The organism is Acinetobacter johnsonii CIP 64.6 (assembly GCF_000368045.1).
GTDB classification, from domain to species: domain Bacteria; phylum Pseudomonadota; class Gammaproteobacteria; order Pseudomonadales; family Moraxellaceae; genus Acinetobacter; species Acinetobacter johnsonii.
Genome location: NZ_KB849235.1, coordinates 164,310 through 256,835, shown reverse-complemented (window position 1 = coordinate 256,835; position 92,526 = coordinate 164,310). Strand labels below are relative to the sequence as shown.

Sequence of the window (92,526 nt, the reverse complement as noted above, 5' to 3'; positions counted from 1 at the left end):
CTGCGTCGGAGTAGGTTTGATTTCGCCCTTGTTTGCCTTTTGATGGCGCATACCATTGCGTAGCAGGATCAAACCAAATGGCAATATTTCCGCGACTCATGAGTGCTCGGTTATATGCGGGCCAATTGGTTGTGCGGTAGATTTTGTGTGTAGGCTTCTTCATTTGAAAATTATATCGCTAAAAAAGCCTTTACAGATAGGTTTGTGCAACAAAGCCTACAGAACCCTGAAAAGCGTTCGAAACGAGATTTACACGATCAACATTATGCTGAGCAAATTAAGTTAATTTGGCAAGAGAGCCATGGGCGTTATGGCATTCGTAAAGTTTGGCAACAACTTAAACAAGAAGGATATTCTATTGCCCGCTGCACGGTAACACGCTTGATGAAACAACTTGAAATACAAGGTGTATGGCGTGGTAAGAATAAGCGTACGACACATCATGATGATCAGCAAAAAAGAGCTGATGATTTAGTTAAGCGTGATTTCACAGCTCAACATCCCAACAACCTTTGGGTCGCTGACTTTACCTATATTCAGACTCATTCTGGGGGGGTATATACGGCATTTATCATTGATGTGTTCTCACGAGCAATCGTTGGTTGGAAAGTTTCCACCCGAATGAATACCGATATGGTACTTCATGCCCTTGAGCATGCACTCAATAGTCGGGGTATGCCTAAGAATGTGATTCATCATAGTGACCGAGGGGTGCAGTATCTTTCAATCCGCTATACTCAGCGATTGGAAACTGCGAACTTAAGAGCCTCTGTAGGAACAACGGGAGACTCGTATGATAATGCACTGGCTGAAACAGTGAATGGTTTATATAAAACGGAGGTGATTGAATATTTGAAATCTGATTGGTTAGGCTTAGCTGATGTTGAATTAGCTACATTGAATTGGGTAGACTGGTTTAACAAAAAGCGGCTACATAGTTCTATTGGCTATGTTTCACCATTTGAGTTTGAAAATATGTACTATGATAAAATCAACACCTTAGATTGTGTTGCATAACTTAAATAAACTGTCTCCGATATAGTCGGTACGGTTCATAATTTTGTGATAGGTTCATCTTTTAAATCTGCTAGGGTGTAGCCCGAGAGTTCCTCTGCGGCATGATTCATAAATTTAATTTTAGCTTGATCATCCGTGATCACTATCGTATCGGGTGTTGTATTGATCGCTGCAACCAGCATCGCTTGATATTTAAGACTTTCGTTTTTTTCCGTGATATCCCGTTGAACGGATACAAAATGGGTGATTTCATCTGTTTCAGTTTTAATCGGGGAGATGTTCCATTCTACAGCGTACGGTGTTTTATCTTTACGATAATTAATCGTATTATTATGGAAAAATAGTCCATTAGATATGCAATCTTTTAATTCCTGAATCACGGTTAGATCTGTCTCAGGCCCTTGTAAGATACGGGGTGATTGTCCAATTAACTCTTCTTCGCTATAACCTGTCATTTCACAAAATGCTGGATTGCAGAAAAGGATGTGTGGGCCCTTATTATTAAAACATGCATCTGTAATGACGATCGCATTAAATGATTGCTGAATAGCCATAGCCATTAAACTATTTAATTCAGTCGCTGTTAATTTTTTGTGTTCAGAATATTGAGGCATATTGGAGTGAATCACTATGTTTCTTTATTGTTGTACCTATTCTTATTAATATCATAAATTAGGCTTTAAATTAATGAATAATGCTGATTTATAATTTATACAATATAATCAATAGTCTATAAAATTATTTGTATGGTTGCCTTTGTCATGTACTGGAAGATTCAATTATCGATGAATTTATGAACGCTCTAAAAGATATTAGGGTTGTTGCTACGGATATAATAATAAATTAAAGATAGCAGAATATTGTGATCAGAAAAGATGATGTAGCACAAATGTTCAACCAGAAATTTACAAAGGATGTAAGGAATATCTGAAGAGATGAAGGATATTGTGCTTTAAAAATACTTCAATCTACAAGATGTTGGAAATAGTGGATAGGCAGTCAATTGATTTTTAAGGTTTAATTAAATCCTAGCCTGAATAAAAAAGCTGAGCATTCTATTTTTCTTTACATTTTTCATTTAAGCTTTTTTTAACAGCTCCGTTTTATAAAAATATTTAAAACTTAGGAAAAGCGATGAAGAATAACTATCCAAAACCTATAATAATCATGCATTGGATTACCTTTGCTTTAGTTGCAATGGTGTATCTGACTGCAGGTGATCCCACAATAACAGACTGGAAAGGCCAGATTCATGTTGCAGGTGGGATTTTAATATTTATTTTATTTCTCTTGAGATTGAGTTTTGTTTTTCTGTATAGAAAAAGTATTCCTAAAACTGAAATAATTAATTCTTACCAGATAATGTTATTTAAAACGGTCAGATTTTTCCTTTACTTAAGCCTATGTATTGTTCCAATTGCGGGTTGGATGACATTATCGAGTTTTACTGATAATTTCCAAGTTTTATCGTTAAATTTACCGCTTTTGAGCACTGTTTGGGGGAGTGACTATATTGCAGATGCGCATCAATTTTTAGGGAATCTCTTTATTGCACTCGTGGGTTTACATGCCTGTGCGGCATTGATTCACCACTTCATTTTCAAAGATAATGTCTTAAAAAGTATGCTTTTTAAAAAATGATGTGATTTAGAGGCTATCTGATGGTTGCCTTTTAGATTCGTCTAGCTTTTTTATATTATGAGTATTTCATAGTCACAGAGCAGATGATAAAAGATGAGCCGAAAGAGCAGATGCAGTATACTGTGCTGGTCGAAAAAGTGATGAATTCATATGTATATTGGTCCGTATCAACTGTCAAATAATTTGATTGTTGCTCCGATGGCAGGCGTAACTGACCGCCCATTTAGGTCTCTGTGCAAATACTTTGGTGCAGGGCATGCTGTCAGTGAAATGATGGCATCAGATCAAACATTACGGATGAGTAAAAAAAGCTTATATCGTGCTAACTTTGATGGTGAATTGGCACCGATTTCAGCGCAAATTGCGGGATCAGACCCTAAAGATTTGGCTGAAGCTGCACGATATCAGGTCTCAAATGGTGCTCAAATTGTGGACATTAATATGGGGTGTCCTGCCAAGAAAGTCTGTAATAAGCTGGCGGGTTCTGCACTTTTAAAAGATGAAGACTTGGTGGCTCGAATTTTGGATGAAGTTGTGGCTGCAGTTGATGTACCTGTCACACTTAAAACTCGTTTGGGTTTTTTGAATGGTCATGAAAATATCTTACGTGTAGCGAAACGTGCGGAAGAGGCGGGTATTGCCGCGTTGGCGTTGCATGGGCGCACCCGTGAAGACATGTATTTGAATACGGCTCGTTATGATTTGATTAAAGAAGTAAAACAGCTCATTCGTATACCAGTGGTTGCCAATGGGGATATTGATAGTCCAGAAAAAGCCAAATATGTACTCGATTATACCGGTGCAGATGCAATTATGATTGGTCGCGCTGCGCAAGGGCGTCCATGGATTTTTCGTGAGATCGCACATTATTTGGAGACAGGTGAACATTTGGCTGCACCAAGTATTCAAGAAGTAAAAGAAGTTCTACTTGGACATCTTGGCGAATTGTATGCATTTTATGGGGAATACTCTGGCTGCCGAATTGCACGTAAACATATTGCTTGGTACACCAAAGGTTTACGTTCAAGTAATGAGTTTCGTCAGAACATGTACAAAGTGGAAAGTACAACTGAACAATTTAAAGTGGTCGCAGACTACTTTGACCAATTACTTATTCATGGTGAAACCATGAATGACGTACAAGTTGAACAGGTCAATTTATTGGAAACTAAATAAATAAAGCTCCATTTATGGAGCTTTAAGTGAATAATATGACTTAATAGCTGACTTGTTGCATTTCAACCAACAGTTGGTTAATTAAGTCAGGTGCTTCCATGGCACGAATTTGAGAAACATTCGTGCCTGCCCAAAATGCACCAAAACCTTGATCACCTTGTTTAGTCGCTGCGGCATGTAATTGTTTCCCTAGATCATAACAGTATGGGTATGCAGCAACTGCAGGGCGGTTCGGTAGATCAATCTGGGTATGCCAGTGACCCAGTAAACCGCGCGCAGGGCGACCTGAAATACTGGCACTTATTTGTGTGATGTGCTCATGGAAAAGTGCATGACGGTAGGCCTCATTGGCATTCGATGTTTTGCATTGTACGAAAGCTGTTCCCAACTGTACCGCACTCGCGCCGAGGCTTAACATCTGCTGAGCCTGTGTACCATTCATAATGCCACCCGCAGCAATAATCGGGCACCGACAGTGCTGCGTCAGTAATTGTACGAGGTCGACCGTACGTATTGCACTATCAAAATGTTCATTAAAAATCCCGCGGTGCCCACCTGCTTCTATGCCTTGAGCAATAATAAAATCAATCCCTGCTGCTTCAATGGCCCGTGCTTCCGCTAAGTTGGTTGCAGAAACCATGGTTAAAATGCCAGCTTCTTTTAGCGCCTGTATTTGGTGCGGATGCGGAACACCGAAGTGAAAACTGACGGCTTTAGGGCGAGTTTCAAGTACGACATTTAAAAAGTCATCATTGTCCAAAAAGCTAGGATAAATACAGTGCAGTTGCGTGGGTGGTTCTGCATCGTATTGTTCAAAATTAGGTCTTACAAAATCAATCCATGTTTGTGCGATAGCTGGATCAAGTTCGACACTTTGATGACAGAAAAAATTAACTTGAAAAGGTTGTTCGGTCAGTGCTTGGGTTTTTAAAATTTGGCTACGTGCGGTTTCTGCGGTGTTTGCACCTAATCCAAGTGAGCCTAGCCCGCCTTGATTTGAAACCTCCGCCGCAAGCTCTGGTGTAGAAACACCAGCCATCGGTGCAAGGAAGATAGGATGTTTAATTTCAAGACGTTCTAATAATAAAGACATGTACTTGCTCCTTTTACATATAGACACTTTGCCCAAGCACTGCAAAATTGGCAAATAATATTCAGTATTTTCTCGAAAAATATCTAAAGCAATCACGTTTATTTTTTGGTTTTTAGCGACAGGCCATGTCGTTGGGTATGTGTATTAGTAATGCTTTTAGTCTGAAATTTTTTATACTTTTATTTTAGATTTTACCGAGGATCGTCATGACCGATCGTATCCGTGAAAAGCTACAGATTTTAGCTGATGCAGCTAAATATGACGTGTCCTGTTCGTCCAGTGGTAGCAATCGTAAAAACAAAGGCAAAGGTTTGGGGAACACAGGAAACGGTATCTGCCATAGTTATACAGAAGATGGTCGTTGTGTTTCATTGCTTAAAATTCTATTTTCAAATGTCTGTATTTTTGATTGTTCGTACTGTGTTTCTAGACGCTCTAATGATGTCAAACGAGCCGCGTTTACCGTACAAGAAGTGGTGGATTTAACCATCAACTTTTACCGCCGCAATTATATTGAAGGTTTATTTCTCAGTTCAGGTATTTTTAAATCAGCTGATTTCACTATGGAGCGAATGCTACAAGTGGTGAAAAAGTTACGCCTTGACGAGAACTTTAATGGTTATATTCATCTAAAAACGATACCAGGTGCTTCCCAAGAGATTATTACCGAGGCGGGCTTATATGTAGACCGCATGAGTATTAACTTGGAAATGCCGACAGAAGTTGGTTTAAAACAGTTTGCACCTGAGAAATCACATGCAGAAGTACAAAAGGACTTAGGCATTGTACGCGATCGCTTAATTCAGTTGACGGATGAACGGCGTGTGATTCGGCATGTACCGAAGTTTGTACCAGCGGGACAAACCACCCAAATGGTAGTGGGCGCACATCAAGAAACAGACAAAGATATTATTTTAATGGCAGATCACCATTACAAAGTGTATCAGCTCAAACGAGTGTATTTTTCAGGCTATATTCCAATCAATGAACAGGAAAAAATGCTTCCTGTTGTGGGTTCTGCTCCGCCATTATTAAGAGAAAATCGGCTGTACCAGTCGGATTGGCTCATGCGTTTCTATGGTTTTGATGCGCAGGAAATCGTGAATGATCAGCATCCGAATTTAGATTTGGACATCGACCCGAAGCTAAGCTGGGCACTGCGTAACCCTGAGCATTTCCCTGTTGATATTCAACATGCAGACTATCGTATGATTTTACGTGTTCCGGGTATAGGTGTTCAATCGGCTAAAAAAATTGTGCAAGCTCGCCGTTTTGGGCAGATTCATATCGATCAACTAAAGCGTATGGGCGTTGCTTACAATCGGGCACAGCATTTTATTCGCTGTGCAGATACGCCAAAGTTTAAAAAAGAACAACCAGCGAACCAGATTCGGCAGCACATCTTGCAATCGGGGCAATCTAAATATCAAAAACAGCTTTCACCTCAACTGGGCTTCGGTTTTTAGTATGTCGATATATCGCTTTGAACGAACAGTGACTGGACTACTGAGTTGTGTATATAGAAGCTTTCAGTTTAAAGATTTTGACGTCAAGCTTGCATCTAATAATTCCCAAGCCAGCTTGTTTGATGAGTGTATTGAGGTTGCTTCAAATGACGAACACGCAGAGCGAGTTTGGCGAGGGTTAAAGCAAAAAATTACGGCTGAAAGTCTACGATTTTTTTATTATTGCTTTCTGTCTGAGCAGGAGGAGGCACATCAACATCTTTTTAATTTCTGTATCTATGTGTTTAAAAATACACATTCTGTAGATCGTAACTATGCGCATGCGGATATATTGGCTGTTTCGCAGTGGGCCAAGCAAGTGGGCAGAGAAAAGCACCGTATGGAAGCTTTTGTCCGCTTTAAAAAATGTCAGGATGGATTGTTTTTAAGTTTGGTACAGCCAGATTTTAATGTTTTACCGCTGATAGAACGACATTTTAGAAACCGATATCAAGATCAAAGATGGTTGATTTATGATGAAAGAAGAAATTTTGGAATTTATTATGATTTGACAGCTGTGCATCAGGTGAAGATGGATGTGAATCAAATTGATCATGCACACAAAGTCGGACACAGTCAGTCCTTTAGTGTTGAATTAGATGATGATGAGCTGCTGTATGACCAGTTATGGAAAGATTATTTTAAAAGTATCAACATCGAGGCAAGAGCAAATATCAAACTACATGTGCAATATGTTCCTAAACGCTACTGGCGTTATATGAATGAAAAAACAATCTAGCGAGATGTAAGTAAGGCGTTGACTCATCATTTTCTATGATGTTTTGGGCTGTTATGGGAAGGGGAATAGACGTTAAGCAATTCATGCTAATTAAAAAATAAGCTGTTGCACCTGTAGAATTGAACTTCAATCATCAGTAATAGTGCATCTGAGTAGTGCAGAGAAAAATGTGCAAGCTTAAAGTTGATGGTAAATGATGCTGTAAATAGTAAAAAGCCCATTCAATCCATGGACTTTTTACATTTTAAATAGGTAGTCTGCTATCGCTTTTCGTGTTGTTGACGTTAAACATGCACATTAAATAGGGAGCCAATCCAACTGGCAAACAGCATCGCAAAAATTCCCCATAGTGTCACACGAAATGCACCTGTCCACATAGAAGTCCCAGAAAAGTAGCTCGATAAAGCCCCTAAACCGAATAACGATAGTACCCCTGTGAGTGCAACTGACTGAGTCAGATAACCTTGAGGGCTTAAGAGAATGGCCAACATAGGAAACAGAGCACCTAGTGAAAAGGCTAGGGCAGAAGAACCCGCGGCTTCAAGCGGCTTGGCACTGGTATTTTCATGGATGCCTATTTCATCACGAGCATGTGCAGACAGTGCATCATGTGCGCTGAGTTGTACTGCGACTTCATGTGCCAGTTTGGGTTCTAGTCCACGTTGTATATAAATTTGGGTCAGTTCTTTAAGTTCTAAGTGCGGGTTCTTATCTAATTCTCGGGCTTCATGTTTTAAATCGGCTTCTTCAATATCCGATTGAGACTTCACCGAAATATACTCACCCGCAGCCATAGAGCTTGCACCTGAAATAAGCCCGGCAATACACGTGATGAGTAAGGTATGGCTGGTTGCACCACTGGCTGCCATCCCCATAATCAAACTGGTCACTGAAATGATGCCGTCATTGGCACCCAATACCGCTGCACGTAGCCAACCAGTACGATGAATTAAATGAGGTTCAACATGGTGAGAGTAGGACATGACGATAGATCATCCTCAAATTTTAAAGTTATGATTTATTTAATAATGCATGTTTCCTCTACTATAGCACAGCCCATAAAAAAGCCTCCGAGTGGGAGGCTTTTTTAAGCTTAGAAATATTATTGTGCTTTTTCTTTCACATTAGCAGCGCCTTGTTCTACTGCACCAGCAACATGAGCTGTTGCTTCTTTAGAGGCATTTTTAACATCTTCAGCAGCAGCTTCAGTTTTCGCAGCAGCTTCGTCAGCGGCAGCACCAATTTTTGCAGCTGCTTCATCCGCTGCTTTTTGAGTGTCAGATACTGCTTCACTAGTCGCGCTATTAATATCATGACCTGCTTGTTCAGCAGCATTTTCAAGGTGTTCACCTGTCGTTGCACCTGTTTCAGGTGCTTTTTCTTTTGAACAACCCACTAAAACAACAGCAGCAGCAAGACCTAAAGCAATAAGTAATTTATTCATTTTCATATCCTTTTCGTTTTATACCCAAAAGTAGGGGTTGGGCAAAATATAATCTACTTTGAATGTAAAGCAGACTGCATTATTGTTAAAAAAATGTAATTTTTTATAAAAAACAGCGTGATAAAAAGGCTTATAAGCTGAGTTGCCTATAAGCCTATAGCAGGGAAGCGTCTGAGAGGATTACACGCCAGAACGAATAATGTAATCAAAAGCAGACAGAGATGCTTTCGCGCCTTCACCTGTGGCAATGATGATTTGCTTGTATGGCACAGTCGTACAGTCACCTGCGGCAAATACACCTTTGACATTGGTTTCGTTGCGATCGTTAATCACAATCTCACCACGGTTTGAAAGCTCAACAGCAGTCTCTTTTAAGAAATCAGTGTTTGGTAATAAACCAATTTGCACAAAGATTCCTGCAAGCTCAACCGTATGTTCTACATCAGTTGCACGGTCTTTATATTTCAATGCTGTCACTTGCTGACCATCACCCACAACTTCAGTTGAGAGTGCATTCAGGATCACCGTAGTGTTAGGCAAGCTATGCAATTTGTCTTGCAACACTTGGTCGGCACGTAGTTTGGTATCAAACTCAACCAAAGTCACATGTTCTACAATCCCAGCAAGATCAATCGCAGCTTCGACACCTGAGTTCCCCCCGCCAATTACTGCTACACGTTTGCCTTTAAACAGTGGACCATCACAGTGTGGGCAGTAGGCAACACCGCGGGTACGGTATTCTGCTTCGCCCGGCACATTCATTTCTCTCCAACGTGCACCTGTTGAAAGGATGACCGTTTTAGATTCAAGCTTCGCACCATTTTCTAAAGTGACTTCAACCAAGCCATTTGCTGTCTCATCCGCACCTTTGATGTTAGAGACACGTTGTAAGTTCATGATGTCCACACCATACTCACGTACATGTGCTTCCATTTCAGCAGCAAACTTCGGCCCTTGGGTCTTTTGAATCGAGGTATAGTTTTCAATGTCCATGGTATCCATGACTTGACCACCCATACGTTCAGCCACGATCCCTGTTTTAATACCTTTACGTGCTGCGTAGATGGCAGAAGTATTTCCCGCAGGGCCACCACCAATCACTAAAACATCAAAAGCATCTTTGGCATTGAGTTTTTCAGCTTCTTTGACTGCTGAATTGGTATCCAGTTTGGCAATAATTTCTTCCAAGGTCATACGGCCTTGACCGATATGGTTATTGTCTTGGAAGACCATCGGTACAGCCATGATTTTGCGTTCTTCAACTTCGTCTTGGAAGAATGCCCCATCAATCATAGTTGCTGTCGTGCCTGGATTGTAAATGGCAATCAGATTTAAGGCTTGCACCACGTCTGGACAGTTATGACAGCTTAAAGAGACAAATACGTCAAAGTCAGACTGAATACCCAAAGCTTTGATTGAAGCCAAAACTTCATCCGATACTTTGGGTGCATAACCAGAGGTTTGTAACAATGCCAAGATCAAAGAGGTAAACTCATGCCCCATTGGTAAACCAGCAAAGAAGACACGCGGTTGTTCACCGGCTTTTGCCACACCAAAGCTGGGTGCACGTGAGTTTTGACCATCAAAACGTGCAGTCACCAGTGGAGACAGTGCTGCAACTTCTTCAACCAATTCTTTGATTTTGTCTGATTTCTCAGAACCGTTCAAAGTCGCAACCAATTCAATCGGACCTTCTAGACGTTCAAGAAGTGTTTTTAATTGAGCTGAAGTATTTTGATCTAACATTGTTAAGCTCTCCAAAGCAGTCTATAAAATTATTTGATAGAAGAATCATAGAGTAAATCTGAAAATAGATAAAACAGTTTGTTTTTATTTTTGTAATCGATTTTATAGATTTAAAGATATTTTCTTCAATCATTTCATAAAGCTATATGGGGGATTTAAATGATTTTTCAAGTGATTTGCAGTTTAAGCATTATAAATTAGGTATGATCAAGACAGTTAAAAAATAGGGAAGCAAGCGATGCAATTACAGCGCGGTATCTATCAGCATTATAAAGGGCAACTGTATCAAGTTTTACATGTAGCGACGCATAGTGAAACCGAAGAAAAACTGGTGGTTTATCAGTGTTTATATGGTGATTATTCGATTTGGGTACGTCCACTTGCCATGTTTACTGAAACGGTAATGCTAGAAGATGACCGTGAGGTTGAGCGCTTTAAACTGATTCAAGAAGTATAAACAACGCTAAGTAAAGTAGAGGGGGATTGGATGATGCATGCAGAATTTTTGAGTAAAGTATCGGCTTTATATCAACGCTTTCAAGAACATGACAGTACGCAAGCAGATCGTATTGCGCGCTTTCGCAATATTGAGCCTGAGTCTGCACAATTTTTGGCGCAACTGGTGCATATTCAACAGCCTGAGCAGATATTAGAAATAGGTACATCAACAGGTTACTCAACCTTATGGTTGGCTTATGCTGCGCAACAAGTGAATGCTCGATTAACCACTTTAGAAATTGATGCTGAGAGAAGTCAACAAGCCGCTAGCCATCTTGCGGATTTCAATTTATCCAATGGTGTTGAGTTTTGGGTGGGTGACGCAGCTGAATATTTGAAGCAGTCGCAAGCCATCTTTGATTTTATATTGCTAGATGCTGAGCGTGATGCTTATGTCGACTATTGGCCAGATTTGAAACGGCTGATGTGTGTTTCACGCGGAGTTTTGGTGGTTGATAATGTTCTATCGCATGCAGATCAAGTCATGGACTTCATCGCGCTTATTCAGCAGGACGAGCAGTTTAGCCTGTCTACATTAGCGATTGGTGCGGGCTTGTTGGTGGTGACGTGGAATCATGAAAAACAATCAGGATAAATCCTGATTGTTTGAGATTCAAAAATTAATGAATACTTAAGTGCGTAAAGTGCAAATCATATTCTAAATATTTATGAACAAAGGCTGTTTTATTATTACATCGAACTAAGTTGTTATAAATAAATTCAGGCACAGGGTGGTACAGCTCGCCTGAACCATCGGCATAGAAAATTTTTAAATAGCGTGTGGAAGCGTTGTATTTCCAAGATGTTACCGCAATTGTCCCCATAAGCGACTCCCCATCATTTACATGGAATCACAGCAATGTGGCTGCTTAATTTAAACTTATGCCAAACTTAAAAAGTGAAGTATTACAGTTTTGTAAATAAAAAAACCGTACATAAAGTACGGTTTTTTAAGTGATCAATTAACGCATTTTCGCAAGGAAACGGCCTACTCGGGTAATGGCTTCACGTAGTTCATTTTCAGCAGGTAAGAACACCACACGGAAGTGATCTGGTGTTGGCCAGTTAAAGCCTGTGCCTTGAACCAGAAGTACTTTTTCCGTACGAAGTAGATCAAGCATCAGTTTTTCATCATCCTGAACTGGATAGATTTCTGGGTCCAATTTCGGGAAGCAATACATTGCGCCTTCAGGCTTAACACATGATACACCTGGAATGTCATTCAACATTTGCCAAGCAATATTACGCTGCTCGTATAAACGACCACCCGGACGAATTAAATCATTGATTGACTGGTAGCCGCCTAAAGCAGTTTGAATGGCATACTGTGCTTGGTGGTTAGCACATAAACGCATAGAAGCGAGCATGTCTAAACCTTCAATATAGTCGACTGCACGCGACTTATCGCCTGTGATGGCCATCCAGCCTGAACGGTAACCCGCAATACGGTATGCTTTAGATAAACCATTGAAAGAGATACAGAGTTGGTCACCAGCTAATGCCGCTACAGAAACATGCTCAATACCGTCATAAACGATTTTGTCGTAAATTTCATCTGCAAACAAAATCAAATCATGCTTTTTAGCTAATGCAACGATTTGCTCAAGCACATGACGTGGATAAACTGCACCTGTTGGATTGTTTGGATTAATAATCACGATACCACGGGTGCGTGGTGTGATTTTACTCTCCATATCTATAATATCGGGATACCAGAAGTTTTCTTCATCACATTTATAGTGAATAGCTGTACCGCCTGATAAATTCACCGCAGCCGTCCAAAGCGGATAGTCAGGCATCGGCACGAGCATCTCGTCACCATCATCTAACAAGCCTTGCATCGCCATCACGATCAATTCAGAGACACCATTTCCGATATACACGTCATTAACATGCATATCTAAAATGCCTTTTTGTTGATAGTACTGACAGATCGCTTTACGCGCAGGGAAAATCCCTTTTGAGTCGGTATAACCTACTGCATTTGGTAGGTTTAAAGCCACATCATTAATAATTTCTTGAGGTGCTTCAAAGCCAAACGGTGCAGGGTTGCCAATATTGAGTTTGATAATTTTATGACCAGCTTCTTCCATTTCATTGGCCGCTCGTAACACTGGCCCACGAATGTCGTAGCATACATGCTCAAGCTTAGACGATTTTTTTATTTCGCGTGGGGTTTGGAGAGTGTTCGGCATTTTGATGTTCTCGGAAAGAGTGGAGGTCACTTTTGCATAACGATATAAATAACTTTTAAATGTTTCTGTTGTTACTAGGTCTAGATCATGTTCATCTCTAAGTAAAGCAACAATTTTTTCATGCGTAAATCCTACCTGTTGATATTGTTTAATCACAGGCAGTAGATGTTTAAAAATAACGCTCTTTTTTTGCGACATTTTTTAATCCTAAGCAAGAATGTCTATAAGAGTAACATTAAAATTGCTTCCAAAAAAGCATTTAAGAAATAAAATTGCTCACCATGTTTTTAAATTTGCTTGCTTTTTGCTTTTATTGGGATTATTGGTCTTTTGTAAATTGTGAATTAAACACTAGAAATTTTAAGATGAATCACGTAAATATGGGATTATCCTATTTTAAATAGCAAGATAGAAAGGGACCTAATCATGGGAAAGCTCAGTAAAACAGACCGAGAATGGCAAAGAGAGTTATCACCAGAGGAATTTCGCATTACGCGACAAAAGGGGACGGAGCCAGCTTTTACAGGTAAATATTGGAATACTAAACAAGCAGGGACTTACGTATGTCGCTGCTGTGGGACACCTTTATTTATTTCTGAAAATAAATATGACAGCGGTTGCGGATGGCCAAGTTTTTATAAGCCCGTAAATACAGCTGTTATAGAAGAGCATCAAGATACTTCACATGGCATGGTGCGTACAGAGATTGTATGTCATCACTGTGATGCTCATTTAGGCCATGTTTTTACAGATGGACCTGAGCCTACAGGTTTACGTTACTGTGTAAACTCGGCTTCATTAGAACTAGAAACACAAGAAAAAAGTGATGAGGATACTTATCCATGACAAACATTTATCAGTTTGAAGCGGAATTGTTAGATGGGAAAAATAAATCTTTTGCTGACTATGAGGGCGAAGTGTTGCTCATCGTCAATACGGCCAGTAAATGTGGTTTTACACCGCAATTTGCTGGACTAGAAAAAATTTATGAGCAATATCATGCACAAGGGTTTGAGGTGTTAGGCTTCCCTTGTAATCAGTTTGGGGGGCAAGATCCGGGTAGCAATGAGCAAATAGAAACGTATTGTCAGAAAAACTATGGGGTGACTTTTCCCATGTTTTCCAAAGTTGATGTTAAAGGCCCTGAAGCCCACGCCATATTCCGTTATTTAACCAATAACAGCAAAGGGATTCTCGGCAGCGGCATTAAGTGGAATTTTACAAAATTCTTGATTGGTAAAGATGGCAAAGTAATTAATCGATATGCGCCAACCACCAAGCCTGAAGCCATTCAGGCAGATATTGAAAAAGCATTACAACAATAATCTGTTGATGTGTCGTCAGTGATGAAAGAGCAAGGCGCTTCAGTTGAATTTTGGAGTGATCCCGCGCATGCCTTATGTGGAAACACGTCGGGCATGTGCAAGTCGTACTTGTTATAAAGCCCATAGTCATCCGACATTTTCAATTGGAGCGGTGGATCAAGGCAACAGTATTTTCACTAGCCATTTCGGTGGAACGCAACAAATAGACGCGGGTACTTTGGTATTGGTTCCTGCATATGTAGAACATGCGTGTAATCCTGTTCCAGATCTGGCTTGGAGCTACCAAATGATGCATTTAGATGCACATTAGTTGAATCAGTTATTACAAGAAACAGCACATAAAGATACTTATCAAGACATACCGCAGTTCAAACCCGTGCTGTATAAACAGCCTAAGATGTATCATGACTTTAGTTGTCTTAACAGTCAATTATTTGATACTTCACTGTCTTATTGGGAAAAAAACAAAGCTTAATCACAACACTTACTGAGCTTTTATTTCCATATATTCAGCTAGAATTGCTTGCTCCTCAACACTATGCACAGCAAGAGTTTAAGCAGCTTTTATCAATGATTCAGGATGCTGACGTGTTTTTATCATTAGAGCAAATGTCGCAAGAAGTCCAGTTGAGTCGGTATGCCATATTCGGCTATTTAAATCATCTTTAGGTATGACGCCGCACGCTTATCAATTGAATCATAAAATTAATGATGCACGCATCTTTTTAAAACAAGGCATGGATATAGCGCAACTGAGTTATATGCTGGGCTTTAGTGATCAAAGTCATTTTCACCGTGTTTTTAAAAGTTTAACGGGTACAACGCCTAAGCTCTATCAAAAGCAACATCGCGCAATTTTATCCAAGAGTTGATCTTAATCCGTCATTAGGCTTGTCTCACTTTTAAAGAGAGACAAGTGATGGAGCTTTTTATTGTTATTGCTGTGACGCATTTTGTGGCTTTGCTTTCTCCTGGCCCTGATTTTTTCTTGATTCTGATGACGGCATTAAACAGTGGTCAAAGAAGGGCACGATATACAGTTTTCGGTATTGTAGCTGGAAATACTTTTATTCTAGCGCTGATTTTTACTTTACTGGGGTGGCTTGGGCATATTCATGCTTATGTTCTGATATTGCTACGCGGATTAGGTGTTGCTTATTTATTGTATTTGTCTATGCAGTGTTTTCGCTATACACATCATGAAAATGTTGAATTTCAAGCGCATGACCCCACGCCTTATCAAACTAGAATTCTATGTTTTACTCAAGGTTTACAGTCAAGTTTGCTGAACCCTAAAAATATGATGTTCTATAGTAGTTTGGTATTACTGGTTTATTCAAAATTTGATGTTTATACCTTGCTTTTAATGAGTCTCTGGATGGTGAGTATGGTTCTGATGTGGAATCTATTGTTGCTTAAGTTATTGAGTTGGAAGCGCTGGAATCATTTTTTAACCCAGCGACTCAACTGGATTTATAAGATGTCAGGGTGCTGCTTTGCATTTTTTGCACTGGTTTTGCTATTAGATGGACTTATAATATGAAAATCTTAAAGTAAGACTCAATGGGTTGTCTGACGTCATAAGTTATAACAATGGAATAATTAATTCTCATTTGAATTTACAATTTAAATGAGAATTAAATCAGTTTGATTAAGACCAATTCTCATTTACTATCAGGCTCGAATTTTAGATTGATGAAAAAGGGTAGGAAATGGTTAAGCTGAAACCATTGGTGTTAATGATGGCATGTGTATCTGGGTACAGTATTTCACATGCTGCCGAAGCTCCAGTAGTCGTTGAATCTGACTCATCATCTCAGGCGAGTAATGTTGCCGCTTTGGAAACAATCCGTATAGTTGCAAGTGCTGATGCTTCTGCAAATGGTTTAATGGAAGCTTTCGCTGGTGGTCAGGTTGCAAGTGGCGGCCGAGTTGGGATTTTTGGGAATCAAAAAAATCTTGATACGCCATTTAATTTAACTAGCTATACCGATTAATATATTCAAGAGCGTCAAGCAAAGAGTGTTGGGGATGTGCTAAAAGCAGATCCGAGTGTACGTGTTGGGCGAGGATATGGTAATTTTCAAGAAAACTACTATATCCGTGGTTTTAACTTAGGGTCAGATGACACTGCTTATAATGGTTTATATTCAATATTACCGCGTCAATATATTCCAACAGAACTTTTTGAGCGTGTGGAAGTATTAAAGGGTGCCTCATCGTTTTTAAACGGTGCTATGCCAAGTAATGGTGGGATCGGTGGAGCAATCAATCTTCTACCAAAACGAGCAGGAAATGAGCCATTAAATCGGGTAACTGTAGGTACAGATTTTAATGGTGGCTATATCTCAAATGATATTTCACGACGTTTTGGTGAAGATCAGCAATTTGGAGTACGAGTAAACACCGCCTACCATGATGGAAATACGTCTGTTGATGATGAAAAGAAATCATTAGGGCTTGCTACTATTGGACTAGATTATAGTGGTGAGGGCCTACGCCTTTCGGGTGATATGGGCTATAGCAACAATCGCTTAAATGCAACGCGACCAAATGTAACATTGGGTGCTGGGTTAACGTTGGTACCAAAGGCTATTGATAGTTCTAGTAATTATGCTCAAAAATGGTCTTATTCAAATGAAGAGAATATTTTTGGAAGTTACCGTGCGGAATATGATTTTAATGATGCACTAACTGCATATGCAGCATATGGTTTCCGTCATGGCGAAGAACAAAACTCACTGGCAAGCTACACATTAAGAAATGCTTCAACAGGTGCTAGTACACTCTACCGTTTTGACAATGCTCGTGTAGACATGGTCAATACAGGTGAGGTTGGGGTACGTGGAAAGTTCGATACAGGTTCAATTAAACATAATTTAGTTGTTTCTGGATCAGCATTTCAACTAAATACGAGAAATGCCTATTTTATGGATTCAGGGAATCCATTGAACTCTAATATTTATCATCCTATTCAACATGACCGACCTGCTGCTTTAACACCAGCATTCTCAGGTGGAGATATGGATAGTCCGAAATTGACCACTCGGACGCGCTTAAGAAGTGTTGCTATTGGGGATAATCTGACTGCATTAGATGATAAATTAATTATCATGTTGGGTGCGCGTTATCAGCAGATTCTCCAAGATACATATAATTATTCTCAAGTGAAAACAGGGGCATATGATGAGAGTAAATGGACGCCTGCACTTGGAGTAACCTATAAAATTACTCCAGAAGTTTCAGTTTATGCCAACTACATTGAATCTTTAGCGAAAGGTCTAACAAATACAACTGGTGGTGTGACCACATCGATTAAACCGTTTGTGGCTGAACAGAAAGAAGTAGGTGCCAAATATGAAAATGACCATCTTGGGGTGACATTAAGTTTATTTGATATTAATAAACAACGTGGCATTATGCAAAATGGTGTATTTAGTGATTCTGGTGAATACGTTCATCGGGGGGTAGAACTGAGCAGTTATGGAAAGCTTACAGACTCCTTGACTGTTTTAGGTGGTGTAACGTGGATGCATGCGACGCAAGAGAATACTGGCTCAGCTACTTATGATGGAAATTATGAAGTAGGGGTTCCAAAGTTTCAGGCGAACCTAGGCACAAATTGGAAATTACCACTCCCGCAAGATATTTCTTTAAATGCCCAATTGACTTATACAGGTTCAACTTATGCAAGTTTGGACAATAATTTGAAAGTTAAGGATTGGACTACGCTTGATTTAGGTGCAAGTTATAGAACTCAGTTTGGTCAAACCCCAACAACATTTAACTTCCTTGTGAATAATGTATTTGATCAGGATTATTGGGGTTCTGTTGGTCTATATGACAATATTAACAATACAAGCAACACTAATAATGGCTATTTAGTTGCTGGTTTACCTCGTACATTCATGCTTAGTGCATCATTTGATTTTTAATCGAAGAAAAAAAAGAAAACCTCCGCTACAGGAGGTTTTCTTTTTTAGATGAACTTATTTATAAAATTGCTTTTAAGCGCGAAATGACTTGCTCACACTGTGCAAGATCGGCGACTAGAGCAAGACGCACATGGTTTTCGCCTGGGTTGCCTTGCTCAGTATTGCGTGACAAGTAACGCCCTGGAAGTACTTTGACATGTGCTTTCTCCATCAGCATTTTTGCAAAAGTTTCGTCATTATCTACTTTTAACCAATAGTAAAAACCTGCATCTGGTTTTTGTAGGGGCAGTATATGGCCCAATTCCTTTTGAAATAAATCAAATTTTGCACGATATTGCACACGATTTTCTTCAACATGCGCTTCGTCATCCCATGCTGCAATCGAAGCCAATTGGTGCTGTACAGGCATCGCCGCACCATGATAGGTACGGTATTGTAAATAAGGCTTGAGTAAAGCTGCATCACCAGCGACAAAGCCAGAACGCATACCCGGTAAGTTTGAGCGTTTAGACAGTGAGTGGAATACGACACAGTTTTTGTAGTCGTCTCGGCCTATTTCAGCACAAACTTCGAGTAGGCCCACAGGTGCAGTATCAAACCAAAGCTCTGAATAGCATTCATCCGATGCAATCACAAAACCATATTGGTCTGAAAGTTCGATTAATTTTTTGAATTGTTCTTTTGATAAAACCGCACCTGTTGGGTTACCAGGTGTGCAAACAAATAACAGGGCTGTTTTCTCCCAGACTTCAGCAGGCACAGCATCAAAGTCACCGAGATAACCATTTTCTTCGGTGCAATTTACAAAATACGGTTTTGCCCCAGCAAGTAAGGCTGCACCTTCATAAATTTGGTAGAACGGGTTAGGCATAACCACATAAGGCGCATCTTCACGATTTACCAATGCCTGCACAAAAGAGAAAATTGCTTCACGTGTGCCCGAAACAGGCAATATATTGTTTTCTGCACTAATCTGATTGAGTTGAAAACGACGGGTCAGCCAATTTGCAATACTGGTGCGTAATTCGGGTATACCTTTACTGTTTGGATAGGTCGATAAATGCTGAAAATTATCGATAATGGCTTGTTTCACAAACTCGGGTGCAGGATGCTTAGGCTCACCAATCGAGAGTGGAATGAGGGGTAAGTCTGCGGGAGTAATATCCTGAAATAGTTTATTCAACTTTTCAAAAGGATAAGGATGTAAAAGGGATAAACTCGAGTTCATGAAACAAAATACCAGTGTGTATTGTTAATGTTGACCACAGACCTGACTAGAGGCTTCATCTAAGGCTGATTTTAGTTGTGCAGCAAAAGTTTCAGCTTCGGTTTCGGTCATGGGTTGACCATCTTTTTTGGTGACAAAGAAAATATCTTCGGCACGCTCACCTAGGGTGGCAATTTTAGCAGAGTGAATATCTAGACCTTGCATCATAAACAACCCGCCTACTTTGGCAAGTAAGCCGGGATGGTCAAGTGTTGCAATTTCAACCATGTTTTGTTGCAGTGCTTCATTCAGCGTAATATCAACGGTGTTTTCAATGTCGAAATGGCGTAGCTGACGTGGGATGCGACGTTGCATGAGCCCAGGGTATTTATCTGAATTGGCTAAGGCATCTTTTAATGCTGATAGCACTTTTGCTTCACGTTCAGGGTCGGTTAGCAGCGTACCAAAACGGTCAAGAACGACATAAGTGTCTAAGCTAAATGCTTTGGTCGCGGTAATAATACGTGCATCTTGTACGTCCAAATTCATACGATCGAGAATAGCAACCGTTGTTGCAAACAGATTGGGCTGATCTTGGGTATAAATAAAGATTTGTACTGCATCTTGAGCAAATTTACGCTGTGCACGCATCAAAACAAGCGGTTCAGGGTTGTCACCGTGCTGTAAAATAGCACGTGTGTGCCAAGCAATTTCATCGGCAGATTCTTTGAGGAAATATTCATCCCCCAGTTCTTGCCAGACTTTTTCGACATCATCTAGTGCAAACTCTTCGACCAGTTGTTCGCTGGCAGAAAACTTGGTGTCCTCGATGAGCATTTGATAGTCAACAGGACGGCCTAAACCTGAACGAATCACGTCACGTGCATGGGTATAGAGCTGACGCATGAGAGAAGCACGCCACGTATTCCAAAGTGAAGGATTGGTTGCATTGATATCTGAAACAGTCAACGTATATAGATAGTCGAGATGTTCCATATCGCCCATTTTCTCAGCAAACGCTTTAACCACATCGGGGTCAGAAATATCTTTCTTTTGAGAAGTGACAGACATGAGCAAATGGTTTTGAATGAGCCATGCGACAAGGTTGCATTCACGTTCGGTAAAACCATGACTACGACAGAATTCGATCGCATCGCTTGCACCCAGCTCACTATGGTCTCCGCCACGGCCTTTAGCAATATCATGAAAAATGGCAGCCAAATAAACAATGTCACGACGTGCCAGACGTTGGAACACTGAACTGACGACAGGGAAGTCTTTGGCAAACTCAGGGTCTTTGAAACGGTTTAAGTTGCGCAGTAATAATAAAGTATGTGCATCTACGGTATAGATATGGAACAAGTCATACTGCATCAACCCCATAATCTGCCCAAATGCAGGAATATAGTTGCCTAAAACGCCATAACGTTTCATTGCCACCATGGTTTCGTATAAGCGATGCGGGGAGCGAATGATAGCCATAAACAGGGCTTGATGCGCTGGATTATCTCTGTATTTTTGGTCAATGCGTTTAGCCGCCAAAATTAACAAACGTAGCGTACGCGCGCGAATGCCTGTAATTTCAGGTCGATTGGCCAATATATAGAAAATTTCTAAAATAGCACTTGGGTTTTCAGAGAAAATCTTATGGTGTTGAACCGCTAGTTTGCCGTCGACTAGTTTAAAATTTTCATTGATTTCTTCAATGTTACGCTCATAGTTCGGTAGGCGTGGGGTAATCACAGATTCATTGAAATAAGCCAACAGCATTTCATTCAGCGTGGTGACTTGTTGAGCGCTTCGATAATAACGTTTCATGAATTGTTCAATTGGGTAATTCGGTGATTTACCTTCTTCACGCACATAGCCAAACTTTGCGGCAATGTCACGTTGATAGTCGAACAGTAAACGGTTTTCATCACGTTTAGTGAGGCGGTGTAGGTGATGACGAATTTCCCAGAGGAAGCTTTCGGCTTCTTCTAATACACCTAACTCAAACTCCGAAATGAAGCCTAAATGCACCAAGTCATAAATACGGTTGACGCGGAAATGCCGTTTAGCAATCCAACCAATTTGGTTAATGTCCCGAATGCCACCCGGCGCATTTTTAATATCGGGTTCTAGATTACTTTCCGTAAAGTTATGCTGTGCATAGCGTTTGGCCTGTTCTTCCATTTTTGCATCATAGAAGGTTTTGTCTGTCCATGTTTGTGAAACAATGCGACGTGGCCATTTGGCTAAGTGTTCATTGCCCGTAATTAAACGAGATTCGATGAGGGCGGTGGCAACAGTTAAGTCAGAGGTTGCTTGTTCAACACAGTTGGCAATGGTACGTACACTAATGCCGGGCTTGAAATTGCCGACATCCCAAAGTGAGGAAATAAAGACAGAAATGAGTTTTTCTTGTTCTTCGCTAAACTCAACCTCAGACAAGATCATGATGTCTACATCTGAGTAAGGTAGCATCTCTCGGCGACCGTAACCACCGACAGCAAATAAACTTAAGTCTGTCTGATCGAGTTTTGCATATTTCCATAGGAAAATAAGCGCTTCATCGGTCATATTTGAACGCGTTAAAATGACATCGCGGATGGATTGGCCATGATCAAAACTTTCTTGTAATTGATTTTCGACATCACTACGCCATTGATTAATCGCTTTGATGTCGTGATTGCTGCTGACATAGTTAAGCAGTGGAGAAGTATTGATCATGAACCGTATCCGTATATTTTAACAACGCTTAATTTTGATGAACGCTAACCAGTCCAGCAGCTTGTACTGCTAGTTCACGCGCTTGGTCGGTTGTTTCAGCCCGCGCTGTCGCAACGCCCATACGGCGACGTGTAAAGCCTTCTGGTTTTCCAAAAATGCGTAAATCAGTATTTGGGTTTGCCAAAGCAAGATTTAAGCCAGAAAAAGATAAGTTATTTGCATCCACACCTGCATAGATCACGGCACTCGCAGCAACGCTATGACGTGCTGTATTGACAGGCAGACCCAAAATCGCACGTGCATGTAGTTCAAATTCACTTTGGAACTGAGAGGCAAGCGTCACAAGACCTGTGTCATGTGGGCGTGGTGATACTTCACTAAACCACACTTTATCGCCTTTGACAAAGAGTTCTACACCGAAAATACCACAGCCACCCAATGCGATGGTGACTTTATTGGCAATACGCTTTGCTTCGTCAAGGGCCGCTGGTGTCATGGCTTGAGGCTGCCAGCTTTCCACATAGTCACCCGCATCTTGGCGGTGACCAATTGGGTCGCAGTACGACGTTTCAATTTCACCTGTTTCAGGGTTTTTTGAACGTACTGTTAATAGCGTAATTTCAAAATCAAAATCAATTTGAGATTCTACAATGACTGTCCCTTGATTTACACGACCACCTGTTTGAGCATATTTCCACGCAGCATCTACTTCTGAAAATTCTTTTACGCGTGATTGGCCTTTACCAGAAGAGGACATGACTGGTTTAACAAAGTTTGGATAACCAATGTCATCACATGCAGCACGGAAAGATTCTAAGGTATCTGCAAAACGGTAAGCCGATGTCGGTAAGCCCAGTTCTTCCGCAGCTAAACGACGGATGCCTTCACGGTTCATGGTTAAATTGACCGCTTTTGCAGAGGGAATGACTGTTGCAATATTATCTTGTTCGATTTCAATCAATACTTGCGTTGCAATGGCTTCAATTTCGGGAACAATTAAATTCGGCTTAACGTCCTGAATGAGTTGTTTAAGCGCAGTCGCATCTGCCATATTTAAGGTATAGGCATAGTGTGCCACTTGCATTGCAGGAGCATGATCGTAACGGTCAGCAGCATGAACTTCTACACCTAAACGTTGTAAAGAAATCACAACTTCTTTCCCAAGCTCTCCAGAACCCAATAGCAGAACTTTAAATGCTGAAGGCTGAAGTGGAGTACCAATAGTAACGCTCATGTAAATCATCCATGCTTGATTTTATGGGCTTTTAGCATAGCAGAACTCTTAAAAGTCTTCAGGGTTCATTCACATAAATTAATGATATTGTCCAACAATTTTTTTTATAAAGCTGCGCATTCCAAAGTCAAAATTTTCATGCAAAAGGATGCTCAATAAACTTTTCCAATCAAGCTTGAAATGTCTTGCACAGCTGAGCGCTTCAAATAGTAAATCAGATTTTGATGGATGCAAGATATGGGTTAAAAAGGCATAGGAATATAGGTGTAAACCAAACCATAGCTCAGTGCTGCGGTGAGTGTAGCGGGGACAATTTGCTTAAACTTGAAATAAAGTCCAGCTAATACGATAAAGCCGACTAACATGGCAAAACTTTTATTGGGTATATCTAACAGTGGTGGCAAGGTGGCAACCACGAGCATCGAACTGATCGCCGCGATACCAATCGAACCCAATGCAATCTTTAACCATAAAGCACCGCGCTTTTGTGAACCTTGTTGGAACTTTTGAATGACGAAGAATGGGCCAAAGCGTGAAGCAAAATTTGCAATACCCACTACAATGCCGACCAAGATAATTTCGATATTCATGCTTGATCTCCCATATGTTCAGGGTCTGGTTTTTTCAGTACATAGTGTTTAAACAAACCTGCAAATATACCTGAACTGATACCAATAAAAATTGCAGCAGATAAGTCAATAAAATAGCAGGCAATGGCAGATACAAGAATGGTCACAGCCACCACGAAAGTGTGTTTCTTTTCAAATGCTGCCAATAAGAAACTTAAGAACAGTGCAGGTAATAGAAAGTCTAGAGCGGCTTGTAAAAACTGGGGTAAATGACTGACTTGGTCTGCAAACATTCCACCTAGAAAAGAACCTGTAGCCCATGCGAGCCAACTAAACAGACTTAAACCGAGCATCCAAGACTCAGACCACTCTTGGCGACGTTGTGACAGTTTAATCATGCCTGAGGCAAAAACTTCGTCGGTTAGCCCCCATGACCAAATAGCGGTTTTTTTTAAGTTCAGTTTATCTTGAATTAAGTTTTGTAGCGCAGGGCCATAGAGTAAGTGACGAATATCTAGGGCAATCACAGTGAGGGCAGTCATCCAAATAGACGTGCCACTACCCAATAGTGCAACCACTAAAAACTGACTGGCCCCTGCATACATTGAGCAGGATAAAAATAAAGCTTCCCATGCACTAAAGCCAAACTGGGTTGCAGATACACCAAAGGCAAAAGAAACAGGCAGATAGGTAAAGATAATCGCTTGGCTATCCTTAGCCCCTTGCCAAAAGCCAGCAGCTTGTGCAGGAGTGGGATTAAGTTCGGACACAACACACCTTGAAGAAGACTTTATCAATAGGTCAAAATTGATTGTGTATTGTAACTGAATTCACTAGCATAGTGCCCAATTGTTTGTTGAGGCGTTTAACCATGTTGAAGCTCGAATTACGTACTTTAGGGCTGACTGCTATAATTGTAAGCAGTTTACTTTTGCAAGCTTGTGGGCAGTCAGAGCAAGCTCCTGAACAAAAAGTAGAAATTAAGGCTGCGCCAAAAATTACCAATGACGCTACGGAATATGCCCAGCGTGCTTGGGTATTTATCAATGAAGTAGATGGCTTGGTCTATAACAAGCAACTGGATCAGATTGAAGCTAAAGTCCGTCATCCTGCACGTAAACTCAGTACGGACTGGCGTATTAATGTCAAAATGACAGACTCAGTAACCGAAGGAAAATACGCCCTGTGTCGTAAAGCCTTGACCAGTTTAGAAGTGTGGGCACGTGAGACCTTAGACGGTTCATCAAGTGTTGCACAGAAACAGAGCGATTATGAACGTGATAAAGCACAATGTCGGGGCGCAATTGATAACCCAAGTTTAGGCAATACAGACCCTAAAAAAGTGGGTGTCTAAGACCGATATAGTATGACCAAAAGCGAGTTTTAAAAACTCGCTTTTTTATGGTTAGAGCTTTAATGAAAAATATAATAAAAATAGTACATTATCCCAATGCAGTAAAATATCGGAATTGAGTCGAATTTTGAGGGTTCATTTAAAAAATTAGTTGTTGCGATGTTTACATGAGCTGCCTGTCAAACACAGTGACAGCAGTCTCAAGCCGGGGAGACGAATAGCCAAGACATTAGGCCGTGTAGCCATATTTCTATACATTCCTTCTATGTGGATTGCACTCTTAAGGCGCACACTAGATTGTCTATTCTGAGCTATGTGCCATTTTATGCAGCTTTGCATGATCTAAAATTTTTATTTTTTTAAAAGCAATTGCCAGTATTCCTTGTTTTTCTAAGTTTTGAAGTTCTTGGTTAATTGTTTGGCGTGAACACATCAGCATTTGAGCCAGTTGCTCCTGTGATAAATGGATTTCATCATTTGTAATCGACAGATGGTTGCCATAACCGCTTAAAATAAACAGTAAGCGTTGAGCCAGTCGTTGACTGATATTTTGACTTTGGATTGCGATCAGTTCTAAAAAGGCGAGACGTAACTTCTGTGAAGCAAGCTGTGCAATATGAAACCAAAATTCTGGGGTGGCTTGGATAAACGCCTCAACATCGCGTTTAGGTAGATGGAGCAGGGTACTTTTTTGTATAGCAATCGCATCGTGCGAACGCGGTTGTTGATCTATTAAAGAAATTTCTCCAAACCACATAATCGGTTCAGCAATTGCTGCAACTGCTTCTTTACCTTCGATGTCGACATGACCTAAACGAATTGCGCCGTTCAAGACTGCATAGATGCCATCAAATAAATCCCCAGAGCGAAAAACAGCTTGGTCTTTTGCAACGTTAATATATTTGGCATGTTGCACAATATACTGTTGATAGGCGTGTGGTAGTTTGGCGAACCAATTGTTATTGAGTAATTGTTGTTGATGTTGAACTTCCAGCATTCCGCGTCCTTTCGTGATTGATCGAGCAACTTGTCAGGTCGACGACAACTTGATGGGCTGTTTTCCTTTAAAGTTATTCTATATCGTGATCAATATCATGCAATAAGGAAATACAGTATGAGTAAATTAGAAAAATTATTAAGTCAGTATGCAGCTTATCATCTTGATCATAAAAATATCGTGACCCACTTTGTTGGTATTCCGCTGATTGTGTTTTCAATTATGTGCTTAACCGCGAGAGCTGGCATGACTGTGGGCAGTTTTGAAATTACCTTGGCGATGGTTTTGATCTTAGCGAGTATTGTTTACTACCTGAGCTTAGATCGAATTTTTGGTGTGATCATGTTAGTGATCTATGCCATGGCTTATCCATTGGCTTATAAAATTGCACAGTTTGATTTGGGACTTTGGTTAGGTCTCAGTATTGGTATTTTTGTCGTCGGCTGGGCGTTCCAGTTTGTCGGGCATTTCTATGAGAAGAAAAAACCGGCCTTTATGGATGATGTGATTGGCCTAGCCATCGGTCCATTATTTGTTTTGGCGGAAATGGTGTTTATGCTTGGTTTTAGAAAAGACATCGAACAACGCATGTTAGATGAAGCCCGCAAACAGCGTGCTGCAATGGATAATAAACATGTCTCTGTGACATCACATTAACTGAATTTTTTTATACTGTTTTAAGATGTCTTCGCGACTTTGTGTGTATTCGGGCTTGGAGCATGAGCATCTTTATGGGACTTATTAGTCATATCATTGGCTTTCATTGAATCATGCTTGGCCATTTTATCTTGCTTCATGGCTGGATCGTGTTTGACTGTTTTGTCTTGTTTCATTGCCTGATCATGTTTCGCCACGTTCATGGTTGCGACGCACTTACCACCTTTATGATTTGCACCTGTACCACCCGACAGTGTTGTTCCTTGTGGGCATGCAAATGCTGTAGCGCTAAGCATTGTGAATAAACCTGCTGCAATAAATGTGCTGATCTTTTTCATTTTCGTTTGTTCAATGAAGGCATTAGTGCCTGTGATTAAATTAGCGATAATGTAAAAGAATAGAAGTTAGAATATTGTGTGAGATCCAAACGGATCAGGTGTTCATATGTTATTTAATGCTGTTTTTAAGCTTGGTTTAAGCTTATAAAAAACCCGATTGGTATCGGGTTTTTTATATTCGAAACGGCTTATACGTTAAAGCGGAAGTGTAGAACATCACCGTCTTGAACGATGTACGTTTTACCTTCTAAACGCCATTTACCTGCTTCTTTCGCACCTGCTTCACCGTTGTATTGAACGAAGTCGTTATAAGCAACACATTCAGCACGGATAAAGCCTTTTTCGAAGTCAGTGTGGATCACACCCGCCGCTTGTGGTGCAGTTGCACCTACTTTAACGGTCCAAGCACGAACTTCTTGTACACCCGCCGTGAAGTAAGTCTGTAAACCTAAAAGACCGTAGCCTGCGCGAATTACCACGTTTAGACCTGGTTCTTCCATGCCTAAAGCTTCAAGGAACTCAGCCCGGTCTTCATCTTCAAGCAGTGAAATTTCAGCTTCGATTTGGTTGCAAAGCGGGACTACGATTGCATTTTCTTCAGCAGCCAGTTTTTTCACAGCATCTAAATGCGGGTTGTTTTCAAAACCATCTTCTGCAACGTTTGCAATATACATGGTTGGTTTTAAAGTCATTAAACCAAAACCACGAACCAGTTTACGTTCGTCGTCATCTAGGTCAGCTGCGCGAGCAGGTTTACCTTCGTCAAGTAAAGGTAAAATTTTGTCTAAAACCGCTTTGGTTGCAAGTGCTTCTTTGTCGCCACCTTTTGCAGATTTTGCTAAACGAGTCACTGCTTTTGTCACAGTTTCTAAGTCAGCCAGTGCAAGTTCCGTGTTGATGGTTGCGATATCATCAAGCGGGTCAATTTTACCGTTAACGTGAATGACGTTTTCATCTTCAAAACAACGTACAACGTGAGCAATCGCATCCGTTTCACGAATGTTTGCGAGGAATTGGTTCCCCAAGCCTTCACCTTTAGATGCACCCGCAACTAAACCTGCAATGTCCACAAATTCCATCGTCGTTGGAATCACACGTTGAGGTTTTACAATCGCTGTTAATTTGTCTAAACGTGGATCTGGCACAGGAACGATGCCTGTGTTTGGTTCAATGGTACAGAATGGGAAGTTTTCAGCAGCAATAGCAGCTTTAGTCAATGCATTGAAAAGTGTAGATTTACCAACGTTCGGCAAGCCGACAATACCGCAATTAAAACCCATGAAATAACTCACAACGTGTTATATAAAAATTGCCAGTGATTTTACATGAAAGCCATGACAAAGTCAGGTCTCAGGGGAGAAGAATCAAAGTTGTAAATCATGTTGTGGGCAGAACTTCCTCATTTAAGCCTTATGTATGAGCCTTTTAAGCCTTTTCTTTTAATAAAGAAACCAGATTTAAGAGGTCAGTTGCATGTAGATTATTGTCTATGCAAGGACTAGAGTCTTTCAATTGAGCTGCACCATATTCAAAGGGGCGTTCAATATAAGCTGTCCGTAGTCCACAGCCACGCGCTGCGGCAAGGTCATCTTGATGGGTGGCCACCATCATCACTTGACTCGGTGCGACATTGAGAAAGTCTGAGACACCTAAATAGGTTTTGGGAGAAAGTTTGTAGGCTTTGAAATTTTCAGCAGAGAAAATAGTGTCCCAAGGCAATTTTGCGTACTTTGCCAGATCGACCAATAAGCGAATGTTGCCATTTGAAAGGGTGCAAATAATATAATCTTGTTTTAATTGATTGAGTGCTGCGACTGTATCTGGCCAAGGGTTGAGACGATGCCAAATAAAGTTTAAATCCATTTTTTGAGCTTCGGTCAGTGTGGAGATTTGATATTTCGCTAAAAGCTCATCCAAAATGAGACGGTGAATATCATCAATGGAGGTCCACGGCTGCTGACCTGACAAAACCTGATCCATTGCAGGTCGATAGCCTGCTCGCCAGTCTAATGCAAATTGGTTGGCATCAATGTTCAAGGCTAGACTTTTCACTTCTTGAACGATTGAAGAATGCCAGTCCACAACAGTTCCAAAGATGTCGAAAGCGAGTACTTTAATTTTAGGGGAATGATGCATATTGAGGTAGTTATTCTTATTTAGCTTTGAAGATACGTTATAGCTTATTCATTTCTATCTGTATATTGAGAGCTATATTTTCTATGTGAATTTCAAAGAAAAACAATGTTGATTAGACTGCTGTCATAAATCAGAAGCGATTATAAATGGGTAGTGAACTTCATATTGAAACACCCTCCTCAGAAAAAGGAGGGCTAAAAAACTTAAGTGGACAGTATAGTCTCTGCTTTATATGGGAAATGGGATTAAACCTTCCTTTTATCGAGTTGATTTGCCAGATTGTCTCCAATCGCTTGCACACACATCACCAAAATTACGAGCACGACGATCACGGCCAACATGATTTGCATATCAAAACGCTGATAACCATAACGATAGGCAATATCGCCTAAACCACCTGCACCAATGGCACCTGCAATGGCAGAGGAGTTAATCATGGTCACAATGGTCACGGTAAAACCCGCGACAATTCCTGGTAGCGCCTCAGGTAACAACACATGCCAAATGATTTGAGTACGGTTACAGCCGATGGCTTGCGCAGCCTCAATCAACCCTTGATCCACTTCGCGTAAACTGACTTCTGCAATTCGTGCAAAAAAAGGTGTTGCAGCCAAGGTTAAAGGGACAACTGCTGCCCAAACACCATAACTGGTGCCTACAATCCAACGGGTGAGTGGAATGAGGGCCACCATCAAAATCAGGAAGGGAACGGAACGAGTGATATTTACCAACCAGCCTAAACTATGGTTAATACTTTTGGAAGGATAAATGCCATGCTCAGAGGTGCTGACTAGAACCACTGCCATTGGAAGACCAATGAGCAAGGCAAAAAATGCGGATGCGCCGACCATGATTAAGGTATCGATGGTGCCTGTCAGTAATAAATCAATGAGTTGGTCGTGCATAGCCAAGGACCTCTACATGTGTCACATGCGCTTTTAGTTTTTGTAGTAGCGATTGAATTTCTAAGTCCTGTGCGGGAACAGCAATAACCAATGTTCCAATTAAATGGTTTTGGATGGTGTCGACCTGACTTTGATATAAATGCACAGTTTGTGGAAAGTGCTCCAAAATCTGTTTTAAGTCAGGGGGATGATGCGCATCTGACGTCGAGCTAATTTTGAAAATGGCATGTGTATCGAGCTGCGTAGGTTCAGCATTTAAGCGAAAAGGCAAATCGAGTTGTTCTAGATTCAGTAGTTCTTGGGTAATGCCTTGCTGGGGTTGAGAAAACACCGACCAAACTTCACCTGATTCCACAATTTTACCAGCATCGATGACCACCACCTGATCGCAGATTTCCCGAATCACTTGCATTTCATGGGTAATCAAGACAATGGTGATACCCAGCTTTTGATTAATCTCTTTGAGTAGCGACAACACTACAGAGGTGCTTTCCGGATCGAGTGCAGATGTCGCTTCATCACAGAGTAAAATTTCAGGATGGTGGACCAATGCACGAGCAATGCCCACGCGTTGCTTTTGACCACCAGACAGTTGTGATGGGTAATGTTGAGCCTTATCGCTTAACCCGACCAATTGTAAAACTTCGTTGACACGTTGTTCGATGTCTTGTTTGGGATAATTGGCCACTTTGAGAGGCAGTGCGACATTTTCGTAGACTGTTTTGGCAGACATTAAATTGAAATGCTGGAAAATCATACCAATGCGTTGGCGGAGCTGAATCAGCTCAGCATGACTCAATGCCGCCAAGTCTTGCTGATGAATATGAATATGACCTTCACTGATACGTTCTAAACCATTTAAGGTGCGGAGCAGGGAGGATTTACCTGCACCACTTTTGCCAATAATGCCAAACACTTTCCCTGTCGGGATATCGAGGTCAATATTTTTGAGTGCATGCACACTATGACCTTGTACTGCATAGTGTTTGTTTAAGTTACGAATTTTGATATGTGGAATTGAAAAATCCACATGAGAACCAAAGCTGACCATTTTTTTTCTCCTTATTTCCAGCCTTCAAACCACAGACCTTGGCCAAAATCTCGATCTAGAATTTCTTGAACGTGTTTTGAGTTTTGGAATGCTTGCACAAAAGTCGCAAGTTTTTGGTTTTGGTCTGGATAGTCTTTACGTGTCACAAATAAAATGGCGTATTTCTTGTCTATCGGGTCAAGAAAAAGGGCATGATGCGGATCTGTGACCTTGGCCATTTTTAAATAATGCGGGAAGCCAAAAATTAAATCGGCATCATTAAACGCATGGGCAGTTTGTGGGCCTTCTACTTCAATAAACTGAAGCTGTTTAGGATTGCTCACAATATCTTTTACGGTAGACAGTTCATTGTTAATGTCTTTGAGCTGAATCAAACCTGCACGATGCAGTAAAATTAGAGCACGTGCCGAGTTTACAGGGTCATTGGGGATGACCACACGTGCTTGAGTGGGTAGTGCATCTAAGGACTTATATTTTTTTGAATACAGTCCGACATGACTTCCTGTTCCTGTGGCGAATGCATGCAGATCATAATTTGTTTCGCGAATCGCATTGCGTAGAAAGACACTTTGCTGAAAAAAATTGGCATCAATATCGCCATTTTGTACGGCAACATTTGGCGCATGCCAGTCAGAGAATTCAACCAGTTTGACTTGAATGCCTTGCTTTTTTACATCGTCTGCCACGCTTTGCAGCAGTTCGGCATAAGGTGGGCTAATACCAATTGTTAAGACATCATCTTGTGTATGGCTTTTGCTATAGCGGTAACCCGCGAGAGCAAAAATTGCCACGATGATGCTTAAGCCAATCAGCCATTTTTTTCGATTTTGAGTGAAAGATTGCGTCATGGCTTATACTCACTTCCAACCAGGGAACCAAAGTTTTTCACCAATTTCACTATTCAAAGTCTGTTTAACTTTGTCAGACGTTTGATAAATCTTGATGAATTTTTCAAGTTGCGCGGCTTTCTCTGGATGTTGCTGTTGGTAGTCGTCACGCACCACAAATAAAATCGAATACAGAGTATTAGTGTTGTCATCTAAGATCAGCGCATCATTTGGGTCGATGGTTTTTGCAAGACGTAAATAATGTGGATAGCTAAATACCAAATCAGCATCATCAACGGCACGCGCAGTTTGTGGACCTTCAACTTCAATAAACTGGAGCTTTTTAGGATTGCTGACAATATCTTGCAGGTTAGATAGATGATTGTTTGGGTCTTTTAAGCTAATCAATTTAGCCTGTTGTAACAGTAAAAGCGCACGACCTTGATTCACTGGATCATTTGGAATAACTGTACGTGCATTTTCAGGAATCGCAGCAATCGAGTCATATTTTTTTGAATATAAACCGACGTGTGTGGTGACGCCTTTATCCAGTGCTTTCAGTTTAAATTGGGTTTCTTTGATGGCGTTATCTAAGAAGGGCTGATGCTGAAAATAGTTGGCATCAATATCACCATGGTTGAGCGTGATATTGGGGGTATTCCAATCCGAAAACTCGACCAGTTTGACGTTGATGCCTTGCTGTTTTGCTTCTTCCACAGCCACCTTTAACGGATTGGCAAAGGGTGGACTGATCCCAATCACCAATTCAGTGTTGCTCGATTTTTTATGATAAGACCAAGCCATCAGTGCAATGACGATGGCAGCGACAATTACCCCAATAACGGTAAATTTTGTTTTTGCAGTTTGAGCCATGATACTTCTCGTATTTTAAAATTTATGCGGTTTGTTTTTGCTGTGTTTTAGAATCAGGGTTCGAGCTTTGACATCGATACTGCTGTACAGGGTGGTTTGCGGTCAGTCGGTCACCTTGAGCGAATAATTTATGGCGTAAACTACCTGTTTCATAGGCGGTTTTATAACGGCCACGCTCTTGTAATTCTGGGATGACCCAACGAATAAAGTCTTGATGTGACTCTGGGGCAACGGTTCGTGTGAGATTAAAGCCATCTACGCCAGTTTCATCTATGAGCTGAATGAGCTTTTCTGCTACAGTTTTTCCACTCCCGACGATCAGTGGATAGCGTCCACCGAGTACATGTTGGGCTTTCAAATCCGCTCGCGTAACTTTTTGCTCTTTAAATTTGTTATTGACCGAGGCAATGCTATTGGTTTGTTTATAAGGAATCGCTTCATCATCTGCAAACTGTGCTAAATCTATTCCAACTGAACTGGAAAAATGCGCCAAACCTGCTTCTGGACTGGCATAGCGAATATATTCGGCCAGTTTTTCTTGTGCGAGTTCGTCTGTTTCTGCCGTCACTACACTAATGCCAACGAAGAGTTTAATGGCTTGCTCATCACGTCCATGGCTTAAGGCAAGTGCACGAATCTTATCGACTTGCTGTTTAATTTTTTCAGGCGTGTCAGCACCAATAAACATGGCTTCAGCATGTTGGGTTGCAAAGGCTAAGCCTTTACTCGAAGCGCCCGCTTGATAAAGTACAGGCGTCCGCTGTATAGATGGAGAAACTTGAAAAACGCCCTGACTTTGGAAAAATTTACCTTGATGCTGTATGGCATGAACTTTTGAAGGGTCGGTAAAGACACGGTTTAATTTATCTTTTTGTACGGCATCGTCTTCCCAAGAACCTTCCCAAAATTTATAGCAAAGTTCGAGAAACTCTTCAGCTTGTTCATAACGTAAGTCGTGATCTTTTAAACCTTTTTGACCAATTAGCCGTTCTGCGCTGTCTAAGTACCCCGTGACAATGTTCCAACCAATACGACCGTGGGTTAAATGGTCAAGGCTCGCAAAGCGCCGTGCAAACTGATAAGGCGACTCATAGCTTAAATTTACAGTGACGCCAAAACCTAAGTGCTGTGTAACGGCAGCCATAGCAGAAACGAGTGTACTTGGGTCATGGCTTGGAAGCTGAATTGACTCTTTTAGGGTTAAATCCAGACCGTTTTGATAAACATCGTAGACACCCGTAATGTCGGCGATAAACAACCCATCAAATAAACCTTGCTCTAAAGTTTGCGCCAAATCGGTCCAATAGCTGAGTTCATTAAAACGATGTGACTCATCGCGTGGGTGTGTCCACAAACCGTGATTGATATGACCTACGCTATTCATATCAAAGGCATTCAGGATGATTTGCTTCGACTTGTTATTTTGAGATGATAGTGTCATTACAATGTCCCTCTGCGTGGCGGAAGTACACCATTAAGAAGATAATTGGCAATGAAGTAATATTTCCAACGTGACGCATCATGTAGCGTGTGAACACGTGCATTACGCCAAAAGCGGTCTAGGCCATCTTCACGCTGACTACCACGACTGCCTGCCAGTTCAATCAATTTCGAAGCGGCTTTTAATGCGGTTTCTGTACTGTGTGCACGAACTTTCGCTACATCCAGTGATGCTTTAGCAATGTTTTCTATGGTTGGATAAGGACGTGCTGCATCGATTGAGCGAGCCGCTTGTTTGAGTAAGACTTCACTGGCACGAACATCGGCAATTACTCGTCCCAGTTCAAACTGTGTTAGAGGATCATCGGTTGCCTGTTCAACAGCAGAGTCAATCCACGGACGAGCCTGACGCACACGAACCAGTGTTTCCTCAAAAGCAGCACGCGCGATGCCTGTTTCAATGGCAGCATGCATAATTTGAGCAAAAGGCCCAACCAGAGTCGGTCTAGAAAAAGCGGTATCGAAAGGAACAATATCTTCAGCATCTACAGCGACATGATTGAATTTGACTGTACCGCTGCCTGTGGTACGTTGACCAAAACCCGACCAATCATCAATCAGTTCTAGTCCTTGGCTACTCCGTGGGATAAAGACCAGAAACTCTTTGTCATCGGCATCTTTGACTAAAGTGGGGATGCGGTCTGCAAACAGACTGCCTGTGCAATAAAACTTTTCACCATTGACCACATAGCCTTGTTCAGTTTGGTTGAGTGCAGTTTGTTTTTGTGTTGCGTTTTTAGTTTTAAACTCTGCCAAGGCATTACCAAAGCGTGCCCCTTTGAGCACTTCTGCATAGAGTTTACGCTTTTGTTGTTCAGTACCGTTGTTACGTAAAACCTCTAAGGCATAGAAATGGTTCTGGGGAATTTGTCCAATCGAACCATCCACACCACTCATCAGTGCGATAATTTGCGCGACCGTATAGCTTGAAACATCTGCCCCCCCAAATTCCTTCGGTACAGTAATGGCCCAAAGCCCAGATTGACTATAGGCTTCGATTTCCGCAAAAGGCAAAACTCGTTCAGCATCACGTTGGATAGCCTGTTGTTTAAACTGCGCAGCTAAATTTTTGGCTATTTCTAAAGCTTCAGCATCACTTTGAATAATATATGCATATGCTGCATTTTTGGATTGAAATGGAAGAATAGGTTGAAATGAAGTCATGACGTTCTCCTTAAATCCAAGCGTGGCGAGCAGGAAAAGTGTTGTTTAAATAGTAGTTACCCAGTGCATGCAGCTTCCAGCGGATCGGGTCGTGTAAGGTATGCACACGTGCATTGCGCCAATGTTGATCTAAGTTATGCTGGCTTAGGCTCGAACGACTGCCGCCAAGCTCTAGAAGTTTTTCAGAAATTTGTAGTGCAGCATCATTGGCATAGACCTTAGCTTCGGCGACTAAAATAGAGGCTTGAGCTGCTTGTTCGGCACTGACAACGCTCAGTTGGTCGAGCTCATCTAAATATTCAGCAGCTTCATCGAGCAGTAAAATAGCGGCATCCAACAGGACAGCGGATTTGCCGACTTCTTGTAAGGTGTAATGTTCAAAACTGGCTTTCTCAACTTGTGCATCGACAATTGGTCGGGCTTTTTTAACTGCTGACAAAGTGTCTTCAAATGCGGCTTCTGCAATACCGACATCAATTGCAACTTGCATTAACTGCGAGAAAGCACCGCGATAATTGACGTCTTCAGCCAGTTTCCGCTCATCAAAGATAAGTAGTGGATCGACTTCAACCCGTTGTAATTTTACTGTGCCGCTTGAAGTTGTACGCTGACCAAAACCGTTCCAGTTATCGATAACTTCCACACCTTGTGCTGTGGCATCAACAATAGTCAGTACCACATACCCTTCAGGGTGAAGGGCTTTAATGGCTAACCAATGAGCAAAGCTACTGCCTGTAGAGTAGAACTTTTCACCATCGACATAGTAACGACCATTTTCAATACTTAATGTCGTACTCAGGGTTTTAGTGTCTTTGGTATTTCGTTCGGGGCCGCCATTGGCAAGGCGTTTGCCGTTTAATATTTCATTAAAAATAAACTGTTTTTGTTGTTCGCTGCCCAAGATATCAATCATGTTGAGCAGCGCAATTTGGTTTTGTGGAATTTGACCGACACTTGAGTCGGCTTTATTAATAATGCGAAAAACCTGAGCTAAGGTTTTGTTGGAAACAAATGCGCCTCCAAAAGCTTGAGGAATACGAATACCGCCTAATCCTTTTTGGCTAAATAACTCGACTTCAGCAAAAGGAAGCTGACGGTTCTGATCACGTTGATCCCGACCTTCTAAGGCAAAGTCAGCGACATGATAGGCTGCATTAATCGCATCCTGATCATTTTGTATCACGTGAATATTTTTAGTGAGTGTTTGAGACATAAAAGCACCTTTACTTAATGCCTATACGCTACTTGGGATTGCTTGAATGATTAAATGAAGGATTTTGAATTACTTAGCAGCTAAAAAGTTAAAAATAAAATATGCTAAGTTTAATCATTTAGATGATATGTTAAGAACTTGAAAAATAAGGAATAACTAATTTAACGGTGGGGTAAATAGTATGATTAAAGTCTTACTTATCAACATTTGAGATATTGTAGAGAAAAAAACGTATAAATTTGATAAAAGCTGTTGAACATTTGCTAGGCAGTTTTGAGTAAAAAGTACATTGTAAATCCTAAATACAGTGACTAAAGTATCCAACTGAAATAGATGGCTTTTCTGAAAAGCCAAAATAGAAAAATAAATGTGGAGCATTTATGAGAACTTTATACCAGTTTCCTTTATCTCATTTTTGTGAGAAAGCTCGCTGGTTGCTCGATCATAAAGAGCTAGATTTTGTCGCACAAAATGTGGTGCCTGGGGTTCATCGGGCTTTTGCACAGTTAAAGACCGGTCAAAATAAACTGCCTATTTTGCGTGATCAGGATAAATGGGTCGCTGATACTACCGAGATTGCGCTATATCTTGATGAGCGTTATCCAGAACATCGACTGTTACGTAATGAAGCACAGCTTCGTAAAGAGGCTTTAGATGTTAATGCGTTAGCCAATGATTTGGGATTGCATGTGCGTCGTTGGGGGTTGGCCCATGCATTGTCCGATAACGATCAATCGCTACAGATTATGTTGGGTGAAAAGGGGTATTTACGTAAATTTGAAAAATACACCAAACCTTTAATGAAAACGTTGATGTCGAAAGGCTATGAGTTGAATGCAGAAAAAATAGAGCATTCCAAAGCCGAAATGCAGCGGTTAATTGAAGTATTGAATGAGAAGTTAATTGCTAATCATGGACGTTACTTTGTCGGGGATCGTTTAGGTTTGGCGGATATTGCTGTATGTTCGATGTTAGCGCCTGTGCTGGAAATTAAGGGGACACCTTGGGAAAAAGACCATGAGGAAGGTCTATCTGAAGAATTTAGTGCTTATAAAACCTATTTAACCAATTTACCCTTGGGGCAGTATGTTTTAAGAGTCTATCAAACCGAGCGCAATGCTCGAGTCGACTGGCGCGGCGTTTAAAATAAGCTTAAGCCCAACAAGGCAAAGGTGATGTGTGATACAGACAGCCTTTGCCTTTCTTGTATTTTCAATATCATGATTTATAGAAGCTGAATAGAAAGTTTCTCAGTCTATTTATAACTTTGTAAAAGATCATGGCACTCTTGGTCCAAAAAGGCTGATATATTCTTATCAATCTGAAAATATATGAAAAAAAACTGCAAATAAGCTTTATCTTTCATTTGAAATGCTTAATATGAAATAAACACCTATAAACATAAGTTGTCATGAGAGTTAAATAATGGAATTAGATCGTTTTGATAAGCAAATTTTAGAAATTTTAAGTAATGAAGATATCAATCTAAACGAATTATCAGAGCGTATTAATCTATCGGTCAGTTCAGTACATCGTCGTATTAAGCACCTCATTGATAACGACATTATGACCAAAGTTAAGCGTGATATTAACTATCAAAAGCTCGGTTTTAGTCTACATGTTTTGCTACAAGTATCTTTGAGTAAACATGATACCGACACTTTTTCCAAGTTTTTAGAAGAGCTAGAAAATATTCCTGAAGTGACCAATGCCTTTTTAGTGACAGGGCAGTCGGCAGACTTTATTGTTGAAGTTGTTGCAAGAGATATGGAAAACTATAGTGATATTTTACTCAAACGCATTGGTAAAATCGAACATGTGGTGGCACTGCACTCAAGCTTTGTGATTAAAGAATATAACGTTTTTAACTGTAGTGGTTTGTTGAGCAAAGTCTAAGTCACGCTGAACTTGTATGAGTCTAATGAGTATTAGGCTTCCTACTTTCAAAAGTTTGCATATTATCAGCGACAATAAGAGCACATAAGCTGTGTATGTTAGAGGTGCTACAGCAGAATGATGTTGCTATTTAATGGGTCGTGAAAAACGCTCGGTGGTAAAGTTTTCTGATCTTTCGTGATCGCTTGTTGGAAAATCAAAAAATAGTGATGGCGTATAACCAATTAAAACAAGACAGCCAACATTTAATGATGGATGAATATCGATTTAAAAAAGCAAAATTTATTGAAAGGGTTTTCAATCAGCCATAAAAAATGCGCTCCCAAAGCTATATTTGAGAACGCATTTTTAAAGCAGAAGATTAGGCGTCTAATTCTGCCAATACCGCGTCAGAGAATTCAACGTTGGTATATACGTTTTGTACGTCATCTAAATCTTCAAGCATATCAATCATTTTCATAATCTTTTTGGCTTGATCGATATCGGTGATTTCGGCTTTAGTTGAAGGGCTCATGACCACTTCAGCATTGTCCGATTTTAAACCTGCAGCAGTTAAAGCATCTTGTACATCACCAAAAGATTCAGGTGTAGTAATGACTAAGATTTCATCTTCATCCACTTCGATATCTTCAGCACCTGCTTCAAGTGCCACGTCCATGATTTGATCTTCTAAAGACACATCTTCAAAAGTGATCTCGCCACGTTTTGTGAACAAGAAAGCAACTGAACCGTTTGTGCCTAAGTTGCCATCTGTTTTTGAGAAACAGTGACGGACATCCGGTACAGTACGGTTTAAGTTGTCAGTCATGGTTTCCACAATAACTGCAACACCACCAACACCATAACCTTCGTAAGTAATTTCTTTTAAATCATCGTTATCTTCACCACCAGCACCACGTTGGATTGCACGGTTGATGACGTCGCGTGTCATATTTACAGAAAGTGCTTTTTCTACAACTGCACGAAGACGTGGGTTGCTAGCAGCATCACCACCGCCAAGCTTTGCAGCAGTTGTTAATTCACGAATAAATTTGGTAAAAAGTTTACCACGGCTAGCATCTTGTTTTGCTTTACGATGCTTAATATTGGCCCACTTGGAATGACCCGCCATGCGAAATATGCTCCTTGTAGATTGGCTTTGTGCCTATCAAATTGTGCAAATTCTACCATAAGCACTTTTTTATGCGAAAGTAGGTGTTTTTCTGAAATCTGCCTGAACAAACAAAAAAGAATTAAAATTGTTTGAAATAAATACAGTTATTTCAAATTTACCTTGTAAAGGAAGTTCACTTTAAAAATTAACTGTTGGGAAACACCCACAGAGACCTAAAAGAATAGCGTCTTCACATTCTTTTAGGTTAATTAAATGACCTTATTGTGCAGCAGTTTTAGGTTCTGGAATCTCAATATCTAAACCAACATGCTCTTTATAAAGTGCTTTAATAAGCGCTAAGTCATGATCTAGATCTGTTGGGTAGATTTTTCCAAAAATACCGCCTTGCTTGGTTTTTGAGTTCGCGTACATGAGTACAATAGGCACATTTGCTGCTTTAGCAATATGCCAAAACCCAGTACGAATAGGTTTACGTACTTCACCTGTTTTGGCACGTGTTGCTTCAGGTGCAATGACTAAATTGAATTTTTCATTTTGGCTAAAGTGTTCAACCATTTGAGACACAATGTCTTTATTTGACTTACGATCGACCGCGATACCACCAATGGCTTCGAGTATGGGCTTCATTGGCCCTTTGAATAATTCTTTTTTAATCAGGGTATGGATTTTCATATCGTAGATTTGAAAAATTGCCAGTGACAAGACAGCATCCAACATAGAAGTATGTTCAAATCCAATAATGACTTGCTTGTCTTCCAAAACGTTTGGTTCTACATGATATTTCCAGCCTGCGAGTTTAAACGCAGACTCACCAATGAATTTTTTTAACATGAGCATAAAAATACAAGTGTTTTTTAAAGAGGCTAATGTCTGCTTGTTTGCGGTTTGAGTCAAGTCCTACTTGGTTGTACTTGCCACTTTTATGAATCGGCTTGAATCCTAAGTAGTTGAACAAGGTGAGGGTAGAAATGGAGCATTAAGATGTTTTAAATCTAATCAAATAGAAAATAAATATGGTGAAAATGAAAATACTACTATTCATAATCGAAATGACGGATTAGACTTTGGTCTAAGATTAAAGTGTGCATTTTCACACTTTAACTTTGGTTTAACAAAGTTCAGGATTGTTAAAATGGCTTATCTTTCGACTTTTGTATGTGCAATCGTTCTCTTTTTTTTGGTTGTTCTATGGTCAGTTATTGAGTTTTTCATTGAGTCACGAAAAAAAGAAGAAGCCAGTATTTAGTTTTTATCCAATTTAATTAAATTCTATTATTCTAGTATTTATAAGTGCTTTTGAGTCTTAGCATGTAACTCAAAGATCGTGAAAGACCTGATATGTCAGTTTGATGATCTAAATTTCCTTGATTGTTTGGATAGTGTACAACCATGTATGAAAAAGCTTGTCTTTTGAAAAATCTTCGCTAGTATTTATTCCGCCTGAACTTGTTGACATATAACAAATTCAGCATATTAGGGCCTATAGCTCAGTTGGTTAGAGCAGCGGACTCATAATTCTAAATTCTCCTATAAAATTCGCAATTCCATACAATATTTCGCAATATCCTGCATCTTAAATAATCCTCAAACACCTATATTTACAGCATATTGCAATATCTGACTATCTATTACGATCTACGGAAATAGCTCTAGCGTCTACAATGAGTCTACTTGTGGTTCCAATTTGTAGACTCTAAGTAGACTTACTAAAATATAAAATCATATTCAAAAATAAAGCCCTCAACTGAGGGCTTTTTATTAGGCTGTGTGTTGGAGCCGGTTGCTGTCCATAAATTCTAAAACATCACTTTTTCGATAGAGTACTGTTTTAGCTGTCGGTTTTGAAAAGGGTATTCCACCACCTTCACATCTCTTCTTTTGCAGCCAAGCCAGTGAAATATGAAAGGTTAGTGCAATGGCTTCGGGTGGAAAATCCGCTTCAGGTGGCGCATTACGAAAATCTTTAATTACAGCTTTTTTTTCGCATGCAGACATTTTATCGATTTTAGTTAAACGAGCCATTTAAGATACCTCCTTCTTAATATCAATTAACTCAAACGGTAATTTGGTATCCAAGCCCTTGCATTCATCCTTATATCCAAAACTTACAAGGATGTGATATAGGGCAGAGGCTTGCTCCGCCGTGAATGTCTTGGTTGCACCTGATTGACCTATAACGAGTGGTGCGAATTCTTCAGCAAGTTCTTGGGCGATGTGTTGGAGGTCTTTCATGCTGCACCTCGATATTTGCTTTCATGTTTAAAATTGGCTTCGACCAATGCTCGAGATAACTGAGGGCAAACTGAATTACCAACCATTCTTGTTTGCTCAGTTTTAGTCAGTCGGATTTCGGTACCATGCTCATCCAATCCTTTTTCAAAAATATAAGAATCAGGAAAGCCTTGAGCTTTGAATAGCTCTACTGGTTGAAGCATACGGAAACCAATATCTACAATTTGATATTGCTGTTGGCCAACAGTTACCAATCCAAACCGGTCACGTGTTGGAATAGTGCGTAAAGGTTCCCCAATTGAATTACCGTCTTTCTCATTGCCATAGAAGGCAGTCAGAAAAGCGCGTACTTCAGCAAACTGATTAACAGTGGTCATGGTGTGGATCGGTTCACTCAACTCCTGACCAATGCAGTTGTTCTTCATCTTCGATAAATGACTGACAACAAGTGAATTGTGGTCCCTGGCTGTAATTGTATGGACGGGTTCTTTTGCTGAACTACCAACGACTCCAGTATAGTTTTTGGCTAAAAATGCCGACACTAAGCCGTGATGCCCACCAGTTGCAATTGTGTGTAGGGCATCTGAAACGGTCACTTCATCAAGGCTGGTTACGTCTACAGCTGTGAATTCATTACCTGGTACGCCGTAGCTGCCTTCAAATGCTTCAACTTCAAAACGTGCAGTAACGCGAAAACCATCTAAACGAATAATCGCTTCGCCGTGGTTATCACCAGTCATGCGTAATGCAAGAAGTTGATATTCGGATGGCTATGGAGTCGGCAATTGATGAGGCGTCAAAGGCGGTTGAAAAGTATAAGAAAAATACTTACAAGGAATTAAAGGCCTAGGGATTCCATTATTTCGGAATCTAAGCTATAGTTTCACTATACTGGTCGTATTACGGGTTATCCGAGACCAAGACTTAAAAGCTCATCATTTGATGGGCTTTTTTTTGACATTGTTTGTTCATGAAAATAAGCAATAATGAATTTTTGTTTTGAGCTTTAACTGAAATGGCAATTCTAACTGTCAAGAAATTAGATGATACTCTTAGTGAATTAGTAGTTAACGGCAAAAAACCTGAAAAGATTTTGTTGGGTTATAAAGCGTATGGCGAGCTAATGAATGATCGTAGCTTTTTTGAGGAAGTAGCAGGGTCGGCAATGGATCCAAACAAACGAAAATATAAAAATATTAAAATTAAGGTTACCCAAGACGAATACCAGTTTGAAGTGAAGTGTTCAAAAGAATAGGTTTAAGCATCAAGGAAAGCTCGCCAAATGGTGGGCTTTTTTTTATTCCTAAATAATTTGGAATAAAATGTGAATGAGATCTCAATATAAACCAAGTATATTAGTTGGTATTAAGTTCTCCATGATAGTTAATATCTGTTTATACCTGCACCTTCCCCAAGTTGCAGGTTTTTTTTGCTTCATTTTTTATTCGATTAATGATTTAATTATTTTGTTGTAAATAAAAACAACGATTCCTTGTATCAGCGCAAAATGAGTCAAGGGGAAAAGCCTTACAGAGATGTAGGGCTTTTTTATTGCTGTATACAAATTGCATGGGCTTTGATGGGCTTTTTAAACAACTAAGATGGTATAGTGACGCTCTCTTTTAAGTGCTCCTCTATATGCCTGAAATCTATAAATACATTTACACTCAGATTAGTGTATTCGGTTCATTACCAACACATAAAGTTCTTATAAATAGTACACATAACAAGACCAAATTAATTTTCGCTGATAATACTTTTGTTTATGGGGCTGTTTCTGATTGGGCAGTAGGTCTATCCGGGCTTGATTCGAGAAAATCAATATGGTCGGAAGAACCCAAGTTTTTTTTAGAGGGTGAAAAGAGAAGATTGAGCCTCTATCGAGCATCTCATCCAGCATTTATAACTGAAGCAATTTTAGGGTAGGCTTTAGATATTTTGAATTTCGTTAATACTATAAGTGTTTATATTTCAAATAAAGTTTGCTTTGTGGTTGCTTAGGGCGTATAAAGCTAACTCGTTGATGCGGGATGGAGCAGTCTGGTAGCTCGTCGGGCTCATAACCCGAAGGTCGTTGGTTCAAATCCAGCTCCCGCTACCAACGAAAAAAGATTCAAAGTTTATAGCCTAGTCCCCGTGGATTAGGCTTTTTTTATGGCGGCTTGACTTTATTCGTAGTGGTTTAAATTTTAATGCCGCCACCCAGATATTTAATTACATCAAAGCTCGGTCAAATGATTGGGCTTTTTAATGCCTGAGATTCTATAAACCTGACTCACTGGTGATCTTATGAAATAACGTCAGCCATTAGGTAATTCGGATTTGTGACGCTATGCATTCATTTGCTCAGCTAAAAGCGCAAACGGTGGGGTAATCCCCCCTAAAAATAATAGGATCTAAAAGTAGAATTTTCTCTTAAGATACGAGCAGGAGATTCTGCATGAAAACATCTAAATTTACTGACAGTCAGATCATGTCCATCTTGAAACAGGCAGAATCTGGCACACCTGTAGCGACCCTTTGCCGTGAACACGGCATGAGTAATGCTACCTTTTATAAATGGCGTGCCAAATATGGTGGTATGGATACATCATTAATGGCTCGACTGAAAGAGCTAGAAGCCGAAAATACCAGACTTAAAAAGATGTATGCGGAAGAGCGATTAAAGGCCGAAATCATCCAGGAAGCGATGGCAAAAAAGTGGTAAAGCCATCTTGCCGGCGTAAGATGGCACAACAGGCAGTTGCCCAGCATGCCATTAGTATTCGTTTGGCTTGTAAAGCATTTGGCATTAGTGAAACCTGCTACCGCTATCAAGCCAAACTCAGCGATGACAATGCACTCATTGCTGAACAGCTCATTGAACTCACTGAGGAAAATTCCGATTGGGGCTTTGGTTTGTGCTTCTCGTATTTACGGCATGTTGAGAGTTGCTGCTGGAATCACAAGCGGGTTTACCGCATTTACTGTGAGTTGGCACTGAATCTGCGTATTAAACCGAGAAGAAGACTAAAACGGCATGCGCCTGAACCATTGAAAGAACCAATCCGAGAAAATCAGGTTTGGTCATTAGATTTTATGCATGATCAGCTTTCCGATGGTCGCAAGTTTCGATTATTGAATGTGATTGATGATTACCGCCGCGAAGGCCTAGCCATTGACGCAGGGTTCTCATTGCCCACAATCAGGGTTATTCGTACGTTGAATCAATTGCTGGAGTGGAGAGAAAAACCGTTAGTGATCCGATGCGATAATGGTCCCGAATTTATCAGTCACGAATTTGTGCGCTGGGCTACTGAGCACGGTATTCGTATTGAATATATTCAACCGGGTAAGCCACAGCAGAATGCGTATATTGAACGCTATAATCGGACCATACGTTATAGTTGGCTGAGCAAGCATTTATTTGATACTTTGGATGAAGTACAAGATTATGCAACAAACTGGTTGTGGCATTACAACCATGAAAGACCACATCAAGCTAACAAAGGAAAGCCACCTCTAATGGCTGCTTAACCTCTACTTTTAACTTCGGTTATTTATGGGAGGATTACCGTGGGATGCTGAAACCAGCCGTATAAATTGGTTTGAATCCAATGTGATTTCGTCACATATTGAGTTAGCCTTAGAGCCATAAATTGTGGGTGACACCCCGACTAATCAAGATGAAAGACACAAAGCGGATCAATAGCTAACTTTGAGAAGTTTATTGTGTCGAGTAGCGGTAGATCAGTTGCCGAGCTGGTCAATATCGTAATCTAAGGCAAGGGTGTGGCAATTTGCCACGTCCTTTTTTTATTGCCCTGAGAAATATTAGTGTAATCACACCAAGTTAAAATGCTTGATTAGCCAGGAGGGGATCTTGTTTAGTTCGACAAAATTACTGACATTATTATGGAAATAAATATCATAAATTTATGTTTTATAAGTAAAAGTAACTGACATTTCTTGCGACATGATTGCTTGATTGTCCAGGAGTAAAATCATGCTTAGATTACTGATGTGCTTATTCGGCCTGCATGGTGCGACTGAGATCGATTAAACGATTGATGATGAAGAAATCAAGGTGTGTCGGGATTGTTTGAAAGAAGTTAAGTGATATTTAAGAAATTGAGTGATTTATTCATCATAGTGAAACAATGGGATTATATTCTGTGAAAAATAAAGATGAATTAAAGAATTAGTAATAAAGCGCAAATTTAACCCGCTTACTTTGGGAGGGCTTTGTTGCACAAAGTTTTGAAATGCAAAGCGCCCCGAATTGAGCCAAATTTAAGGCGTAACTTGGGTAAGTGGTCGACCTAATTCCGTAAATCTGTTAAGGACTGCTACACGTGCATGGATCTCATTGACTTGGCTACCAAAACTCCTTGCGCTGAGTTTATCTCCTAATAATTTAATGCAGTGCATCTTAGTTTCAACCAAACTTCGCCGATGATAGCCTGACCATTTTTTCCATAGTGTCCTGCCTAAACGTTTAATTGTTCGAAGTAATTCATTTCGCTCTAGCGAGCTACTCTTTGTATCTTTCCATGGTTTCGCATTTTTTCTAGGTGGAATCACCGCATGCGCTTGCCGATCTGCAATGACCTGACGGCATTGCTTGGTGTCATAAGCTCCATCGGTATAAACAGAGTCAATCCGCTCATCTTGTGGAATCTGATCAAGTAAATCACCAAGCACCTGTGAATCACTGACATTATTGGTTGTAAGCTGAACTGCTCGTATTTGTAGGGTTTTGGCATCTATACCAATATGAAGTTTACGCCATTGGCGACGATATTCAGATCCATGTTTCTTGCGTTTCCATTCGCCCTCACCTAGAAACTTCATGCCTGTAGAGTCCATGAGTAGATGCAGCCCATCGCTACTTTTTTGGTAGCTGATTACAATATCAATATGCTTTTGTCTTCTACAAAGCGTGGTGTAATCTGGAGCTATCCAATTTAATCCGCAAAGTTTAATCAGACTTTGCACAAAGCCAGTGACCATACGTAAAGACAGACGGAATAAGGATTTAATCATTAAGCAGCATTGGATGGCTGCGTCGGAGTAGGTTTGATTTCGCCCTTGTTTGCCTTTTGATGGCGCATACCATTGCGTAGCAGGATCAAACCAAATGGCAATATTTCCGCGACTCATGAGTGCTCGGTTATATGCGGGCCAATTGGTTGTGCGGTAGATTTTGTGTGTAGGCTTCTTCATTTGAAAATTATATCGCTAAAAAAGCCTTTACAGATAGGTTTGTGCAACAAAGCCCTTTGGGAGAGGTAAGCGGGTTTTTTATTGAGTAATTTACATTTCCTTTTTGCCGAACGGATTACGGCACATAAAACCCCGCTCATATGCATTATTGGCGGGGTTTTTTCTTATTACTAAAATATACATAACCCATAGTTTCATTATATGGGATGTAGGTCATTAGATATAAACTGAAGCTTAGAAAATATTTGTTAAAATATTATGCTTGTTTAAATATTTCAATGTGTTATCAATCTATCTTTACATTATATATTGAGATTTTTATGAAAATCGCGGTTATTGGTGGGGTAGCTGCAGGTAAGGTTAGGGAAATTTTAGCTGTAGGGGGAGTTGCTGACGAAATAGAGTGGCAATGTGAATACGAAAAACCAGTTGCACCAATAATATTTAGCGCTGGGTTTCAGAAAGTTATTGCCAAGCCTGGAGTGGCTGAAATAGAAAAATATAGACTTAAGATTTTAGAAAGAAATGAAGAGTTAAGGCTTTTTTATGTTCTCGAATCTATGGAAGAAGATTTAATTAACACTCAGTTAGATGAATATTGGTGCAAATCAGATATCTTGGGGCATAAGAGGAAATTTGAATCTTCAGATGTTCTAGCTTGACTCGTAATGAGTTGCTGGCGATTGACGGCATCATGATTAAGTTGAAAGAGTATGTTAAGCCTGACTGATATTGGACTTTTTAGAGTTGACGAAGATGAGTCTTGTTGTGTGGTTGGAAGGTGAAATGAAAACACAATAAAGAGTAATTTTGATTGAAATTTTTCTATTTTAAGTTTTTTATGAAAAAAGCATTTAAATGATTGATTTTTTGAAAATTTATATTATCTTACTGAGAAGTTAATAAGAGTTAGAATTTGTGAGAAAACCGAGTCATAAATTAATTCTCAGACAAATTCGTTTGAATATTAAGTATCGAAATAAAAAAATTAAGATAAAATTAACAGGTCTTTCTTTTGATAAGGAGGTAACTGTTAAATTTCCGAAATACATTTCGATTTCAAATCCAGCATATAGAGCGAAACTATTAAAGGCTCTTAAACATATTCATATTCGAGATACTACAAATAAACCGATATTTCTTGATTTTAAGAATGTTGAGGTACTATATCCTGATGGAGCAATCTATCTTGTTCATAAACTTGATAAATTAAGTAATAAACTCAACATAAAGGGGCGTTCATCCTCATTTACGACTGTGCGTGCCATGCTTTCTAAATTAGGTATTCATAAACTGATGAAAGTAGCGGAATACAGCCCCACCAAATTACTAAAAATTGTAGAAAGATGGAATATTATTGAAGGAATTAGCGCAGAGTTAGATGAGAAATATGATGAAATTGAAGACCACATTGATAAAATTGTGAAAGATAAAAAAAGTAAATTAATTCTTCATAATGCTATTTCAGAAGCAATAACAAATGTTATTAACCATGCTTATGACTTAAATGACTCTTATAAAAAATGGCTACTATTTTTCGCTATAGATCCAGAATGTGATAGCTGTTATATCGTTTTATCTGATCTTGGAAAAACCATACCATCTACTGTACCTGTTACTTGGATGGAGAAGATGATGAACTTAAATGACCTGTATCTATCCAAAAAAGATTCACAGTTGATTGAATTAGCGACTAAATTGCACAAATCTGCAACAGGTCTGGATTACAGAGGTAAGGGTTTTACTGATATCATGCAGGTGGAGCAAGATATGGATGGATCCAAGGTGATGGTTATTAGTCGAAATGGCGCATGGTCCTCGGAAGCAGGCCCAAAAGATTATCCAGAAGCAGTTCAAGGAACCACAGTTATTTGGTCATTACCACTAAACCTTGCCAACAAAAGTTTACAAAGAGATGCCTAAAATGGAAAATGTTATTTATGATGTAGGGAATGAATTTCATCATAGACCTATGGGGCGTAAAAAGACGGATGGAGAGTTTAGTGGGGAAGCCTTTAGAGAAAAAGTTTTATATCCTTTTTTCTCTAATCTCATTAATCAGAAATCTGATCAAATCTTAGTTCTTGATTTTAATAACGTATCAATGGCGGGCTCTTCATTTCTTGAAGAGGCTTTTGGTGGGCTTGTTCGTGCAGGCATCAAAAAAGAGCTAATTCAATCACACCTTAAAATTTTAGTAGATATTGAGCTTAAAGAGTTAATTGAAGATAGAATTTTTCAATATATTAAACGCGCATGACTAACATTTTAGCTATTCTTAATTTGTTGATTTTAATTGCTTTATCATATTGGATGGCAATTGATATCAGTAAATATATTGGAATTATCGTAACTATTTTGGGAGCTATCTCAAGTCTTTATTTCTTTATTTTTAGACAGCATAAGATGATGCTTATGAAATCAATCAAGTCCATTAATGATCTTATTATAAAAAATAATGAGAAATTTATTGATTCGATGTTGCATGACTTAGATGAACCCAAAGGCAAGGTTGAGCTCGAAAAGGATCGGAAAAAGGTTTCTTTATATTTAACTTTCATTAAGGTTGAAATAGATAATTTTCCATGTGGAGGCCCAATCACTTCGGTCTTTAAAACTTCTAGTTTCGTCAAAAATATTAAAAAAAACCTAAATAAGTATTATTCTGAATACCATGAGTCAATCACTTTCGATACAGTTATTGAAAACCCGAGTATGATTATTGACCCAAAAAGGAAAGATTTACTAATTGATGATGCAATTCATTCAAGTAAGCGAATTTCATCTGAATTAGAAAAGCAGTTAAAAATACATTTTTAACTAGTATAGAATTTGAGTCATAAACTTTAAACCACCTTCGGGTGGTTTTTTAATGGGCGCAATATATGAATGCAGACGACTACTTCTGGAAAACCAAAAAGCGCCCACCTAAAACCAAACCACGCTCTAAACCTTTACCAAAGGCAAAAGAAAAATACTTAGAAGCTGAGGAAGCGCTATTCCAAGAATTAGAAGAACATTTAATTGGCTATGAGCGTAGATTTCAATTTGAATCCACTAAAAACTGGCGATTTGATTTTTATATTGTGAAGTTGCGACTTCTCATTGAAATAGCGGGAAGTCCTTGGGCTGTCGGGCGTGGTGGAAAAAAGATAGCAAATGCATTTAATAAGTATGATCTAGCTGAAGATATGGGTTACAAGATTCAACGTTTTGAGCCACATGCAATTGAGTCGGGTAGTGTGATTCGTTGGATTAAGTCGCAGTTAGAGAGAATAGAAGATGGAACAAATCAGACCATTCCCACCGACGGATCTTATTGATCAGGCTGAGGAAGAAGAAGCAATTCGCATTGCGCCCGCCGTGGAATTAAAAGAATGGGTGATTAAAAACGGCTTTGTTGCACAAAGTTTTGAAATGCAAAGCGCCCCGAATTGAGCCAAATTTAAGGCGTAACTTGGGTAAGTGGTCGACCTAATTCCGTAAATCTGTTAAGGACTGCTACACGTGCATGGATCTCATTGACTTGGCTACCAAAACTCCTTGCGCTGAGTTTATCTCCTAATAATTTAATGCAGTGCATCTTAGTTTCAACCAAACTTCGCCGATGATAGCCTGACCATTTTTTCCATAGTGTCCTGCCTAAACGTTTAATTGTTCGAAGTAATTCATTTCGCTCTAGCGAGCTACTCTTTGTATCTTTCCATGGTTTCGCATTTTTTCTAGGTGGAATCACCGCATGCGCTTGCCGATCTGCAATGACCTGACGGCATTGCTTGGTGTCATAAGCTCCATCGGTATAAACAGAGTCAATCCGCTCATCTTGTGGAATCTGATCAAGTAAATCACCAAGCACCTGTGAATCACTGACATTATTGGTTGTAAGCTGAACTGCTCGTATTTGTAGGGTTTTAGCGTCTCGTTCAGCCATGCGATCGTCAATCAAACTGTGAAAGTGGAGCGTGTCAATCGTGAGTAATGCATTACAGCGTTTAATTGATTTGCTTCCTACGGCTGCAGAGTTTGTAGGAACTATTACCAGTGTGGACCATCCCAACTACAAAGTGTTGGTAATAGGTGGATCAGGCTTAAATCTGGTCACCAGCTCAACCCGCTATAACTTAGGAGCATCTGTATTCGTATCTGATGGTGAGATTAAACGACTCGCACCATTGGGTGAAGTGATTCAAATAGAAGTTTAAGTTTAGAAAAGTATATGGCGCTCTGAGAAACACTGTTTCGCAAGGCGCTTTTTTATTGCCAGAAATTAGGGGGCGCAATGCCAAATGACTACTCATCTGATCCACCAGTAGCGACTGCAGGGCAGCTTCTTGCCATCTCAGACAAGATTAATGACATATCCAAAAACATGGATAAGTTAGCTGAAATGCCCCAAAAGCTCGACCGTATGAATATGCAGTTGGAGCAGCTCAATAAGGAGCATCAACAGACACGAAATGACTTAACTCAGACTCGTGACAATCTGCAAGAAGATTTAGACCGAGCTAAGTCAAACTTCAAAAGTGAGATTAAGCAGCTCAGGAATGAAGTTGAGCCAAGATTTAAGGAGGTGGACTCACAGATCAGAGAGCTGCACGAAAGTAAAACCAAAATCGACAGCATTACTAATCTTGTGCGCTTTGGCGGCATTTTCTTAGCAGGTCTGTTTGTAGTCGCTTGGAATACTCAGACGAGCAAAACAGACACAGTAAATACTCAAGCCACGACCAACGCCCAGAGTATTCAGGTTCTTGAAAAACAATCTGATCAACTCTTAAGAACGGTTGAAGAAGTCCGCAATAAACTTTATGAACAAAACATGAGAGAGGAAAAATGAAATTGATTGATAACTGGAAACAGGCTTGGAAACTCAAGTCGGTACAAGTAGGCGCATTAAGCGCTTTTTTTTATGCCCTGATTTTATTCTCAGAACAGTTTTTAAGTGTCTGGGAGGTGATTCCACAAGAGTTGAAAAACAAGATTCCTGAAAACGTTGCTGAATGGGTGGGTATATTTGTCGGTGTAGCAATGGTGCTTGCTCGACTGAAAAAGCAGCCTGAATTACACACTGAGATTCAACCCTTTGTCACGGTCACAGCAGGGCACAGCAATACTGATCCTGGTGCAGTGAATGGTAAATACAAAGAAGCGGAATTGGTTCGAAATTTTCGAAATGCTGTAGCACATTATCTTTTGTCAGCGGGTGTCGCAATCAAGACAGATGGTACAGGGGCAATTAATCTACCTCTGAACAATGCAATTGCCTTGGCTAAGGGGGCATCTATTGCAGTTGAGTTTCATATGAATGCTGCAACATCTAAACAAGCCAATGGGATTGAAACGATTGCTTTGCCACAAAGCAAGATACTTGCACAAAAGCTGTCTCAGGCTGTAGCAGGAGTGTTTGGAAGTCGTTTACGTGGCGATGATGGTTGGATTGATCAAACCCAGTCAGCACGAGGAAAATTAGGTTTTGTGAATGCTGGTGGCTTGATCGTGGAGCTAGGCTTCATCTCTAATGATGAAGAGCTTGCCCAATTCAATGCGAAATATTGGACTGCTGCAAAAGCAGTGGCCAAAGTTTTAATTGATTATGAAAAGGGTATTTAATTTATTAATACTGTGCATCCTGCTTTCAGGCTGCACAGCGCATTCGATTTCGACAAAGGTGCATGTCATTGTTTGTGTGCAGTGTGTATTGAAAAAGCTCTCTATCTAAATGAGGGCTTTGGTATAAGTTTTATCGTGAGGGGATAAGCGTTCATAATTAATATATTGATACGACTAAAAGTGTTTAAGCATCTGATTGATTTTGAATTTAATTACTTATCAATAGATGCAGTAATAAAGTTTGCAGGGTGGTAGGAGCTTTGTATATGGGAAAAAATCATCATTCCCGAAACTAAAAAAACTAGAATTATTATTACAGAGTTATAAAATCGCATTCACTAGTTAATCAATATTACTGAGCTTCAGGGTAACAATATCCTAGTGTATTTACAATAAAGGACTAATTTTATTGTAAAAATTAAAAATACATAAGGTGGATAAATATATATATAAGAAAACTTGATTAAATTAATTTTTAGTGTATAGTTAAGTTAACTAGAAAAAAGTCTTGTTTCAGTAAATCTTCTTTAAGTATCGCAGTTTTAGTCATAATCCTTCGTTTTTTCAGATTTTAAGTCTCAAAATTTATTATTTTCAAAGTTATAAACAGTCAATCAAATGACTCACAATTATTAAAAAATCAGTAGGATTTATTATGTCAAACTCGAATGTTGTTAAAGGTACTGTAAAATGGTTCAACGAAACTAAAGGTTTCGGTTTTATCCAGCAAGAATCAGGTCCAGATGTTTTTGCCCATTTTAGCGAAATTGCTAATTCAGGTTTCAAAACACTGTTTGAAGGCCAAATGGTTGAGTTTAGTGTAGCTCAAGGTCAAAAAGGACCAAATGCTGTAAATATTGTTGCTATCTAAGCAATAATTGACAGTAATAAAAAGCACTAAACAGTGCTTTTTATAAATTGAAAATTAGTTTTAAAGTTTTTTCAAATCGAGAAAACCTTCAGAAATAGGATACAAGTTGTTAAAAATAAATGATTTAATTGCAAAATCAAAAAATGGTACAGAAATTATAGTGTCGCTCATCCCTTTAAATAAAATACAAAATACTCGTAATGGGTTAAAAACTATAGAAGTGGGTAAGCGAATACTTCTTCAATCAGGTAAAGAAGTTGATTTGAACCTAGATGGAAGAACTTTTTATACGTCTTTAAATCAGATGTTTAAGTTAAATTATAAAGTAATTTAATCAAGTTATAATTTCTAAATAATTTAAATTAAGGATTCATCTATGTTAAAAAAAGAAGTCACAGTAAAAGATCAATTTGGTACTGAATATAATATTCTAGCAACAGTTGATAAGTCTATTGTAGACCTACAAGATCACTCAAATTTAAAATATATTACTTTTGAAGGTGAGGATATTCGCCCTAGTTTTGAAATGTTTTTTCAGAGCCTTGAAAGTAGTAAGATTTTTAAGTTAATTTAATGGTTATGAACAAAGAAAATTTGAATTTTTTATTTGATTTGAAATATATGAAAGCTGTTTTTTACATTTTAAAATCATATATTTGGTTTTTTGTTTTATGTATATCTATTATTTTAACTAGTATCATACACAATGATGTTGTTGATACTATTTTGACTATTTTAAACTTTTTTATTGTTTTTAGAATTATTTTTGTGCTGCATGTAAAAATTATAAAGTCCATCTTCGAAATTTGTAGCCCTTAAAAAGCTCTTATTTTCAAGAATCAATAGAATAATGAAACCATGACATATCACTCCCTCTGTCATGGTTTTTTGTTGCCTCTTCATAACTCATATACATATTTGTTATTATATTTCACTTCCCAATTTTTATAAGTTTGCACACATAGACTTATTCCTTTTTATTCTTTATGATCACTGCTTAAATAACAACCAAACTAAGAATAAAAATGATTTCAAAACAATTTAGGATCGTCAATGGAATACTTGCAGTCATCGGCATAGCTGCCTTCATCTTTTTCCAGTATCAAATGAGACCTGACACGCTTGGAGGCTTCAAGGAAGGCACTGAAGAGTATTCGGGCTATCAATACGCACGTGATAACAACCTCAAGTTGGCTGATCAATGTGATGATGAGAAGAATCACCCTGAAATGAATATTAATGAAATGTTTATTAAAGGGTGTAGGGCATACTTTAAGAAATAATTTTCTACCGCACTGTAATAATTGAAGAGCCCTCCAAGTTAGGGCTTTCATATAAGCGCTACTATATTAAATATGTAATTAATTAGAGTTTACAAAATTGCTAAATTTTTTCTTAATTCTTCTCATGTCATCAAGTGTGTAACCATAATTTCCAAAACATTGTTGTAGTATTGTGGGGTCGCTCATTGGACTATCTAATACATTAAAGAACTCATTAATAGTATTTATATTTGATAAGTTAGCCTCATGCTTTTTTGTACGATAGTTGGTTTTAATTAATTGATTTTTACTAAAATCATAAGTTGTAATTAAATCTGGTAGTTTTTTTTCTTGAGGATTTCGTTTTCTGAAATCAGCATTATAAAGAGGGACACAGCTTTCTATTATTTGTGATAAAGCAGGATCATTTAAGAACTCATTCAGATTGGAAACTATATCCCCAGTAGGTTTCGAATTACTAATATTTGAAGGTTTTACTGGAAAACCATGAAACATCCACTGTATTCCCCAAATAATGGTAATCACTAAAATTACTGTAAAAATAATTTCTAACTTTTTCATTTCCCAACAACCTTAGCACCTTTCCAAAACTCCCCACGTCGTCTTACTAGAAATGAACTAGCGATACTTTCAGCATGGAATACTTTGGCATCATCTTTGTTATCGACCCAAAACCATTCGGGTTGATATACCTGCTGGATATCTGAAAAATCATCATATTCAGTTATTTCTTGTGTTGCATCTCGATATGCAAGCCACTTACCATCTTTGGTGATGTAGGCCATTAGCTTTCTATCTTTGAGAAAATAGTTGATTTATATTCACCTAAAACAATGTCCTCAATAGCATTCATTGCTTCACGTAATTTTCTTTCACTAACTTGTACATAACCTGCAGTTACATCGCGGTCATCTTCTTCCTTATGGTTGAGTAAGCGCTTAATTGTGTATCGACCATAATCCAAGTTTTCAGCAATAGAACCAAATGTTCGACGTAGATCATGGAAACTAAACTCAATTCCGCAAGATTTATTAATTTTCTGTCGTACTTTGGAAATATTAACAATATGTCCCGAAGACGATTTAGCAGAAGGGAACACCCATTCTGTAGTGGCCTGTGAGTAGCGCTTTTTCATTAATTCAAGTAGAAAATTACCCATTGGCAATGTGTGAGGTTCGCCATTCTTCGGATCTATAGATGTTATGCGCCCATACTTTAAATCAACACTTGACCAAGGGAGGGATTCACATTCTTCACGTCTAAAGCCAGTCAAAACTAAAGTCAGTAAAAAATCGCGGTTAGTTTCTAATTGTTGGCCACGATCTTTATATTGAAATACAGCTTTAATCCAATCAGGCATTTGATCCTCATTGATATAAGTCTTACGTCGTCTAATTTTGTTCCAAGCATTTTTAGCATTTAGGGTTTTAATAGGATTGTGAGCATCAAGAATCGGCTTATCATTTTCATCTAGATAATGCTCAACTGAATAATTATAAATGGCACGAAAAACGCGCATGGCCATATTAGCTTGAGCCTTACTTCGTTGTGATAGCTCTGTATGTTTAGCCTGAATCATAGTACGAGAAATATCATCCAGCTTTAAATTATTCCAATCTTTTAAATAGTCATCAATCACGATGGTGTAATCTTTAATGCTTCTTGGTTTTAAGGTTTTATGGAATAAGTAATTATCAAAAGCTGCTTTTAATGTTGGTTTGCTTCTTGATAGGTCGGTTTTAGCTTTTTCATCCGCAATAGCTTTGCGTTTCATTTCGTTTGGGTTGATGCCTTGCGTCATTTGAGCAAGCTTATCTCGGGCAATGTCTCGCGCCTGAGCAAGTGTTAGATTGCCATGTAGACCAATTGTAGACCGTACTGTCTTACCAAGAACCTTCTTTTCAACGATATAGGTTTTACAGGTTGAATTGACACGAATAGCAAAACCAATAAGCTCAATGTCACGATAAATGGCAGGAGTCATTTCGAGTTGGTCAATAAGTGTCTTTGTGAGCTTTACTCTGGATGATGACATCGCTAGAATCACTACCAATTGCAATACTTTGCAATATAGCACAATAATTTCTAGCGTCTACTATAGGACTACAAGTAAAAAATACTTGCTCAATAGGAAAATGTTAGATAGTATTGCTGCACTGCCAAGCTATTGAATATAATCGCTTTGCAATTTTATAGGGCCTATAGCTCAGTTGGTTAGAGCAGCGGACTCATAATCCGTTGGTCGACAGTTCAAGTCTGTCTGGGCCCACCAAATTCAACCTCGTAACTCTTTGAGTTATGAGGTTTTTTAATGTCTGCTATTTTCAGACCATCGGATTTTTCGGTCTATTTTGTGGTCCATCCTTTCGATAGTCCGTTGGTCTATATGTAAGTTTTCGGTTTTTTGCACTAATTTATTGTAAGTTTTCGGCCTATTTTGCACTATTTTGTTTTTTATTCTGCACTAAGTATTTTGCAGTTATTCTGCACTAAAAGAAGCCACGTTATAAACGTGGCTTTTCCTATTATGGGCGAACAAATATCTTTCTTTGACCGTCCATACTATTTTCAGGAAAGTTATCTTCCTCAATAGTCTTTGTAACTTCAGATGAGTAATAAGCGATAGTGTAGACCAATGTTTCATTATTGGGTGTTTCAATATTTCGCATAGCAAAAGGTATCTCGACTACAACATCACCGTCTTCATCTGTAGATGCTCTCAGCACTTGAACATCAACAGGTGAGTAGTCACTTGTTGGTAGCTCTACGGTTTGTAGGGCCACTTCAAGGATTACCCACAGCTCAGTATCGTGTACTCCAGCAAATTTTGTTCTATGGAAGTGAGGGGTATTAAGTACTGGACTAGCTAGTGTACTTAGATCACTGAGTTGAATGTATTCAGAACCCATATTGCTGTAGTAGAACCAAGTGTAATTCGGGTAAATATTATATCCGTCGTCAACAACATCAGAAGATGTCCCACTATCATTAGAACTATTTGCTACCGATGTATAGCCAAAGATGTCGGTGACACGGTCCTGTACCCAGTTTCAGTACGCTGTGAAGAAGTGATGTGGCGTGAGAAGAAATTATTCTGTAACGCAGACTTCTTCCATGCATCTGCTTATCACTTCATGGATATTGCGACCAAACTCTTCACACCCATCTTCGTGATGAGCCGTGTGACAGGTTGGGCAGCGCATGTGATGGAACAACGTGCGGACAACCGTATTATTCGCCCAAGTGCGGACTATACAGGGCCTGAACTGCGTAAAGTGGCGCCAATTGAAGAACGTTCAGCGGCTTAATATAAAGCTCTGATATATTATAAAAAAGCCTCTTCGGAATAGTGCCAGTCAGTAAAGGGTTTTAGAAGTAAAGCCCTTAGCTTTTTAGTTATGCACGACGGCGTCTTATATTTTTAAATCATATACTTGGAGCTCATCTATTACTTTGGATAAGCCCAAAGTAATCAAAAGCATTTGTCATCCGCAAAACTCGCCAAATCCATTTTATTGATTAATTAATCGCAGAAAACTTACTTTTTTAAAATAGTTTTGCCTCGAACAGTTGCGGATGACGTTTCCGTGTATCGAATAACATCATGAATTTTAAAATAAAATCCCAGTCAGTTTCTTCACTGACTGTCATTACCTCTTCTGAGGCTTTATTTTTTAGGCATCAATAAAACAGGATCTTCAATGTTATAACCTGTTTCAAAAGGAATCCCGAGATATTGAACAGTCACCAACGTTTTTTGTTGATTAGGAACTTTATAGCTTTGCGAAATGCGCAGCCCATTTTTATAGTCTACCGCCTTGTGTATGGGACTTTTCAAATTGTTGTATTTCACTTGATATTGATAGCTAAACTTCGGGATGGAGACTTTAGGGTCATACCAAGAGGGTTCTTTTGAAGTCTTTTTACTGATGACTTGAATTTTAACCTGCTTGGGTGGAATTGGCGTTAAAGCTTTGAGTTGTTTTTTTATTTTTGCAATGTCACGGTCAAACTTCTGGCTGTCTTGATCATAGTCAATTTTTTGAGTTTTTGGATTGATATATAAAGACTTTACTTCAATCAGCTTGGAGGGTGTTTTGCTGTTGAGTTGATAATAATACAATTGTGGCAAACGACCACGACCATCTAAATAATGTCGCATCACATAAATTTTTTGATCAGCTTGGTCAAGACCTAAAACTTCAATATTTTGTGGTCCCCCTACAGTTGCAAAACTGTGGCTTGAAAAAAGTAAGGTGCTGAAAAGTAGAGGATGGATTATTTTCATCATCATGAGGCGCTTCACATTTTTATTGATTATGGTTCAGTTTAAAGGCTCTAAATGTAGAAAAATCAAATTTAGTGTAAAGATTTAAGCATTTTGAACACGTTCAATGACCATTTGAGCGACGTTTTTCGTAAGTTGATCAAGTCGCTCAAGCGCACTGCCTAGTAGTAAATAATGGTAAGTGCTTAAACTGTTTTGATAATGAATGGCAATATAAAAGGTGCCTTCAGGTTTTTCAGGCGTCGCACTTCCACCAGGTTTGAGCAGCCCTGTACACGAGACAATAATATCGGCATAACGAAATAGTCGATGACCGTAAAGCGCCATAGCTTCAGTGACTTCAATCGACTCTGCTGTATACTGCTGAATAAGTGCAGGATCAATCTTTAAAATTTCACATTTGATACTGGGGTCATAACTCACCAGTCCACCGAGTAAAATGTCAGCTCCGCCATGTTTATAAATCGAAAATTGACTGGATAGATAACCTGAACTGGCACTTTCGATAAAGGCAATGGTCAATTTTTTCTGTTCTAGGAGGTTGCAGCATTGCTTGAGTACTTGCACGACTTTAGCCTCTCGATGTCCATTATTTTGATCTGTTTGCCAGCTTAGTCATAAACACGGTACACACCGACAAAACGACTACATGCTTTACTTTCACTTTTTACAGAAAGAATGGCTTTTTGAAAGTTGAACTGGTAGTGGCAGTTATTTTCATTGTCCGTAATGTTTTGCTTTTGGTCTGGTGTGGTATAGGCCAAAAACGAAATAGTTTGAGTTTCTATGCGGTTATTGGGACTACGATATGCAACACCTTCAATCTTAATTTTATCTTTAGACAGTTGATGCACTTGTAGGTGCACAGCTTGTTTGGCAATGGCCCCATGTTCAAACTTTAAATAGTGTTGGGTCAAACTTTGATTCAACGATGTATAGAAGTTCAGATCATCAATTCTAAAGCCCATCTGCTGCTGATAGCATGCTAAGGATTTACACTGCTGTAGGCGGCTTAGCCATAGCTGATGGGTATCGACTAATAAACGCTGCGGCGCATCACTGATTAAAAAAGCAGTCATGGATTGCGTGTCTAATTTTTGTCGAATGTCCTTGAATTGATCAGTACAGATCTTTTTAAGGCTAGATGAAGTCGGATCATCACAGTCAATGACTTGAGCATAACTAAAGCTGGTACAAAGACAACTTAGACACACTAAAATACTAAATTTTTTCATAAGTTTTATGTCGGTTTTCAACAGCATGATCGCTTATACTTTCACTATGTTGCGCTGCTTGTAACTATAGCGAAAGAGAAAGCGTGAATACAAGATTTCAATCATTTATTTCTTAAAGGAAACTGAGCATGGTTGCACATATTCGAATTGGACAGGGACTTGATGTACATGCTTTTGAAGAGGGTGAATTTGTCACACTGGCAGGTATTCAAATTCCACATACACACGGCTTAAAAGCACATTCAGATGGTGATGTGGTTTTGCATGCTTTAACAGATGCATTATTGGGTGCGTTGGCTTTAGGCGATATTGGTCAGCATTTTCCCGATACCGATCCTCGCTTTAAAGGAGCAGACAGTCGAGTATTACTCAAACATGTCTATCAGCTTATTTTAGATCGTGGTTATCAGTTGAATAATGCTGACATTACTGTGGCATGTGAACGTCCGAAGTTGGCGCTGCATAATTTAGCGATGCGCCAAAGCATTGCAGACGTTCTCGATGTTGAAATCACGCAGATTAGCATCAAAGCAACGACCACGGAAAAACTGGGCTTTACGGGTCGTCAGGAAGGTATTTTATCTACAGCGACAGTGCTGATTTCTCACGCAAAATGATCAGGATTGATCATAGCCAGCTTTAATTCTTGTGTTGCTTTACGACCTTGAAGTTGTAAGGCAACAGCATGCGTCAAACCTGTCCATGTGTCATTTGGTTCCCAAATTTGATGCATGGCCTCATGTGCGGTTGGCATATCAATATTCATATAATATTGACGATATAAATACATCAAACTACTGACGCGATAATTTTCTGAACAATGAACCCAAATAGTTTGTTCTTGTACCAAATGATCAATCATATCTAAGACCAATAAGCATTGATCATCAGAGGGTGTATCCCATGAAATCGGCACATGTATATAGTTTAAACCGAGCTCTAAACAGATTTGATCTTCATTGGCTAAATAGTTATTGCTATTACTGAGCGCAAGATTGATGACCGTGTTTACGCCATACTCTTTAATTTGCTGTAATTGCTCAGCAGTCGGTTGTCCAGAAGTAAACAAATGCTCGTGGATAAATTGAAAGTTAAGTGTTTGGCTTAAGTGTGTTTCAATAGCGTTCATAATTATTTCTTAATCTTAGAATGAAAAACGCCATCCGAAGATGGCGTTTTAAAAACTTAACGGTTCGGTAAAACGTCTTTGAGTGCTTCGTGCATCTCTAGTAATACCTTTTCTGTGGTATCCCAGTCAATACAACCATCGGTTACTGACTTGCCGTATTCAAGATCGCATAGGTTTTCAGGAATTTCCTGACGACCACCTTTAAGGTGACTTTCAACCATAATGCCGATAATAGATTTATTTCCATCAATAATTTGTTCGGTAATATTTTTCAGAACAAGCGGTTGAAGGAACGGGTCTTTGTTCGAGTTTGCATGACTAGTGTCAATCATGATTTTGGTGCTGACTTTCGCTTTAGCCAAAGCTGCTTCTGCTTCTGCAACAGAGCCTGCATCGTAGTTTGGTTTGCCATTACCACCACGAAGTACTACGTGTGCGTATGGGTTACCCGAAGTACGAATCACAGAGACTTGGCCTTGGTTGTTTAGACCCAAGAAGTGGTGACCATGTTTCACCGACTGCATTGCATTGGTTGCAACAGTTAAGCCACCGTCTGTACCATTTTTGAAACCTACGGGTGAAGAAAGACCAGAAGACATTTCACGGTGCGTTTGGCTTTCAGTGGTACGTGCACCAATCGCTGACCAAGAGATTAAGTCTTGGTAGTACTGTGGCGAGTTTGGATCGAGGGCTTCGGTCGCGCACGGTAAGCCTTTTTCATTTAACTCAACCAACAGTTTACGACCAATGCGTAAACCTTTTTCAATATTGAATGAGTCATTCATGTCTGGGTCATTGATCAGACCTTTCCAACCAACAGTCGTACGTGGCTTTTCAAAATAAACACGCATTACGACATAGATTGAGTCTTTAATTTTATCGCTTAAAACTTTTAAACGGTCTGCGTATTCGTGAGCAGCAACTGGGTCATGAATTGAACATGGGCCAATCACCACAAAAATGCGTTTGTCTTTACCATCTAAAATATTGCGAATTGTTTCACGACCGTGAAGTACAGTTTGATATGCAGACTCAGTGAGAGGCAATTCAGTTTTTAATTCCGCTGGGGTAACTAGCGGATGAATGCTTTGTAAATTCACGTCATCGATGTCGTTTTGGGTAATAGAGTTTGACTGTAGAGTATTCATTGCCGTCACTGGTTCGATCGTATTAAGTTGCTTTATAAGCTGAATATAACACGGTTTAACTGATAAAAGGTTATAAAAAAGTCGAATGAATCTTTGAAAAAAAAGTGATGAATCTTAGGTTTATTTTAAATCAGAATGCCTACACTGAGGCATTCTTAACTGTTGAAATTTGAATGACTTGAGCGGTTTCGGCTGGCTTCACTGGTTTGGCTTTGATCGGATTCAACATGAAGTTGACACCCAACGCAAACAGAGTAATACCCAACACTTTACGGATGATTTTTTCAGGAAGGCGTGAACTAATCAGTGTTCCAATAATAATTGCTGGAATAGATCCCACCAATAACCACATAAGGAGGTGGAAGTCCACGTTGCCTGAAGTCATGTGACCCATACCTGCAACGAACGTAAGTAACACTGCATGCACAACGTCAGAACCAATAATACGAATCATCGGTAGGTTTGGGAACATAATCACCAAAGCCATGATTCCGAAAGCACCTGCACCGACTGATGATAGTGTCACGAAGACCCCAAGAACCACACCCATCATCACAATGTACTTACGTTTATTGCTGGTTTGAAGCTGAACTTTTTCTAAGTCTTCAGTCATGTCTGGGAGTTCATCTTTACGTGATTTGTTGAAAAATTTTTCAATTTGATTACGGAAGACAATTGATAAACCTGTAATGGTCAACATGAAGCCTAAAACCATGGTGAGCACGGCTTTATAGTGGGTAGATTGGCTCAAATAGTTGTCGAGTACCCAGTGTGTTGCAAAGGAAGCAGGAATACTGCCAATTGCAAGCCAAAGCACAATCGGCCACACAATATTTAGCTTTTTGGCATGTACAAATGAACCACAGAATTTTGAAATTGCGGCATAGAGCAAGTCTGTACCAATGGCAATGTGAGGTTCAATTCTGAAAAGGCTAATGAGGATCGGTGTCATTAATGAACCACCACCTACACCAGTAATTCCCACACAAAAACCGACTAAAACACCTGCGAGAATAAATTCGAGTGGACCAAACATTGTTATATGCCAAAATATCAAAAAACGTGCATATCTTATGACGTTTTCATATAAGTCGTTGTCTTGATTGTTGATTTACTTATTCTAAAAAGAGATATAGGAGTTATTGTTTGAGCTGTATCCGTGCTTTTATTTTTAAGCCTACAATTGTCAGCAACCACCATAGATTGAGACCTATGAGTGTTCGTAGAACATAAAAAGGGGCTAGCTGATGCTTTTTCCATTGCTCAAAATTGGCTGCGGTCGAGCCATAGGTCATTTCTAAGTGCTGCTGACGTGGATTAGCTAATGTGATCTGTTGAATAAACACCTCCTTTTTGGTGTTTTTTAGATTCCAAAAAATGCGCTCCAAATAGTAAACCTCGACCTGCTTTGCCGTAAATTGGTGATGATGTGATGACTCGTCACATAGTGTTTGAACAGGTTCTCCCATCAATGCGCAGTTTGCGATCCATAAATGATGCTGTTGTTTAAATTTCAACGTGCTGATTCGTCCTTTACCAACTTCAACGGTGATTTCATCAAAGGTTTTGCTCTGAGTCTGAGTGGGGATCCAGCTACTGGGGAAACAAATAAATACAAGCAAATTGAAAATGAGGGAAATAAAAAGTGTCCAGCCAAAATGACGCTTCGACCAACTGCAGAGCTGTTGAAAGGGTGTAATGATTTCTTGTTGTAACCAATCTAAAGCTGAGCGCAATGTTTGTCCCGTGAAAAGAGGTTTAAAAGTGCTTATTATTGAGCGTGTTATAACTAAAAAATCACGATGCTTCAACTTAAATGATTTTGATTAGGCTCTAAAATTCTGTTGCAATGGCTCTGGTTCATATATTTACATACACCTTTATATTTGGCTCATGAACCAAATATAAAGGCATGTGAGTTGAAGTGTAAGTGATTATTTAGATTTAGTTTTTTTTGGTTTTAAGTCGTTGATGCTCAGAATCAGTATAAAAAGTATCGGAGTAGTAAATACAAATAAACAGACACTTCCCACACCGCGACCCGTGAATTGAATCAATAAAGTTAAAGCCGCGGCCAGTACACCAAAAGCCAAATATCGGCAGATTTGATAATGTTCTGCACACTTAGCCCAACGTGACTTTTGAGTTTTAGGGCGCTGCTTATCGCTCACCAGAAATAACACATAGCACCCGAAAGTGATGAGAAGTCCTGCAATCAGGTAGATCATGAATTGGACTCCTGAACCGCAGTGTTGGCATATTTTTTCTGAATTTTTTGTACAGCTTTTTGTTGAATGGGCTGGATTTTTTGATGTAAAAAAATAGCCAATATCGCAAGGATGATGATCATAAGATCAACTCGCAAGAATAACCAATATTCATGTAAGTCATGTACATATTGGTGGCTGATTAAATAGTAAAGATTGAAAATAGGCAAAGATACCGCCAGTAAAATGAAGACTTTCAGTTGAGTTTTCCAAAGGTATTGCTGTGGAGTGAGCAATGCAATGACTAAACTGAGTAACCAAGTGCCGAAAAATGCGTAGATTTCGTAGTTGGGTTGACCTGCTTCTAACTGAAGTAAACGGTTTGCACAAAGATAACTGAGCATGGCAATCGGCAAGCCAATGATGGCAGCCGTATTTAGGCGGTTAACTATATAATGTCCAAAGTGGAAACTTTGTTTCTTATTTTGTAACTGACGTTTTAAGCTCCAGAGTAAAAGTCCAGACGCAATCATGGCACAGCCTAAAAGCCCTGAGAAAAATAACGCAAAGCGTAATAGAGGCTGCGCAAAGTGTGCCATATGTAAACCATAGACTCCATTATTGAGCGTGGCAATTGCACTATTATTCCGAGTGTCACCGAGCAGGGCACCAGATTCACCGTTAAAGCTGAGTTGGGCTTGGTTTCGCGTGATGCTTCGGTCAGTTGACTCAACCAAGTTCACCTGAGCGATATTGGTATTGGGGTGTTTGACCGTAATATTGCCAATTTCTGTTTTACCCCAACGCTGCTCAGATTGTTGTATGAAGTACTCAATCGGTCGCATCGTAGCAGGTGTCGGTTTAGCCTCAGAGCTGATGCTAATATTTCTAATTTCATCAAAATATTGGAACGGTTGCTCTGGGTAAAGTTTCTTCATGCCATTGGGAAGAATGAGATAAAAGAAAATGGCTAAACCAGTGAATGTAATGGTCAGAAAAAAGGGCAAAGCAATGACAGAAGTGACATTGTGAAAGTCTAGATACGAGCGTTGCCCCTTGAAGGCTCTTAGGGTAAAGAATTCGGTGAATATCTTTTTGTGTGTGATGATGCCTGAAATGAGGATGATTAACATTAAGAAGGCCGCAATCGTGACTAAAAGCCTACCGATAAAATAGGGCACACCATACAGCTGATAGTGAAAGCCATAGAAAAACTCACCGCGTTGAGTTGCAGATAAGGTGACTTCTTTACCCGTGTTCGCATCCAAAGTCTTATTTTCGTAGCCACCATCGGCCTTTTGCCAGTAGATTTTATTAACAGGTGAACTCGGACTAGCTACGCCGATATACCAACTTTGCGCATCTGCAGCATTTTTTTGTAAGTATTGATATGCCGACTTCATCGCAGTGTCTTGTTTGACTTGCATGGTGGCAAATTGAGGTTGCATCCACAAATTTATTTCATGACGATAATAGGTCGAAGCACCTGTTAAAAAAATGGCAAATAATAACCATCCCATTGTTAGTCCAAGCCAAGAGTGTAGCCATGCCATTGATTGGCGAACAGATTTTTGCATGGTTTAACCTACGAACTTCAGCAATAGAAAAAAGCAAAGGGAAAGAGAAATAGTTGAAGCGCTTAACTTTTTCAGGGATTGAACACAAAAGCTCAAAATGACAAAAATGATAAAGAAAATAAGAGATAGAAAAGCCGCCAAATAAATGGATTCTGCTTTAGCGAAGTGAGGGTAAAAACTAAGGGTAAGCAGTTCTGATAACATGGATGTACATAAATAGCCTAAGCCAAATGCGATCAAAAACCGGAACATAACGGTTATAGGGTATTTAAGCTGACTTAGGGGCATAAAGATCACATGAATGAAGTCATAAAGGGAGGCTTAACGTTACGTTGTACTCACTAAGCATTGAACCTAAATTTAATATTTAAGCAAAACACAATCATCTCTATTGTGCGTATAAGCAATCGACGTAGCCAAAATACTGGTATTAAGCAGCGTAAGTTGAGCAACAGAGTATATATGAATTAACGATAATGATTCTCAGTAATTTTATGTTCTAATAGGCATCTTATGCAATATTTAAATGATCGAAAATTGAAATTAACCCGACTTTTTTCGTGTTCTTTAGATGTATCAAATAAGTCATTCATTTTTTATCTGCAGCATAAATAGAAAGAGCCGATCAATACCCATCCCAAAAGACGCTATGTTATGATGCATGGGTTGAAAAATAAGGAATAATGCTTTGCAAAATCGGAAACTTAAAATTGGAATCGTAGTGGGTGAAGTATCGGGTGATACTTTAGGTGCTAAACTTATTCGCAGTTTTCGTGAGCAAGGAATTGATGCAGAATTTGAGGGTATTGGTGGCCCGCAAATGATTGCAGAGGGTTTCAAGAGCTTTTATCCGATGGATATTTTGTCTGTTATGGGGGTGGTTGAGGTTCTTAAAGACATTAAAAAGCTTTTTGCTGTGCGTGATGGACTGGTAGAGAAGTGGACAGCCCATCCTGTCGATGTGTTTATTGGGATTGATGCACCAGACTTTAATCTGCGCCTTTCAAAAAGTTTAAAGCAAAAACAACTGCCAATAAAAACTGTGCAGTATGTTAGTCCTTCCGTTTGGGCATGGCGTCAGGGACGGGTTCATGGCATCAAAGCTTCTATTGATTTGGTACTGTGTTTATTTCCGTTTGAAAAAGCATTTTATAAAAAATGGGATGTTCCTGCTGCGTTTGTAGGACACCCCTTGGCCAGCCAATTGCCTTTGGAAAACCCAATTTTACAAGCCAAAGAAGAACTGTGTTTAGATCTGACTCAAAAACATATTGCCTTATTGCCGGGAAGTCGACGTGGTGAAATTGAAAAGCTCGGTCCACTGGTTTTAGATGCTGCAAAATTGCTCTACGCCAAATATCCAAACTATCGCTTTGTGATACCAGCTATCAACGATGCACGTAAGCAACAAATCGAAGCTTTGCTTGCCCACTATCCAAAAGCACTGGTCGATCAAATTGACTTGCTTGAAAACTCAGGCACCGAGTCTAAAATCGGGCGCCAAGTTATGAATGCAGCCAATATTGTGGCTTTAGCATCGGGTACAGCAACTTTAGAAGCTATGCTGTTACACCGACCAATGGTGACCTTCTATAAGTTGAACTGGCTCACCTATCATGTGGTGAAATTCTTGATCAAGATTCAATATTATTCATTGCCGAATATTATTGCAGGCAAGAAAGTGATACAAGAATTAATCCAAAAAGATGCAACGCCTGAGAAATTGGCGGCTGAAATTGAAAAATTAATGAATATTGAAATAGCACAGATTCAGGCTATGCAGCACATTACCATGCATAAACAGTTACTTGCAGGTAATAGTGAAAACCCTGTTGAGGTGATTTTAAATATTTTAGATTAATTCTCTTTAAGACATCGTAATAGTACAGTGAGAAACAACCCAAAAGTATTTGGGTTGTTTCTTTTTATTTTAAGGTTTTAGTCCAACAGCCTTGGCACGTGCAGCGTGTAACTTTTTATAACTATCGATTAAACGTAAGTGACGGTCTAAGCCTTCAAGCTTCATACTGGTTTCTGTTAAACCATAGAAACGAATGCGACCTTCAACTGTGCCTATTACCGCATCCATACGTTCATCACCGAACATACGGCGGAAGTTGGTTTCATATTCTTCCAGTTCCATGTCGTCATCCAACATCACTTCGAGCACGACATTCATGCACTGGTAGAACAGACCACGTTCAACGGTATTGGTGTTGTATTGTAAGAATGCTTCAACCAAATCTTTCGCTTCCTCGAACTGCTCTAATGCAAGATAGATGAGTAGTTTGAGTTCAAGCAGAGTCAATTGACCCCATTCGGTATTGTCATCAAACTCAATCCCGATCAAAGTCTTGATTTCAGTATAGTCGTCTAGTTCACATTCTTCTAAACGTTCAACCAGAGCTTCAAGCTGTTCGTCGCCTAAACGGTGTAAGTTGAGGATGTCTTCACGGTAAAGCAGCGCTTTGTTGGTGTTATCCCAAACCAAGTCTTCAACCAAGTAAATTTCTGAGTAACCCGGTACCAAGATACGGCACGCCGTTGCGCCTAAATGTTGGTAAATGGCCATATAGACTTCTTTGCCCATATTTTCCAAAATACCGAACAGTGCATCAGCCTCATCAGCATTTGAGTTTTGGCCTTGATTGGTAAAGTCCCACTCGACAAAGTCATAGTCCGATTTGGCACTAAAGAAGCGCCATGACACCACACCACTTGAGTCAATGAAGTGCTCAACAAAGTTATTGGGTTCAGTGACCGCATTTGAGCTAAATGTTGGGCGAGGTAAGTCGTTCAGACCTTCAAAGCTACGGCCTTGAAGTAGCTCAGTTAAGCTGCGCTCAAGCGCAACTTCAAAGCTTGGGTGTGCACCGAAAGAGGCGAATACACCACCTGTACGTGGGTTCATTAACGTCACACACATCACAGGGTATTGACCACCTAGAGAGGCATCTTTCACCAATACAGGGAAACCTTGCTCTTCTAAACCTTGGATGCCCGCTAAAATACTTGGGTATTTCGCTAAAATCTCTTGTGGTACATCTGGCAGGGTCAGTTCACCTTCCAAAATTTCACGTTTTACGGCACGCTCAAAAATTTCAGATAAACACTGTACTTGTGCTTCAGCTAAGGTGTTTCCTGCACTCATGCCGTTACTAAGGTATAAGTTTTCAATCAAGTTTGATGGGAAGTAAACCACTTCCGCATCAGACTGGCGAACAAAAGGTAAAGAGCAAATACCACGCTCAGTTTTCCCTGAGTTTGTGTCGTATAAATGCGTACCTAACAGTTCTTCTTCAGGGTCATAAATTTCAAGGGTATACTCATCCAGTACACCTTCAGGCATTTCACCATTTGGACCTGGCATGAACCATTTTTCATCTGGATAATGCACAAACTCGGCATTGGCAATGTCTTCACCCCAGAACTGGTCGTTATAGAAGAAGTTACAGTTCAGACGTTCAATGAACTCACCCAGCGCAGAAGCTAATGCACTTTCTTTGCTTGACCCTTTACCGTTGGTAAAACACATTGGCGATTGAGCATCACGAATATGTAAAGACCATACATTCGGCACAATGTTACGCCAAGAGGCAATCTCAATTTTCATGCCTAGACCAGCCAAAATACCTGACATATTGGCAATAGTTTCTTCTAATGGCAGGTCTTTACCTGCAATAATGGTGCTGGTTTCAGAAGCAAGGCTTGGAATAAGTAGGGCTTGAGCATCAGCATCAATGCTTTCGACTTCTTCAATAATAAACTCAGGGCCTGTTTGAATCACTTTTTTAACCGTACAACGGTCGATAGAGCGCAAAATACCTTGGCGATCTTTTTCTGAAATGTCTGCTGGGAGCTCAACTTGAATTTTGAAGATTTGTTTATAACGGTTTTCAGGGTCAACAATGTTGTTTTGTGACAAGCGAATGTTGTCGGTTGGAATGTCACGAGCTAAACAATACACTTTGACAAAATAAGCTGCACAAAGCGCAGAAGATGCTAAAAAGTAGTCAAATGGACCGGGTGCAGAGCCATCACCTTTGTAGCGAATCGGTTGATCGGCAATGACTGTAAAATCATCGAACTTCGCTTCTTGGCGAAGATTATCGAGATAATTAACCTTGATTTCCATGCTGGCACCTAAATTTTCTTATATGTCAGCATGGACATATAAGAGATAAAATATTGAAAAATAAGCCGAATCACGGATGAAAACTGGACTTAAAAAAGTGTGGCTAGAGCGAAAAAGAACAAACAAGCAGTGGTTTGAAGCCATCTCTAGCAAGGATGCGGGATATTATAGTGTGATTTTCACAAGATGCTAATCTTTGTCTGCAAGTTCAGGGTATTTATCTCGACGGACAAAGACATAAGCAAAGTGAAGACTGCTATTAAACCATTACGGACGAGCATTTTAAGTTGGGTTTTGATTATTTCTATATTGGCTTGGGCTCATTTGATACTGTCGTTTAAAGCTTTGGCTAAAAGCCGTTTCTGAGTTGTATCCGACCCTATGTGCTATTTGCTGAATGCTACCTTGTCCATTACGCAGGTATTGGGCGGCTAAACGCAGACGGTGTTGTTGCAAATAAGCCAAAGGGCTAGTGCCTAAAATTTGGCTAAACAATGTGGCAAATTTAGAACGTGACATACAACACTGTTCTGCAAGGGACTCAACGGTCCAAGGCTGTGCGGGTTCCGCATGAATTTTTGCAAGTGCATTGGAGAGTTCAGGATGAGACAAAGCACTCAGCCAATTGTTCGAGTCTTGCAGCGCATCAATATAATCACGCACACATTCAATTAATAAAATACTCACCAAATGATCCAAAATTTTGTCACGACCCGGGCGTATGCGTTGGACTTCTAGAGCGAGAAACTGCAGCCCAATTTGCAACCATTCAGGAACCGTGCTGAGATCTTTGTGTTGAAGGTGAATAAACGCGGGTAAGGCCTGTACCAACGGACGCGCCATAATAGGGTCCATATGTGCATGTAAGGCCAAGATCACGGTTTTTTGTTGTGTCGCATCACTGCCAAAAGAGACTTCTTTGTGTTGGTTTTGGGCAAATAAGTCAGAAATATCGAATACTTCCAATAGTTGGTCGGTGGTTGAGGATCGACACTCATGACTTGGACCCGAAGGGAGTAAGATCAAGTCTCCGACTTCAGCAACAATAATTTGTTTAGAATCTAAACAAATGGTGAATTTTCCTTGAAGTACTGCATAGGCCATCATGGTGGATTGTTCGGTATAGCGAAAAGCCCACTCACCATGCGGTTTAAGGTAGAGGTACTCAGATTGGTTGAGGTGTATATCTTCAAAAATTTTACTTAAAGCATCCATACTTTACGATTTCTAGTCTTTATTTCTTAGGCTTAATATTTGATTTAGGGTCAATTTAAGTCATTTCAGGCCAAGGACGATTACGCTGTTTTCTTGGACGTTAGCAACTGTTTTTTATGTCCCATTTCTAGAAATATAAAGGCATAACAAAAAAATTGGAAGAATGGTAATGAATGCATCAGTGAAAATGACGAATCCTAGCGTGGTCGTCAAAAATGCAGCAGGGATCGATAAAAAGCGTTTTGGCTGGCTGTTGAGTCCTGGGCTTCCTGTGATTGGCATGGGCATTTTAGCGGGCTATCATTTTGGCCCGAAACCCACCAAGAAAATCTTCGCTTTGGGTGGGCCGCTGTTACTGCATGTGATTATTCCTGCGGTAGATGGTCTGGTCGGTGCGGATGAAAACAACCCTTCAGATGATGAAATTAAGGTCTTGGTAAATGACCCGTACTATGACCGTATTGTGAAATTGTTCATTCCGCTACAAATTGCAGCCAATTTGTTTGCAGGTTATGTGGTGACTCGCCAAAATGTATCGATGCTCGACCAAATATTATTGGGTGTTTCCATGGGGGCAATTAATGGAGTAGCAGTGAATACAGCACATGAGCTGTGTCACCGTCCTAAAAAAGCAGATCATTATTGGTCACACATGACTTTAGCGCCGTTGGTCTACAACCATTTCCGCATTGAGCACCCTTATGGGCATCATAAACGTGCTGCGACGCCAGAAGATCCTGCTTCATCGAAAATGGGGGAGACTTTTTATGAGTTTTGGCCACGCACCGTTTTCGGTGGGTTGAAGTCGGCTGTTGAAATTGAACATAAGCGCCTAAAACGAAAAGGTCTGTCTTTCTTCTCCAAAGAAAATGAACTGTTTCATGGGTGGGCAATGAGTACTGGTTTTCATGCAGCCATGTTGAAATTGTTTGGTAAAAAAGTGACGCCATATCTGGTGACACAAGCATTTTATGGCGTGAGTCTGTTTGAAATTATTAATTATATTGAACACTATGGTTTAAAGCGTAGCCAAAAAGAAGATGGCAGCTATGCGCGAACCATGCCAGAACACAGCTGGAATAATAACAACATTGTGACTAACTTATTCTTATACCAGTTACAACGCCATTCAGATCATCATGCCTATCCAACCCGCCCATTTCAGGCCTTAAGACATTTTGATGAAGCCCCTGAGCTACCGAGTGGTTATGCCACCATGTTAATTCCAGCGTTAATTCCAAAGCTGTGGTTTAAAATGATGGATCAACGAGTGTTCGACCACTACGAAGGTGATTTGACCAAAGCCAATATTTTGCCAAAGCGCCGTGCTCAAATCTTTAAGAAATTTGGATTAAGTGCTGACTAAATTGTGATATTTCAGCGATAACAAGCTGCATACATAGTTGACATCGAACTTACAGTCATTGATTCGTTGAGTGCCTGTAAGTTCGATGCTCATGATAGGCGTACCGCTAAACTTTCTTTTTGAATAGGCATATAATGCCGAGTATGTAGTGAAAATATTGAACAGAAATGACACCTGCAACCAAACTTTTAAAAGCCAATAAAATCGATTTTTCTATTCATGAATATGAACATGATGCTAATGCAAAAAGCTTCGGGCTCGAAGCCGCAGAAAAATTAAATCTACGTGTCGAAGAGGTGTTTAAAACACTGTTGGTGACCGACGAAAAAAACTATTTTGTTGCGATTCTTCCTGTACACCATCAGTTAAATTTGAAAAAAGTTGCACAGGCAGTGGGGGCAAAAAAACTAAAAATGTCCGACCCTAAAGATGCAGAACGACTGACCGGTTATTTGGTCGGTGGGATTAGTCCTGTTGGACAGAAAAAAAGGTTAAAAACCGTGATTGACCAAAGCGCAGTACAGTTGGAAAAACTCTATGTCAGTGGGGGGAAGCGCGGCTTAGATATCGGGTTAAAACCGCAGGATTTAGCAAAAGTACTTTCAGCCACTTTCGCAGATGTACTGGATCAATAAAGAACAGTGACGTCTTCGCTGCTTTATCTATATTAATTTAGTCTTGAGTTCTTTTTAGTATTAATTTGAGCACAAATGAAAGCCCATTCAGGTGACTGAATGGGCTTTTCCTTATGAAATATAGGGAAATTTTATAGTTCGAATCAATTATAAATTCATAAACTATCATTTAAAGCTATGGTGTAATTTCGTATAGGCTTTATTAGAAAAACTGATTAAATTTTTTAAAAGTATTAAAAAACAATAATATATGTTGGTGTGGTGAGTATATTTTCAAAAGTAAACAAAATTGCAAGGATAAATGATAATAATTACCATTAACATACTTTCTGTAGCGTTGGTCAACGTGAACATCTTTAAGAAACATAATTACATGAAATGAGCTTGGAATAAGTCTGAAGTTGATCTCGCGGTGTATTTTGAAAAAATGCTGGCCGATGACCATCATCGTTTGTTGATCGTTGGGGTGGATGGACAGGATGTGGGTTATACCGAAATCTATGAAGGTAAGCGTGACCGTCTAGGACGTTATTACGATGGTGATGATTTAGACCTTGGGTGGCACTTACTATTTGGTGAAAAGTCGGCTTTTGGTAAAGGCTACTTGCGTCCAGTAATGCGGCTATTAGGTTTTTATATTTTTTGAAAATGCACCTTCCGACAAAATTGTCGGGGAGCCTGACCATACGGTTAAACCCTATGCAGCAGTGGTCGAAGAAATGTGCTATGAGGCGCAGCGCTTGATCCCGATGCCTGAAAAAACGGCCATGTTGTATTACTGCTTTAAACAAAAATTCTATGAAAAATTTGGAGGGTATTTAACTAATTCAAATGCATTTATGCAAAACCATAACCCACTCAATAGGACTGAGGAACTTACATGAGCTATAGCTCAGAACATATACAAATCATGGATATGCGCTTTTCAGCGCATGTTACTGTCGCCGAATTTGAACAATGGCTCAGTCAAGTCGAACGTTTTTTCTTAAAAAAACAGAACTTTGTTTTGGTCATGCAAACCGAAGTCGGTACGGAATTTCCTGAGGAATACCGTCAACTGCAAGCGGTTTGGTACAAAAAATACAAACAACTTTTTTTTCAATATTGCTTGGGTCTGGTTCGAATTGCACAAGACCCAACCGATCAACAACGACTGAATACACCTTCACTGCATGCTGCATGGCGGGTGCCTTACTACGTCACACTTGATCATTCTGATGCACTGCAATGGGCAGTGCAGAGGTGGATATGCAAAACCTAAATACACAAAGAGCAACACGCCAAATCTCAGCTTTGAGCTTAGCCGTTATCATTGTTTTATATCTGGCACATGCCTTGCCTTTGTATTTTTACAATGTGGCATTGCCCGCTATTTTGCGACATCAGGGGGTAGATTTACGTTGGATTGGAATGCTGTCGCTGCTTTATATTCCATGGGCGTTTAAGTTTTTATGGGCACCACTCATCGACCGGCTTTATATCAAAAAGTTAGGTAAACGAAAAACATGGTTGCTCTTTACACAAGTAGCACTGGTACTTGGAGTATTGGCCTTGGCCTTTACCCAGTTCTCTTACGGGCTGGTGGTGTTTGTTGTGATTGGTTTGTGGATTTCAAGCTTTGCGGCGACCCAAGACATTGCCATAGATGGTTATACCGTAGAAACTTTTTCAGCGTCTGATTACCGCCTAGGCAGTATGGCTCAGAGTATAGGAGTCGCTTTGGGGAGTATGTTGGGTGGTGCAGCGACATTATGGCTATACCAGTACTATGGCTGGGAAAGTGCATTGGTATGTTTAGCACTTATGACCGCTTTAACGATGTTTGCTGTTTTTTATATTCAAGAAAATACAAACGAACAGACAAATATTGCCAAACAAGCTCCAAGCTTAGTCCGTGCTTTTAAACGCCCTGAAATTTTATCTGCCTTGGCACTGATCCTGTGTTATCGCGTGGTAGAAGCACCGGCAATGGCGATGCTCAATCCAATGTTGATTGACCAAAAATGGACGCTTGCCCAAATTGGGCTACTGATGTCTGTGATTGGAGCAGGTGTTGGTTTGTTGGCTGCTGTGAGTGCCGCATTTTTATTGAAAAAAATTCAGGCTACACAGTTGCTCATTTGGGTGGGGTGGTGTCGAACGGCGTTGTATGGGGTGATTGGTGCAGCCATTATTTTGGGCTGGTTAAACCAGTGGCATTTGCTCTTGGGGGGATTTGTCATTGTCATGCTTGCGATTCGTTATGTCGCGATGACTTCGTTATATGCCTATTTCATGCAAAGCAGTTCCAAAGAACAGGCAGGCACTGATTTCACTATTTTAGTGTGCTTTGAGCTACTGGTTTATTTCATCGGGGGAGCTACATCGGGCTTTTTAGCCAAATCACTTGGCTATGGCAATTTTTATGTGGTGTTGGCGGTTGCGTCTGTAGTCAGTGTACTACTGAGCCAATACATCATTGCACGTCATCAAAAAACTCAACAAAAACTGTTGAATCAAGAAATTTAATAAAAGGACAAAGAAATGAACCGTTTTATGTTACCTATGCAGTTGACTTGTTTAACACTGGCTGTATGTACACAGTTATATGCTCAAGATAACGTTCTAACAAATTCAGCAAGTCAGACAAGCGGTGTTGAAGCCCAACAAAAAGAAACCACACAACTTGCACCGATTGTGGTGACAGCAACCCGCTCTGCAAAGAGTATTGCAGACATTGCGGGCACCGTTTATAGCATTGATCAAGCTGAAATTGAAAAACAGGCCAATGCAGGTCGTTCAACTGCTGACATTATTGGCTTTTTAATTCCTTCATTGACACCAAGTTCAGGTACAACCAGTAACTATGGGATGACCATGCGTGGTCGTGCAGTGCAATACATGATTGACGGAGTACCTCAGACAGGTTCTCGTGATAGCTCACGTCAGTTGAATAGCATCAGCCCAAATTCGATTGAACGTATCGAAGTGGTATCTGGTGCAAGTAGTATCTATGGTGCAGGTGCGACAGGCGGTATTATCAATATCATTACCAAAAAAGGTAGTGATGATGCACTGAGCTTTGAATCTAAACTCGGTGTGACGTCGGGTGATAATATCCGTAGCGATGCTATGGCATATGAAGCATTCCAATCGGTTGCCTTTAATCAAGGTGATGTGAGTGGTTATTTGGGTGCGAGTTATAACAAACGTGGCGAATTTCAAGATAGTCACGGTGAGCGTATAGGACCTGAAGTTGCACAGACTGATCGTCAAGACACAGAAACTGTCGATGTGAATGGTCGTCTGAGTTGGCAGTTTACTGACAATCAAAAACTAAGCTTTGGTGCGCAATATTATAATGATGAGCAAGATAGTGAGTATGGTCCTGATTATGGTACAGGCTTAGCCGTCCTATTTGGCGCGGAGCCGACTTTAAATGCTGTAAAAGGTTTAGATCTCGATACTCAGCCAAGAACCAAACGTTCGAACTTTAATCTGCAATATGAGCATCAAGATTTATTAGGGCATATATTAAATGCGGAAGCTTATTATCGCTCAGAAACAGGGCGTTTTTATCCAAGTGCAAATTATTTAGCACATTCTGCAATTCCAAGTGGTGGTACATATATCGTAACGCAATCTGAAACTGATATTGATGTATGGGGCGCTCGACTTGCTTTACAAAAAGCCTTTGATCTTGGTAGCCGTAGTCTAAACCTAACTTATGGTGTGGATTATGATTTTGAGCAAGGTTCTCAGACTGCACAACAATATAATCTTGGAACCTTTATGGCGAGTAATGGTTTGACACTCGATCCACAAAATGAATATGCCTTTGGTCCAGATGTTGATACGTCGAAATTTGGTCTTTTCTTACAAACACAATTCGATGTTACGGATCACTTAAATCTACAAGCTGGCATTCGTCATGAGCGTATTGATAGTGAAGTTCAGGACTCGATTCCTTACAGTGAAGCGATGGTTGCAGATGCTATTCCAACATATACACCAGTTGCTTTAAATGGTGGTACGATCAAACATGATGCAACATTATTTAATCTTGGTGCTGTATATCATTTGACGGATGCTCAACAAGTTTTCGCAAACTTTTCTCAGGGCTCAAGTCTACCAGACATTCAACGTATGCTTCGTGATGTACCCGCAAATTTTACTGTGAATAGTCAAACTATTGATCCAATTAAAGTCAATAACTATGAGCTGGGATGGCGTGTACAAGCTGAAAACGGTTTAAATGCAAGTGTCACCACTTTCTATAATGACTCAGATAAAAGTTTAAAGTTTGGCCGTCCCAACTACACGATTGAAGTACTAGATACCGATGAGCGCGTTTATGGGGTTGAAGGAAATATATCCTATCGACTACAACCGAATTGGACAGTGGGTGGAACCATGGCTTATACCCGCGGACAGTTTAAAAATACCGCAGGAAAGTGGCAAGAGCTAGACGCAATTCGTGTTGCACCACTAAAAGGCACGGCATTTTCTGAGTGGCAGTTTAACAACGATATGAGCCTGCGCGTTCAATCTCTTGCTATCGGTGGTACAGATAAAGCCAAAAAAGATGCGGTAAAGTATGGTTCAACGCTTCCTGCTGAAATCAAAGGTTTCGCAACAATGGACGTTATAGCCAATGCCAAAGCAGGTCCTGGTACTGTGGGCTTTGGTGTGTATAACGTATGGAATGCAGACTATAAAACTGTATTTAGTCAGGCTGTCGCACCAACCTATGGCGCCATTTCAAGCTTAGCAGCTCAAGGTCGAACCTATGGTCTGAGCTATACATTAAAATATTAATTGCACAACCAGAGGTAGCTTTCAGCTACCTCTTTGCTTTGTAATCTCGCTTTAAGAAATGGTTTAAATAATAAAATGAATAGCAATAACAAAATCTTTATTGCAGGCAGCCTTGCCAATGGCGCTTGTTTTTCGATGATTTTACCTTTACTTGCACCGTTTATTCGGCAACTGGGGCTGACGGAACTGCAAGGTGGAGCATTGGTTTCGGCTGGTGCTTTGGTGATGGCCATTTCAGCTATTTATATTTCTAAACAAACTCAAAAATTCAGCATTTATCAATTGTTAAGTATCGGTTTTATCGGTATGGCAATCACTTGGGGCTTATTTGCGGCGGTACTCAGCTATGGACTGAGTTATGCCATTTCATTTGCTGTTTTGTTTAGCTTACTGATATTGACCCGTGCCAGTACTGGCTTTTTTATGGCGATGCCACAAATTGCGCTGCAAAGTTATGTTATGACGGCTTTTCAAAGTGAGCAGGAACGTAGTCAGAATATGGCGAAGTTTGGCGCGCTGAACAGTTTAGGCGTGGTGATAGGTCCTTTAGCGACGACATTATTGCTGACATGGAGCATGTTGACACCGTTATGGGGCGCAGTGGCTATTCTAACGGGTATGGCGGCTTGGATTGTACTAGGCTTTCAAGGGAAGCAAGCATCACAGACACAAGAACGGGATGAAACCACAGCTAAATTACAAGACGTGCCTACAGAAAAGCTGCAATGGTCAAAGTTAGGGATTTGGTTATTGTTGGGCTTTAGCTTATATGTCGCTATTGTCACCCTAAATTTAACTGCGGGTTTTTATATCCAAGATCGATTCCATTTCGACACGTATCAGAGTGCAGTGTATTTTTCTCAGTGTTCATTGATTGTGGGGATAGCGCTCGTTTTGATGCAATTGGCGATTTCAAAATGTTTTAAATGGTCAATTAAACAATTGCTTTGGGTCGGTCTTGTGACGATGGTTTTAGGTTTATTACTTTCACTGAGTGCCAGCCAGATTTGGACTTTCCAAGCAGCTTATATTTTTTATGGTATCGCCGTGGCCTGCTTAATTCCAGCTTTTACCACGGGGGCAGCCCAAACCGCACCAACCACGCTACAAACTAAAATTGCCAGTTTATGCACGGCTACGCAAGCACTGAGTTTCGTTTTTGCACCTTTACTAAGTACAGGCTTATATCAGTGGAATCAACATTTACCCTATTATTTTTTATTGGTATTGATGATGGCGCTGATGTTGTACTTCAGCTTTAAACACATACAAACCAACAAGGATCTCAGTAGTGTGGTATGAGATTCTTTATCGAGAATGTTTAACCAAGAAGATAAACGACAGCGTGAATTAAACTTGGGCCAAACAGCACCATGAAAATACCGGCCAAAACCATACTGAGGCAGGCCGCGACACCTTCTTCTTTATGACGTTTGAACGCAGTACTGGTACCAAAACCATGTGCGGCACTACCCAAGGATGCACCTTGAGCAAATTTAGAATCCAATTTTAGAACAAGTAATACGGTGTTGGCCAAGAGTCCACCAACGATCCCCGTAATCACAGTGAATAAAATCACCAGCTCGACTGAGCCTCCGACGGCTTGAGTGACTTCCATGGCAAAAGGGGTAGAGATAGAGCGGCTCATCAAACTATAACTGGTTGCGGCATCGAAATGGAACAACCGTGCCAAGTAAAAAGAGCTGACTACGCCAACCAGCATACCCACGATAATGCCCAAAGCAATCGAAAAAGCATGCTGTTGAATGACTTTGCGATATTCATAGATCGGGATGGCAAATGCGACCGTTGCAGGACCTAACATCCAGACTAACCATTTGCTGTAGTACATATAGTTGTCATACTGAATGTTGAAAAACACCAGACATAAAATAATCAGACAGGGAATAAAAACCGCTGGTGAGAGCAATACATACGGGTGTTTCTGATAAAACTTTTTACCCCAAAGATAGGCCAGTACCGTTCCGATAAAACAGATCAAGGCAACGAAATGAATATGCATGATGGTTCCTTAAATGTGACTTTTCAACTGCTGTGACTGCTTGGGCTTTTTTTGAAACTTGGCTTCAAGCTTAAAGCCCAAGAAAACACAGTATGCAGTGCAGGTCATCACGCAAATGGTCCCAAGGACAATAGATAAAACGAGTTGCCAACCTTGGGTAAGAAAAAGATGTTTATATTTGATTAAGCCAATAATACAAGGAATAAAAAACAACAACAGTTCAGCTAAAAGTAAATCCGAACCTGACTTAATCCAGTCCAGCTTAAATAGACCCGCTAACAGAGAAATAAGTAAAAGCGTTAGACCCACTACCCCACCTGATATCGGTAAAGACAGGGCGACTTGTATCAGCGTTCCGATATACCAAATCCCAATCAGCAAACCTACTTGAAGAGTAGAACGATAAGGCAATTTGAACGAACGCATTGGAAGGCCACAGAGTATAAGTTGTTGGTGTTATTTTAAGTTTGACCTGATCGTGTAATTATGAATAATAAAATAATAATTATGCTTAATTGGAATAATTTTGGATTTTAAAGCGCTAAAAATATTTGTGCAACTGGTGAAAAGTCACAGTTTTAGTCTTGCTGCGGAGGAACTATCTGTGACTCAACCCACTATTAGTAAATCTTTAAAACAATTAGAAGACGAGATAGGACTGCCTCTATTTCATAAAGGTGAAGCAGGGCGAAAGCGAGAAGTCAAACTGACCTATATGGGAGAACAAGTCTATCTGCATGCCCTGCAGATTTTGCAGCAGGAGCAACAGATCTTTGAAGCAGCAGACCAAATTCGTGGGTTGAAACAAGGTGTGTTGAGATTGGGTTTGCCACCTTTAGGCTCAGTATTGTTGAGTTCCTTAATCGTTAAATTTCACAAATTGTATCCCAACATTGAATTGAACTTTTTAGAAGTCGGTGCGACAGGCATTGAAGAAGCCATTTTGGCCAAAAAAATCGACGTTGGGATTTTATTGGGCGAGTTAAAACCCAGCATTCAAGGCATTCAAATTATCGATTCACCGTTGTGTTTGCTTTCCAACTACGATTCACAGTGGAGAAAGCGCGATGTGGTGCAGTTTGCTGAACTTAAAGAAGAATCCTTTTTACTGTATGCAGACACCTTTACTTTAAATCATGTGATTCTAGATGCTGCGATGGCGGCTGGTTTTGAACCCAAAGTGTTATGCAAAAGTAGCCAGTGGGACTTTATTGCCAAAATGGTCGAGTCAGGTGTCGGCATTGCTTTATTGCCGCAAATTTATTGTGAGCAGTTAGATCGCGCAAAATTCAGTGTCAGTTTAGTGGAACAACCCAGCTTACGTTGGAACTTAAATATGGCATGGAATTCAACCGTAGTGATGAATCCTGCAACTCGTGCATGGTTATCGATCATTGATGAATATAAAGATCAAATTCATTTTTAGATATTTCATCTTCAGACACGCTTTATTAAAAAATAAGCAATATGTTTACATTCTGATTACTTAAAATTACTTAAAGTTTACAAAAAAATGTCTAAATACCAATTTATTGATTAATAAGTAAACAAAAATGTTTCATAAAATCAGATCAAAGTCTCTGTGTCCGATTTTTGTATAGTCTAAGTGCAAACATAAAAACGGAGGCTAAATGTTTAAATTTAAGAATGATATTGTGCATGGTGCGCTTTTTGACATGGATGGAACAATGTTTGATACCGAGCGTTTACGGTTTCAAACCTTGAAACAGGCATCCAAAGAGCTAATTGGGGTCGAGTTTTCAGATGCCTACCTTATGGCATGTTTAGGCTTAAGCGCTCGAAGTGCGGAAGCCTTGGCGCAAAAGCAATATGGACAGGAAGTTCCCTATGCAGAGATTCGTAAGCGAGCAGATGAATTAGAATTAGAAACAGTGCGCCAATATGGTGTGCCGATTAAAAAAGGTTTGGTACAAGTTCTAGAACGCTTACGTAAAGCAGGATTACGTATGGCCGTGGCGACTTCTAGCCGAAGAGCGATTGCTGAAGAGTATTTAATCAATGCCAATGTTTATAAGTTTTTTGATGTTTTGGTCTGTGGTGATGAGGTTGAAAAGGGGAAACCACATCCTGAAATTTTTTTAAGTGCAGCGCAAAAACTGAACCTTGAACCTGCGCAGTGTTTTATGTTTGAAGACTCTGAAAATGGTATTCGCTCGGCATATGATGCTGGGGGTATCTGTGTACTGTTCAAAGATATTAAAGAACCCAATGCAAGCATGTTGGCACATGCCAATTATTATTTTGAAAATATGTATGACTATCTAACGGAATTAGATATCTATAGCTCACATCTGGAAATGCCCAATTTACAAGAAAGCTTTCCTCAAACTTTAAATCAACTGACCGTGGGTATTCATGGATTTGGTGCCATCGGCGGGGGTTATATCGCACAAATCTTGTCACACTGGGATGGTTATACGCGTCCTAAAAAAATCTATGCATCTACCCGAAACAGTTTATACCGTTCAGCTGTAAACGCTTTTGGGGCGTATTGTATTCGCTATGGGCAAGTGTCTTATGATGAACGCATTGAAAATATGCATATTATTGATGCTGAAGACTTACAGCAGATGCATGCCATGTACGTCGAGTCGAGTTTAATTGCGATTTGTTTAGCTGAAAATGCATTAGCCAGTGAAGCTGCAACCATTGCACAGGGCCTCTATGCACGCTATCTGGCGCAAGATGAGCAAGTTCAAACTCCACTGACGCTGTTAATTATCTTAAATAAAATTGGTGCTAAGCAGTTGGTTCTAGAGCAAGTGCGTAAAGCATTGGTGGAGTTAACAGACCATGCTGTAGCTGACTTTATTTTAGAGCAACACTATTTCTGCGATACGGTCGTGAACCGTATGGTGTCTAAGCTGAGCGATAAAAATCTATATCGTCAACTGTGTATTAAATACAATATTTTTAAGCAATATCAACTTGATGACGAGAGTAATCAAATTGAGGTTGAAGATGTCAGTAAACTCAGTGCAGAACAAGAGCGCCGTGCCAGTGAATATGTAGAAGATTTAAGACAAAATTTCCAACCGAGTCATATTTTACAACATATGGATTTAATTCTTTTCAATGCTGAAATGGATATGCCGATCTATGTGGAAAACAAAAGTCCCTTACTCAGTAAAATGCGTCAAATGATCTTGGTAGATCAAATTTCAGATATTCAGCTCATTAAAAACCGCTTATGGAATGGCGTACATGCCATGACTGCGTGGTATGCCAGCCTACTCGGGCATCAGACCATTGGTGTAGCGATGGGCGACCCGCGAGTGCAGTACTATGTTGAAAAACTGCTTGCAGAAGTGATGCAAGGTCTGGCGCATTATCTGCCAAAACGCAAAAATGATTTAACGCGTTTAGCGCGAAGTTTTGATCAATCTTGCCAGTATGCCTATAAAGATCCATGTAGTCGGGTTGGGCGTGATCCATTGCGTAAGCTGAGCGCATTTGAACGTGTATTTTCATCGGTCGTATACAATGTTTCACATGGATTTTCTTTTGAAGCGCTATTAAGTGGTGCGATCTTTGGCTATTTGTATTTGATGGAAGAAGAGGAACAGCCCATAGATGTATTGTTAGGGCATCTGAAGCAGCAACTTCAACAGATGAACCTGTCAAAAGCACACAAAAAGGCGCTGTATTATGTCATTCAAAAACGTCTCAATGAATATCAAAATGGTGAGTTGGGAATGGAAGACTTTATGATCCCTGACCAGCCTCAAAATACTGAAATGAGCTGTGCTTAGGTCTTCATGAAGTTCAGATGTCTTTGAGCTGTCTAAAATGTTAAAAGGCCATAAGAAAAGCTGAGTAAAAAGAGCTTTTCTTATGGTCTTAAATCTTTTAACGTTAGATTTAAGAGAGACTTGGTTTTTTACAATGAAATGGGATGAGATCGGGGAACAACCGTGTTCAATTGCACGAACGCTGTCGGTGATTGGCGATCGGTGGACGATGTTGATTTTACGAAATGCATTCTTGGGTGCACGCCGTTTTGAAAGTTTTCAACAAAATTTAGGTGTCACTCGTCATGTGCTTTCTGAGCGTTTAAAGCGTTTGGTTGAACATGATATTTTGGAGAAAAGACCCTATACAGATCGCCAAGAGCGCTTTGAATATTGTCTGACTGAAAAAGGTTTGGCTTTATACCCAGTGCTGATGTCCATGGCAACATGGGCCGATCAATGGATGGACGAGGGCTTAGGTCGTCCCGTGCAATTTATCCATAAAACCTGCGGGCATAGCATTCAGCCACATTTGGTTTGTAACGAATGTGGTGATGCCATACATGCCAAAGACATCAAAGCGATACCGACACAGGTTTATGTCGATACTTTTGCTGTTCAATCAGACGTTAAACAAGCTTAAGTTTATAAACAGTTTGCAGGTTTTGGCACGCCTGCCAAACGGCTCAGATGGCGCGCTACAAGCCCAGTATTAAACTTTTCTTGCAGTATGGCATTATTGATGTCTGCACTGACTGTTTTCATTAAAAACTTAATCAGCGGACGTGTTGCAGGTGAGTGTCCAAACTGTTGGTAAAACTGACGTACTGCCATGAGGATTTCAAAGTGCCAATCAGTCAATTCAAGCTCTAAAGATTTTGCTAACGCTTTTGCAACCTCTTGATTCCAAATGGTGTAATCGACTAAATGACCATCTTGGTCTAATTCTAAATTCATCTAAACACTCAAAATTATTTTAAACAGATACAACGACTATGGCTTAAGCATAGCTCAGCAAACCTAGCATAGCTGATGGTTTCTAGGTTACTTGGATGGACAGCAGCAATATTTTCAGCATCCTGTTCAAGCACAAATATACAAGGCAACTGCTGAATAAAAGTATGCTCTATATACAGGGCTGCATCTCCCATTAAAACCACATCATCCCCTGATTGATACAGGTTTTGTAATTTACTCAGCGCTAGCTCCGTCGCGGAAAATGGAGACTGCACAAGATAAAGTGTTTTGCTCATAGCTGTCTCCTTACCAATACAAGACATGGTCAAACAGCTGTATTAAATTGGCATTGAGTTCAACATATTCAATTTCTTGCTCTGTTTGTTGAACAAAAGCAGAAGCTTGATTCTTAGTTTCAATCCAAATTGGGCTTAGGTCATAAAACTCAAAGCTATCAACCATGTTTGAAGCCAGTTTAAAAGCATGCTTTAAGGGTTCAAAGGATTGAGCATTGTTTAATAAACTGAGTGCAGCATCTTGTAATAAGACTTTGACTTCACAGCCAAAAGTCGCAAGAACCATCGTTGCAGACAGGCTTTCATGTACCTGCAAAGAGTTCAAATTGGCTTGGGTTAAAATAACCAGTACAGATTTCACACAATATACCTTTTAAAAGCAACAAATTCTTGAAAAATTAGCACTTAGAATTGAATTAAGCGCTCTGCAGACTGAACGGCATCGGCCAGTTCCCCTAGGCCGACCAAGTCAAAACCTGTAGCAAGATTATGCTGTGCTAACTGATGACGCTGTGCATTTTCGGCATCGGTAATTCCTCGGGCCAAAGCTGCACTTACACAAACGGGTAGGCGAATGGCGAGTTTTTGCCACTCAGAACATAGATTCCGTTGGTCGTCAGGGACCCATTGCAGGGCATTGGCAACTTGAACAGCATCTTGGTAGAAAAACACTCGAAAGGGTTCATTTTTCGCTTGCAATGCTTGTGCTAAACCTAAAGCATGCCATGCATGAATTGAACTCGGTGCGGAGGTAATTAGTAATAAAGTACTCATCAAACTTCACTAGAGGAATGTCCAAACTTTTCTTGGTACATTCGGACTTCATAATAAAAAGGTAGTATACAATGATTTTAGTGACTGGTGGTTTAGGCTTTATAGGCTCTCATATTGCTTTGAGCTTTATGGCGCATGGGCAAGAGGTCATTATTGTAGACAATTTATCCAATGCGAACTTACAAACCCTTGAACGATTAGAATTTATTAGTGGCATGTACGTGCCTTTTGTCAAAATTGATATACGAAATACGCCTGCTTTAAACAAAGTTTTTGAGCAGTATTCCATCGATGCGGTGGTGCATGCAGCAAGTTTTAAATCGCTTGAAGAATCAGTACTGAAGCCTTTGGAATACTATAATGACAATGTCAGTTGTATCATGAGTTTACTGCGTGCCATGCAGCGCACAGGTGTCCGAACTTTGGTTCATCTTTCAAGTCTTGCCGTCTATGGTGAATCCAGCCTATATTTAGAAGAAGATTTAGAGCTGAATTACGGCTATCCAAACCCGTATATCAAGTCGCAGCAAATGGTCGAAGAAATTATTCGGGATACAGCAAAAACGGATAATGAATGGAAAATTGCAATTTTAAGAATGGGCAATGTTGCTGGTGCATTTGAAAATGCGATGCTCGGAGAACTGTTCCCGCCTTTACCGAAAAATATTATTCCACTGTTGATGCAAGTCGCTGCAAAACAGCGTGATCACATTGAACTCAGAAAAAGTCCACAAACCACAGATCATACCGTAGAGCGTAGTTTTTTACATATCCTCGATGCCTGTGATGCGATTGCGGCTTCGCTGCAATGGTTAAGTACTCAACAGTTTGCTTGTGAAGCCTTTAATATCGCAGGTCAAAGTGTATCGATACAGCAGTTGGTTGAAAAAGTTGAAAATGTAACACAAAGTGATATTGCTACAGTCGATGTTGTGGATTCGCATATCGTGGAATTAGATCAGGTCGCAGCAGAGTGTAGTAAAGCGAAAAACGTTTTACACTGGCAAGCGAAACGCAGTTTAGAACAAACCCTTGAAGATGGATGGCGTTTCTACCAACAAAGTTTAGATGGCCGTTAATTAATTTACTGATAACAATTATCATTTACATATTTTTGCTTAATCATTAAGATAAGGAAAACAAGCGCAAAATAATCATTTTGCAATTCACTTAAAAAGGAAGAGGTTAAAATGCAAACACGTATTGAACATGACACGATGGGCGAAGTTGAAGTACCGAGCGAAGCACTTTGGGGTGCTCAAACTCAGCGTAGTTTGCAAAACTTTAAAATTGGCAGTGAACGTTTACCACGACCAATGATTCGTGCCATGGGCTTGGTGAAAAAAGCAGCAGCACAGACCAATGCTGAACTTAACCAAATTCCACAAGAATTGGCGCAATACATCGTCGGTGCTGCGGATGAAGTGATTGCAGGGCAGTGGGATAGTCAGTTTCCTTTGGTGGTATGGCAAACTGGTTCAGGCACACAAAGCAACATGAACTGTAATGAAGTGATTGCCAATATCGCCAATCAGAAACTCGGGAATCCTTTAGGCGCACAAAAACCTGTACACCCGAATGATCACGTGAATCGTGCTCAGTCGACCAATGACTCGTTCCCAACGGCGATTCATGTCGCAGCAAGCATTCAGATCAATGAATTACTGATTCCTGCGGTGACACAGCTTCGACATACTTTAGAGGCAAAGTCTCAAGCATTTGCTGACATCGTCAAAATTGGCCGAACTCATTTACAAGATGCGACACCCTTAACCTTAGGCCAAGAATTTAGCGGTTATGTTTCTCAGCTCGATCACGGCTTAAAGCGTTTACAACAAGCACTTTCAGGTTTGTATGAACTACCTTTAGGTGGAACAGCTGTAGGAACAGGACTGAACGCTCATCCTGATTATGCAGAAAAATCAGCGGAGCAACTGGCACAGTTGACTGGACTGCCTTTTGTGACTGCACCAAATAAATTTGAAGCATTGGCTGGGCGTGATGCAGCAGTGTTTGCCTCAGGTGCATTAAAAACGTTTGCGGTAAGCTTGAACAAAATTGCCAATGACATTCGCTGGTTGGCAAGTGGCCCACGTTGTGGTTTTGGCGAGTTACGTATTCCAGAAAATGAGCCAGGCTCAAGTATTATGCCAGGGAAAGTGAACCCGACTCAAAGTGAAGCGATGACTATGGTGGTGGCTCAAGTCTTAGGCAATGACACCACGATTAATGTTGCGGGTGCATCGGGTAACTTTGAGTTGAATGTATTCATGCCAGTGATTGCGTTTAATTTGTTGCAGTCGATTCAGCTTTTGGGTGACGCATGTAATAGCTTCAATGATCACTGCGCAGTGGGTATTGAACCGAACCGTGAAAAAATTGACCACTTTTTACATGACTCATTGATGTTAGTTACGGCTTTAAATCCTGTGATTGGCTATGAAAATGCAGCAAAAGTTGCCAAAACAGCTTATAAAGAAGGCAAAACACTAAAACAAGTGGCTGTAGAGTTGAACTTGGTCACGGCTGAGCAGTTTGATGAAGTGGTGCGTCCAGAGCAAATGATTTCACCAAATGTAAAATAAACTTTCTTCAATTGCTTAATGAAAGAGCAAATGAACATCAGCGGTTTTTATCTTTGGGCGAAGTCGGTACAATGGTCGACTAGAGATAAACTGCTGATGAGTTCCCATGCTTGATATTTATTTGACAGATGTTCAGAAAAACGTGCAATTTAACGATTATCCGGGTGAGCATCCTGTTAAATTTGTTTTAAATTTCAAAAAGATTTTCCCAAGTGTTATGGAGTTATTACTTCCTGTTCTACCTGAAAATGAAAATCTTGAAGAAATGACATGGGAATCAACCACGACTGACTTCGAACTTTTCAAGCTGTTATTGAGTGGTTGGGGCGTGATTGAGTTACGCTTAAACGCGATCAAACAGTTTAAAGATAAAGATTTTGCAGATGCTCTAGTGAAACGTGCACAACAAAAGCGCAAAGACTTTGCAAAAGCACAGCAACAGTTGAAAACGGTTGAACTCGATTATTTATTTATGCATGAAATACATGCATTGATCGATGCAGAACTAGTTGAATTGGGTGAAAAATTCTATTTACCTGTGCTACGTGACTTATGGAAAAATAAAATTCCAACTCAAGTCTTAGAAGCCAAATTTTAAGTTATTCAAAAAATCCTCCAAATGGAGGATTTTTTATATGGATAGCAGAACTATGTATTTGTGGTAAACACAAAGCATTTAAACTACATCTAAAGCACTAAATTTTATTATTTGGTCAAATATTGGAATTAATATTGCTTGATACATTGGGTCATTATTCACACTATAGCCGTAAGGATTTTATAATATGTCAAATCAGTTCATCGACTTAATCACAAAGCGTCGTACCATTTATGCCATTGGTAAAAAGGTCGAACACAGCCCTGAATTTTTAACTGATTTGATTCAAACTGCCATTAAACAAAGCCCATCATCGTTCAATTCACAGTCATCTCGGGCGGTGATTTTGTTTAATACGCAACATGAAAAGTTCTGGACTTTTGTGGCTGAAAAACTGAAGTCTTATGCTAAGGATGAAGAAAGCGCGGCTAAAACAACTGCAAAAATGGCCAGTTTTGCAATGTATTTTGTAATATCTGCTTTAGCTTCATCTCTGGTTTTATAGTTGCAATGATGCACTAATTCATTCTTGAGTATGCCCCAGAAACTTTCAATCGGTGCATTATCGTAACAGTCCCCACGTTTGCTCATTGAACCTTGAAAATCACATTTTTCCAGTATCTTTCGATATTCATGGCTGCAATATTGGCTGCCTCTGTCCGAATGAACAATTAAGCCTTTCGTTGGTTTTTGATTACGAATCGCCATAGTCAGTGCATTGCAAACAAGTTGTGCGGTCATACGCTCATTTAAGCTATAGCCAACCACTTGTTTCGTGTACAGGTCTTTTACTGCTGCCAAGTATAACCAACCTTCAGCAGTCCAAATGTATGTAATATCGCTTGACCATGCAAGATTGGGCTTAGTCATTGAAAACTGTTGCTCTAGTAAATTTGCGTAGATCGCTCGATTATGATCACTCTTCGTAGTTCTTTTGAAACGCTTATGACGCTTACAATACAGCTGGTTGAGCTTTTTTATTTGACGTACAGCATACGTACTGATTTTGATACCTTGCGCTTGTAAATGCTTAGTTAATCGAATATAGCCATAGCTTTGTTTAGTTTCCTCATGAGCTATTTTGACCAAAATTGTCTGTTGATTTCGCTGAACCAATCTTTTATTCATGCCTCGTTTTAGCCAATCATAAAATCGTGACACTGAAACGTGAAGTAATCTAGCCATAAAGCTAATCGGGAATAAATGTCTTTGCTGTTTCATATAGGCGTACCTTACTGACTTTCTTTCGCAAAGTACGCTGCTGCCTTTTTTAGAAATTCACGTTCCATTTCAGCTGTTTTGAGCTGTTGTTTGAGCTTTTTATTTTCTTCGAGTAAGGCATTTAGATCAGGTGAATATTGTTTAGTGCCTGCTAAGGTGCCAGTCTTTGCTTTATTATTCCAATTTGAAAGAGTTTGCATTGAAATGCCAAGTTGTCTGGCTGTTTCCGATACATTGCCTTGATTGGCTTCAATCAATTTTATTGCTTCAACTTTAAATTCTGCGGTGTAAGTCTTCTGTTTCTTGCTCATGGTAAACTCCTGATGAGTGTCTATAGTTTACCAAGTTAAAACCTCCTGTTTTCTCAGCACACATCAGATTAAGGTATCTTCAATAACACGTGTAATACGAATTGCACTCGTTTCAGATACACCGTAACTCATACCAAGATGGAAAAATGTTCGATATTCTCTCCAATATTCTATACATAAGAGCAAGCGATCTTCCAACGGTAATTTATGCGGTCGTCCTTTACCAATATGACGAGGTAAATGCTTATTTAGCTCGGCCAACATGAGGTTAAATGTAGCCCAACTAACACCGGTAAGCCTACGAAACTTAACGTCTGATAATTTTTGAATATCTTTGAATTTCATCCAAGGATTATCTCTTGAATTAAATAATTTTGCTGATTAATTTAAGATCAAATAAATTGTACGTTTTTTGATTTATGACGGAAGTCTATTATTTAACTCCATTATTTTTAATTTTTTCTCGCCACTTTAATCCTTTCTCTGTTGGGACTGGCCAATTAAGAGAAGTTATAATTTCAATTGTATCATCAGGATATAAATGAACAACAAGGTATTTTTTATCCTTAACATCATTTTTATTTAAAATAACTTGATTCTTTGATTTATGTAATTCACCAGTTTTTGCATCTTTCCACGTAACGTCTTGTAAACCAATTTTTACGGCAGATGTATTCATAGATCCAATGGCTCCGCCAATAATATGATTATTTAATTTGACGTCATAAGTATTATAAGTTGGATTATAATTAGCTGATGTTGTACCCATATAATATGTAGCATTTGGTCCAATACCTGCACAACCTGCAGCACTAAAAACTAAGCTGATAGGTAGTAGGATTAACTTCTTTATATTCATAGTAGTTCCTTGTTTTCTTTAAAATATTTAATCTATGTAAACATATCTAATTTATATAGATTAGACTTCCGTCATAAATCAAAAAACGTACAATTTATTTGATCTTAAATTAGTCAGCAAAATTATTTAATTCAAGAGATAATCCTTGGATGAAAT

General features: G+C 39.7%; 95 protein-coding genes, 2 tRNA genes and 9 pseudogenes. 51 read left to right on the top strand and 55 right to left on the bottom strand.

The window, feature by feature from the left end; all coding sequences use genetic code 11:
* A pseudogene (locus F986_RS17805) lies at positions 1–163 on the bottom strand (IS5/IS1182 family transposase); the annotation flags it as partial.
* A gap of 56 nt (positions 164–219) precedes the next feature.
* Here F986_RS17805 and F986_RS07015 point away from each other — a divergent pair.
* A pseudogene (locus F986_RS07015) lies at positions 220–1,017 on the top strand (IS3 family transposase); the annotation flags it as partial.
* A 35-nt stretch (positions 1,018–1,052) separates the two neighbouring features.
* On the opposite strand, the gene F986_RS07010 reads toward F986_RS07015, so the two are convergent.
* Positions 1,053–1,631: a PAS domain-containing protein gene (locus F986_RS07010; RefSeq protein WP_004693499.1), complete on the bottom strand. Its 579-nt coding sequence runs from the start codon at positions 1,629–1,631 to the stop codon at positions 1,053–1,055.
* Positions 1,632–2,151: 520 nt separating this feature from the next.
* On the opposite strand from F986_RS07010, the gene F986_RS07005 reads away from it, so the two are divergent.
* Entirely contained in the window at positions 2,152–2,658 is a 507-nt protein-coding gene (locus F986_RS07005; RefSeq protein ID WP_004693497.1) for a cytochrome b, read from the top strand.
* A gap of 150 nt (positions 2,659–2,808) precedes the next feature.
* Positions 2,809–3,834 (top strand): tRNA dihydrouridine synthase DusB, encoded by a 1,026-nt coding sequence (gene dusB / locus F986_RS07000; protein WP_004693495.1) that lies wholly within the window; start codon positions 2,809–2,811, stop codon positions 3,832–3,834.
* Between the two features lie 40 nt (positions 3,835–3,874).
* On the opposite strand, the gene F986_RS06995 is transcribed toward dusB, so the two are convergent.
* A complete protein-coding gene (locus F986_RS06995) occupies positions 3,875–4,927 on the bottom strand; it encodes an NAD(P)H-dependent flavin oxidoreductase (protein ID WP_004693493.1) in 1,053 nt (350 codons plus the stop codon).
* Between the two features lie 206 nt (positions 4,928–5,133).
* Here F986_RS06995 and F986_RS06990 point away from each other — a divergent pair, with 206 nt between their 5' ends.
* Both F986_RS06990 and F986_RS06985 read left to right on the top strand, forming a co-directional pair.
* Positions 5,134–6,393: a putative DNA modification/repair radical SAM protein gene (locus F986_RS06990; RefSeq protein ID WP_004693491.1), complete on the top strand. Its 1,260-nt coding sequence runs from the start codon at positions 5,134–5,136 to the stop codon at positions 6,391–6,393.
* A 1-nt stretch (position 6,394) separates the two neighbouring features.
* Positions 6,395–7,171 carry a TIGR03915 family putative DNA repair protein gene (locus F986_RS06985; protein ID WP_004693490.1) on the top strand — a complete coding sequence of 259 codons (777 nt, stop codon included), beginning with the start codon at positions 6,395–6,397 and terminating at the stop codon, positions 7,169–7,171.
* Between the two features lie 284 nt (positions 7,172–7,455).
* On the opposite strand, the gene F986_RS06980 is transcribed toward F986_RS06985, so the two are convergent.
* The 3 genes from F986_RS06980 to ahpF form a co-directional block, all read right to left on the bottom strand.
* Positions 7,456–8,154 carry a VIT1/CCC1 transporter family protein gene (locus F986_RS06980; RefSeq protein ID WP_004693487.1) on the bottom strand — a complete coding sequence of 233 codons (699 nt, stop codon included), beginning with the start codon at positions 8,152–8,154 and terminating at the stop codon, positions 7,456–7,458.
* A gap of 119 nt (positions 8,155–8,273) precedes the next feature.
* A complete protein-coding gene (locus tag F986_RS06975; RefSeq protein WP_004693485.1) occupies positions 8,274–8,615 on the bottom strand; it encodes a hypothetical protein in 342 nt (113 codons plus the stop codon).
* Positions 8,616–8,795: 180 nt separating this feature from the next.
* Positions 8,796–10,361 (bottom strand): alkyl hydroperoxide reductase subunit F, encoded by a 1,566-nt coding sequence (gene ahpF, locus F986_RS06970; protein WP_004693484.1) that lies wholly within the window; start codon positions 10,359–10,361, stop codon positions 8,796–8,798.
* Positions 10,362–10,599: 238 nt separating this feature from the next.
* Here ahpF and F986_RS06965 point away from each other — a divergent pair, with 238 nt between their 5' ends.
* Positions 10,600–10,818, top strand: coding sequence for a DUF1653 domain-containing protein (locus F986_RS06965; RefSeq protein ID WP_004693482.1), 219 nt, complete (start codon positions 10,600–10,602; stop codon positions 10,816–10,818).
* A gap of 30 nt (positions 10,819–10,848) precedes the next feature.
* Complete coding sequence (locus F986_RS06960) at positions 10,849–11,454, top strand: O-methyltransferase (protein ID WP_004693480.1); 606 nt, start codon at positions 10,849–10,851, stop codon at positions 11,452–11,454.
* 25 nt (positions 11,455–11,479) lie between these two features.
* On the opposite strand, the gene F986_RS06955 is transcribed toward F986_RS06960, so the two are convergent.
* Together F986_RS06955 and F986_RS06950 are read right to left on the bottom strand one after the other, a co-directional pair.
* Complete coding sequence (locus F986_RS06955; protein WP_004693478.1) at positions 11,480–11,683, bottom strand: KTSC domain-containing protein; 204 nt, start codon at positions 11,681–11,683, stop codon at positions 11,480–11,482.
* A gap of 138 nt (positions 11,684–11,821) precedes the next feature.
* Positions 11,822–13,252, bottom strand: a complete 1,431-nt coding sequence (locus F986_RS06950; protein ID WP_004693476.1) for a pyridoxal phosphate-dependent aminotransferase — start codon at positions 13,250–13,252, stop codon at positions 11,822–11,824.
* A gap of 228 nt (positions 13,253–13,480) precedes the next feature.
* Between F986_RS06950 and msrB the strand changes: the two genes are divergently transcribed.
* From msrB to F986_RS06920, 5 genes and pseudogenes are all read left to right on the top strand, one after another.
* Positions 13,481–13,900 carry a peptide-methionine (R)-S-oxide reductase MsrB gene (gene msrB / locus F986_RS06945; protein WP_004693474.1) on the top strand — a complete coding sequence of 140 codons (420 nt, stop codon included), beginning with the start codon at positions 13,481–13,483 and terminating at the stop codon, positions 13,898–13,900.
* Entirely contained in the window at positions 13,897–14,379 is a 483-nt protein-coding gene (locus tag F986_RS06940) for a glutathione peroxidase (RefSeq protein WP_004693471.1), read from the top strand. Before msrB ends, F986_RS06940 begins: the two co-directional genes overlap by 4 nt.
* Before the next feature lie 21 nt (positions 14,380–14,400).
* Positions 14,401–15,251: pseudogene (locus F986_RS06935) on the top strand (AraC family transcriptional regulator).
* A 47-nt stretch (positions 15,252–15,298) separates the two neighbouring features.
* A complete protein-coding gene (locus F986_RS06930; protein ID WP_004693466.1) occupies positions 15,299–15,922 on the top strand; it encodes a LysE family translocator in 624 nt (207 codons plus the stop codon).
* Between the two features lie 169 nt (positions 15,923–16,091).
* Positions 16,092–18,314 (top strand): annotated as a pseudogene (locus tag F986_RS06920) (TonB-dependent receptor).
* Positions 18,315–18,372: 58 nt separating this feature from the next.
* Here the strand turns inward: F986_RS06920 and dapC are convergent.
* The 5 genes from dapC to F986_RS06895 form a co-directional block, all read right to left on the bottom strand.
* Positions 18,373–19,542 carry a succinyldiaminopimelate transaminase gene (dapC, locus tag F986_RS06915; RefSeq protein WP_004693458.1) on the bottom strand — a complete coding sequence of 390 codons (1,170 nt, stop codon included), beginning with the start codon at positions 19,540–19,542 and terminating at the stop codon, positions 18,373–18,375.
* 24 nt (positions 19,543–19,566) lie between these two features.
* Positions 19,567–22,233, bottom strand: a complete 2,667-nt coding sequence (gene glnD, locus F986_RS06910) for a [protein-PII] uridylyltransferase (protein ID WP_004693456.1) — start codon at positions 22,231–22,233, stop codon at positions 19,567–19,569.
* A 28-nt stretch (positions 22,234–22,261) separates the two neighbouring features.
* Complete coding sequence (gene purT / locus F986_RS06905; RefSeq protein ID WP_171057605.1) at positions 22,262–23,476, bottom strand: formate-dependent phosphoribosylglycinamide formyltransferase; 1,215 nt, start codon at positions 23,474–23,476, stop codon at positions 22,262–22,264.
* A 233-nt stretch (positions 23,477–23,709) separates the two neighbouring features.
* Positions 23,710–24,057: an L-valine transporter subunit YgaH gene (gene ygaH / locus F986_RS06900; protein ID WP_004693453.1), complete on the bottom strand. Its 348-nt coding sequence runs from the start codon at positions 24,055–24,057 to the stop codon at positions 23,710–23,712.
* Positions 24,054–24,806 (bottom strand): AzlC family ABC transporter permease, encoded by a 753-nt coding sequence (locus tag F986_RS06895; RefSeq protein WP_004693451.1) that lies wholly within the window; start codon positions 24,804–24,806, stop codon positions 24,054–24,056. Before F986_RS06895 ends, ygaH begins: the two co-directional genes overlap by 4 nt.
* Before the next feature lie 101 nt (positions 24,807–24,907).
* Here F986_RS06895 and F986_RS06890 point away from each other — a divergent pair, with 101 nt between their 5' ends.
* The gene (locus F986_RS06890; RefSeq protein WP_004693449.1) at positions 24,908–25,390 is read left to right on the top strand and encodes a hypothetical protein; all 483 of its coding nucleotides are present in this window, start codon (positions 24,908–24,910) and stop codon (positions 25,388–25,390) included.
* Between the two features lie 301 nt (positions 25,391–25,691).
* On the opposite strand, the gene F986_RS06885 is transcribed toward F986_RS06890, so the two are convergent.
* Positions 25,692–26,387: a Crp/Fnr family transcriptional regulator gene (locus F986_RS06885; RefSeq protein ID WP_004693447.1), complete on the bottom strand. Its 696-nt coding sequence runs from the start codon at positions 26,385–26,387 to the stop codon at positions 25,692–25,694.
* Between the two features lie 117 nt (positions 26,388–26,504).
* On the opposite strand from F986_RS06885, the gene F986_RS06880 reads away from it, so the two are divergent.
* Positions 26,505–27,044 (top strand): Mpo1 family 2-hydroxy fatty acid dioxygenase, encoded by a 540-nt coding sequence (locus tag F986_RS06880; protein ID WP_004693445.1) that lies wholly within the window; start codon positions 26,505–26,507, stop codon positions 27,042–27,044.
* A gap of 20 nt (positions 27,045–27,064) precedes the next feature.
* Here F986_RS06880 and F986_RS06875 read toward each other — a convergent pair whose 3' ends face one another.
* From F986_RS06875 to F986_RS06830, 10 genes are all read right to left on the bottom strand, one after another.
* Positions 27,065–27,382: a hypothetical protein gene (locus F986_RS06875; RefSeq protein WP_005399604.1), complete on the bottom strand. Its 318-nt coding sequence runs from the start codon at positions 27,380–27,382 to the stop codon at positions 27,065–27,067.
* A gap of 188 nt (positions 27,383–27,570) precedes the next feature.
* Positions 27,571–28,662 (bottom strand): redox-regulated ATPase YchF, encoded by a 1,092-nt coding sequence (ychF, locus tag F986_RS06870; protein WP_004693442.1) that lies wholly within the window; start codon positions 28,660–28,662, stop codon positions 27,571–27,573.
* Between the two features lie 145 nt (positions 28,663–28,807).
* Positions 28,808–29,518, bottom strand: coding sequence for a haloacid dehalogenase type II (locus F986_RS06865; protein WP_004693440.1), 711 nt, complete (start codon positions 29,516–29,518; stop codon positions 28,808–28,810).
* A gap of 245 nt (positions 29,519–29,763) precedes the next feature.
* Positions 29,764–30,423, bottom strand: coding sequence for a methionine ABC transporter permease (locus F986_RS06860; protein ID WP_004693438.1), 660 nt, complete (start codon positions 30,421–30,423; stop codon positions 29,764–29,766).
* Positions 30,404–31,474 (bottom strand): methionine ABC transporter ATP-binding protein, encoded by a 1,071-nt coding sequence (locus F986_RS06855; RefSeq protein WP_004693436.1) that lies wholly within the window; start codon positions 31,472–31,474, stop codon positions 30,404–30,406. Before F986_RS06855 ends, F986_RS06860 begins: the two co-directional genes overlap by 20 nt.
* 11 nt (positions 31,475–31,485) lie before the next feature.
* Positions 31,486–32,322 carry a MetQ/NlpA family ABC transporter substrate-binding protein gene (locus F986_RS06850; protein ID WP_004693433.1) on the bottom strand — a complete coding sequence of 279 codons (837 nt, stop codon included), beginning with the start codon at positions 32,320–32,322 and terminating at the stop codon, positions 31,486–31,488.
* A gap of 9 nt (positions 32,323–32,331) precedes the next feature.
* Positions 32,332–33,174 carry a MetQ/NlpA family ABC transporter substrate-binding protein gene (locus F986_RS06845; RefSeq protein ID WP_004693431.1) on the bottom strand — a complete coding sequence of 281 codons (843 nt, stop codon included), beginning with the start codon at positions 33,172–33,174 and terminating at the stop codon, positions 32,332–32,334.
* Positions 33,175–33,196: 22 nt separating this feature from the next.
* A complete protein-coding gene (locus tag F986_RS06840) occupies positions 33,197–34,615 on the bottom strand; it encodes an LLM class flavin-dependent oxidoreductase (protein WP_004693430.1) in 1,419 nt (472 codons plus the stop codon).
* A complete protein-coding gene (locus tag F986_RS06835) occupies positions 34,615–35,838 on the bottom strand; it encodes an SfnB family sulfur acquisition oxidoreductase (protein WP_004693427.1) in 1,224 nt (407 codons plus the stop codon). The genes F986_RS06840 and F986_RS06835 overlap by 1 nt, the downstream gene beginning before the upstream one ends.
* Before the next feature lie 10 nt (positions 35,839–35,848).
* Complete coding sequence (locus F986_RS06830) at positions 35,849–37,051, bottom strand: SfnB family sulfur acquisition oxidoreductase (RefSeq protein WP_004693426.1); 1,203 nt, start codon at positions 37,049–37,051, stop codon at positions 35,849–35,851.
* Positions 37,052–37,431: 380 nt separating this feature from the next.
* On the opposite strand from F986_RS06830, the gene F986_RS06825 reads away from it, so the two are divergent.
* Complete coding sequence (locus F986_RS06825) at positions 37,432–38,196, top strand: glutathione S-transferase family protein (RefSeq protein ID WP_004693425.1); 765 nt, start codon at positions 37,432–37,434, stop codon at positions 38,194–38,196.
* 280 nt (positions 38,197–38,476) lie between these two features.
* Positions 38,477–38,947: an Lrp/AsnC family transcriptional regulator gene (locus F986_RS06820; RefSeq protein WP_004693423.1), complete on the top strand. Its 471-nt coding sequence runs from the start codon at positions 38,477–38,479 to the stop codon at positions 38,945–38,947.
* Between the two features lie 361 nt (positions 38,948–39,308).
* Here the strand turns inward: F986_RS06820 and F986_RS06815 are convergent, their stop codons facing one another.
* The 5 genes and pseudogenes from F986_RS06815 to F986_RS06795 form a co-directional block, all read right to left on the bottom strand.
* Complete coding sequence (locus F986_RS06815; protein WP_004693421.1) at positions 39,309–40,058, bottom strand: YebC/PmpR family DNA-binding transcriptional regulator; 750 nt, start codon at positions 40,056–40,058, stop codon at positions 39,309–39,311.
* A 261-nt stretch (positions 40,059–40,319) separates the two neighbouring features.
* Positions 40,320–40,892, bottom strand: a complete 573-nt coding sequence (locus F986_RS06810) for a 1-acyl-sn-glycerol-3-phosphate acyltransferase (RefSeq protein WP_026056467.1) — start codon at positions 40,890–40,892, stop codon at positions 40,320–40,322.
* A 927-nt stretch (positions 40,893–41,819) separates the two neighbouring features.
* On the bottom strand, positions 41,820–42,083 hold the full coding sequence (locus tag F986_RS06805; RefSeq protein ID WP_004693415.1) for a hypothetical protein: 264 nt from the start codon (positions 42,081–42,083) through the stop codon (positions 41,820–41,822).
* Positions 42,084–42,293, bottom strand: coding sequence for a hypothetical protein (locus F986_RS06800; protein WP_004693413.1), 210 nt, complete (start codon positions 42,291–42,293; stop codon positions 42,084–42,086).
* Positions 42,290–42,883 (bottom strand): annotated as a pseudogene (locus tag F986_RS06795) (DNA cytosine methyltransferase); the annotation flags it as partial. The gene F986_RS06800 and the pseudogene F986_RS06795, both read right to left, overlap by 4 nt.
* 425 nt (positions 42,884–43,308) lie before the next feature.
* Between F986_RS06795 and F986_RS06790 the strand changes: the two are divergent.
* From F986_RS06790 to F986_RS06770, 4 genes are all read left to right on the top strand, one after another.
* Positions 43,309–43,548 (top strand): hypothetical protein, encoded by a 240-nt coding sequence (locus tag F986_RS06790; RefSeq protein ID WP_004693409.1) that lies wholly within the window; start codon positions 43,309–43,311, stop codon positions 43,546–43,548.
* A 383-nt stretch (positions 43,549–43,931) separates the two neighbouring features.
* Positions 43,932–44,219, top strand: a complete 288-nt coding sequence (locus tag F986_RS06785; RefSeq protein WP_017397023.1) for a hypothetical protein — start codon at positions 43,932–43,934, stop codon at positions 44,217–44,219.
* Positions 44,220–44,317: 98 nt separating this feature from the next.
* A tRNA-Met gene (locus F986_RS06780) sits at positions 44,318–44,394 on the top strand.
* A gap of 339 nt (positions 44,395–44,733) precedes the next feature.
* Positions 44,734–45,809, top strand: a protein-coding gene (locus F986_RS06770) for an IS3 family transposase (RefSeq protein WP_115613870.1) whose coding sequence is annotated in 2 segments (ribosomal slippage) — positions 44,734–44,986 and positions 44,986–45,809 — 1,077 coding nt in all. Because the reading frame shifts where the segments join, the coding sequence is not laid out codon by codon here.
* A 756-nt stretch (positions 45,810–46,565) separates the two neighbouring features.
* On the opposite strand, the gene F986_RS06765 is transcribed toward F986_RS06770, so the two are convergent.
* The gene (locus F986_RS06765) at positions 46,566–47,498 is read right to left on the bottom strand and encodes an IS5 family transposase (RefSeq protein ID WP_035332755.1); all 933 of its coding nucleotides are present in this window, start codon (positions 47,496–47,498) and stop codon (positions 46,566–46,568) included.
* Between the two features lie 320 nt (positions 47,499–47,818).
* On the opposite strand from F986_RS06765, the gene F986_RS06760 reads away from it, so the two are divergent.
* From F986_RS06760 to F986_RS18380, 6 genes are all read left to right on the top strand, one after another.
* The gene (locus F986_RS06760; protein ID WP_004693401.1) at positions 47,819–48,160 is read left to right on the top strand and encodes a hypothetical protein; all 342 of its coding nucleotides are present in this window, start codon (positions 47,819–47,821) and stop codon (positions 48,158–48,160) included.
* A 256-nt stretch (positions 48,161–48,416) separates the two neighbouring features.
* The gene (locus F986_RS06755) at positions 48,417–49,421 is read left to right on the top strand and encodes an ATP-binding protein (protein ID WP_004693399.1); all 1,005 of its coding nucleotides are present in this window, start codon (positions 48,417–48,419) and stop codon (positions 49,419–49,421) included.
* A 1-nt stretch (position 49,422) separates the two neighbouring features.
* The gene (locus tag F986_RS06750; protein ID WP_004693396.1) at positions 49,423–49,758 is read left to right on the top strand and encodes an STAS-like domain-containing protein; all 336 of its coding nucleotides are present in this window, start codon (positions 49,423–49,425) and stop codon (positions 49,756–49,758) included.
* Positions 49,755–50,318 carry a hypothetical protein gene (locus F986_RS06745; RefSeq protein WP_004693395.1) on the top strand — a complete coding sequence of 188 codons (564 nt, stop codon included), beginning with the start codon at positions 49,755–49,757 and terminating at the stop codon, positions 50,316–50,318. The genes F986_RS06750 and F986_RS06745 overlap by 4 nt, the downstream gene beginning before the upstream one ends.
* Positions 50,319–50,383: 65 nt before the next feature.
* Positions 50,384–50,821, top strand: a complete 438-nt coding sequence (locus F986_RS06740) for a PDDEXK family nuclease (RefSeq protein WP_004693393.1) — start codon at positions 50,384–50,386, stop codon at positions 50,819–50,821.
* Complete coding sequence (locus F986_RS18380) at positions 50,781–50,936, top strand: hypothetical protein (protein WP_004693392.1); 156 nt, start codon at positions 50,781–50,783, stop codon at positions 50,934–50,936. The genes F986_RS06740 and F986_RS18380 overlap by 41 nt, the downstream gene beginning before the upstream one ends.
* 7 nt (positions 50,937–50,943) lie before the next feature.
* Here F986_RS18380 and F986_RS06735 read toward each other — a convergent pair.
* Positions 50,944–51,417, bottom strand: a pseudogene (locus F986_RS06735) (IS5 family transposase); the annotation flags it as partial.
* 52 nt (positions 51,418–51,469) lie between these two features.
* Between F986_RS06735 and F986_RS06730 the strand changes: the two are divergent.
* The 7 genes from F986_RS06730 to F986_RS06700 all read left to right on the top strand — a co-directional run bounded on the left by F986_RS06730 (position 51,470) and on the right by F986_RS06700 (position 55,262).
* A complete protein-coding gene (locus tag F986_RS06730) occupies positions 51,470–51,700 on the top strand; it encodes a hypothetical protein (RefSeq protein ID WP_004693388.1) in 231 nt (76 codons plus the stop codon).
* A 77-nt stretch (positions 51,701–51,777) separates the two neighbouring features.
* Positions 51,778–52,335 (top strand): coiled-coil domain-containing protein, encoded by a 558-nt coding sequence (locus F986_RS06725; RefSeq protein ID WP_004693386.1) that lies wholly within the window; start codon positions 51,778–51,780, stop codon positions 52,333–52,335.
* On the top strand, positions 52,332–53,108 hold the full coding sequence (locus tag F986_RS06720) for an N-acetylmuramoyl-L-alanine amidase (RefSeq protein WP_004693384.1): 777 nt from the start codon (positions 52,332–52,334) through the stop codon (positions 53,106–53,108). The genes F986_RS06725 and F986_RS06720 overlap by 4 nt, the downstream gene beginning before the upstream one ends.
* 655 nt (positions 53,109–53,763) lie before the next feature.
* Entirely contained in the window at positions 53,764–53,979 is a 216-nt protein-coding gene (locus F986_RS06715; protein ID WP_004693381.1) for a cold-shock protein, read from the top strand.
* Between the two features lie 106 nt (positions 53,980–54,085).
* A complete protein-coding gene (locus tag F986_RS06710) occupies positions 54,086–54,313 on the top strand; it encodes a hypothetical protein (protein ID WP_004693379.1) in 228 nt (75 codons plus the stop codon).
* A 42-nt stretch (positions 54,314–54,355) separates the two neighbouring features.
* Positions 54,356–54,553 carry a hypothetical protein gene (locus F986_RS06705; protein WP_004693376.1) on the top strand — a complete coding sequence of 66 codons (198 nt, stop codon included), beginning with the start codon at positions 54,356–54,358 and terminating at the stop codon, positions 54,551–54,553.
* A 451-nt stretch (positions 54,554–55,004) separates the two neighbouring features.
* The gene (locus F986_RS06700) at positions 55,005–55,262 is read left to right on the top strand and encodes a hypothetical protein (RefSeq protein WP_004693373.1); all 258 of its coding nucleotides are present in this window, start codon (positions 55,005–55,007) and stop codon (positions 55,260–55,262) included.
* A 78-nt stretch (positions 55,263–55,340) separates the two neighbouring features.
* Here the strand turns inward: F986_RS06700 and F986_RS06695 are convergent, their stop codons facing one another.
* From F986_RS06695 to F986_RS06685, 3 genes are read right to left on the bottom strand one after another with little or no spacing between them, the layout of a single operon-like run.
* Positions 55,341–55,823 (bottom strand): hypothetical protein, encoded by a 483-nt coding sequence (locus tag F986_RS06695; protein WP_004693370.1) that lies wholly within the window; start codon positions 55,821–55,823, stop codon positions 55,341–55,343.
* Entirely contained in the window at positions 55,820–56,047 is a 228-nt protein-coding gene (locus F986_RS06690) for a hypothetical protein (RefSeq protein WP_004693368.1), read from the bottom strand. The genes F986_RS06695 and F986_RS06690 overlap by 4 nt, the downstream gene beginning before the upstream one ends.
* The gene (locus F986_RS06685) at positions 56,047–57,297 is read right to left on the bottom strand and encodes a site-specific integrase (RefSeq protein ID WP_026056451.1); all 1,251 of its coding nucleotides are present in this window, start codon (positions 57,295–57,297) and stop codon (positions 56,047–56,049) included. Before F986_RS06685 ends, F986_RS06690 begins: the two co-directional genes overlap by 1 nt.
* A 160-nt stretch (positions 57,298–57,457) precedes the next feature.
* Between F986_RS06685 and F986_RS06680 the strand changes: the two genes are divergently transcribed.
* Positions 57,458–57,534: transfer RNA gene (locus tag F986_RS06680), tRNA-Ile, on the top strand.
* A gap of 253 nt (positions 57,535–57,787) precedes the next feature.
* Here the strand turns inward: F986_RS06680 and F986_RS06675 are convergent.
* Positions 57,788–58,171 carry a hypothetical protein gene (locus F986_RS06675; RefSeq protein WP_004693364.1) on the bottom strand — a complete coding sequence of 128 codons (384 nt, stop codon included), beginning with the start codon at positions 58,169–58,171 and terminating at the stop codon, positions 57,788–57,790.
* Between F986_RS06675 and F986_RS06670 the strand changes: the two genes are divergently transcribed.
* Positions 58,151–58,570, top strand: a complete 420-nt coding sequence (locus tag F986_RS06670; protein WP_255209999.1) for a citrate/2-methylcitrate synthase — start codon at positions 58,151–58,153, stop codon at positions 58,568–58,570. The two genes, F986_RS06675 and F986_RS06670, sit on opposite strands and share 21 nt — an antisense overlap.
* 359 nt (positions 58,571–58,929) lie before the next feature.
* Here F986_RS06670 and F986_RS06665 read toward each other — a convergent pair whose 3' ends face one another.
* From F986_RS06665 to F986_RS06655, 3 genes are all read right to left on the bottom strand, one after another.
* Positions 58,930–59,556: a hypothetical protein gene (locus F986_RS06665; RefSeq protein WP_004693358.1), complete on the bottom strand. Its 627-nt coding sequence runs from the start codon at positions 59,554–59,556 to the stop codon at positions 58,930–58,932.
* Positions 59,557–59,634: 78 nt separating this feature from the next.
* Positions 59,635–60,117 carry a CinA family protein gene (locus tag F986_RS06660; RefSeq protein WP_004693357.1) on the bottom strand — a complete coding sequence of 161 codons (483 nt, stop codon included), beginning with the start codon at positions 60,115–60,117 and terminating at the stop codon, positions 59,635–59,637.
* 44 nt (positions 60,118–60,161) lie between these two features.
* Complete coding sequence (locus tag F986_RS06655) at positions 60,162–60,812, bottom strand: A1S_1983 family putative colistin resistance protein (protein ID WP_026056450.1); 651 nt, start codon at positions 60,810–60,812, stop codon at positions 60,162–60,164.
* A gap of 101 nt (positions 60,813–60,913) precedes the next feature.
* On the opposite strand from F986_RS06655, the gene ispF reads away from it, so the two are divergent.
* Complete coding sequence (gene ispF / locus F986_RS06650; protein ID WP_004693354.1) at positions 60,914–61,402, top strand: 2-C-methyl-D-erythritol 2,4-cyclodiphosphate synthase; 489 nt, start codon at positions 60,914–60,916, stop codon at positions 61,400–61,402.
* Here the strand turns inward: ispF and F986_RS06645 are convergent.
* From F986_RS06645 to F986_RS06620, 6 genes are all read right to left on the bottom strand, one after another.
* Positions 61,390–61,914: a protein tyrosine phosphatase family protein gene (locus F986_RS06645; RefSeq protein ID WP_004693352.1), complete on the bottom strand. Its 525-nt coding sequence runs from the start codon at positions 61,912–61,914 to the stop codon at positions 61,390–61,392. The genes ispF and F986_RS06645 overlap by 13 nt on opposite strands.
* Before the next feature lie 56 nt (positions 61,915–61,970).
* Positions 61,971–63,062 carry a 3-deoxy-7-phosphoheptulonate synthase gene (locus F986_RS06640; RefSeq protein WP_004693350.1) on the bottom strand — a complete coding sequence of 364 codons (1,092 nt, stop codon included), beginning with the start codon at positions 63,060–63,062 and terminating at the stop codon, positions 61,971–61,973.
* A 139-nt stretch (positions 63,063–63,201) separates the two neighbouring features.
* Positions 63,202–64,098, bottom strand: a complete 897-nt coding sequence (locus tag F986_RS06635) for a sulfite exporter TauE/SafE family protein (RefSeq protein ID WP_004693348.1) — start codon at positions 64,096–64,098, stop codon at positions 63,202–63,204.
* A gap of 103 nt (positions 64,099–64,201) precedes the next feature.
* Positions 64,202–64,798, bottom strand: coding sequence for a hypothetical protein (locus F986_RS06630; RefSeq protein WP_004693346.1), 597 nt, complete (start codon positions 64,796–64,798; stop codon positions 64,202–64,204).
* Between the two features lie 198 nt (positions 64,799–64,996).
* Positions 64,997–65,290, bottom strand: coding sequence for a hypothetical protein (locus F986_RS06625; protein WP_004693345.1), 294 nt, complete (start codon positions 65,288–65,290; stop codon positions 64,997–64,999).
* Entirely contained in the window at positions 65,287–66,846 is a 1,560-nt protein-coding gene (locus F986_RS06620; RefSeq protein WP_004693343.1) for a PepSY-associated TM helix domain-containing protein, read from the bottom strand. The genes F986_RS06625 and F986_RS06620 overlap by 4 nt, the downstream gene beginning before the upstream one ends.
* 688 nt (positions 66,847–67,534) lie before the next feature.
* Between F986_RS06620 and lpxB the strand changes: the two genes are divergently transcribed.
* On the top strand, positions 67,535–68,707 hold the full coding sequence (lpxB, locus tag F986_RS06615) for a lipid-A-disaccharide synthase (RefSeq protein ID WP_004693341.1): 1,173 nt from the start codon (positions 67,535–67,537) through the stop codon (positions 68,705–68,707).
* Between the two features lie 69 nt (positions 68,708–68,776).
* On the opposite strand, the gene F986_RS06610 is transcribed toward lpxB, so the two are convergent.
* On the bottom strand, positions 68,777–70,981 hold the full coding sequence (locus F986_RS06610) for an OsmC domain/YcaO domain-containing protein (protein WP_004693339.1): 2,205 nt from the start codon (positions 70,979–70,981) through the stop codon (positions 68,777–68,779).
* 282 nt (positions 70,982–71,263) lie between these two features.
* Entirely contained in the window at positions 71,264–72,196 is a 933-nt protein-coding gene (locus F986_RS06605; protein WP_004693336.1) for a helix-turn-helix transcriptional regulator, read from the bottom strand.
* A gap of 169 nt (positions 72,197–72,365) precedes the next feature.
* Between F986_RS06605 and F986_RS06600 the strand changes: the two genes are divergently transcribed.
* The 7 genes and pseudogenes from F986_RS06600 to F986_RS06570 all read left to right on the top strand — a co-directional run bounded on the left by F986_RS06600 (position 72,366) and on the right by F986_RS06570 (position 80,296).
* Positions 72,366–73,562, top strand: coding sequence for an alkane 1-monooxygenase (locus tag F986_RS06600; protein ID WP_004693335.1), 1,197 nt, complete (start codon positions 72,366–72,368; stop codon positions 73,560–73,562).
* A 167-nt stretch (positions 73,563–73,729) separates the two neighbouring features.
* A complete protein-coding gene (gene ybaK / locus F986_RS06595; RefSeq protein ID WP_004693333.1) occupies positions 73,730–74,197 on the top strand; it encodes a Cys-tRNA(Pro) deacylase in 468 nt (155 codons plus the stop codon).
* Positions 74,198–74,585: 388 nt separating this feature from the next.
* Positions 74,586–75,081: pseudogene (locus tag F986_RS06590) on the top strand (GNAT family N-acetyltransferase); the annotation flags it as partial.
* Positions 75,078–75,458 carry a hypothetical protein gene (locus F986_RS06585; protein WP_004693329.1) on the top strand — a complete coding sequence of 127 codons (381 nt, stop codon included), beginning with the start codon at positions 75,078–75,080 and terminating at the stop codon, positions 75,456–75,458. The pseudogene F986_RS06590 and the gene F986_RS06585, both read left to right, overlap by 4 nt.
* Complete coding sequence (locus tag F986_RS06580) at positions 75,446–76,705, top strand: MFS transporter (RefSeq protein ID WP_004693326.1); 1,260 nt, start codon at positions 75,446–75,448, stop codon at positions 76,703–76,705. Before F986_RS06585 ends, F986_RS06580 begins: the two co-directional genes overlap by 13 nt.
* Positions 76,706–76,720: 15 nt before the next feature.
* The gene (locus tag F986_RS06575; protein WP_004693323.1) at positions 76,721–78,994 is read left to right on the top strand and encodes a TonB-dependent receptor; all 2,274 of its coding nucleotides are present in this window, start codon (positions 76,721–76,723) and stop codon (positions 78,992–78,994) included.
* A gap of 75 nt (positions 78,995–79,069) precedes the next feature.
* Positions 79,070–80,296, top strand: coding sequence for an MFS transporter (locus F986_RS06570; RefSeq protein ID WP_004693322.1), 1,227 nt, complete (start codon positions 79,070–79,072; stop codon positions 80,294–80,296).
* 19 nt (positions 80,297–80,315) lie between these two features.
* On the opposite strand, the gene F986_RS06565 is transcribed toward F986_RS06570, so the two are convergent.
* Positions 80,316–81,017, bottom strand: coding sequence for an LrgB family protein (locus F986_RS06565; RefSeq protein ID WP_004693320.1), 702 nt, complete (start codon positions 81,015–81,017; stop codon positions 80,316–80,318).
* Positions 81,018–81,026: 9 nt separating this feature from the next.
* Complete coding sequence (locus F986_RS06560) at positions 81,027–81,443, bottom strand: CidA/LrgA family protein (RefSeq protein WP_004693317.1); 417 nt, start codon at positions 81,441–81,443, stop codon at positions 81,027–81,029.
* 100 nt (positions 81,444–81,543) lie between these two features.
* Between F986_RS06560 and F986_RS06555 the strand changes: the two genes are divergently transcribed.
* From F986_RS06555 to F986_RS06545, 3 genes are all read left to right on the top strand, one after another.
* On the top strand, positions 81,544–82,443 hold the full coding sequence (locus F986_RS06555) for a LysR family transcriptional regulator (protein WP_004693316.1): 900 nt from the start codon (positions 81,544–81,546) through the stop codon (positions 82,441–82,443).
* A 205-nt stretch (positions 82,444–82,648) separates the two neighbouring features.
* Positions 82,649–84,790 (top strand): bifunctional mannitol-1-phosphate dehydrogenase/phosphatase, encoded by a 2,142-nt coding sequence (gene mtlD / locus F986_RS06550; protein ID WP_004693315.1) that lies wholly within the window; start codon positions 82,649–82,651, stop codon positions 84,788–84,790.
* Positions 84,791–84,923: 133 nt separating this feature from the next.
* The gene (locus F986_RS06545) at positions 84,924–85,412 is read left to right on the top strand and encodes a winged helix-turn-helix transcriptional regulator (RefSeq protein WP_017397083.1); all 489 of its coding nucleotides are present in this window, start codon (positions 84,924–84,926) and stop codon (positions 85,410–85,412) included.
* 2 nt (positions 85,413–85,414) lie between these two features.
* Here F986_RS06545 and F986_RS06540 read toward each other — a convergent pair whose 3' ends face one another.
* From F986_RS06540 to tusD, 4 genes are read right to left on the bottom strand one after another with little or no spacing between them, the layout of a single operon-like run.
* Positions 85,415–85,726 carry a TusE/DsrC/DsvC family sulfur relay protein gene (locus F986_RS06540; RefSeq protein ID WP_004693313.1) on the bottom strand — a complete coding sequence of 104 codons (312 nt, stop codon included), beginning with the start codon at positions 85,724–85,726 and terminating at the stop codon, positions 85,415–85,417.
* 14 nt (positions 85,727–85,740) lie between these two features.
* Positions 85,741–86,022 carry a DsrH/TusB family sulfur metabolism protein gene (locus tag F986_RS06535; protein WP_004693312.1) on the bottom strand — a complete coding sequence of 94 codons (282 nt, stop codon included), beginning with the start codon at positions 86,020–86,022 and terminating at the stop codon, positions 85,741–85,743.
* Positions 86,023–86,032: 10 nt separating this feature from the next.
* The gene (locus tag F986_RS06530) at positions 86,033–86,383 is read right to left on the bottom strand and encodes a hypothetical protein (protein ID WP_004693311.1); all 351 of its coding nucleotides are present in this window, start codon (positions 86,381–86,383) and stop codon (positions 86,033–86,035) included.
* A 44-nt stretch (positions 86,384–86,427) separates the two neighbouring features.
* Positions 86,428–86,796: a sulfurtransferase complex subunit TusD gene (tusD, locus tag F986_RS06525; protein ID WP_004693308.1), complete on the bottom strand. Its 369-nt coding sequence runs from the start codon at positions 86,794–86,796 to the stop codon at positions 86,428–86,430.
* Between the two features lie 71 nt (positions 86,797–86,867).
* On the opposite strand from tusD, the gene F986_RS06520 reads away from it, so the two are divergent.
* The 4 genes and pseudogenes from F986_RS06520 to F986_RS17795 form a co-directional block, all read left to right on the top strand.
* Positions 86,868–87,875: an NAD-dependent epimerase/dehydratase family protein gene (locus tag F986_RS06520; RefSeq protein WP_004693307.1), complete on the top strand. Its 1,008-nt coding sequence runs from the start codon at positions 86,868–86,870 to the stop codon at positions 87,873–87,875.
* 111 nt (positions 87,876–87,986) lie between these two features.
* Complete coding sequence (fumC, locus tag F986_RS06515; protein WP_004693304.1) at positions 87,987–89,381, top strand: class II fumarate hydratase; 1,395 nt, start codon at positions 87,987–87,989, stop codon at positions 89,379–89,381.
* Positions 89,382–89,487: 106 nt separating this feature from the next.
* Positions 89,488–89,979, top strand: coding sequence for a hypothetical protein (locus tag F986_RS06510; protein ID WP_004693302.1), 492 nt, complete (start codon positions 89,488–89,490; stop codon positions 89,977–89,979).
* Positions 89,980–90,166: 187 nt separating this feature from the next.
* A pseudogene (locus F986_RS17795) lies at positions 90,167–90,439 on the top strand (nitroreductase family protein); the annotation flags it as partial.
* Here F986_RS17795 and F986_RS06505 read toward each other — a convergent pair.
* The 3 genes and pseudogenes from F986_RS06505 to F986_RS06490 all read right to left on the bottom strand — a co-directional run.
* Positions 90,439–91,511: pseudogene (locus tag F986_RS06505) on the bottom strand (IS3-like element ISAba21 family transposase); the annotation flags it as partial. The pseudogenes F986_RS17795 and F986_RS06505 sit on opposite strands and share 1 nt — an antisense overlap.
* 63 nt (positions 91,512–91,574) lie before the next feature.
* Positions 91,575–91,775, bottom strand: coding sequence for a helix-turn-helix domain-containing protein (locus tag F986_RS06495; RefSeq protein ID WP_100222799.1), 201 nt, complete (start codon positions 91,773–91,775; stop codon positions 91,575–91,577).
* Between the two features lie 169 nt (positions 91,776–91,944).
* Positions 91,945–92,370, bottom strand: coding sequence for a hypothetical protein (locus F986_RS06490; protein ID WP_004693287.1), 426 nt, complete (start codon positions 92,368–92,370; stop codon positions 91,945–91,947).
* Between the last annotated feature and the right edge of the window lie 156 nt (positions 92,371–92,526).

Coding starts and splice junctions, on each gene's coding strand:
- F986_RS06800 (WP_004693413.1), bottom strand. CDS start 42,293: ATGAAAGACCTCCAACACATCGCCCAAGAACTTGCTGAAGAATTCGCA.
- F986_RS06765 (WP_035332755.1), bottom strand. CDS start 47,498: ATGAAGAAGCCTACACACAAAATCTACCGCACAACCAATTGGCCCGCA.
- F986_RS06995 (WP_004693493.1), bottom strand. CDS start 4,927: ATGTCTTTATTATTAGAACGTCTTGAAATTAAACATCCTATCTTCCTT.
- F986_RS06645 (WP_004693352.1), bottom strand. CDS start 61,914: ATGAACGCTATTGAAACACACTTAAGCCAAACACTTAACTTTCAATTT.
- purT (WP_171057605.1), bottom strand. CDS start 23,476: ATGATTTACATGAGCGTTACTATTGGTACTCCACTTCAGCCTTCAGCA.
- F986_RS06850 (WP_004693433.1), bottom strand. CDS start 32,322: ATGACGCAATCTTTCACTCAAAATCGAAAAAAATGGCTGATTGGCTTA.
- F986_RS06535 (WP_004693312.1), bottom strand. CDS start 86,022: ATGAGCAAAACACTTTATCTTGTGCAGTCTCCATTTTCCGCGACGGAG.
- ispF (WP_004693354.1), top strand. CDS start 60,914: ATGGTTGCACATATTCGAATTGGACAGGGACTTGATGTACATGCTTTT.
- F986_RS07010 (WP_004693499.1), bottom strand. CDS start 1,631: ATGCCTCAATATTCTGAACACAAAAAATTAACAGCGACTGAATTAAAT.
- F986_RS06975 (WP_004693485.1), bottom strand. CDS start 8,615: ATGAATAAATTACTTATTGCTTTAGGTCTTGCTGCTGCTGTTGTTTTA.
- tusD (WP_004693308.1), bottom strand. CDS start 86,796: ATGAGTACTTTATTACTAATTACCTCCGCACCGAGTTCAATTCATGCA.
- F986_RS06965 (WP_004693482.1), top strand. CDS start 10,600: ATGCAATTACAGCGCGGTATCTATCAGCATTATAAAGGGCAACTGTAT.
- F986_RS06875 (WP_005399604.1), bottom strand. CDS start 27,382: ATGAAAAAGATCAGCACATTTATTGCAGCAGGTTTATTCACAATGCTT.
- ygaH (WP_004693453.1), bottom strand. CDS start 24,057: ATGAATATCGAAATTATCTTGGTCGGCATTGTAGTGGGTATTGCAAAT.
- F986_RS06825 (WP_004693425.1), top strand. CDS start 37,432: ATGAGAACTTTATACCAGTTTCCTTTATCTCATTTTTGTGAGAAAGCT.
- F986_RS06985 (WP_004693490.1), top strand. CDS start 6,395: ATGTCGATATATCGCTTTGAACGAACAGTGACTGGACTACTGAGTTGT.
- F986_RS06635 (WP_004693348.1), bottom strand. CDS start 64,098: ATGTTTGGTCCACTCGAATTTATTCTCGCAGGTGTTTTAGTCGGTTTT.
- F986_RS06840 (WP_004693430.1), bottom strand. CDS start 34,615: ATGACACTATCATCTCAAAATAACAAGTCGAAGCAAATCATCCTGAAT.
- F986_RS06785 (WP_017397023.1), top strand. CDS start 43,932: ATGCCTGAAATCTATAAATACATTTACACTCAGATTAGTGTATTCGGT.
- F986_RS06570 (WP_004693322.1), top strand. CDS start 79,070: ATGAATAGCAATAACAAAATCTTTATTGCAGGCAGCCTTGCCAATGGC.
- F986_RS06545 (WP_017397083.1), top strand. CDS start 84,924: ATGAAATGGGATGAGATCGGGGAACAACCGTGTTCAATTGCACGAACG.
- F986_RS06510 (WP_004693302.1), top strand. CDS start 89,488: ATGCTTGATATTTATTTGACAGATGTTCAGAAAAACGTGCAATTTAAC.
- F986_RS06835 (WP_004693427.1), bottom strand. CDS start 35,838: ATGACTTCATTTCAACCTATTCTTCCATTTCAATCCAAAAATGCAGCA.
- F986_RS06600 (WP_004693335.1), top strand. CDS start 72,366: ATGAATGCATCAGTGAAAATGACGAATCCTAGCGTGGTCGTCAAAAAT.
- F986_RS06640 (WP_004693350.1), bottom strand. CDS start 63,062: ATGAATACTCTACAGTCAAACTCTATTACCCAAAACGACATCGATGAC.
- F986_RS06620 (WP_004693343.1), bottom strand. CDS start 66,846: ATGCAAAAATCTGTTCGCCAATCAATGGCATGGCTACACTCTTGGCTT.
- F986_RS06955 (WP_004693478.1), bottom strand. CDS start 11,683: ATGGGGACAATTGCGGTAACATCTTGGAAATACAACGCTTCCACACGC.
- F986_RS06520 (WP_004693307.1), top strand. CDS start 86,868: ATGATTTTAGTGACTGGTGGTTTAGGCTTTATAGGCTCTCATATTGCT.
- F986_RS06560 (WP_004693317.1), bottom strand. CDS start 81,443: ATGCGTTCGTTCAAATTGCCTTATCGTTCTACTCTTCAAGTAGGTTTG.
- F986_RS06675 (WP_004693364.1), bottom strand. CDS start 58,171: ATGGGTTCTGAATACATTCAACTCAGTGATCTAAGTACACTAGCTAGT.
- F986_RS06845 (WP_004693431.1), bottom strand. CDS start 33,174: ATGGCTCAAACTGCAAAAACAAAATTTACCGTTATTGGGGTAATTGTC.
- F986_RS06880 (WP_004693445.1), top strand. CDS start 26,505: ATGAGTAAATTAGAAAAATTATTAAGTCAGTATGCAGCTTATCATCTT.
- F986_RS06750 (WP_004693396.1), top strand. CDS start 49,423: ATGGAAAATGTTATTTATGATGTAGGGAATGAATTTCATCATAGACCT.
- F986_RS06580 (WP_004693326.1), top strand. CDS start 75,446: ATGCAAAACCTAAATACACAAAGAGCAACACGCCAAATCTCAGCTTTG.
- F986_RS06865 (WP_004693440.1), bottom strand. CDS start 29,518: ATGCATCATTCCCCTAAAATTAAAGTACTCGCTTTCGACATCTTTGGA.
- F986_RS06700 (WP_004693373.1), top strand. CDS start 55,005: ATGATTTCAAAACAATTTAGGATCGTCAATGGAATACTTGCAGTCATC.
- F986_RS06890 (WP_004693449.1), top strand. CDS start 24,908: ATGTTGAAGCTCGAATTACGTACTTTAGGGCTGACTGCTATAATTGTA.
- fumC (WP_004693304.1), top strand. CDS start 87,987: ATGCAAACACGTATTGAACATGACACGATGGGCGAAGTTGAAGTACCG.
- F986_RS06980 (WP_004693487.1), bottom strand. CDS start 8,154: ATGTCCTACTCTCACCATGTTGAACCTCATTTAATTCATCGTACTGGT.
- F986_RS06815 (WP_004693421.1), bottom strand. CDS start 40,058: ATGGCGGGTCATTCCAAGTGGGCCAATATTAAGCATCGTAAAGCAAAA.
- F986_RS06610 (WP_004693339.1), bottom strand. CDS start 70,981: ATGGAAATCAAGGTTAATTATCTCGATAATCTTCGCCAAGAAGCGAAG.
- F986_RS06760 (WP_004693401.1), top strand. CDS start 47,819: ATGAAAATCGCGGTTATTGGTGGGGTAGCTGCAGGTAAGGTTAGGGAA.
- dusB (WP_004693495.1), top strand. CDS start 2,809: ATGTATATTGGTCCGTATCAACTGTCAAATAATTTGATTGTTGCTCCG.
- F986_RS06585 (WP_004693329.1), top strand. CDS start 75,078: ATGAGCTATAGCTCAGAACATATACAAATCATGGATATGCGCTTTTCA.
- mtlD (WP_004693315.1), top strand. CDS start 82,649: ATGTTTAAATTTAAGAATGATATTGTGCATGGTGCGCTTTTTGACATG.
- F986_RS06790 (WP_004693409.1), top strand. CDS start 43,309: ATGGCAATTCTAACTGTCAAGAAATTAGATGATACTCTTAGTGAATTA.
- ahpF (WP_004693484.1), bottom strand. CDS start 10,361: ATGTTAGATCAAAATACTTCAGCTCAATTAAAAACACTTCTTGAACGT.
- F986_RS06990 (WP_004693491.1), top strand. CDS start 5,134: ATGACCGATCGTATCCGTGAAAAGCTACAGATTTTAGCTGATGCAGCT.
- F986_RS06810 (WP_026056467.1), bottom strand. CDS start 40,892: ATGTTAAAAAAATTCATTGGTGAGTCTGCGTTTAAACTCGCAGGCTGG.
- F986_RS06715 (WP_004693381.1), top strand. CDS start 53,764: ATGTCAAACTCGAATGTTGTTAAAGGTACTGTAAAATGGTTCAACGAA.
- F986_RS06805 (WP_004693415.1), bottom strand. CDS start 42,083: ATGGCTCGTTTAACTAAAATCGATAAAATGTCTGCATGCGAAAAAAAA.
- F986_RS06685 (WP_026056451.1), bottom strand. CDS start 57,297: ATGTCATCATCCAGAGTAAAGCTCACAAAGACACTTATTGACCAACTC.
- F986_RS06885 (WP_004693447.1), bottom strand. CDS start 26,387: ATGCTGGAAGTTCAACATCAACAACAATTACTCAATAACAATTGGTTC.
- F986_RS07005 (WP_004693497.1), top strand. CDS start 2,152: ATGAAGAATAACTATCCAAAACCTATAATAATCATGCATTGGATTACC.
- F986_RS06565 (WP_004693320.1), bottom strand. CDS start 81,017: ATGCATATTCATTTCGTTGCCTTGATCTGTTTTATCGGAACGGTACTG.
- F986_RS06575 (WP_004693323.1), top strand. CDS start 76,721: ATGAACCGTTTTATGTTACCTATGCAGTTGACTTGTTTAACACTGGCT.
- F986_RS06950 (WP_004693476.1), bottom strand. CDS start 13,252: ATGTCGCAAAAAAAGAGCGTTATTTTTAAACATCTACTGCCTGTGATT.
- F986_RS06940 (WP_004693471.1), top strand. CDS start 13,897: ATGACAAACATTTATCAGTTTGAAGCGGAATTGTTAGATGGGAAAAAT.
- F986_RS06665 (WP_004693358.1), bottom strand. CDS start 59,556: ATGATGATGAAAATAATCCATCCTCTACTTTTCAGCACCTTACTTTTT.
- F986_RS06960 (WP_004693480.1), top strand. CDS start 10,849: ATGATGCATGCAGAATTTTTGAGTAAAGTATCGGCTTTATATCAACGC.
- ychF (WP_004693442.1), bottom strand. CDS start 28,662: ATGGGTTTTAATTGCGGTATTGTCGGCTTGCCGAACGTTGGTAAATCT.
- F986_RS06930 (WP_004693466.1), top strand. CDS start 15,299: ATGGAGCTTTTTATTGTTATTGCTGTGACGCATTTTGTGGCTTTGCTT.
- ybaK (WP_004693333.1), top strand. CDS start 73,730: ATGACACCTGCAACCAAACTTTTAAAAGCCAATAAAATCGATTTTTCT.
- F986_RS06655 (WP_026056450.1), bottom strand. CDS start 60,812: ATGCTGTTGAAAACCGACATAAAACTTATGAAAAAATTTAGTATTTTA.
- msrB (WP_004693474.1), top strand. CDS start 13,481: ATGGGAAAGCTCAGTAAAACAGACCGAGAATGGCAAAGAGAGTTATCA.
- F986_RS06820 (WP_004693423.1), top strand. CDS start 38,477: ATGGAATTAGATCGTTTTGATAAGCAAATTTTAGAAATTTTAAGTAAT.
- F986_RS18380 (WP_004693392.1), top strand. CDS start 50,781: ATGGAACAAATCAGACCATTCCCACCGACGGATCTTATTGATCAGGCT.
- F986_RS06860 (WP_004693438.1), bottom strand. CDS start 30,423: ATGCACGACCAACTCATTGATTTATTACTGACAGGCACCATCGATACC.
- F986_RS06605 (WP_004693336.1), bottom strand. CDS start 72,196: ATGGATGCTTTAAGTAAAATTTTTGAAGATATACACCTCAACCAATCT.
- glnD (WP_004693456.1), bottom strand. CDS start 22,233: ATGATCAATACTTCTCCACTGCTTAACTATGTCAGCAGCAATCACGAC.
- F986_RS06695 (WP_004693370.1), bottom strand. CDS start 55,823: ATGAAAAAGTTAGAAATTATTTTTACAGTAATTTTAGTGATTACCATT.
- F986_RS06490 (WP_004693287.1), bottom strand. CDS start 92,370: ATGAATATAAAGAAGTTAATCCTACTACCTATCAGCTTAGTTTTTAGT.
- F986_RS06745 (WP_004693395.1), top strand. CDS start 49,755: ATGACTAACATTTTAGCTATTCTTAATTTGTTGATTTTAATTGCTTTA.
- F986_RS06705 (WP_004693376.1), top strand. CDS start 54,356: ATGTTAAAAAAAGAAGTCACAGTAAAAGATCAATTTGGTACTGAATAT.
- F986_RS06625 (WP_004693345.1), bottom strand. CDS start 65,290: ATGATCTACCTGATTGCAGGACTTCTCATCACTTTCGGGTGCTATGTG.
- F986_RS06725 (WP_004693386.1), top strand. CDS start 51,778: ATGCCAAATGACTACTCATCTGATCCACCAGTAGCGACTGCAGGGCAG.
- F986_RS06830 (WP_004693426.1), bottom strand. CDS start 37,051: ATGTCTCAAACACTCACTAAAAATATTCACGTGATACAAAATGATCAG.
- F986_RS06720 (WP_004693384.1), top strand. CDS start 52,332: ATGAAATTGATTGATAACTGGAAACAGGCTTGGAAACTCAAGTCGGTA.
- F986_RS06540 (WP_004693313.1), bottom strand. CDS start 85,726: ATGAATTTAGAATTAGACCAAGATGGTCATTTAGTCGATTACACCATT.
- F986_RS06495 (WP_100222799.1), bottom strand. CDS start 91,775: ATGTTGGCCGAGCTAAATAAGCATTTACCTCGTCATATTGGTAAAGGA.
- dapC (WP_004693458.1), bottom strand. CDS start 19,542: ATGAACTCGAGTTTATCCCTTTTACATCCTTATCCTTTTGAAAAGTTG.
- F986_RS06855 (WP_004693436.1), bottom strand. CDS start 31,474: ATGGTCAGCTTTGGTTCTCATGTGGATTTTTCAATTCCACATATCAAA.
- F986_RS06740 (WP_004693393.1), top strand. CDS start 50,384: ATGAATGCAGACGACTACTTCTGGAAAACCAAAAAGCGCCCACCTAAA.
- F986_RS06690 (WP_004693368.1), bottom strand. CDS start 56,047: ATGGCCTACATCACCAAAGATGGTAAGTGGCTTGCATATCGAGATGCA.